Genomic DNA, 115,343 nt, shown 5'->3' with positions numbered 1-115,343 from the left:
TAGGATTAAAGGCAATCATTCCAGTTTGTACTCGAGACCAATCCAGAAGGTTCTCTAGTAATTTGTAAATGTTCTTGTTTGAATCGTGCAGGAGCTCTGAAATTTCTTTAATTTCTTCTCGACTGTATTGTTCAATATTCTCCAATAAAATTTCAGAAAGAGAAACAGAAGAGCCTAAAGGGCCTCTTAAATCGTGAGAAATAATAGAAAAAAATTGGTTCTTGTCGTTTAAAAGCTTTTTAATTTTATGATCCTGCTTTTCTTTTACCAAAAGCAAAAAGCCTACGATGCCAATTAAAGTCAATAAAAATAGGCAAATGCTGTACAAGCTATCAAAGGTGTCATTGGAAATAATAAGATCTTGAGGGTATAAATATCTGTGAACAATTCGTATTACAATTAGAATTTCAAATGATATGTAACACATAACATAAAAAGTCTTAAAAAAGCTTTTTTCCTTTTCTGTAAAATAAGTTATAGTTGGCAATAAATAGATAAAAAATATGCCAATACCGCCAATTATGACGCGAGTATTCATAGATGCGTCAAAAATTGTAGCAATATTAAAGAATACTATTGATGCTGCGGTAATTGCTATTTGAAACCGATAATGCTTTTTTGCATGAGTTTTAATAAGTGATAGCATAGCCATCGTCTCAAAGCAGCAAGCGCCAAGAATCATAGAATTGGCAATGTTAATAGACGCAAAATCAGGAATAATATTTCGCAAAAGCGCCAATACCCAAGCAAGAGTTAGTATTAATTTGCCTAAGCCAAACCATTTTAAAGTTTTTCGGTTATCGCTAGTGGCATATGAAAATGAAAAACTAAAAATAAGAATGCAGGTAAACAGATTGCCCCAAAAGTAAAGTAGAAATATTGTTTTTGGATCTACCGGTAAGAGTTCAAACATTAGAGGGATTTTGTTTTTAAAAATCGATTTAACAAATATACAAATAAAGTAAACATTCAAGCGAGAGATGACAGGACAAGCGCAGTGTTCTAGCACATTTAACAATTTGTTTTCCTTCTAATATGCTACAACATTAAACTGTTTTTAAAAATTAACAGCAGTTTATTTTTAAATTAATTTGTGGTATTTTGAAAAAACAAACATACGATGTAAAATCTTATACTTTAAAAATAATCAATAGTTTTTGCAGTTTTGTGTTATAGATTTAAAAATAACTTTTTTTCGATTTTTTTGTATATGTTTTTTTAGGGAATTACTAAAAAGATAAAATAGAAAGAACGAATTAATTTACATATTGAATGATTTCTTAGCTTTGTATTAATTACCACAAAATTCTTTGTTATGCCACTAATTGAACAATCAGAATATAATTCTCCTTCTATTATTCATCGCAATAGGCATGTTTCTACCATTTATGCTGCACTGATTAAGAAATTTGAAGTGCCCGAATATACAAGAGAAAAGCATGAATTGAATGACGGAGATTTTATCAATATCGATTATATTTTAAATGGCTCAAAAAAGGCCGTTATTTTATGCCACGGTTTAGAAGGTGATTCGCGTAGAACCTATAATAACAGCTGCGCAGCCTATTTCAAGCAGAAAGGTTTTTCCGTTTTTGCTTGGAACAACCGTACTTGTGGCGGAGAAATGAATCGTCTTCCAAGGCTGTATCATCACGGTGCAGTTGATGATTTGGACGAAGTGGTTCAGTTTGCTTTGAAAAAAGGATTTGAAGATATTTATCTGATAGGATATTCAATGGGAGGCGTTCAACTTTTAAATTATTTGGGATGGACAAAAATAGATGAGCGCATAAAAGCTGCCGTTTCAATTTCGGTGCCAACCCACATTGCCACAAGTGCAGAGGTGCTTAAGCAAGGTTTTAACAGAGTTTATTTGAAGAATTTTACCATTGATATTAAAAAGAAATTGAAATACAAAGCGGCTCAATTTCCTGATTTTATCAACCGTGATCAAATAGATAATATCTCTACTTTTGATGAAGTTGATCAATATTTTACGGCTCCGCTTCATGGTTTTGCGAGTCGTGATGATTATTATGAACGTGTTTCTCCAGAGTTTTCTCTAAAAAATATTACAACTCCAGTTTTAATTATTAATTCGCTAGATGATCCTTTTCTGGGCGAAAGATGTTACCCAAGAACTATTGCCAAAGACAGTGCGTTTGTTTATCTGGAAACACCAAAATACGGTGGACACTGTGCTTTTCCGCTTCGTGATTCGGAGTATTCTTATGCAGAGAAAAGAGCTTTTGAGTTTTTTGAATCTTTCAGATTTAACAGTACTTTAATTTAAAAAATAAATTTACTCATCGCCCGAATTCTCAATCTCAGAAGGCGTTTTTTTCCTGATGCTGGTACTCAAATAAAAAAACAATCTTATGGTGTGATTCATATCATATTGATAGCCAGAATATTTTTGCTGGTATACATTCATATAACCAAAATCGTAACTCCATTTCGGATTAATGCTCTTTCTGATTCCGATAAAAAAGCGGTTTTGATCAAAAGTATTGTAAACGACTTCTTCTCCAAAATGCAGTAAAATCTCATCTGAGAGAACCATTTGAGGCCATGATTTCTTATCTGAGATTCTAAAAGTAAAACTCATCAGATAACGAATTCTATTTGTAAAACGCCAATCGCCGCTAGGTCTATCATTGACCATTTTTTCCTGCCAGCGCTGTTCATTCCGTAAGCGCTGCAAGATGCTTACATTTCCAAATTTTGTGTTTAACTGCGCCTGTTGGTAAATTCTGTTTTCATCTGCAAAAGTACTCCATTCTGGATTTGACGGCGCAAGCCACATATGCGCATATCCTAGATTTAAGGAAATATTTGAATTTGGAATATAACTGATGCCTCCTCTTATAAAATAAAAACTGGGATCGGCTACAAAATCATTTCGCCTGATATGAAAATCGCCAATCACACCCCAATGTTCTGCAAATTTGGTAACCGTATTGATAGAAACCCAAGTCTGAAGCTGCTGGTTAATTTCTTTTTTTTGAGTTTGTCCTAATACATTTAAATGAAGCAATAGAATTAGGAATCTGATAAAATTGTTTTTCATATTAAAAACGATAGAAATTAGTTAAAGGGTAAATTTCTTTTGAATCAGTCTAAGGCAATTATGCAAACAATTATTACAAGTAAAGGTATTCTTTTTTAATGAAGATTTATAGGATAAGTTTTAAGTTTAATTTGTTTTATATCAGGTGTTTATGTTTTTTTGGGTTTAAGGTGTTAGCGATCATATTTTTGTATCCGCAAGCAAAGGAAAGCGGTCATTTGAAACTGGCTATATCAATATATCCAGATTTATTATACTATGAATATATATCTAGTCTGTAAAAAAGGAGAAGAAGATATTATAAATGATATTTTTTTGATTTTAATTCGTAGGAAAAAAGTGGTAAATTTTAATGTAATCTGCTATTTGTAAGGTTGTTATGTTTTTCTGTTTATGTGTTGTTACATTGCAGTACGGGAAACCGTATTTAAATCATAATTAAAAAGATTACTTTTGTTTTTTTAATATGGAAATAATTACATCTTATGTCCCCAAATAAGTTTATTTTTTTCTTTTTATTGTTTATATCGGTATCCTATTCACAGACTAAACGTCCTGCTGTTGTGGTTAAAGCCAGAGCACAAAAGGATAAAATTTTAGTTCGCTGGGCTATCAATTCTCCAGCCGAATGGCAGAAAGCTAATAAAAAAGGATTCACAATTACCAGAACTACAATTCTACGCGACGGTAATGTCTTGCCTAAACCTGAGAAAGTACTTCTTACTTCTAAACCATTAACTCCCGAACCACTAGATTCTTGGATTGATTTTGTACAGAAAGACAATAATGCGGCTATTATTGCCCAATCTATTTATGGCGAAAGTTTTGAAGTAACAAGTGCAAAAGAAGGTGATTTGGCAAAAATAGTTAATATGGCCGACGAACTAGATCAGCGATATACTTTTGCTTTATATGCTGCAGATATGAGTTTTGAAGGAGCCGTAAAAGCGGGTTGGGGTTATGTAGACACAGACGTAAAGAAGAATGAAGTATATGCTTACCAAGTAAAGGTTTTTGAAAGTCCGCAGGTAAAAGAAGCTTCCTATATGATTGGTCTAAAAGATTATTCGGTTCTGCCTGCTCCAACAGACTTTATTGCTGTTCCAGACGATAGAAAAGTACTGCTTTCTTGGGATTATGAAACCTTCAAAAGAATTTATACCTCGTTTATGGTAGAAAAATCTTCAGACGGAATCAATTATACGCCAATATCAAATACCGCTTTAGTTAACTTAAACGATAAAGACGAGAATCCGTCCAAAAACATGTACTTTGTTGATACACTTAGTGTAAACGACAAAGTTTATCATTATAGATTATACGGTATAACTTCGTTTGGAGAAAAAGGAGAACTTACAAAACCTATAACAGCGACAGGTGTTGCCGCTGTAGTAACTCCGGCAAGATTGGTAGATTATGCGATTATAAATTCTAATGAAGTGAATCTTGAATGGGATTATCCGAAAGAATCAGAAGGATTTATTCAAGGTTATGAAATTAATTTAGCAAATAACGATAAAGGACCGTATAAGGTTGTTTCTAAGATTATTCCGCCTTCTGAAAGGAAACTCAAGTTTAAAGAAGAACTGTATCCATCCAATTATTTCACCATTTCGGTTGTTGGAAAAAACAATCAGAGATTAACTTCTCAAAGTATGCTAGTACAGCCAGTCGATTCTATACCGCCAGCCAAACCAATCGGACTGGAAGGAGTAATTGATAGTCTTGGAACGGTTAGACTAAAATGGAAAGCCAATATAGAAAAAGATCTGCGCGGATACCGAATACTAAAAGCCAATACGGCAGGAGAGGAGTTTGTAGATATTTACCATCAATCTTACAGCGGTACAGAGTATAAAGACAGCGTGAGTTTAAAAATGACGAACAGCAAAGTTTATTATAGAATTGCTGCTGAGGATATGCGTTATAATATCTCTGATCCTTCTGATATTCTGGTATTGGATAAACCCGATAAAATTCCGCCAGCCGCACCTATTTTTAAAGATTATGATAACAAAGATGGCAAAGTACACTTAAAATGGATACGAAGCTATAGTGAAGATGTTGTCAGCCATAGTTTAAGAAGAAGAGAAAAGGGACAGGAAAAATGGGTGGAAATCAAACAAATAAATGATACGATTCAGGAATTTACAGATGATCGAATAGAAAACAAAAAGATTTATCAATATGCTATTCTGGCTAAGGATAAAAGTAATCTATGGTCTTCACTAGATCATTCGGTAATCACGGTTAGTGTGTTGAATTTTACACCAGTAAAAGTGATTACATTTTCGCAAGGAACAGCAGATAGAGAAAATAGAAAAATAGTTCTTTCGTGGGATTATGCAAAGAATAAAGGTAAGGTTTTAGGCCTTAGTATCTATAAAAATGAAAAAGGGCTTCCGCCAACTTTATGGAAAGAGTTAAACGGAACGGTTTTTACTTTAGAAGATAAAAATTTGAAAATTAATAAAGAATACGAATACCATCTGGTCCCAAGTTTAGAAAATGATAGTCCAGCAAAAGCAGAGACCTTAACAGTTATTTATTAAGCCTATGAAGAAATTTTACTTATTTGTCATCTTATTGGTTTGCGGATTGGGTTATGCTCAGACGAAGTATTTTGTAAAAATTTCTAACCTTAATTATTCAATTAATGCGGGGGTTAAAAACAATACAGACTCTAGAATTATCATAACGGCTCGTTTTAAAGATGGGTCGACTAAACAAATGTATTATAGAAGTATTCGAAATAATGGCGACAAAGAAGTCAATTTTGATGTGCCAATTATTGATTATCCTTCTAAGCCGGTTTCCATAGAGTGTTTTGCTTTTGTTAACTTTAGAACAGGAACTGATGCTAATCGTACAAGATCGATTAATATAGATAGCTATTGTGCCAATGGTTCTTTTGATGGAGATTATTCTCCTAGAATGTCACATATAAAATTTAATTATAGAATTGATCCCGTTTTAGATGTATTTCAAGGCTCTCCTGACTTTTTGCCTACAGATGAAAATATTACTATCAATAGTTCTACTGGGTACGATTCAAGCTACTATAAATGGCAATATACTTTTAATCCTTCTTATAATAATACGACCGATTGGAAAGATTTTACAAAATATAGCACGGCATCTATAAGTACAAATGCAAATGAAGTTATTTCAGGAGATGCAGGATTAAAGCATGGTCAGAAAATTTACTTTAGACTAAAACCATGTGGTACGACTACTTACGGGGTAGGGATTTACTCTGTTCGATTAAGTGCTCCAAAAATTCTTTCCTCAGCTCCTGAGAAGGTGAGTTGTTATGATTTGGGAAGTGAGGATGGAAAATTAAAACTTCAATTTAATAGACCACTATATCCTGGTGAAACATTTTCTATAGTGATATCTGGCCCTAATACCAAAACTTTTCCCAATATTGAAAAATTAGAAGCAGACAACAGCTATGTGCTTTCTGGACTTCGTAGGGGAAACTATCAATTAACATTGACTGGCTTTTACAATGGTAGTATTACTTATTCAAAGTATACAGAATTAGGTGGCACGCCATATCCATTTACCATAGGGGCACCATCTCCATTGGATTATACCGTAAAGGGGAATGATATTTTATGTTATGGGGTAAATAATGGTAGTATAACTATTACTCCTAGTGGAGGAACTAGAGATGTTGGAGGATATGATTTTTATTCTATAAAAACAGATCCTAATGATACAACGCCAGATGTTTGGGTTCCTTTTCCTAATAATAGCGCAGGTACAATTACAGGATTAGCAGCTGGAACCTATTATATCAAGGTAAAAGATATGAAAGGTTGTGTGGCCAGAAAGCAAGTAATGGTAAATGGTGTAATAGAATTAGGGGATGAAAAAGTAATTGAGCAAAAAATAACAGAACCTTCAAAAGCATTAGAAGTTGTATATACCTTCAAGAAAGACCCCACTTTTTATGGAGCTAAAAATGGTATACTAGTAGCGGCAGTAACAGGTGGTACAATAAAAGACGATAACTCATATAATTTTACCTGGAAAAATAGCAACGGAGATACCGTGCCCGCAACAGGTGCGTATAATTCGGCAGATAAAACGTATAATATTACTTTAGAAAATGCTCCAGACGATAAATACAAATTAACAGTAACAGATAAAAATTACCTATTAGCTGCTAATAAAGCAGGCTGTTCTGTTATTGAATCTTTAGATAGTTTGACGCAGCCTAAAAGAATAGTAATAAAATTAGCAATCACGCAGCCTATTTCATGTAATTCAAAAAGTTTAAATCCGCTTGTCATTGCAAATAAAGCAGGAGATGGAATTTTAACAGCAACTGTAGAAGGAGGTGTGCCATTTAATCCGGCAGATAATGGTGGTTTACTATATCAATTTTTCTGGTCAAAATACAATGCCGATACCAATAAATGGGATGATTTAGCAACTTATAAAACAGCTACAGCAAGCAATCTTTCGGAAGGTTTGTATGCTGTAAATGTGAAAGATGCTAATGGAATAGTGCAGGGAACTTACGATACAGTTCAACTAATAACCGCTAGTCCAACTACTCAAGAAATTTTAGAACCAAAACAGATTGAATTGTTATTTGATTCAGTAAATGTATCTTGTTATGAAGGTAATAACGGGTGGGCATTAGTAAATGTAACTGGAGGAACTCTTACTGAAAAATATGGAGTTAAGGATGATTACAAGTACATCTGGTATTACAAAGGAAAAGAATTAGCAAAAACTCAAAAAATAACAAATTTAACTAAAGGAATGTATACCGTTGAGGTTACAGATTCAAATCTATGTTTTGCTACAAAAGATATCGAAATAACCGAGCCTGATTTTCCGGTAACAATTGATTATCCAACAATATCAACACCAACATTTTCGGGAGCAAGCGACGGAAAAATTGTAGCTAAGATAACAGGGGGAACAGTATTAAAACCAATCCCAAGTGATGGCAGATTATACAATTACGAATGGAGAAATCTTGCTGGAGTATTGCAAAATGTGACAACTGAAAGTGTAAATGGAGAATTCTTTATCACCTTAGACAATGTGCCTGCAGATTCTTATTTTTTAACAATAAAAGATCAAAATTACGATGAAGCGACTGGTCAGACTGTTAATTGCTCTGTTGTAGAATCAAAAAGAGTATTGACAGAACCAGACCCTTTAAAAGTTGTTTTTAAAATTGTGCAGAGTATTTCATGTAACGCTAAAAATGAATATGGAGATAAGACAGATACCACTCCAAAAGATAATCAGCGTGACGAATCGCAGGATGGAATTTTAATGGCGCAGGTTACAGGAGGAACAACACTTTCATTAGAAAAAAACAATGGACTGCCTTATTATTACTCTTGGAAAAAACAGGAAGACAATGGAACTTGGAAAGATTTAGCGGTACAAGATTCTATCATCTCTAACCTCTCTCACGGAAATTATGCTCTTAATGTCAGAGATAGAAATAATGTTATTTTAGGAACTTACACAAATGGAAGTTGGATCGCAAAAGATTCTATTCAGTTTATGGAGCAGCCTCCAGTATTGTCTGTGAAAATAGCAAAAGGAGATGTTTTTTGTAATGGAGGTAATGACGGATGGGCAACTGCAACTGCAGAAGGAGGAAGCGGAGATTACACTTATGAATGGTCTAATGAAGTTAAATCGGATAAAAATACCGTTTTAAAAACAGGAAATTATTGGGTAATTGCAACAGATAAAAAAGGCTGTACGGCTTACGCTGAAGTTTTTATCGATCAGCCAAAAGCGCCGCTTGCGATTAAATATACAGAGGTTGTAAATCCGAGTTTCTATAAAGCAACAAACGGAAAAATTGTTGTAGAGGTTACAGGCGGAACTATCGCTACAGACAATACATATTGGTTTGAATGGAAAAATAGTAAAGGAACAACGCAGACCAGCACAAGTACAAGCTTTAGCAATAATACTTATACAATATCGTTAACAGGTCTTTCTGAGGAAATCTATACTTTGACGGTGCGTGATGCTAATTACAACGTGGCAACAAATAAAACGAGTTGTACCGTGGCTAGTTCTGTTACAGAGTTAGACGATCCGGATCCGATTGAAGTTACGTTTGAAGTGATTCGCACTATTTCTTGTAATGTGAGCAACGAATTTGGAAACGAGATTGATGCTAATCCTCTAGACAATCAAAGAGATGAGTCGCAAGACGGAATTTTAAAAGCGAATGTAACAGGAGGTATTCAGCTTAATAAAGAGAAAAATAATGGATTACCTTATTATTACACTTGGAAGAAAAAACAGGCTAATGGTTCTTGGGCTATCTGGAATAATACAGGAGATACAGCTGAATATCTTTCTGAAGGAACTTATGCACTAAACATTGAAGACGCCAACGGAATAAAATTGGGAACTTATGTGAATAATGTTTTAGTCAAAGAGATTGATGCTGAGAAGTATATTCCACAACCAGATCAGTTGAAATTAACCTTTACGAAGTTTGATGTAGGCTGTACAACTGGAGATGACGGTTGGGCAGAAGCGCATGTAACAGGTGGAACGCCACCTTATACATACGAATGGACAAACGGAGAAACAACTTCTAAAATAGAAAACATTACCACAAACAATTATTTTGTAATAGCGACAGATGCAAAAGGATGCGTGGTTCAGGGAAGTATTTTTGTGGGAGATCCTAACGGAATTCTATCAACGGAAACGGTTAAAAATCCTATTTGCTATAAAGGAAACGACGGATCTATAGAACTTAATGTTACAGGAGGTAATTTGCCTTATACGTATTTATGGAATACAGGAGCAGTTACCAAAGATTTAAATAATCTTACGGCTGGAAATTATGAAGTTACGATTACTTGTCCAGAGTGTTGCGTTTACAAAAAGCGATTTGTTTTAAAAGATCCTGAGCCAGTTATTGTCAACGTTGGTCCAGATCGAACTTTATGTATTGACCAAAGTCTAGATTTAGATGCTTCAATAAAAGATCCGCAAGCAAAATATAGTTGGACTTCTACAAACGGATTCACTTCAAATGAAGCAAAAATTAATGTGTCAAAAGCAGGAACATATCATGTAAAAGCTACTACGGCTTTAGGTTGTATTGGCGAAGATGAAATTGTGATAAAAACGAGCCAGATGGCCATTAGCGCAGAATTTTTATTGAGTTCTCAAGCTTATTTAGACGAGGAAGTAATTTTGGTTAATACCAGCAATCCTTTTGGAGAAAGCACAGACTGGGTTATTCCAAACGGAGTAAAAGTTGTAGAGCAAAAAGAAAAATACGTGACTTTAAAGTTTGATGCAGCTGGAGTGTATTCAATTGGTTTAAAACAGACACAAGGAGAGTGTTATGCAGTTTTTACCAAAAACATCATGGTAGAAAAACGCGGTACATTACCAAATACCGAAATGGTATCTCAATTTATTATAGATTTTATTGTAACCCCAAATCCGAGCAATGGTAATTTTAAAGCAATTGTAAATTTAGAAAACAACAGTGCGATAAATTTAAGACTGTTCTCCTCTTCTGGACAAAATACGATGATTCAAAAACAAGACTCAGGAAAGAAAAAGTACGAAGTAGATTTTAATACTTCACTACAATCTGGAGTATATATTGTCGTATTGGAGACGGGACAGCAAACATTGGTTAAAAAAATTATCATCAATTAAAAAATGAAGAACCTTTTCAACAACCTATATTTATTTGTTCTATTTCTGTTTTTTAATGCAGTTGGATATGCACAATTATATCCAGTTCAATTAACACCAGTTTTCAATAGTCCGTATAGCGTCAAAATTTCCGATTATGCTACCAGCATGGATACGAAGATGCAATTGTTGATTAATCCAACCGATATCTCTATCTCGCAAAGAAGAGTACGCTTAAAGCTGTACATACAAGGCAACGGATTAAATATTCAAACCTCTGATTATGCACAGGAACAAAGGCCAATATATATAAATGGAGGGGAACTGCAAACCTTAACCAATGTTGATATTGCATCGCTTTTTAGGTTAGAAAACCTGCAAGGAATCTCTGCAGCGCAATATGCAAACCCGTTGCCAGAAGGAATGTACAATTTTTGTTTTGAGATGTACGATTTTGTAACGAACCAAAAAATATCTCAAAAAAGCTGTGCTAGTTTATATCTGATATTAAATGATCCGCCGTTATTAAATACACCACAAAAAAACGAACAAATTGCTTCGACAGAGTTTCCTAATATTTTATTTACTTGGACGCCGCGTCAGATCAACGCAACAAACGTTTCATATAAATTTGAGCTAAAACAGCTTCTAGATCCAACATTAGATCCTCAAATCGGGTTTCAAATGTCGCCGACTTTATACGAAGAAACTTTATTTGGAACCGCTGTTCTGTACAATCTGAGCATGCCAATACTTACTCCAGGTTTGCGTTACGCATGGAGAGTACGAGCGATTTCGACAACGGGACTTTCAGAAAATGCTGTTTTTAAAAATGACGGATACAGCGAAATATATTCTTTTAAATATACGGCTTCATGTACCGCGCCGACATTTTTATTAAGCGAATCCCAAAGTTCGAAAAGTGTAAAAATAACTTGGGAAGGAGTGCCAGAGCATACGCGCTATCAGGTACAATATAAAAAACAAGGTGTTCGTAATGCACAGTGGTTCTCGTCAAATAGTTTAAACAAACAAAGTTTAATTACCAATTTAGAGCCAGGGGTAACCTATGAATTTAGAGTGGGATCGAGCTGTGATCCGGCTGAAGACGGAATTCAGTCGTTTACTTATTCTAATATAAGCACTTTTACCACACCAACAGAAAGTAGTGGTGTTCCTGCATACAATTGTGGTATCGTTCCGCAAATCAATATTCAGAATCAAAAACCGCTAACCAATTTAATTCAAAGCGAGACATTTAGAGCTGGTGACTTTCCTGTAACTATTTTAGAACTTAGAGGAGAAAACAGCCCATATTCTGGACTCGGATATATCACTGTTCCTTATTTAGCCGATACTAAGATTGCAGTAGAATTTAAGGATATTGTGATCAATACCGATTATCAATTGATCAGTGGTGTTGTAGAAACGAGCTATAACCCAGATTGGAAAAATGTTACCGATATCGAAGATTTCACTGGCGAGGGCAAAGGCGGACAAATTGAAGAAAAAGTTCCTTTTGTAATTAAAGATATTGTCATTAATGCTAATGGAGATATAGTTGTAAATGGTGTTGACGGCGAGCAGATAACTATTCCTGGCGGAAAAGATACTGTAATTACAGACAGCGGTGTTGTTGATAAAGATGGAAAAGTTGTTGTTCCTCCAAAAGTTTACACGGTAGACAGTGAAGGAAATGGAATCAATCAAGGTGTTGCAGTTGCCGAAGGAGGAAAACCATCGCCAGAAAATACAGATGGCGTAGATAAAAATGGTCAAGCCACAGCGTTTACGGCCAAAGGTATTTCGATTGCTTTTTCTGGAAACGGAAGCAAGTATGCTTTTGATGTAATGCCAGAAAATGCATCTGCAGCGCTAAAGAAATTGTATGCCAAAGCAGGCGATAACATCTTGCCGTATAAAGCCGTTTTGAATGGTGATTCAGATACAATGTTGGCTACGGTAACCGTTACAGATGCCAAAATAAATCTCGATAGCATAGTTTTTAAAACCCAGAATGGAGCAAAAATTGACTTTACAAGAAATGATAAAATATTTGTTCTTACTGTAAAAGGGAGTTTAACGTACGCCGAAGAACAAATATTAGCAACCGTAAAACAAGGTGATAAATGGCAGGTTATTGGCGCATTTATGCTAGTGCATATTTCTCCAAAAGATGTTAATGTGGCCTTGGTTCCTACTGATGATATCTCTGCAAATAAGTTAAATGAAATTATTGCTGAAACACAGAAGATTTATAGCAAAATTGGAGTTAAAATTAACTTTAAGAAGGAGGCTATTTTTAATATAGATAAGATAGTTTCAGGCAATGTAATTCAAACCGAGAAAAATACTATTACTTCTACTTACAGTGCAGAACAGCTAAAGATAAATGCATCATATCAAGGTTCGCGTGACGGTTATGTTTTGTTTATTACAAACAAGATTTCTAGCACAAAACAAGATGGATATATGCGTTTAAATGGACAATTTGGATATGTATTCGCGAAAGCTAATAATGGCAAAGAAAATCTTGCTACTGCAGCTCATGAGTTAGGGCATGGAATCTTTAAGCTAGAACATCCTTTTGAACAGTATAAAACAGCCGAAGGCAGTACCAGTTTCTTAATGGATTATAGTACCACAAGTACTCTTTTAAACCATTTGGATTGGAAACAGATTAATGATCCTGCATTTAAATTATATGCGTTTCAGAGTCAGAGTAGTGGGGAGCTTAATAAATTTGCCCATTTAGCATTAACACCAAGTGGAGTTCTTATAGATGAGTTTTATTTTAATAATGAGAGAATAGTAGTTTCAGTAGCAATTGCGAAAAATTACATTATTAAAACCATTAAATATAATGATAAATATTATGAATGGGATATAAATGCAAAAGCATTCATTAATGGTACTGAAAAGATTGTAGCAAAAAAAGTTTCTAAAACGATAAACGATAAAGTTAATCTATTTAGATCTAGAGGTGATGGTTGTGATTATGATTATGTATTAGTTGAATGGAATGCAGAAGATGAAAAGGTTAAAGATGTTAACGCAAGGGTTTTAGAAAAAATAAAAAACATTCCTGAAAGTGATTGGAAGCTTTCTCCTTTTGATATAAAAGACGGCTCGTGTTATAATAATTTCGCACAAGAATTATTGTCAAGAGATTTAAGAGATTGCTCATCTTCTGAAATGCAAGATGGAATTGCAGAATTAAGAGCGGTAATGAAATTAACAGATGGAGAAAAAGTTGCGACCTCTGTTAATAATGCTTGTATGTCAGCTATTAGAAACTTAGCTTACACAGAAATTGAGAGCCTTATCAATACAATTTCAACGCAGTCAGCGTTAAAGGAACGTTCTGAATTGGCGATTTTGCGCTTAATGAGTGCTATTAGAACTGATAATTATACCAACTTTTATGCATTTTTAGAGAAGGAGACTAATAAGGTTTTAAAAAAGCTTATAGGAGAAATAGATGATGCTTCTGTTTACTTTTTAACTGATAAGAAAAACTATACAAATTTTATAGGGGCTTTAGTAACAATGTTTAATCAGGCTCCAAAATCTATAGAGAACAGATGGCCTAAGGAAACAGATGATTTCGCAAAAAGAGTAATAAATCTACAAGGAATAGATTATAGTAGTGATACATCATCATTAATTAGTCCAGTATTTACCTCTAAATACAATGAAGGAGTATATAGTGAAAGTACAGGAAACGTCACGTTGAATGATAGGTATATTACTTATTTCTATAAGGCATTTGATACTAAAGGTAGTGGAGTAAATAAAGAAGAACATATTGAAATTATAGAAGAAGTTTCTCCTTTGACTCCAATTATAATAGTACCACAACAAGGAAAACTACCTTTGATAGCAACAGCTTTAGGAGATAATGATTTAGGAAATAACCATTATATTGTTCCAGCAATTTTCTTAAAATACCAAGATGATAAAGTAAGGAATGATTATATTGAGAAAGGTATAGTTACGACACTGGATCTAGCTACTATTTATTTTAGTGGTGGTACTGCTTTGGCTGCTAAAGTAACATGGGTACGTCGTGGCTGGGCTATGGCAGAAGTAGTAGGTGCTGTTGGAAATATCGCAGTAAACACCGAAACAGTAGATTCAAAAAGTACTTTTGGACAAATCATTAATGCCTACAATATGGGTATGGCAGTTATTGGAATGAAAAATGTAGCTGTAGGTGGATATAAGTTCGTATCAAAGTTACCAGCTGCAACCAAAGCTTTACTTCAAGAGAATAAGGCTATTAAGAGTTTATTAATTGCACAGTATACCGAATGGAGAAGTCTTATAGTTAAAATAGATGATTTATCGCCTGCACAAAGAAAATTAGTTACTGAACAAGAAGAAGTCTGGAGAGTGCTTGGGTTTATTGATGAGGTAGGTGACATGGTCTATAAAAATGTGAAATTTAAAGATTTTGTAAATTCCGTGAATGATTTTGCAGGTGGAGCTAAAGCAGAAATTGCAGAACAAGCATATAAATTATGGGGTGAGAATAAATGGGACGAACTTTATGATCTATTTAAAAGTAATGATCTTAATCACTATAAAGGTATTAATTGGCCGCCATATAATGGATTTTCTAAAATAAAGCAGATAATTAGTGGAAAAAATTATAAGTTTAGAATAGATAGATTTCAAAAAGAAGCAAGTTTATCAGGAGGATTTGGAAGTCCTATCTTAAAAAATTCTGAAGGCGTAGATGATTTAGTTTATACTTATGATTCAAGAATGCTGAGTGACGATATTAGCGAAGGAACCTACTATTTTGTTTTTGAAATGAGTGATAAAGCTACTGATGTAGATCTTAAAATAGGTGATGTAGCACCATGGTTTAAGAAGGAGGCAGATTTAGCTGGAGAACAAATAGAATTTACTAAAAAATTGCATTTCATGGATGCCAGCTATTTCAAAAATTTAGAAGCTAAAATATATTTAAATGGCAAGTGGAGAAACTGCGTTGTAGAAGGAAAAGAGGTAGTAACCGATTTGCAAACGGTGTTTAATAAATTACCTTTAGACGTTTCAGATGATATAGTAGATTACATAAATGCATCTTCTAAGATACTTTCAGATTTTAAAGAAGCTCAGAAAGCGGGGAAATTAGATGAAATGATAGAAGCTTTCGAGATTTTTAGAAAAAATAATATTAAAAAACCATGTTTATGAAATTAGATAGTCAACACTTTTATAAAGCTTTAAAAAGTAATACAGAAATTATAGCAACAGAATTAGAGGAACTTAATTATGGTCGAATGTTTTGGAAATTCGATTTTCTTGTAAATAATTCAAAAATCGATATTCCATTGTTGCAATGTGAATTTGAAGGACTTTTTGTAAATCTGGATCATTTTAAAATGGAATCAGAAAATGGAATATATATTTACATTCCAAAATATAATCCTATTATATTCAATACAGATACTAAAGAGTTTAAAGAATATAAATCTCCTATTGAACCGAGGAATAATGATTTTGTGAGAAATTATTTTTTTGATAATAATTTGATCATTCTTCATGAAAGAAGTGTTTATAGAATCAATTTGGAGACAAGTGATATTGAACACATTTCATTCGAATTCGGAAGTGTTCTGTTGAATGATATTTATTTTTTAGATGGAAGATATGTACTAAAGTTTAAGAATTTGAGCAATTACGAAGATGAGGAAAAAGAAATTAAATTGTAGTATAATGAAAAAAATAGTAATTCTTTTTTTTGTATTGCATTCGTGCTTTTCTTATTCGCAATGCCTTAAGTTTTTGATGGAAGATTTAGCAATAAATGGTAAAGAATTTAAAGCGCTCGTTAATGAAAATTCGGGTTTTAAGGCTTGGCAAGTTTTAGCAGAACATGCTCCATCGCTTCGTACAGATTTGAATGAGTTAAATTTAGTATCTAAAAATTTAGAAGCTATTGAAAAAGCGGAAGGGTATACGAAATGGAAAGGATTGTATAAAGCAAGAGATTGGAAATCAATTCAGCATATAGCCAATAAATTTCCAACCGAAGAAATGCCTTTAGATGGACAACTTTGGGGCATAGCAGAAATTGAAAGTGGATATATTAAACAAATGGCCTCTAAAGGAAATACATTTAATGATGTTGATTTTGTAATAACAACAAATGGTGAGTTAAAAATAGGGAAAAAGCATCATTTTTTAGGAAATGCGAGTAGTGTTGAAGCAGCCGGTACAATAAAGACTGTCAATGGTAAATTAAAAAAAATTTCAAATTCGTCTGGACATTATTTTCCGACTGTTGATGAGACAAACAAATTTCCTGAAATTTTTAGACAACTTGGTATAGATACTAAAGGGGCTTCATTAGAAATAAAATATTTAGATGATGCAGGAAATTTAAAAACCCAAACGAAATTTATTACTGAATAATTATGAGTGAAATTGAATTAGCAAAACAACTTTATGCATCATCACCCTTAAATAGATTTAGGATTCATACAAGTATGAAAGAAAAAATAGAGATGCTATCTATTGATCAAAAAATGAATTTATTAGTTTTTTCATTTAAGAATTATGACAGGAGTTATAATATAGAATTATGTTTAGCATATACTATTTTGTGGAGAGACTTTAATGGGGATAATTGGAAAAGATTAATATTAGAAATGTTTCCAAGAAAAGTAAAGTTTGAAGAAGGAGTGAAGGAAATAAATACGAGCTTCTATTTCGATATATTTTTGCTTAATGGAATTATAGGAGTTTCTCCATTTGAGTTTATTTTTAATGAATTTGAGATACATGTGAAGGAAAAGAAAGAATTTCTTAATTATTTAAAGTTTTATGGTGATGTGTTTTTTTATTACAATGAACGAGAATTGATAGAGGATATAGTTAATTATTATGAATTAGAAACATTTGTAGATATAGTAAAAATGAAAGAGTATATTCTAACAAATTTAATTTTTGAACCATCAATGAGTCATTCCGATTTATTAAATCGATATGAAAAAGACAATAATTAATAAAAATTACTCGCCTCGTACAGATATCAATGAGTTAAATGTGGTGTGTAAAAACTTAGAAGCTATTGAAAAATCAAAGAGGAGTTGAAACTTGGGATGTTATAATTGCTGATACAAAATTAAGTAAAAAAGATCAGATGAATTTGGGAGACTATTTTGGAGTTGGCCCTCTTTATTTTAAAAAACTTATTATTATGCGAGTTTGTAGAAATGACAATTATACTCACTATAAACAATGGTTAATAAATACCTATGTAGAAGAGGAATTGCAAATGAGATGCAGAATGGAATGGTGAGTTTAATTTATTAAACGAGCTAATTGAAATTTTAGAAACTGAATATTAGTATATAGGAATAAAAGTAAGAAATAAATACTTTGTATAACAAAAAAAAACAAAAACTAACAAATGAAAAAAAATCTTTTAACCCTAATAGTAATGCTAATTAGCATTGGTGGTTTTGCGCAAAAATTAAAAATTGATAAAGGAGAACTAAAACTAGACGAAAAAACAATAGGTTTTTTAGAAGGAAAAAAACCGCTTTTTACCATTTTTAGTTTAGATAAAAGTTACTCAATTACGGCAGAACTAAAGAAAGCTCCAAACGAAGATTCTATGGTATTGCCATGGATTGAAATTAAAGATGAAGCGACGGGGAAATCGAACGAATTAGAATTTAAGAACAAAAGCAGAAAATTTAGTGCCTTTAATTACGACCGCAGTATAGTCTATGAATTATTGGATAGAGGTATGGTAGGAGCAGAAGGTTTAAACAAAGAAGCAATTGAAAGTTTTATCAATGGTGAATCAGCAGGTATAGCTGCAAAGCGTTTGGGCGTTCAAGGCGAAATAGATAATGCTGGTAAAATTGCAGATACTTATCAGTTAGCGATTGATGATTATGGTACAATCTTTAGCATTAAGGCACAAAATAAAGATATAGACGATAAAAGAATCGGGTTTATCAGAGTGACATCACCTTCTCAAAATGGAGATTTAAAATATGAAGTAATGGACCTAGATAATAATTTAGTAGGAACTTGGTTTGCCAGAGGCGGTATGTTCTCAGGATATGAAAAACTACTAAATCAGGAAGTGATTACATTCAATGGGAAAGTGTTCAAAGCGACTTTCGACAATAGAGGAAACCCTATAGGTTACAAAATGAGCAAAGATATAACAGCAATGAATATTGTGAGAGTTTTGGTTGGAAATGGATATACTTTAGGAAGTCAGTCTAAATAGAATTTAAAAAAAATGTATAAAATAATTAAAATGAAAAAAACAGTCTTATTAGCCGCAGTATTCCAACTTTTTATGGTACTAGGTAGCTGTAGCTCGGATTCAGATAGCACTTCAACTCCAGAACCGCCAGTTGTTGTAATAAAAGCAGCAAAAGTAAAATCCTACTCTAAAAACTTTGGAGAAGCTGGAGAAACTATTACAATCTTTGGTGAAAATTTTTCCGATAAGATAAGCGATATTAAAATTGCTTTTGATGGTGTTTCTGCAACAGTTGTTTCGTCGACAGCTACTGAGATTGTATTCAAACTGCCGTCAACTGAAAAATTAGTTCCACAATTGTCTTTAATAATTGAAAATAGAACCATTACGAATGAAGTTAAGAATGATTATAAAGGAAATATAGGCGTTTTACCTAAATCATCTACTACTGATTGGTTTACAATAGACAATGTTCTGAAAAATGAGAATAAAGTTTATAGTGTTCAAGTCGTTAGCGATAAAATAATGTACTATTCTATGGCTGATTATGGAGCAAGTGGAGTTTACAGAACGATTGACGGAGGTATTACTTTTGTAGAATGGGGAAGAACTGGTTTTTCTGGGGCTTTTTCGGCTACTAAAAATGACGAAGGCTGGGCAGATACAGCATTTGGAATTCAAAAGGTACCAGTTGGAGGTTCTCCAACAATGGAATTTATTAGCGCAACAACAAAGGGTATTTATTACTCTGTTTATGTTGATGATGATATGAAAAAGGGAACTATAATTACTACATACGGAGATGTTTACAGCACAGCTGATGGAGTTGAGTTTTCACAAGTCTATGATGCTCATTTTCTTGATAAAGGTTTCGATTCAGGATCTATAATCAAATCTGATGAAATTGACAATGATCATATTTGGGCTATTGGTATGAAAAAAGTGGAAAATATATATTATCCTTTTATTTTATTTAAAAATAATGAAACTGAGGGTTGGAAGGAACATTATTTTGCAAGTGAGCCAAATACTTTAGCAGCAGAAGTATCTTTTGCAGATAAGGCAAATGGTTATTTTTTAATTAATAACTCTACCATTTACAAAACTACAGATGGCGGTGATACTTGGACTAAAATTTATAGTGGAGAGAAATTCACAAAATTGGTATTTAAAGATGCTAATACGGGTTGGGCAGTTTTAGAAAACAAAATTTACAAAACAGTAGATGGAGCTAAAACATGGACACTTGATTACACAAATACGCAAGCGATCAAAGCAATTGGCTATAAAAACAATATTGTTTGGGCTATTTCTATAGATAAAATTATCAAACGTTATCTGTAATTTTTAATCAATAGAATTCAAAATAGAGAATAAAAAGCACTGCAGTTTTTTAATAGCTGCAGTGTTTTAAAATGCACTGAATGAAAAAAACTTTACTCTTATTCTTACTTTTCGTTATTACTTCTTGTTATCAGGAAACTGCTATAGTCATAGAAGGTGAGTTCACGACTTCGTATGTTGATCAAGATGAATCTATACCCGTTATTATTAAAATTGATAATAAAATAACGGGTGCAGATACATATGAATGGACATTTGAGGGCGGAAACCCTTCTGTTTCAAATTCTAAAAATCCAGGCGAGATTTTATACAGCAAACAGGGAACCTATACCATTAAAGTAATAGCAAAAAATGTAGATGGTGAGAGTAGAGAATTTACTCAAACTGTTGTAATAAAAGAAGGCATTAATATTGCCTTTACGCATGAAATTGTAAAAAGCAATTACTCTCCTGTTGAGGTAATTTTAAAGAATGCTACTATTGGAGAAGGCTTGACTTTTAATTGGGAATTTCAAGATGGTTCGCCAGCTTCTTTTTCAGGAAAAACACCACCAAATGTTGTATTTACAACTCCTGGAGAACACCTAATAACTTTGACGGTGTCAAACGGTTTTGAATCTGAAAAACAGACTAAAACCATTACTGTTGCTCCGTATTTGGTGAGTTTGTTTACCTATGAGCCAAAGTTTGAAGATGATGATTATGAAGCTCCTGTAACAATTAATTTCACAAATAAATCTGTCAGCACAACCCATTACAAATGGACATTTGAAGGTGGAAATCCAGCTGTTTCTACAGAAGAGAATCCGACTGTGGTTTTTACAAGTGCAGGCGCTCATGAAGTTACTTTAGAAGCTTTTAATGATAAAACAAGTCAGATTTTCAAATCGACTATTACAGTTCTGCCCGATACAAACCTGCGAACATTTACTAATGTAAAATTAGGAATTAACACGGCACATAACGGCAATAATATTGGTGCCATGTTCTCGACAATTACACGTGAAGTTTACAAGGCAAACGAAATTAACGATGAGAATAGCAACCTGATAGATATTGTATTCCAAGGTCTAAACAGCAATTTTACATACAACAGATTCGTCTCTCCAGATCAGGCCAATAACTATGGGTTTTTAGCATTAAAAAATGCGCAAAGCACCATTTTTGTAAATTCTCAAAGTTTGTGCAATTGCGGTTTAAATTTTACCGAAGTACAATTTGACAATATGGTAAATGACACGCCTATAAAAGCATTAAACATAAATTATAGCGCTGGAGGAGCACAGGAATTTGGATTTACTTATCCGAGAATCATTTTATTTAAAACACAAGACGGCAGAAAAGGCGCCATTAAAATAAAAGAAATGGTAAAGAATGGTGCAAGTTCTTATATTTTATGCGACATCAAAGTCCAAAAACAATAACCGGTAAATGAAGATAAAGAATAATAAAATCTTGTTTGGGTTATGTATTGTTTTGGCCTGTTGTTTTTGCAGGAAAGGATATGCACAGGATATAGATTTGCAGAATTTTTATAAACCTAATTTTAAGGTGACAGGTAATATTAATGCCAATATGATGTACTACAATTCAAATATGGAAAATTCACGTGAACCTTTCACTTATCTGTTTTCAGGGAGTTTGAATATTAGTGCTTTTAATTTTAGCGTTCCGTTGTTTTATAGTTTTACCAATCAAGGAGATAATTTAGGATATACTGCTCCATTTGATTTTAACAGATTAAGTATTATGCCTAAATATAAATGGGTAAAAGCTTATATTGGAAATGTGAGTATGACATTTTCGCCTTATACATTAAGTGGTTATCCATTTAAAGGAGTCGGATTAGAACTGACGCCAAACAGTCCGTTTAAAGTGTCGTTAATGGGAGGACAGCTCCTTAAAGCCGTATCGGCAGAAAATGCTTCAGGGGGAATTCCGATTTATCAGCGTTTTGGTTATGGAGCAAAAGTAGGTTTTGAGAAAGCGCAGTACAAGTTAGGTTGGATAGGCTTTTATGCCAAAGACGATGCCAGTTCATTAAACATGGTAAATGATAACGGAGTTACGCCAAAAGAAAACTTTGTAAACAGTTTGATTTTTAGCACTTCGGTAGTGAGAAATTTAAATTTAAATGTCGAGTATGCCTTATCTGTATTAACAGATGATACTAGAAGTGAAAGTCTTTCGGGCGGAGGTTTTCGAGATAAAATATTTTCTGGTAAAGAAAGTACGAGTTATATGAACGCTTTCAATGTTAATTTCGATTATAATATTCAGAAAAGCACTGTCGGATTAACTTACGAGCGTATTGATCCTAACTATAATACCCTTGGTGCATTATATTTTAATAATGATTTAGAAAACATCGCGTTGCGTTTTGCGAGACCTTTTTATCAAGATAAAATTACAGTTTCGACCAGTTTAGGATTTCAAAAAGATGATTTAGAAAAAGTTAAAAAACAAGATACAAAACGTGTTGTAGGATCTATCAACATGAATTATAGAGTTACAGATCAAATTAACATTACGGGTAGTTATTCTAATTTTTCTACTTATACCAATAAAAAATTAGATCAGTTTGAACTTATAAATAATCCAAATGTAGTGCAGGCAGACACTTTAGATTACAGACAATTGTCTCAAAATGCTAATGTAAACATGTCTTATGCTTTTGGGAAAAAAAGAAATCAAAATTTAAACTTTAATTATAGTATTGCAGGTCAGGCCAACGAGCAAGGAGGCGTGATTAGAAAAGGTCAGGCGAGCACGGTTCAAAATTATAATTTGGCGCATACGGTTAGTTTTCTTGCAACAAAAGTTGCTTTAAACAGTTCGCTTAACTATACCAAAAATGAAGTAAGCCGAAACAATAATTCATCTATGGGAGCTTCAGTTGGAGCTTCAAAGAAACTATTCAAAGACAAGCTAAATACAAACCTTGGATTTCTTTATAATAATTCGCAAGGAAATATGAATTCAAGTTCTGTATTTGGAATCAAGTTCAACAATAGTTACGTAATGTATCAAAGGCATAATTTTGGTTTAAATGTTATTTCGATGTTTAGAAGCAGTACGAATACAGACAAATTTAATGACTTAACGGCTACTTTAAATTACACCTGTTCGTTGGATAAAATAAAGCTTCCTGCCAAAAAAGAGCCTAAAAAAGAAAAAGAAGAGGTTTTAAATCCTATTCTAAAAATAAACCATAAAGACAAAACGTACCAAGGAACGAGAGACGAAATTATACAGCAGCTTCAGGATATGCAGTCAGCGCTTCGTCCGATGCCAAAAGAAGATTCAGAAGAATTGCAACATCTTCTTACGCTTACAACTTTGACACCAGATGACGATAGCTTCAAAGAAAAAGCCTTGAATTATTTAAAAGCATACGATTTAAATAATGACATCTTAAATAAATACGACAATTACATTCATGAAACGGTAAAAAGTTTAAGAGAAGAAATGGTTCGTAAAGACGAAGGATATGAGAATGATTATGTGATGGCTCTAGGTAGAGTAAACAAACATAAGATGCACGGTGTCGATGAAAAAGACGTCACAGATAAAGTGAGTTATAATTCGTATCTAAAACTGGTAGACAGAAAAAATAAAAAATTACAGCCTTTAATGGTTCATCGCTGGATGCTTAATGAGATTGGAATACTTTCAAATACACCTGTAGATCAGCTTCGTCAAAATGAAAACCTTTCTGCTTTTAATAAAGAAGAGCTAGGAGATTTCTTTAAAATGATGAAAGAGAAGAAAACAGATGCGGCAATAATCGAAGAAATAAAAATCAAACTAATTCCATTCTATCATGATTTAGCAGTTAAAAATGTTAAAGATGGAGAAGTCGATTTTAAGTTTTTAAAGAATAATTAATAGTCAAATAAACTCTTTTGCTGTTCGAAAGAGTAAAAAAATATAAAAGAAGTCGGTATGCTTTATTTTTCAAAAAAACAGAATGATTTGCTTATGAAAAAAAATTACAAAATACATTTTGCGACACTGCTGATCTTGCTTTCGGTTGTTTTTTCTTATGGGCAGGAAATTCAGCCACCAAAAGAATTAAGTGTAGCTTCAAGTTCGATACAAAAGATTGAAGCCGCTGACCGTTGGGTAGATAAATTCTCAAATCAAGATTTGGTAGAACTGCCTATTGGTATTCGTAATACGGTAAATAATATTCAATATTCTATCGGAATTACAAAGGCTACTTTTACGCCAGAATATACTACGCTGACAGTTTTCTGTAGAGTTGATATTCCTCAGAAAGATAAAAAAACCGGACAGCCCATGCAGCTTTTCTTTGGAGCAGATAATGTTAAATTATCGCATCAAGGAGGTATTATGGGTGAAGCCAAATTGGTATTGCTAGGCAATGTTGATATTCCGTTTAACGAAGATAAATGGCAGGTTTCTTTATACGGAGGTTTCGAAATGGCGACTGGAAAGGTAAACGATCTAACGTATGTAAAGATTGATTGTGATGGTTTTAAAGAAATGAAGATTTCTGGCGCTGTTGAGTTTTCGAGAGATCTAATTCTGCCAATCGATCCGTTGACCAAAACGGTTGATGAAGCAAAAACTACAGTTCCAAAAACGTATTATAACGGAAAAACGGTTGCAATACCTAATAGAGTTAGAGGAGAGTTTAGTTTTACAGCGGGCAGCTGGAATGATATTTTATTAAATGTAAGTCTGCAGCCTTTTGTATTAAAAGACAAACGAAACGGAAAAGATTTTGATGGTAATTTCCAGTTTTTGGTAAGCAATGCAGTATTGGATTTAAGTGATTTGAAAAATGATCCTGTAGTTGTTTTTCCAGAATATTATGCGAAAAATTCGCTTTTGGTTCCAAGTCAGGAATCGTGGAAAGGAGTTTTTGTTCAGACTTTTGATGTAGGTCTGCCCAAGGAATTTCAAACAACCGATACGGCATCAAGTAAAGAAAGGCTCCATGTAGGCGCACAAAATCTTATTATAGATAAATTTGGAGTTTCGGGAACTTTCTATGCCGATAATGTTTTTCCTTTAGATCGAGGAATAACCAGTCAGGAAAAATCATGGGCTTATTCGTTAGACCATATTGATGTGACTATTGCGGCAAATACTTTTGTAAAAGCAAATTTAAAAGGACAGATTCTTTTACCCATTAGTAAAGCTGTACCAGAGAAAAAAGAAACGGCTACAACTCCAGCTACCAATGCAGGAACAGCTAGCGCAACAGGAACCGATGCTGCTAAACCAAAACAGACCAATAGGGCTGGTTTAGAATACAACGGATTTATTTCTATGGAAGAGCAACAATTGGTTGTGATAACAAAAGATTCCATAGCTTTTGACATCTGGAAGGCAAAAGCATTATTGCTGCCCAATAGTTCTGTCGAGTTAAAATTAGTCAACGGACGATTTTTGCCTAAAGCCAATCTAAACGGTTCGGTTTCCTTTGGAACCAATAAAGGGGCAACAGACGATAAAGATGTCGAAGGCAAGAAAATGGTAGACTTTAAAGGAATTACTTTTGAGAACTTGCAATTACAGACGGTTTCGCCTATTATTTCGGTTAGAAATATGGGGTACAAAGGAACAGTTGGTTTTGCTAATTTTCCTGTTTCGATCGGAAACATTAATGTAGCCATTAATGGAGATGATTCCCGAATTGATTTTGATTTAGGAATTAATTTAATGGAAAGCATTGGAGCAGGAGCTACAGCTAGAATTGGAATAAAAGGTAAGATGTACGATGATGGGTATAGGCAAAAAAGCCGATATGACGGTCTGGATCTTTCGGCTATAAACATAGATTGCAAGTTTAGTGGATTAACTATTAAAGGTGGTCTTATCCTAATGGAAAATGACCCTATATATGGTAACGGATTTAATGCTGACTTGATGGTTGATGTTGTTGGCGTTGTAAATGTTCAGGCAAAAGCTATTTTTGGGCGATCTACTTTTAGGTATTGGTACTTTGATTCTGCTGTAAAATGGCCACCTGTGCCTTCGCCATTTATGATTAATGGTTTTGGCGGCGGAGCCTATTATAAAATGCGAAGAAATCAGGATCTGTCCATTGCAGATTTTTCGCTATCAGGATTGAGCTATACTCCAGATGAAAAGATTAGTTTAGGACTTAAAGCTTTAATTTATTTTTCTATTGGTACAGAATCTGTTTGCGATGGTGAAGCTGGTTTTGAAATTGCATTTAACTCAAAAGGAGGAATAAACAGATTAGCTATTTTTGGTAAAGCCAATGTTATGGCTAAAATTCCAGGACTTAAAAATGTTACCGATTTAATGGGTAAAGTAGCTTCAAATGTTACCGCTAAGAAAAGCTTTTTAGGAATTACAGAAAATGACCTTAAAGGTTCTTTTGCCAGCAAATATATTCCAGAAGCTAAAGAAGCAATTCCAGGAGATTTGTCGGCAGCAGTAGGAATAAAAATGGCAGCAGCTGTTGAATTTGATTTTGAAAACAAATCGATGCACGCCACTACCGATGTATATATTAATACACCAGGGAATTTCCTTTCGGGAACTGGAGAAGGGGGAAGAGCCGTTTGGGGAGTTTTCCACAAAGATCCAAAAGATTGGTACATGTACATGGGAACACCAAAAGACCGATGCGGAATTAAAATTGGAGTTGCAGGTATGTATTTGCAAACGACAAGTTATTTTATGGCAGGAACGGTACTTCCGGGCAGTCCGGCGCCACCTCCGCAAGTTGCTCAAATTTTGGGTGTCGAATTAAAAGAACTGGATTATATGCGTAACGAAAATGAATTGGCAAATGGAGGTGGTTTAGCCTTTGGAGCCAGTCTAGATTTCGATACAGGAGATTTAAGTTTCTTACTTTTTTACGCCCGTTTTCAGGCAGGAATGGGATTCGATATTATGCTTAAAGATTATCAGGAAGCTAGATGTTCCAACACAGGAAGCCGTGTAGGAATAAATGGTTGGTATGCTAATGGACAATCTTATGCTTATCTGCAAGGAGAACTTGGAATCAGAATTAAATTATCTTTCTTAAAATTAAAGGTTCCAATTATTTCTGGAGGAGCCGCAGTTTTATTACAAGCGAAATTACCAAATCCAGTTTGGATGCGCGGATATGTGGCAGGAAATATGAATATTTTAGGAGGACTGATAAAAGGAAAATTCAGATTTAAATTTGAAATAGGCGAAGAATGCCAATTTGAAAATGCATCGCCACTAGGAGGCATTAAATTAATCACCGATGTAACTCCAAAACAAAGCTCTACAGATGTAGATGTTTTTGCTGTGCCACAAGCCGCATTTTCAATGAAAGTAAATGAAGCTTTTGTAATTCCTGAAGACGCGGGCGATGTGACTTATAAAGTTATATTAGAAAAATTCAAAGTATTTGATGGAACCAAAGAAATTCCAGGAGTTTTTGAATGGAGTAGTATGAAAGACAGAGTTAATTTTGTTTCAACAGATATTCTTCCTCCTCATAAAGAATTGAAAGTTCAAGTTGAGGTTAGTTTCCAAAAAATGGTAAATGGCGTATTCCAACCTATAAAAGTAGACGGAAAAGTAGCCACAGAATTTGAAGAAAGAATATTTACAACAGGAGGTGCGCCAAACCATATTCCGCTTACAAATATTAAGTACTCGTATCCAGTTGTAGATCAAAAATATTTCCTTGAAGAAGAATATTCAAAAGGATATATCCAACTGAAGCGTGGTCAGGATTATTTATTTGAAGATTCTAATTGGGAGACCAGTATTAAGATGGCGCAAGAGGGAACTTCTAACTCAAAAACCGTGGCATTTAACTATGATACTACTTCAAATGAAGTATATTATAACTTGCCCAATATTGATCAGGATAAGAAATATAATTTCTCAATCATTAGTAATTTAAAGCAGAATACAACAAGAAACACGACATCAAATACAAAGACAAATACGATTAGTGATGAAGGTAATGATATACAAATAAAAGAAAATCAAGCCGATGCCATATCTAAAGCTGAGGGAAGTATTGATCGTTTAAACTATTCATTCAACACGAGTAAATACAAGACTTTTACTTCTAAAATGAATGCAATTAATACGCAAAGCTATGATTTTGGAATTTTGTTTTCAGATGTTATTTATTTAACCAACGGTATTTCAAGTCAAGAGGCTTTTGATCTAGTAGAGCTTAGAGGAGTAACTTACAGTGACAATAAACCTGTAGTAACAGCAGAATCTAAATTAAATGATCAATATTACACAACAGATATTTATCCTTATTTGTATAAAGATTATCCTTTAAGTGGTATTTTCTCAATAAAAAATAGAGATACTAGCGAATTTGGAGTTGTTCCTGCAAAGGCAATTCCGTTAAATGCTTCTTATATGACAAATTTAGAAAACGACGTTAATCAGTCTTGGACTAGAGCGAACTTCCCGTTTAGATACAATTTGCCATTTTTCTATAAGGAAGACTGGATCGATTTGAACAATCAAATAGTGAACAACTACATTAATGGAGAACCAGGTGTTGTGGCACTTGCCCAGCGATTTATTAGTAGTTCTTACCAGTTCATGCGATATGGAAATTATGAAATAGTAATGAAGTATAATCTGCCAGGAAATAAACAGGCAAATGAGTTTGTTTATAAGTATAAAAACATCAATACTTTTAGGTAAATTCTATAAAGGACTATAAGTAACTTTAAAAACCCGTTTGAGAACTCTCAAACGGGTTTGTATTTTAATTTGACCTAATTTCGTAGTGTTTTGCTGTCTTTTTTATTAATTTTCATGACTAAGAACTCGATACTAAAATTTGCAGAAAAAATGTTTGAGGTTTACCAAAACAGACAAAATAATGATGAAATCAAAAGATTCATCATACCTAAAAATAAAGGATTTAATAATTCTACATGGATTCTTATAACCATAAAAGGAAACAGAGAATTTCTTATGGAAAGATTCTTCGAAAAATTAGAGATTATAGAAGACGAATGGGAATTAAAAACAAATTATGCTTTTCCATCAGCACTTATGAATGAGTTTTTACGCTTAGATTTTGATGATGAAAATCTTAAACAATACTTGTAGTTCAATTCCTTTTTAGAATTAGGAGCAAAATAAAAAAAACGGCTATGAGAATAAGAAGAGATTCATTTGCAAAACATATGGGAATCGAGTTTAGGTTTTGGAAAAGAGATCATTTTTATGTTTTGCAAGCGGACTACAGCGAAGAATTATTGAGGACAGGTTTTAGAATTGATGATAAACTCAAATTGAAACTCAAATTAATGCTAAAGTTGAAGCTAAAACCAAAACTTGAGCAAAAAGTTAGTATGTATAAAGAAGTCTCTTTTACTGATATTGAAAGCGCTTATTGGGCAAATACTTTTTGTATATACAAAGGTTTTAAGTTTTTTGTAGAAAATGCTTCTAGCAGAAAATATACTTTGCGTCCATTGGAGGAAGCGATGAATCATTTTAATGATTTCCCTAAACAGGCTTATGATCCTGTATATGAAGCTGATGAAGATGAAATAGAAGAGCTTTGGGAAGAACGAAAACCAATAGATGAGTTTGTTTTTGATACAGAACCAATTATTTATATTAAAGGAAAAATAGAATCTTAAAGTCAAAACCCGTTTGAGAATTCTCAAACGGGTTTTTATTTTAGACAATCAGATTTAACACTTTGGAGCGCTTTTTTTTATTAATTTACATAAAACTTACAAATCAAGCTTTTGTCTAAAACTAAAAGATGCTGAATAATAAAGAAGAAAAGAAAGAACAAAATGCAGTATATCTGCTTCCTTGGGTTACGGCAATTGCAATGTTTATGCAATCATTAGATGGTACAATTCTTAATACTTCGCTGCCTTCAATAGCCAAAAATATGGGATATTCGGCAACCGAAATGGATTCGGTTATTGTAACCTACACACTCACATTAGCCATGTTTATTCCGCTTTCCGGATGGCTGGCAGATAAGTTTGGCACCAGAACCATGTTTATGATTGCTGTATTTCTGTTTATCATGGGATCTTTGTTTTGTGCCCTTTCAGTTGATTTGAATACGCTTAATATGGCACGTGTTTTACAAGCGGTTGGTGCTTCCATGATGGTGCCAATTGCCCGATTGGCTATTTTATACCAATACCCCAAAAACGAACTGCTTAAAACAATGAATTTTATAACCTTATTTGGATTGTTAGGAATGGTTGCGGGTCCAAGTTTAGGAGGTTTTCTCTCGGATAATTTCAGCTGGCATTGGATTTTTCTAATAAACATTCCAATTGGTCTCATCGGAATTTCGATGGCATATCGAATTATGCCTAATTTTAAGCACGCAGTAGGAAGATTCGATTTTAGAGGATTGGTTTATTTCAGTTTGGCACTAATTTCTATTACTTTGGTTTTAGAACTTATTGGAAACGGAAGACCACACATGATTGTAATTCTAAGTTTATTGTTTCTCTTCGGACTGCTTTCTCTCTTTTATTATATTCATTATAAAAAAACGGAGAAACCCATAATCGACCTGCATCTTCTAAATATTAGAACCTTAAAAATAGGATTGATGGGAAGTTTAATTACTAGACTCGGAATTGGCGGATTGCCATTGCTTTTACCGCTTATGTTGCAAACCAGTTTTGGTTACTCGGCATCAGTATCAGGATTATTGCTGTTGCCTTCTGCCTTGTCAAATGTTGCTGTTAAGCCTTTTATGGTAAATATTATAAAGTTTTTTGGCTACAGAACAGTATTGATAAGCAACACCATTTTGTTGGGAATTGTTTTAATTATTCTTGGATTTGTAACGAAAGAAACACCAATTGGATACTATATTTTACTGATGATATTCTACGGAATTTTCACCTCTATACAAATGTCTGCCATGAATACGATTACGCTTTCAGATTTAGATCAAGATACGGCGAGTGGTGGAAATACGATGTTGGTTATTATGCAGCAGCTTTCAGTAAGTTTTGGAGTTTCTGTGGCGAGTCTTGCGCTTTCTTTATTTCAGGACGGAATTTTCGATTTAGACGCTTCAAAAGCATTTCAATATACTTTTATTGCATTGGCTGTTTTTACCATCTTTTCAAGCTTTACTTTTTCAAAATTAAGTAAAACAGATGGAGGAGGGTATATGTAATTTTGTCTTGAATAAGTAAGTTTTTGAATTCAAAAAATCACAACTTATCGAATCAATCTAACTTGTTTTGGATTAAGTTATTTGTTCTTCAAATGGGTTTTGCATAATTTTACATGCTATGTATGAAATATTCCAAAAGTATCTAGAAGAAAAAACAGAACTGACTCCCACAGAATCGGAACGTATACAATCATTTGCTATAATTAAAAAATTGCGTAAAAGACAATATCTGCTTCAAGAAGGAGATGTGTGGAAATACGATGCTTTTATTACAAAAGGCTGTGTTCGAACTTATACCGTTGATGAAAAAGGCAGTGAGCATGTAAATAGTTTCAGCATCGAAAATTGGTGGACAGGAGATCGCGAGAGTTTAATGATGCAGCAACCGTCTCGTTTTAATATTGATGCTATTGAAGATACCGAGCTTATTCTTTTTACGCATGAGAATTTTGAATTGCTATGCAGAGAAATTCCAGCTTTTAATAATATGGTAAATGCTATTCTGCAAAGAAGTTTTATTGCCGCTCAAAATAGAATTCAGGCCTCACTTACTTTAACGGCCGAAGAAAAGTATTTGAACTTTATAAGCAAATATCCAGGTTTTGCTTCGAGAATTCCTCAAACCATGATCGCTTCCTATTTGGGTATGACACCAGAAACGTTAAGTCGTATTCGAAAACAAACGGCAAAGAAATAAATGTACAAGGAGCTTTTAAAGCTCCTTTTTTTATGGCCTCTTCCAACTCTTGATCTATATCAAGTTTTTACTTATTTCTAATCAATGTACAGGTTTTGCATTCATCGCAACTTTGTAATGTTCAAAAGAAACAAACATTATAAACATTTAAATAGTAGAAATCATGTCAAAAACAATTTTCATTACAGGAACAAGTACAGGCTTTGGAAAATTAACAGCTGTAACATTAGCAAACGCAGGTCATTCTGTAATTGCAGGAATGCGAAATACAAATGATAAAAATGCCGCTGCTGCGAAAGAATTGCAGGCAATAGAAAACATTGAAGTAGTAGATATCGATGTAACAGATGATGCATCAGTTACTAAAGCAATCGAAAAAGTATTGATTAAATACGGAAAAATTGATGTTTTAATCAATAACGCGGCGGTAAGCGGTTTTGGTTTGCTGGAAGGATATTCTATCGATCAGGTTCGTAAAATGTTTGACGTAAACGTTTACAGCGTACTTCGCATGTATCAGGCAGTGCTTCCTTCTATGAGAAAAGAAAGAAACGGACTCGTAATTAACATTACAACTGGAGCCAGCGCACACACACTTCCATTTATGGTTCCGTACATCGCATCAAAACTGGTGGTTGAAAGTTTTACAGAAGGATTGCAAGACGAACTTGCCGATTACGGAATTGAAAACGTAAGTATTCAGCCTGGGGTTTATCCAACAGAAATGAATAACGGATCTAAAGCGGGTATTCATGCTGATAAAACACAAATTATAGAAGAATATGGAGATGCAGCAACCGAAAAATTCAATGCTTTAGGAACTGCATTATTTGGAAAAATGGCTCAGTTTGATATGAATCCGCAAACCATTGCTGATGGTATTTTAGAATTAGTAAATATGAAAAAAGGGGAGAGACCACTTCGTTTCCCGCTAGACGACATTGCTCAAGGAACCGATAAAGAATTTATAGAAGCTCGCGCCAATATTAAAGCAAAATGGGTAGCAGCTTATACAAATTAATTTCCTCTTTAATACATTTTAATAATTTACTTAAGATTCAAATAATCATGAAAACAACTCATAAAAAATCAAATAAAAAAGTGCAAACTTCAGCCGCTGCAATGCTTAATTTATTAATACTCTTTTCAGCTTCAGAAAAAACAGCTGCACAAACTAGTGCAGGAATCGTCGGAATCGATCACGTCGGAATCAATGTTCCTGATCTTAATAAAGCCGTTACATTTTTTAATGATGTCTTGGGTTTTACGCCCGTAACTCAATTAGGACCAATTCCGCTTGATGCTGACTGGAAAAAACTAAATCACATTAATCCTAATACTGGAGCCGTTACCATAAAAATGATCAATGCAGGAAACGGAGCAAGTATAGAAGTGTTTGAGTATGCTGAAAATAAAGGAAGCAAAACACACCCCAATACAGATGATATTGGAGCCTCTCATATTGCATTTTATGTAAAAGATATTAATGCATCTGTACAATATTTAAAAAGTAAAGGCGTAAAAATAATAGGAGAACCTTTTGCAATGCCTTCTGGAGATACAGCAGGAGAAACTTGGGTTTATTTTGAAACGCCTTGGGGATCTAAAATGGAATTGGTTTCGTATCCTAATGGAAAAGGATATGAAAAAACGAATCCGAAAACGCTATTATGGTCTCCAAAAAATGAAGCAGTAAAAAAAGTTTCTGCAGATGATATCGATTCTAAAAAGAACATGGCAATAGTAGAAAACCATCTTAAAATCTGGAATGAAAAAGAGGAGTTGAAACGTAAAGCGCTACTTAATCAAGTGTATGCGGCTAATGTAGAAATGGTTGATCGTCATTTTATTGCTGAAGGAATTGAGGATATCAGTAAATTTATTGTAGAACTTCAAACTAAAAATCCCGATTTTAAATTTACAGCCAAATCTGTAGAAACCAATCATAATATAGTTCGTTTGTATTGGCAGTTTGGTTCAAAAACAAAACCATCTGTAGTAAGCGGTATGGACTTGTTTGTTATCGAAAATGGTAAAGTTCAGAAACTGTATGTTTTTGTTGACCAAAAAGAATAACTTTTAATTGATTTTGAAAGTTTTAAAAAGCCAGACAATAAGTTCTGGCTTTTTAAATTTCTATTAAATGGTTTTTAAAACACCACCATCTGCTCTTAGAGAAGCTCCATTTGTTGCCAAAGAAAGCGGGCTTGCAAGATAAGTGGCAAGCGATGCAATTTCAGACGGATTTATAAAACGCTGCAATAAAGAATGCGGATTGGTTTGCTGTACAATGCTATTCTTCATTTGTTCCACTTCGATGTTCTGCAGGGATGCTATGTGTTCTATAACAGTTGCAACTCCGTCAGAATAAGTTGGTCCGCCTAGAATGGTATTTACGGTTACTTCTGTTCCAATGGTTAGTTTAGATAAGCCATTGCTCACAGCAGTCATGGCTGCTTTAGTCATTCCGTAATGAATCATATTGCCTGGAATATTTACACCAGATTCAGTGCTTATAAAAATAATTCTTCCTGATTTTTTCTCCAGCATCTGTGGTAAAAGTTTCTTAGAAAGACGAACAGAACTCATCACATTAATTTCAAATATTTTATACCAATCTTCATCTTCAATTTCTTCGAAGTTTTTTAGATCAAATTGACCAACATTATTAATTAGAATATCGATATTATTTAATTGGCCAAGTAGCACGTCTATTTCCTCTTTTTTGCTAAAATCGGCTGCAATTCCAGACACTTTACAGTTTGGAAATTCGGTTTTCAATTTTTGAACTGCCAGATTTGTTTTTTCTTCACCTCTTCCGTTAATAATTACTTCTGCTTTTTCATTTAATAATTGTTGCGCAATTGCAAAACCAATTCCTTGAGTTGATCCGCTGATGAAAGCTTTTTTCCCTTCTAATTTTAAATCCATTTTTTATTATTTATTTTTGTAATGATTGATACATAAATAGTCAAAAAAATTAGCTGATAACAGCTAATTGCATTTCGATCTGATCTTTTAATATTTTCTTGTCAGGATACATTCTGCGGAGCGTATTAAGTCCGCACCAAAACGTGATGAGGTATTTTCCTAGAATTTCAGGAGCAATTTTAGATTGTATATTTCCTTTTACTTGTTCCGTTTTTATGGTTGCTGTAAACATCTGTTCGACTTCTTTTAAAATTTGTACAGCATTTGCTTCAAGGTCTTCATCTATATAAGTCATTTCGACAACTGTATTAGCGATAATACATCCCTTCAAATGTTCATTTGCGTCAGTTTCTGCAATACTTCTAAAAAAATCTTTAATTAATTCTAAAGGCGAATCACTTTTAGCCAATTCATTTTTAAAAGCATCAAAAGCTAGTCTGCGTTCTTCAATAGCTTTTTTAAAGACTTCTTTTTTACCGCCTTTAAAAGTATTGTAGAAACTTCCAGCTCCAGCTCCAGTTGCTTTTTGTAAATCACTTAAAGAGGTTGCACTGTAGCCTTTTTGCCAAAAAACTTCCTGTGCCTTTTTTATGATATTAGAATCTTCATAGATTGTGGGTCTGCCTCTCATTTTATTTATTTTGTAATGATCGATACAAAATTATATAAAAATAATTATGAAACCAATTTTTTTTTAATGTAATCCTTTAAGAAGATTTTTTAAGAACTAAAAACAACGCAGCTGCGATACCTAATCCCATAATTGCGGTTTTGGTAAAATTAGAATCTGTTTTTGAAGGTGGATTCCCGTAGACTCTTAAGGGTTCTTTAGAATTGGTAAGCACATTTCCAGGATTGTTCTCCTTATTTGGGTTAAGTTTCATTTTTAGACGAAGCGCTGTCGATGATGTATTGCTAATTAATTTTGGAAATAATTTATAAGTATTAGTAATTGCCGCCGCTTTAAAATCGGGAAACAAATCTTTTTTAGGATGTTTTGCCAAATAAACCATTTTAGCTGCAGTTTCGCGTGGATCAGAAGCAATAAAAGGAATTTTTATATCAAAGCCCGAATACTTGGCAGAATGAAGATTTCCTGTAGAATTTTGTAACTGAGGATACAAATTGCAAACATGAATATATCTGTGGTTAGAGATTTCTCCCTGCAAACATTCCATCATGCCTTTAATACCGAATTTAGATGCAGAATACACGGCGCTGTAAGGCGCAGGCATAAAGCCGCCAATTGATACATTATTAATTAAAATACCGTGATTTTGATCTTTAAAAATTTTGATTGCATTGTAAGCTCCATGCATGTATCCAAATAAATTGGTTTTTATAACCTGCTGATGAATTTCTAACGGAATTTCTTCAAATTTTCCGCTTGCCATCACTCCGGCATTATTGACCCAGATATCGATTTTACCGCTCATAGAAAGGGCTTCTGTGGCAACTTTCTCTACATCTTCAGCTATAGACGTATCTGCCGAAACACCCACAACAGAAACATTTAATGCTCGGCAAAATTCTACAACTTCATTAATACCTTTCCAGCCTCTGGCAGCGAGAACTAAATTACATCCTTCATGAGCAAAAGCTTCTGCAGCTGCACGACCGACACCACTGCTTGCACCCGTTATAACAACCGTTTTTCCTTTTAGAGCATTGGTATATTTTTCTGCATTTTTCATATCCTAAATATTAAGTGCGTAAAAGCGCATTTTTACTGCGGTGAGTTACTCAAATTGCTTTTTTAGACAAGATAATAATGCGCTTTTCGTTTGTTCTGCTAGAACTATTTTTTAAGATATATTTTTTCTCAGATGTTCTCGTACTGAATATTCTATTTTTTTGATTTAAAAAAAGCATAGCAAGTAATTTAGCAACGAAATAGCTTTTCCGTCTAATTGAAATATAAAATTAGAGTAAAACTATTCGCTCGCTGTTATATAATTACATTTGCTAATTGCTTAATTAAGAGATTGTAAAAGGGCTATTGACTATGAAGTTATTTATCTAATCCTTACAAATTTTAGATGGTCGGTTTTGGTTGTAATAATTAGATCTGTTTTGTGCAAGATGTATTTCCCTTTCAGATAGTTTTTTGTTTTATGCTGCGAGTTCTCGTTAGTTTTTAAAGTTAAAGAATCTTTTGTAAACGAGTATTCGCCATTTATAATGCTATCTAGTCGATCTGTTTTATTAATTTGAAAATGATTCATGATTTCAAAATGCAACCTTTCTTTAGTTTGAAGATTTTCCCAAGTTCCGTAAAAATCATCTTGAGACATGTATTTCGTTTTCATAATACTAAACATGATAAAGAAACCAATGAATACAGCAGGAATATAAACGAATTTTATTACGCTAATCTTATTCATCCATTTGGGTCTATCACTGTTCTGAAACAATGGAGGTTCTTCTAAAAAGTATTTTAGAAAAACTTTATAATCAGAAAATAGTACAAACAATGCCATTAGGGTTAATGTTATCGCAATCTCTTTTGCATTAATATCATAAGCAAAATCGGTAAGAAGAATATTGACCATAAAAGTTAGGAAAAGAATAATCCCTATTCTTGTCGTTTTCCTAAAAAAGAGCAGAAACGAGCTTATAATTTGAGTAACGGCAATAACAATCGGGTACCAATTGCAGTAGCCATAATAATACCAAGTAAGTCGAAAACCATCTAGAGAACCAATAGGCATATCGTACACGCTTGGCTGTGATACAAATTGGGTTTTTAATATTTTACCATAAGCATATAAGATTATAATGGTAGCTAGAAAGTATCTGCAAAAGGTGTGTAAAAAAAGATGGATTTTTTGCCAGTTCATATTTTTTGGGATTTTTTTATTTTACATTATTTGGTATGGGGTAAAAGTATAGTATCCCAAAATCGCAGAATTGTACAAATGGAAACTGTTTAGACAAACAGCCAAATATTTTCTTTTTCTGTATCTATATTTTTGAAAAATATTTGTGGATTCCTGTTTGTGAGCTCTTTAAAGTTTCGAATAAAATGAGATTGATCATAAAAATCATATTGAGACAACTCAGAAAAATTCTTGCTTTGCTTCTGTTTAAGAATTGAGTTTCTAAAACGATGAATTTTTCGGTACTCTGAAGGCGATTTGCCAATATGTTTTGTAAAAAGCTTATTCAAATATTGCCTGCTCATTTGATGTTTAAGAGCGATTTCTTCAATCTTTTCATCGCTTTCAATATCGGCAAGTATTTTTTCAAGTAAAGAAAAATCTTTGACCTGTAATTTAGAAAGCAAGTAGTCTTCAAGTTCCTGACTTTGTTTGTCTTTAGCTAAATCGAAAATTTCAATCATTTTAGCATTAAAGTCAGGCATGAAAGTAAAATCCAGAATAGTGCCTTCTGAAAAAATACTTTTGGAATCGGATAAAAACTGACTTATTCCTAATGGCTTAAAGTAAATCGTGACCTCGTTTATAAGCTCTTTGTAATGAATTTTAATAGGCTTAGTATAACGAGAAACTACACAGGTCATGATATTTTTATCTGACGATGACTTTATGATGACTTCGTTATCTTGTATTTCAACATCTAGATCTTCATTGGTGGTTAGAATGCAGAAATTATTAGGGAAAGTGAGATATTGTATAGAGCCCGAATTTTTATCTTTTGAAATAAAATAATATCCTTCAATATATTTTTTTAAAATGTCATTTTTCGGCTGATAAAAATCCAGATTCATTTGTTCTCTTTGAGGTAATTGGTAAAGGTTTATTCTTTTAGGAATAGTATTGATAAAACTAAAGTAGCAAATTAAAGTTTGCACTATCGTTGATCGTTCATTATTTTTTAAAGATAAAATTTGTTCATTAAAGAGACTGCTATTTTGAAAACGATATATCGGCTCATTATGTTGTGAGGAATGGCAAACTGTTGAAATTGAACTTGCGATATTTTTACTTTTTTATGCTTAATTATATAATAAATATGTTTTTTAAGGTGATTTTTTTTGTAGTTCATAAAAATAAATAACACAACCGATTGCGTTTGATTGATATTTTTTTATATTTGTAATAAATACACTTATAAATTGCTGTTTCATTTCAGATCTTTAAGTGTTAAAATAACTGAGCTAACAAAACCAATTTTAATAATTAACCAATGATCACAAAAAAAATATCTTTTTTATTTGTTATGGGATTTTTATGTTTTTTCTCCCTGACAGCCCAAGAGAAAAAATCAAAGAAAACAGCAGACAAGCGATCTCCGGTCTTTTCTAGTGTTACCTATCAAGGAGATGATGAAATCTATAAAAAAAATCCCTTAAAGCCCGATGAATTCTATTCTCCAATTCTTCAAGGATGTTATCCAGATCCAGCCATTACAAGAAAAGGAGACGATTACTATATGGTATGCTCTTCATTTGCCATGTTTCCAGGAGTGCCAATTTTTCATTCTAAAGATTTGGTAAACTGGACTGATTTAGGTGGAGTATTGAATAATGTTTCAGAGTTTAATCCGCATGATACGCGTATCAGTGCTGGGGTTTATGCGCCGGGAATTACTTATAATTCTCATAATGACACTTTCTACATGATTGTAACGGCATTTACGGGAAATATGGGAAATATTATTGTAAAAACTAAAGATCCGAAAAAAGGATGGGGAAGTCCAATTAAATTGGCTTTTAACGGAATTGATCCTTCTATTTTCTTTGATGATAATGGCAAAGGTTATGTGGTGCACAATGATGCTCCAGATAAAGGGAAAGAATTGTATGAGGGTCATCGTGTGATTAAAGTCTGGGAATACGATTTAGAGAAAGATCAGGTTATTCCTGGTACAGATAAAATTATAGTAGATGGTGGCGTTGATCTTTCTAAGAAACCCATATGGATAGAAGCTCCTCATTTATATAAAAAAGACAATCGTTATTATTTAATGTGTGCCGAAGGAGGTACAGGAGGAAATCATAGTGAGGTTATTTTTATTAGCGATAGTCCAAAAGGCCCTTTTAAGCCATCATCCAATAATCCGATTCTTACTCAAAGATATTTCCCTCAAAACAGACCCAATAAAGTAGATTGGGCAGGACATGCCGATTTAGTGCTAGGTCCTGATAATAAATATTATGGAGTATTTTTAGGAATTCGTCCAAATGAAAAAGACAGAGTAAATGCAGGACGAGAAACGTTTATGTTGCCCGTAGATTGGTCGGGGACTTTTCCTGTTTTTGAAAATGGTTTAATTCCAATGGGATCAAAATTAAAAATGCCAAATGGTGTAGAAAACAAAACGGGTAAAGACGGTTTTTTTCCTAATGGTAATTTTACATTTACAGAGAATTTTACCTCAGAAAAACTAGATTACAGATGGATAGGATTGAGAGGCCCGAGAGAGCATTTTATTTCTATTGTTAAAAAAGGATTGCAGATTAATCCGTTTCCGGTAAATATCAAAGAACTAAAACCAACTTCGACATTATTCTACAGACAGCAGCACAATAATTTTTCTTTTGAAACCACATTAGAGTATAAACCTAACTCTGAAAAAGATTTGGCAGGAATAGTATGTCTTCAAAATGAACATTTCAATTATGTTTTTGGAATAACTAAAAAAGGAAAAGATACTTATGTTCTGCTGCAAAGAACAGAAAATGGTCAATCTGAAATTGTAGCCAGTACAAAAATTGAGATTAAGGGTGCAATGCGTCTTCAAGTTAAAGCTACAGGAGATAATTATCAGTTTAGTTACGCTTTAAATGGTGCCGATTTTCAAAATCTGGGAAGCGCCGTCTCAGGAGATATCCTTTCAACAAATGTAGCGGGAGGATTTACAGGAGCTTTAGTAGGTTTATATGCTACTGCATTCAATAATGCAATTCCGAAATAAAATACAAAAAACAACAGCAGGATTACGGGATCGGGCTCAAATGCATGAATCCGAAAAAACAACTTTGATGCAGTAATTGATTTTGAAAAAGAATCGGGGAAGCAGTAGATTTAAACTTATTTAATTAAAGCAGATTTAACAAGATATCATGAAATCAATACTTAAGTTTTTCGCAGTTACAGTTCTTTTTTTTGCAGGATATAATGGATATTCTCAGGATCCAAATTTTCATGTCTATTTAAGTTTTGGACAATCTAATATGGAGGGTGCTGCGCCAATAGAAGCTGAAGACAAGACAAATGTAGATCCTCGTTTTCAGGTTCTGCAAGCAGTAAATTGTCCAGATTTAAATCGTGAGATGGGGCAATGGTACACAGCGATACCGCCATTATGCAGATGTAAAACTGGATTGACACCAACAGATTATTTTGGAAGAACAATGATTGCCCATCTGCCTAAAAACATAAAAGTAGGAGTGGTAAATGTTGCAGTTGGAGGTTGTAAAATTGAGCTTTTTGATAAAGACAATTTCGAAAACTACATGAAAACAGCGCCGGACTGGATGCTCGGAATGATCAAAGAATATAATGGAAGTCCTTATGCGAGACTTGTTGAAATGGCAAAAATTGCACAGAAAAAAGGCGTTATAAAAGGAATATTATTACACCAAGGAGAATCAAATACTGGGGATACACTTTGGCCCAAAAAGGTCAAAATTGTATACGACAATTTGATGAAAGATTTGAATTTAGACCCTAAGAAAGTGCCTTTACTTTCTGGAGAGACCGTTCATGAAGACCAAAATGGGAAATGTGCGAGCATGAATAAAATTATTGCGACACTGCCTCAGACCATTCCAACGTCTTATGTAATTTCATCAAAAGGTTGTGCAGTTGCTACAGATTTGCTCCATTTTAATGCGGTAGGATATAGAGAATTAGGAAAGCGTTATGCAGAAAAAATGCTTTCATTATTGGGTTATAAATCAGATAATTCTAAAGAGCCTTTTGTCGTTCATGCGCCCATAGGTTTTGATCAGTTGAATCCAGCAGTTCCAGCTGGAAAAGTAGAAGCTGTAAGTTATAATTCAAAGACAGTTGGAACAGTTAGAAAAGCCACTATTTACACGCCACCAGGATTTGTTAAAAATAAAAAATATCCAGTTTTATATCTTTTACACGGAATTGGAGGAGACGAAAAAGAATGGTTGAACGGTGGAAATCCGCAGATTATTTTAGACAATCTTTATGCAGAAGGAAAACTAAAGCCCATGATTGTGGTAATGCCAAACGGAAGAGCGATGAAAGATGACAATGCTTCTGGAAATATAATGGCACCAGACAAAGTGCAGGCATTTGCAGATTTTGAAAAAGATCTATTAAATGATTTAATTCCTTTTGTTGAAAAAAAATACAATGTTTTCAAAGACAGAGAACATCGTGCCATTGCAGGATTATCTATGGGAGGGGGACAGTCTCTAAATTTCGGTTTAGGAAATTTAGACAAGTTTGCATGGATAGGCGGATTTTCGTCGGCTCCAAATACTAAGAAGACAGAAGAGCTAGTGCCTAATCCTGAGGAAACTAAAAAGAAACTGAAACTGCTTTGGATTTCTTGCGGAGATAATGACTGGCTGATTGAAAACAGTAGACGCACTCACGATTATTTATTTAAAAATAATGTCCCGCACATTTATTATTTAGAGCCTGGAGTTCACGATTTTAAAGTATGGAAGAATAGTTTGTACATGTTTTCGCAGTTATTATTTAAACCCGTTGATGAATCTAGTTTTGCAAAATATACCATGATTTATTGATGTATTCGCTATTATTCAATTAGTTTAATATTCCTGTCAGATATTTTTTAGAAATACCGAAAATAGAAATTATGATAAAAACACAAGATTTTATATATGCTGTTCTGGCCATTACAATGAACATTTTGGCAAGTCAGGCTCAAAAGGACAAAGCTCAAAATCCCATTATTTTTGCAGATGTGCCAGATTTATCTATAATCAGAGTAAACGACACATATTATATGAGTAGTACAACGATGCATATGAATCCTGGTGTTCCTATTATGAAATCTAAAGATTTAGTGAATTGGCATCTTGTTAATTACGCTTACCAAACTTTAGAGGATAATGATGATCGGCTGAATTTAGATTATGGAAAAAATGACTACGGCAGGGGTTCTTGGGCAAGTAGTCTGCGTTATCATAATGGTTTGTATTATGTGAGTACTTTTTCGGGCACAACAGGTAAAACGTATATTTTTTCTACAAAAGATATTGAAAAAGGACCTTGGAGAAGAATTGTATTAAACAATTCCTACCATGATCATTCGCTTTTCTTTGATGATAATGGTAAAGTTTACCTTGTCTGGGGAGGCGGAAAACTTCAGATTGTGGAGTTAAAAGAGGATTTATCAGAAGTAAAAGAAGAGACTAAAAAAGTTTTAATAGAAAATGTAAATGAACCTGCTAAAAGCGATATAATGCTGCCGGCTGAAGGATCACAGCTTTTTAAAATTAATGGAAAATATTATTTATTTAATATCTGCTGGCCCAAAAACGGTATGCGCATGGTAATCATACATAGAGCAGATTCGATTGCTGGGCCTTGGGAAGGAAAGATTGGACTGCAGGATTTAGGCGTAGCACAAGGCGGACTTATTGATACTCCAGATGGCAGATGGTTTTCGTATTTGTTTAGAGATGCAGGTGGCGTTGGCCGTATTCCGTATCTGGTTCCTGTAAAATGGGAAAACGGTTGGCCGGTATTGGGGGAAAATGGTAAAGTGCCAGAAACTCTAAACCTTCCTGCCAATAAAAGCCTGATTCCCGGAATTATAAACTCAGATGAATTTACTCGTAAAAAAGGTAAAAATGATTTGCCGCTGGTTTGGCAATGGAATCATAATCCAGATAATAAGTTTTGGTCTGTTAAAGAGAGAAAAGGGTACTTAAGATTAAAAACATCCAGAATAGACAGCAGTTTTACGCAGGTAAAAAATATTTTGACGCAAAGAACTTTCGGTCCTGTATGCTCAGGATCAGCCTTGTTGGAACTTTCAAATATGAAAGAAGGAGATTTTGCAGGACTTTCATTGCTACAAAAAGATTTTGGTCTCGTTGGAGTAAAAATCGAGAATGGCAAGAAAAAAATCATCATGATAAATGCTGAAAATGGAAATCCCAAAGAAATAGAAAGCGTTTTATTGAATCAGGACAAAATCTATTTTAAAGCCGAATGCAATTTTAAAAACCAAGCCGACCGAGGAAAGTTTTATTACAGCTTAGATGGTAAAAAATGGATTAGTATCGGTAAACCAATAAATATGCCGTACACACTTCCGCATTTTATGGGCTATCGATTTGGACTGTTTAATTATGCTTCAAAAACAATTGGAGGTTCTACAGATTTTGATTATTTCAAGGTGAATGATAAAATTTCAGAAACGAAGTAAACTATATCTTTATACTTCGCATGTCAAAGACAATTCTACTTGTTTTACCATGAATCATTTTCACACATAAAAAACATTTTAAAAATTCTTTTATCAAAAGATAAATCTATAATTATGAATCTTAAAAGTTTAATGCTCCTATGTTTGGTTAGCTTTTTAAAACTAAACGCTCAGTCCACAGTAAAAAGTCCAGACGGAAAACTAATAGTTTCGGTTTCTATAAGTAATGGAATTCCATTGTACAGCATTACATACAATGAAAAGAGTTTTGTTGAAAAATCTCCATTAGGTTTAAAAACAAATGCAGGAGATTTTAGCTCTGGCTTGTCTCTAGAATCAAATGTGAAACAAAATAGAATAGACGAGACCTATCAATTGCGCAATATAAAACAAAGTAGCGTTCATTATATAGCGAACGAAGCTGTTTTTTCATTCACAAAAGAAGGAACATCAGTACTTGATGTGATTTTTAGAGTCAGTAACAACAATGTGGCATTTAAGTATAAATTATATCCGCAGAAAGAAACACTTTCTTGTGTGGTTCAAGAAGAGGTCTCAGGATTTTTATTGCCAAAAGAAACTACTACATTTCTTTGTCCGCAAAGTAATCCAATGACAGGATTTGCTAGAACAGCTCCTAGCTACGAGACTTCCTATACACTGGATGATGCGGTCGGAAAAAATGGATTAGGAAATGGATATACATTTCCATGTCTATTTAAGGTCAATAACAGCGGATGGGTCTTAATTTCTGAAACAGGTGTAGATAGCGGTTATTGTGCAAGCAGGTTAATGGGGCATGAAAATGGGTTGTATACAATCGGATTTCCAATGCCCGGAGAGAATAACGGAAACGGAACAACAGCACCAGGAATGCCGCTTACGGGAGAAACACCATGGCGCACCATTACAATTGGAGAAACACTTGCTCCGATAGTTGAAACCACTATTCCGTTTGATTTAGTTAAACCAAAATATGAAGCGTCTAAAGAATATGCATTTACAAAAGGAACTTGGAGCTGGATTATAAAAATGGATGGCAACACCACGTTTCCTGTGCAAAAGCAATATATTGATTTTAGTGCCTCGATGGGATATGAAACTGTTTTAGTTGATGCGCTTTGGGATACGCAAATAGGCCGTGATAAAATAGCAGAGTTAGCGGCATACGGCGCTCAGAAAGGCATAGGACTTTATTTATGGTACAATTCAAATGGGTATTGGAATGATGCTCCGCAGGGACCGAGGGGATTAATGGATAATGCCGCTATTCGACGTAAAGAAATGGCATGGATGAAAAGCATTGGGATTAAAGGCATTAAAGTTGACTTTTTTGGAGGTGATAAGCAGGTAACCATGAAATTATATGAAGATATTTTAACAGATGCGAATGATTTTGGAATTATGGTCATTTTTCATGGCTGTACTTTACCGCGAGGTTGGGAACGAATGTATCCTAATTTTGCATCTAGCGAAGCGGTTTTGGCAAGTGAAAATCTGCATTTTGGGCAGCAAAGCTGTGATAATGAAGCTGTAAATGCTGCAACACATACTTTTATTAGAAACACGGTAGGAAGCATGGATTTTGGAGGAAGCGCTTTAAATAAATTCTACAACAGTGATAACATTGCAAATAAAGGCTCAAAAAGAATAACTTCTGATGTGTTTGCTTTGGCTACTTCAGTACTTTTTCAAAGCGGCGTGCAGCATTTTGCCTTAGCGCCAAATAATTTGCATGACGCTCCAGATTGGGCTATAAAATTTATGAAAGAAGTGCCTACAGTATGGGATGAGGTTCGCTTTTTGGATGGATACCCAGGCAGATATGTATTGCTGGCCAGAAGGAAAGGGACAAAGTGGTATATCGCTGGAATTAATGCTGAAAATAAAACCCTTAGAACCAAACTAAAATTAGACATGTTTTCTTCTGGGACAGCGGTAAATTATTACACAGATGATGATCAGCTAAATGGGAAAGTAAATACTCTAAAAATAAATAAAAACAAAGAAGTAGAAATAAAAATACCTCGCAATGGAGGGATTGTAATAATCAATTAAAACAACTTGAATAATTAGTATTAAAATAAGTTAATCTGATTTATTTTGATCAAAAGCCAGTGCCCCAAAAGTTAGATGCTATTTGGGGCATTTTTATGAAGAAACCAAACAAGACTTTAGACTAATAGAACTTATGCAGAAAAGGATTCCTAGAGTTATTTGCGATACACGTAAAAGGACTCATCAAAATTTTATAGCTCGATGCAGATTATGGAACTAATCGTATCGGGCTTTTTTTTGTTTTAGGCAGCTCTACAAATGGCTTCAAGTAGAGTTTTTTGTTTTTAACAACCGATTGTTGTTTTGTTTTTCTTGTCATTTTTGAGACTTTTTCTTTATAAGATAAATTGTAAAACAAAACTTTTTAACTCATTTTAGTACTATAATATTTACTTTATAATCATTTTCAAATGAAAATATTAGATTTTTCTTATATTATATTTTTTGTATAAAATTGGTCAGTTAGCTACTGAATTATTATAATTTATTTGAAATTTATTTTCAGAATAAATTATTATTATTATTTTAAGCTTAAAAATATTTTTAATGTTTTTATTTTAGTCTTTTTTTGTGTTTATTTTAAATAAAATATAATGCAACCGATTGTTTTATTGATTGTTTTTTTATATTTGTTACCAAAATATTACAATTTTCGGAAATCAATTTTTTCAAAAAAGAAAAGATTTCAAAATAAATAACCAAATAAAAATACCACCAATGAACTTTTATTACAAGTAACTTAAACAAACCATTAACTATTTAAACCAAACAAAAAACTATTAAAATGAACTTAAAACTTAAAATTGCACTAATCGGACTGCTGATCGTGGGCAGTCATAGTATAATGGCACAATCAAAGACCATTCATGGCGTGATTACCGACCCCTCAGGATTTCCGTTACCTGGTGCCGGTATTAATGTAGAAGGAACGCAGAATAGCGCATCAACCGATTTTGACGGTAAATACTCTTTAAAAGGAGTTAATCCGACCGATAAAATAACTTTTTCTTATGTGGGCTTAGTATCACAGACTATTACTGTGGGCGAAAGAAGCTCGATCAATGTAACTCTTGTTCAATCTACACAAAATTTAAATGAAGTTGTAGTAGCCTATGGTACTCAAAAGAGAACTAAGGTTACTGGTGCAGTTTCAACCGTAAGCTCAAAAGATATTGCCGCTGTACCTATTACAAATGCTGAATCTGCACTGCAAGGACGCGCGGCAGGGGTTACAGTTGTAAATGGCGCACCAGGCTCTAATCCTACAGTTAGTATTCGTGGTCTGGCTACCATGGGAAATAGTGCTCCGCTTTACGTAATTGACGGAGTTTTAACTGGAAATCTTTCTGGTTTAAGCCCTAATGACATTGAGAGCATTTCTGTTTTGAAAGACGCTTCTACTACAGCTCTATATGGTTCTAAAGCTTTTAATGGCGTTATTATGGTGACTACCAAAAAAGGTAAAAAAGGACCAGGTCAGTTAAGCTTTGGCACTTACGTTGGAGGGCAGGAAGTGACAAAAAGGTATAATGTTTTAAATACACAGCAATACCTTCAATACGCTAAAGATTTAGGAAGTGATTTAACGGCTAGGGCAGCTGAGTTTGGAAACATAAATACCAACTGGCAAGACCAGATTTTTCAAACAGGACTTATGCAGGATTACAATTTGAGTTTTTCAAATGGTACAGAGAATTCTACAAGCCGCTATTCTGCTGAATATATGAAACAGGAGGGGGCTATTGTTAATACAGGCTTCGAACGTTATTCTTTTAGAGCTAATAACACGCAAGATATTGGTAAATTAAAAATAGGAAGCAATATTGGTGTTTCTTTCAGTACCATTAATCCAGAACGTACTGCAGGAGGAAGAACATTATTAGAGCATGCTATAAAAATGGCACCTTATTTACCGATATATAATCAAGATAATTTAGGCGGCTACCAAGGACCTAGCGCTATTGATGGCAATGACGCTGAAAATCCTGTTCGTGTAGCTAATTTAGGATATCAGAAAATAAATAACTTATCTATAATTGGAAACATTTATGCTGAATTAGAAATTTACAAGGGTTTAAAATTCAGATCACAAGTTTCTTTAGATTATTATACAGGTAAAGATCATACTTTCATTCCGAGTTTTCAAGATGGTTCTTATCATAAGCAGGCGTTTTCTTCAACAAACGAAACAAATTCTCAAGGACAGACTATCGTTTTTGATAATAGTTTGACTTATAAAACTACTATCGCAAACAAACATAATCTGGAAGTTCTAGGAGTTATTACTAAAATTGATGGAAAATCGCAAAGTGTAGCAGCTGGCAGCCGTTACTATATTTCAAATGAAATTGATCAGTTGAGATATAATGAAGGAAGTTTAGGATCTGCAAATTATGAAGAAAAAAACTTAGGCTATATTGTTCGTATTAACTATGACTACGATGACAAATATATGTTGGCAGTTTCAGGACGTAGAGATGCATCTTCTCGTTTTGGATCAAATAATCGCTGGGGTAATTTTTATTCTGTTGCTGCAGGTTGGAATATAGCAAAGGAAAATTTCATGCAAAATTCTATTTTCAGCACATTAAAACTTAGAGCTAGTACAGGAACAACAGGAAATGACAGAATAGACAATTACCAATACAGCGCTACTTTAATAGCAAATTACAATTATCCAATTGGAGGAGCGAATGCACCTGGAGTTTCTCTGGGAGTGGCAGCGAATCCAGACTTAAAATGGGAGTCAAAATTAGATAGAAATATTGGTCTTGATTTTGGATTTTTTGACGAAAAGCTAACGGGTTCATTTGAATATTTCAACAATAAGAGTAGCGATATTCTTTTTGCAGTTCCTCTTGCAGCTTCTGTTGGATCTGCAGGCGGTGGAACACAGATTCAAAATATTGCTGACGTGAAAGTAAGTGGTTTTGAAGTTTCGATTGGGTACAACGACAGGAAAGGAGACTTTACATGGTCTGCTGTGGCAAATTTAGGTACTAGTAAAAATGAGGTGGTGAGTTTAGCTCCAGGGGTATCGAGCGTTTTAGGCGGACCTGCACCAAGAGCAGGTTTAGAGAATTTTTCAAGATTAGAAGTAGGTCAGCCGTTATTTTACTTTTATGGATATCAGACCAATGGAATTTATCAAAATCAAGCAGAAGTAGATGCTGTTTTTGGGCCAGGGCAGACATCTGTAAAACCGGGTGATATCAAAATTGTTGATCGTGATGGAAATAAAGTGATTAACTCAGATGATAAAACAAATATCGGAAATCCGTATCCTGATTTTACCTATGGTTTAAACCTTAGCGCAGCGTATAAAAACTTTGATTTCAATTGCTTTATAACTGGTGTGGCAGGTAACGACATCTACAATGCAAACACTTTTGATCTAAAAGGAATGAACCGTCTGTTTAATGCCAGCACAGATGTTTTAGATAGAGCAAATGTTGTCAATGGCGTTGTTACCAATCCTTCTGCAACATTGCCAAGAGCTCAAGGTGCAGATATTAACTGGTCTTCTGCAAACCAACGTTATATAGAAGATGGTTCTTTTACGAGATTAAAAAACATCGCTTTAGGATATACACTATCTGGTGATGCTTTTAAAAGCTATTTCTCAAAAGCAAGATTCTACGTAAGCGGACAGAACCTTATTACCATTACAAATTACTCAGGTCTAGATCCAGAAATTGCACGTGCAGATGCTAATGCAAACTCAGCAGGTATTGATTTAGGAAGGTATCCACAGCCAAAATCGGTGATTTTTGGAATTGATGTTACATTTTAATATTTAAAGACGATGAAAAAAATTAAATATATACTTATAGTACTGTCTGGAGTTTTAACCATAACTTCATGTGACACGGGCGAATTAGAATTGAATAATCCCAATGCTTTATCGCCTGAAACTTTCTTTAAAACTGAGGCACAGGTGCAGTCTGCTGTAAATGCTTCTTATGCAAATCTTCAGACCAGAGGGCTTTATGGAAGAAATCTTTTCTTTGCCATGGATCTTATGGGGCATGACGCTTTAGGGAACCCGCAGTTAGAAGGTAACAAGAAACCTTTTCAGGATTTTTCTTTTAACGGAGGAAATGATATTATTCAATATTACTGGGAATCTTGTTATATGGGAATCTCCAGAGCGAATTTTGTGCTAGATAACGAGCAGAAAATTAACGCTCTTCCAGCTTCTATTTTATCTCAAGAAAAAAAGAACAAATACTTAGGAGAAGCTCATTTTTTAAGAGCTTACTATTACTTTCTACTTGTAAAACGTTTTGGTGATTTGCCAATTTATAAAACAAATACTATTGTCGGTAATGCAAGAAGCCCTAAAGCAGAGGCTTATGCTTTGATTGAAGAGGATCTTGTATTTGCATCTCAAAATCTTTTGCCAAGAGGATCAGAATCAGCAGGAAGAGCCAATAAAGAAGCCGCTTATGCACAATTGGGTAAAGTATTGCTATATCAAAAGAAATATACTGAAGCTTTAGCAGCGTTTAATAATGTGACAGGTTTCAGTCTGGAAGATAAAGGGAATTTTTATAACAACTTTATGGAAGAAACGGAACATGGTAAAGAATCGATTTTTGAAATTGAGTTTGATGAAAAAAATGGAACTGGCGATCAATGGGGTGCTGTTGGTGATAGTGGAGGAACAGGCTTTGAGGAGTCAACACTAAGAGGTCAGGAATATGGAAATCTTAGCTGGTATAATGTTTATCCGTCAGACGATCTTTTAGATTCGTATGAAGCAGGAGATAACCGTTTTGGAGATACTTTTTATGTGCCAGGATCGTCTTATTTAAAAGGGACTAAGATAATGGTAGCAGGTAATTTTACAACTTCTGCAGGTATTAGAAGAGCAGGCTGGAAAAAATATCAAAACTATTACAATAGAGAAGATGAAGCAACAAGATCAAGCATCAACTTTAAAGTAATGCGTTATGCAGATGTGCTGCTTATGAAAGCAGAATGTGAAAACCAAAGAGATGGCGGTTCGCAGACAGCGGCAATAGCATATATCAAAGAGGTGCGCGATAGAGCCAATCTGACAACTAATATTGCTCCAACAAAAGAGGCTGTTTTTGCAGCAATTGTTCACGAACGTCAAGTAGAATTTGCCGGAGAACAATCTCGTTTTGATGATATTATAAGATGGGGTATAGCAAATACTGTATTACAAGGAACAGGTTTTACTGCTGGTAAAAGCGAGTTATGGCCAATACCAAACAGAGAAACCTCGTCTAATCCTAAAATAAAGCCTAGTGATAATAATCCTGGTTATTAAGGCTTTAAATTTTGGTTAGTTTAAGTTAAGTTAGTTTTTTATAAACAGCGCATTTACTGCGCTGTTTATTGTTTAGAGAAAAACTATCGAAAAAAAATCAAATGGCATTTTGAATTAATTGAATCAAAAAATGAAAAATATAAGTAAAATTTTATTGGTGATCATTTCTTGTTTTTTTACAGTAAACATAGAAGCACAAAACCCTATTATTAAAGACATCTTTACAGCAGATCCTGCTCCTCTTGTACACAAGGGAATCTTGTATTTATATACAGGTCACGATGTAGCAACTCAGGAGGATACTAATTATAAAATGGCTGACTGGCATGTATTTTCGACAACAAACATGAAAGACTGGAAAGATCACGGAGCGCTGCTTTCGCCTAGCATATTTTCATGGGCAACGGGCGATGCATATGCAGCTCAATGCATCGAGAGAGACGGAAAGTTTTATTGGTTTGTTTCGACATTTCATAAAAAAGATGAGGTAAGCCAAGGCGGTGCAGCAATAGGCGTTGCGGTATCAGATAGTCCTACAGGCCCTTTTAAAGATGCTATTGGAAAAGCCCTTATCATAAACGAAATGACAACCGATATGAAGTACGGTTGGGATGATATTGACCCGACTGTGTTTGTGGATGACGACGGGCAAGCGTATATGTTTTGGGGCAACGGAAGCTGCAAATGGGTTAAACTTAAAAAGAATATGATAGAGCTAGATGGAGCTATTACCACTTTTAAACCTAAAAATTACATTGAAGGGCCATGGGTTTATAAAAGAAAAGGACTTTATTATTTAGTATATGCCAGTGAAGGCACAAAACCTGAAATGATAGAATATTGCACCGCTAAAAATATTACGGGTCCATGGACGTATCAAGGAATTATTCAGGAAAATGTGCAGAATAGTTTTACCACACATCCTGGTATTATAGATTATAAAGGAAAATCATACTTCTTTTATCATAACGGAAGTCTGCCAACAGGCGGCAGCTATAGACGTTCCATATGTGTAGATTATATGCATTATAATAAAGATGGCACTATTCAGAAAATAATGCAAACTGCAGAAGGAGTAAGTAGAATCAAGTAAAAAGCAGATTTAATTTTTCAAATGAAACGAAAGATTTCAAAGCGCACATTTTTTTTGAATTAACTAGTAAAATAATAAAAATATGAACATAGTTAAAGCTAAAGATTTTACAAATAAATACCTGATTAGAACCCGACTTCTACTATTGATTTTTGCATTGATGGTTCCGTTTTTAGTTATTAGTCAGAATAAAAAGAAAGCGGATAAATCAGAATCTCAAAGACCACAATACCGTAATCTTTTTAAAGAAGCAGGTTATAGTCAGATTGAAATAGACAAGAAACTAGCCAAAGCTTATTATGATGTTTTTGAAGGGCCAGATAAAGTTTATTTTGAAGAAGGAGATGCTTTAGGATACGTTTCTGATGTCAAAAATAAAGATGCTCGTACAGAAGGAATGTCATACGGAATGATGGTTGCTGTTCAGCTCAATAAAAAAGATGTTTTTGATCGTCTATGGAGATGGTCGGTAAAATACATGCAGCATCAAGATGGACCAAGAGAAGGTTACTTTGCTTGGAGCGTAAATCCAGAGACTAAAAAACAAAATTCTCCAGGTTCTGCTTCAGATGGAGAATTGTATTATATAACGAGTCTGCTTTTCGCTTCTAATAAATGGGGCAATGATACTGGAATAAACTACTACAAAGAAGCAAGGAGAATACTAGATGCTATGTGGAAAAAAGATGGTACTGGCAATGTGCATAATATTATTAACACAGAACACAAGCAAATTTCTTTTGTGCCAGAAGGAGGAGGCTACAATTGGACAGATCCTTCTTATCATGTTCCTGCCTTTTATGAAATATGGGCCTTGTATGCCAAAGACGGACACGAGCAGTTTTATAAAGAATGTGCCGATGTTTCGCGTAACTTTTTGCATAAAGCCTGTCATCCTGTGACGGGGCTAAATTCAGATTATACAGAGTTTAATGGAGAACCGCATCCGACACCTTGGATGCCCCCGGGATTCCGTTATGATTCTTGGCGCGTTCCTATGAACATTGCCATGGATTATACTTGGTACGGAAAAGATAAAGAATGGCAGGAAGACTATGCGAAGCGTTTTCAAAATTTCTTAAGGTCTAAAGGATTGGATACTTATGAAGATCAGTTCAATCTAGATGGTTCTACTCCTGAATTTATTCTTCAGGCCGGTCCGGTGAAAAAACTAAGACATTCAATCGGGTTAGTGGGAACGGCGGCTACAGCATCATTAGTAAATAAAGACAAAGCCAGTATAGATTTTGTTCATGCGGTTTGGAATGCCAAGCTAGAGCCTTATGAAGACGGTTATTTTGATCCCTATTATGATGGATTAATGTATCTCTTCAGTTTAATGCATCTGGGTGGAAATTACCAAATTATAGCTCCAAAAGGTTAATCAATTTTTAAATCTAAAAATAAGATTATGGCAGATTTAGCGGTACGGCAAATTTTCTTTTTCTAAATCGTATGCTAATATGCCATAACGTTTTTATGGTAAAAAACTGAGGCAGCTTCAAACGGTGATCACTCAATTAATCCTTGACATCTTTGATTTGATCAAAAGCCAGATTACTGCTGCCTTCGCCTCTTCCGATTTTCTTTTTCATGCCAAGCCATACAAATACTTCTCCGTTCAGCCAACGCGTGCGCTGAAAGGATTGCGATACTTTTACACCTGCTTTTGGTATTTCTTCCTCATGAATATAATAGGGTAATGGTTTTGGAATTTCATCCAAACCTTCGCGCAGAATACTGGATTGCGGCTTGATTTTTTTTGGCGTTTCCTGATCTTTTTCTATAATTCTTAATAAAGAGGCACGCTGTAATTGGATTTCCCTATTATCATTTTTTTTGTGTACTGGAACAAATGGTATCCAGTTTTCAGGAACATTGCTCATAGCCTGATAACTAATTTTGGCTGAATAAGGCAATGTTGCAATTGGGGTATTTTTGTTTACAATGTTTTCATGAAATTGACTCACACGCAATGCCGCTTCGCTTCCTTTTTCGCCAATACCTGCTGGAGACGGAATTACGGTTTCTATTCCCCAGACCATATTCGATATTTCATCTCTTATCAGTACAATTTCTTCGATAGGATCACTTTCATGCACTTTCATTGCGGTTGGGGAGAGAAATAGTGTGTTATTTTGTTTTTCTGAATGTAATTTATACATACTCCAACTCATATTCTCTTTGCCTATTTCCTCAGTTGGTTTAATCCAGATAGTTTCTCCAAAGTTGTTTTTCACCGTCAGTCCCTCAATATTAGCCAAAGAACCAATTGGAAGTGTGTACGGAACTAAGAACCAGTCGTTAGCAAAAACCAATCCGAATTCTATTAATAATAGTTTTGAAAGTTCTGTTGTTGAAGGTTTTATATCTCCGAGGTCGGTTTTAGAATCTTCAAATTGCCACCATCTTCGATCCGGCATGCCTTCAAATGCAATGTGAGAAGGTATAAAAGTATCGGTGAATTTGTTGAGTGGCTCTCCTGTATCATTCGTTTTTTGTTCTTCAATATCAAATACATACCAATCCGGATGTCCTTGATAATATTCAGCAGCAGACAATTTTTTTTCTGTTTTTTCAGCTGTTGCGCTACACTCAAATTGGTATTCTAATTTATTAGGCAGCCACGCAGTATTCTTTTCATCATTCGGCTGAAGATATATTTTAGCGTACCAGTCCTTAAAGTCATTTGTGAGATCATTGTCAAGTAATGTTTGATGTCCAGGATCGCTTAAAACAATACCGTCAGATGCAGGTGTGCCCAAAAGAATCTTTTCATATAGCGCATAGCCATCCATTGCTCTTCCGCTTATAGCGGCATAGTGTTGCCACACATTTTTATGAGCATAAATAGCGGCATTATCACGATTATTTGGCGGCATGGTAAAACCATAATTATCGATATAAATATCTCGATAATTAAGAGTATATTTTTTCAATAACTGTAACCAGTATCTGCCCATTTGCAGCCTAATATCAATGCTTATCTTTTTTTCTTCTCTTTTAAAAGCAATCTTCTTCTGTTCTGTTTTTGCTTCGAGAGGAACATTGTTTTCAAAGTTTTGAATGGCATTATCAGCCGCCTTGTACTTTTGTAAATGCGAACTAGTAATATGAATTTTTGCAAATACAGGAGAACCTGCATCATCGGCTTTAAATTCTCCCATTTGCCATTGTTTGGTAAGCATCCATAATGCATCTCTTACTTCGGCTTTTAGTGCGCGGTCAAAATTATGGGCGCGTGGTCTTCCTTCAAGTCTATTCCACATCATTACGGTAGGGAATAGCTTTAGCTCAAGTGCTTCTTTGATATTTTTAATAGGATTAACCATTGTTTATTTTTTTATAAATATTATTGTTTTGAGCCAAATTGATAGAAGCGGTAATCCAATGCATGCTTACAGCCATTATGGTCGCAGGAAGAAACTGTCCATATCTTGAACCTTCTATTTGGGCAGGTTCTACAGCACGTTTTTTAGCCATCTCTAGAGTTTCCTCCATAGATTCAATGATATCGTTCCATTTCCAATTTCCAGTTATCTGCGGAGGCGTTACCAAAAACATTGTCTGCGGAGGTTCGCTATTCGGTTGATCATAATGAAAAGCAATTCCAGTTGTTTCTTCATTCGCAGGAATTACTTCTGTCCATTCATCTATTACAATTCCGCATTGTGGTTTGGTGTTATCATAATCTTTTGCAAAATGTGCAGTATAGAGCAACTTATCATTTTTGATGTTAAAGATGTATTTGCCATTTTCATCTTTTTCGGTGGCGGTATCCTCTCTAAATTTTACAGCCAGCCAGCGATCATTGGATTGATAAGGAAATTGTAGGGCAGTAAGGTTCACTTCGACTGTTGGTTTGAATGCATCGGTGAGAAAAACAATGTTTTCCCAATGGTGCGCTTTATCTCTCACTCTGGCAACTCCTCCCAGCCAGTCTTCAACTGGAAATAGGCTGTTTTCTGTTGCTTTTATAAAAGATAATAATTGATCTCTATCGGTAAGAGCGTTATTAAATTCGGCGGCAGAAGTACTATTCAGCGTAAAGCGTGGCAATAGTAAAGCTTCATCCCCCAGTATTATTTTTGCAGCTTTTATTAGGGCAGTAATTTTATCGGCATTGACAACTGTCGCATCAGCCTCGGCTATTAAGGCTTTACTATTGATTGTTTTTTTCTCAATATATTTTTGAAGGTTGTTTAGCGATACTACAATATCTTCTTTCAATAAAGCCAATTGTAATAGTTCTGTCGTAGTGGTATTACTTTCGGTTACGGTATCAAATGGCACGGTATCGAATACGCTTACCTCTTTAATGGTTGTATTTACATCTGATAAAAAATCAATAACTGTGGTTTTGTTATTTGTTTTTAGTGCTTTAATGTTATTCAATAAACTAATAAAATCGGCTTTCTTACTATCAAATGCGGTTTTATAGGCAGCCAATGGTAAAACTGGAAAAGTAGAAACAGATGAAATTTGTTGTTCTGCTTTTTGAAGTAATTCTATTTTTTCGTCAGGATCGGCTGTTGTAGTATAAGCCGACATTATGAGCTCTGCTTCAATTAATTTTTTATTCCATCTTTCTATCACAATATCTAGTTTGGTAAATACATTTTCATAAATGACCGCTACGCCGCTATGAATAAAGCCAATTCCTGTTTGTACGTTATCAAAAAGTGCTGTTTTTAAATACTGCGTAGAAATATCTTTTACCAAGGTGTCAAAATGGATAAAATTAGACGCATACAGCTCTAGATAGTTATCATAGGTTGATTTTAAAGTATTAATGGTTGAAGGAACACCTATAGAATTAATACTATTTTCAAATGCAGTCAGGATCGTAGCTTTGTTAGCAGGATTTGGGTCAGCAAGATAGTTTTTGAGATCAGATTTTAATTGTATAATGATGTTGTCTTTAATGGATGGGTCAGTTATGAGTGTTCCAATATCATTAGAAAGTTGTGCCGAAATGCTGGTAAACGAATGTGTGTTGGTGCTAATATTTTCTAAACTTGTTTTGACACTATCAAAATCAATATCTATTAAATTTTCTACCGTTGTCTTCAATCTCACATCATCGAGATTAGTAGGTGTTGCAGATTCTTTTGATAACATCACCTGAGTAGGAGTTATCGCTTTTGATCCGATTAATATTTTGCGTAAGCTTTTTACTAAGGCAGCCAATTCAAAGAAAGAAACATTCGCTTTATTCGTTGTATTTACAGCTTCGGTATAATTTATTTTGATGGTTGTTTTGGGATGATTTGATTTGGTGTAACGTACGAAATTCAATATTCTATCATCCAATTCGGTCATTGATTGTTCGGTATCTGTGTTTAATACGTATAAAAGGTCAATTGCTTCCAGTCCCAGTTCTTTTTGAGAAATGGTGATTGGAATATCGGACTGAAGAGGCGTACTGTAGACTACATTACAGATCACATTTTCTGGCGCTGGTAAATTTTCGATAAGCCATTTGTTAATAGCAGGTTCGGCTTTTGCTCGGGCTATTGCACCTGAAATTACGGTTGCATCACTATCGAACTGAATAGCCATTCGATGTGTAAGGGTTACACCGCTTCTAGGGGTGTTGATAATGTCAATATCGGGCGGATAATCTCCTTTGCTAAATGCATTTGCGTTTCCGGATGCTCTTTCAAAATTTCCCTGCACTACCTGATAGACTTGTTCTGCCATTACAAGATCGGATATAGCATCGTTGATATCGCTAATGTAGTCAAGTTCTTCTTTTATTGCCTTACCTTGATCTGGAGTGGCCGTGGGTAAATTAAAAGTTGACGCTAAACCGAAAGGATATACTTTAACAGAGGCTTCTCTGACATAATTAATAAACTTTAATCCATCGAGTACATTGTTCGCCGCTATCATTTCTTCATTTTCTTCAGGTTTTGATTTAGTATCTACAAGATTATCTGCCACCAACGGAAAGACTTTTCTTAAAGGCAAAATAAATTTATCTACTTCACCTTTACCAAGACTGTATTTGTCATGTAATCCTCTTTCAAATTGGTAACCAAGTAATGCCGCAAGAGGCTGACCATTACGCATGCCTTCTAAAAAATTAGCGGCTACACGCACTCTGTCTGATGTGAGGTTTATGGCAAAAGGATTGCCACTGCCGGCATCTTTGTTGCTATCATAAGCGTTCCGCAAAATAGCAGCGGTGGCGGCTTGGTCTAAGGAAGGTGCATGTATGAAACCAAGATTTTTGCTGTCTGATTGAAGCGGAGCAATGTTCTCCTTATTGAATATTTCATTCAGTTCTGGTGTAAGCGTTTCGTTGGTAAGTAATTTATTTTGTGGCTTGACATCCAGCAACCAGCCATAGGCGCCAAGATAGATGCCTTTTGAAGGCTGAGTATTTTTGCTGTTTCTTAAACGTTGTTCCGTAAGTTTGTATTGTACCAAACCTGTTTTCCATGCATCAATTCGATAGCTACAACAGTCTAGATGTTCGGTTAATAAACGTTCTAATCTTGCGGTTGGTGTTTTCTCCAGTATTTTCAGAGCATCAATTGTTTCCTTCAATTGTTCCGTCTCTGCCAGATTGTGTAAAATATTGGGTTTCTGGATATAATCTATTAATTTCGTTGTAGCATCTCCAGTGATAGTAGGATAGGTATTGAATAAATGTTCGTATTTACTTTTTCCAATACCTTTGGCTTCTACATGTAAAAAATCAGGATCTTTAAATACTTTTCTGCTGGCAATGAGATTGTTTGTTGCCAACACATTTGCCGCTGCATTGGATTGTGATTGGGTAAGCGCGTGTTTTAAAAGTAAATAGAGTAGTGCTGTAGGAGCTTCTTTGCCACCAAAATTATCTGTGCGTACTGTGTCGCCCGCTGTTGCAACCAGCCATTCGATATAATTCAATCCGTTTGCACTATAGGGACGGATAGGAGACGTTTCGGAATCGGGTACGTCATCAATAAATGGGCCGCTCAATAGATTAGGACGACTTAGAAAGAATTTTTCAAGTATAGGAACGGTGTCAATTCCAAGCTCATTTAAAATTTGCTTTGCTTTTTCCTGCATTTTCTTTTCAAATTTTGGTGTTAAAAGAAAATGATGCTGCAGATTTAGCTGATTGTGCATTTGATTTTTCGACTGTGCATAGCGCTGATGAAACTCAACTGAATTGGCATTCAAGGCTAGAATTTTTAATAATAGCTTGTGGGCATCATCTGTTGTTTTGCCTATGTGTGCGACATCTATTAATAATTCATCCCAAGTGCTATCCATTTTCATCAGCCATCTGTGAAGTCTTGGTAGAAATGGTGTTCTAATGTTGTTGGATAAGTCTGTGTTATTGTCTCTTCCTAAGAAATTTAATTTGGAATAGACAGATATCGGCAGAATTCCATAAGGCTGTTTTCCGATTCGTATGGCCGGTATAGGACCTCGTCCTGAAACGAAGCCAGAGAAGAATGCTTTGGTCGCTTCGATATCCCTGTCGGTGAATAACGGATCCATCATTTCATCCATAAAATAGCCTAACGTTGCTGGAAAAAGTGCCGTATTCATAGCATAAGCTTCTAACTGATCTTTACCATTGGCATTTTTTACATTTTTTAATATGGATGGATCTATTCCAAGGCAATCTGCCAGTTTTTCGCCATCTGATTTTTTATCTGGTGTATCTGCCGAAACAAAATCTTCAGTATTGCTAAAAAACGAATCAAAACTATCATCGCCATTATCAGTCCAAGTGTATGCAGCAGGTGCGTCTTCAGTGTTATTTGTAGGTGCTCCCTGTTTTATTAGTTCAAGACCATTTTTGCTGTAAAAATGATCTGTAAATAAGGTTTCCAGTTGTTCTTGGCCATCCGCTTCATCAGAGGTGAATCTTATGCCTGTAACAAATAATTTTTTAAAACCGGTTTGAGCTTCCTCAGGTGTAAGGTCTATTTTTGTTGCCATTCCAGCCTGTTCCGCTTTTTCAAAATCTACCATCCAGCTCAATTCGTCATTGAGAATAAGGTTTTTATCATCATCTTTCTTAAGCTGGCCATCTCCTGTTAAAGAGGGATCCACACTTACAGCCAAATGATCTTTGACAGGGTTATTAAACAGGATTGTTTTTTTTACATTTCCATCAAAGGTGGTTACTACAAACTTATTGGGCAGTCCCATTGTTTTAGCCGACTGTGTCCAAGAACTATTTTTAGCGGTATAATCAGGAAGATCGATTTCAGAAATTATGATTTTACTACCGTCTTGTTCTTCAGGTATTTCATCAGTAATATTTTCCGGAATATAGTTTTCTTGTATTGATGTTGCTGTGGCAGAGTTTGTTGCTGCTGTTAAAATTTCTTTTGCCTTATCTATTTTTACAGTGTCGCCTTTGGCAAACCAAATAGCTGACCAATATTTTGTTGCAGCATCTTTTTCTGCCGGGCTTAAGGAAAGGGAAGAGTTTACTACAAATATTTTATATTCTGCGCTAGGTCTTACCGTTTTTGTATTGGCAGGTTTATACTCTTTTATGATATAAGCAGAACGTCCCGTACCATGGCTATTTACTAAACTTCTCCAAGCCGCTTTTTCGTCTGCTTTTATACCGCCTGCTTTCCACATTTCTATCCAAAAGGCTTTTGCATTTTTCAATTCAGATTCAGATAACAGTTCTTCTTTACTATTGATATTACAATCATCGGGATAAACTCGTAACCAAAGCTGTTTTTGATTGCCAGTTGATTTAAATCTTGTTTCTAAACGTAACGGAAACATCAGAATAGGAATGTTGTCGTTTAGTTCTGTGATCTTTTTTATAGGATCAAGTTGAACTAAAAAAGCATTCGTTATCTTTTCGTAGTTGGCTTTAATCGATTTTTTTGAATCTCTTAGTTCTCCAATATCTTTTATTATTTGGTTTCTTTGTTTTTCATTGAATAACTTCTTCGATTCGCGTTCTTGTTCATTTAGACTTTTTAGTTCTTCCTTTTCATCAGCATTCAATTTCTCCAATGCAGCTTGCGCCTTTTGAATTTCAATGTTCACCGCAGCCGATTGTTTTCGGTTGCTGTTTTGTGCGTCCTGTATGTTTTTTAGATCACTCATAATTAAAGTTATTTGGGTAACATTCGGCTAGCATGTACTCCAACAAGTACTGGAACCTGATAAAGGATATAGGCAAGTTCAGCGGCATTGGTATCAGGGGACCATCTTGCTTGCACATCATCTGGCTGTTTTATATTTTCCTGATCATCAGCATTGGGTGTTTGTAAGGTCACTGTTTTATTCATTTCAATACAACTTCCGTCAGCCGTTTGAATGTCTTTCCAAGAAAGGTTGTTCCAGTTTACAATTTTTTCCACTCCTGCCGCATTCTTCGCTTTTTCAATGTCTAGTCCAAAGCGCAGTTCGCCTGGTCTTTCTTTTATGACAAAAAACCAGCCTGGATCATCCGTTATTGAAGTTGGATTTAATTTACCTCTTGCTTCCTCGTCATCAAGATCAAATCCAAAAAAGTAAATATCAGGTTCTACTTTTGCTTCAAACAAAGGCGTTTTGATAAGAGATTGCGGTGGATTTTTTTCCTCCTCTGCAGAAAGTTTTGCAAAAATCCTTTCTTCACTTACACTTTTGGGTTTTGGAGCGGGCTGGCCTGGTATAATAGTTTGATCAGGTCCCCAATCTGCTTTATGTGCATATATTACTGCTGTTGGGTATTTTTTCAGTAATTCTCCTCTTATCACTAATACCAGTTGTGTTTTTCCGCTTATTAGCGCCCTTTGGTTATGCTGACCCAGTTCATTTTTCAATGGAGAGTCTGCTTGCGAAGGAAAAACTTTTGCAGTATTAATTTTTGACCATTCGTGTATTTTGGGAATATCTCTTAATTTTTCTCTTAATTCTTGTGCTGAGGTTTCCGATTCAGGCTGTGGAGGCAAGAAACTTTGTACGTCCCAGAATTGTCTAAAATAGGAACCTCTTTGATCGGTTGGATATTCTCTCCACAATAATTCTCTTGACATTTCATGATTAATACCAACCATATAAGATTCAATAAACTTTTGGTTGTTTTCTAAAAGTGTAATGCTATTCTGTTCGATAAGGTTGATATTTGGCAGAAATAATTCAGAAGACATTTCGCTCAATGGCTTATACATTGGGATATCAATCTCCGGATATACCATTACTGGTGCAAATTGTTCTACCATATTGGTGGCTATACGAGCAGGGATAGTAATACTGTGATGGGTTCTTTTAGGAATAGTAATAACGGGATTTAGTAAGTTTACCATTGAAGTGGTTAGGTCTTTTAAATCTACTGGTTTTCGTATAGGATCTGGATACTTAATACTTATCAATGTAAAAGCATCTTTTAGAGCAGTTTTAAATTTAATTGCTTCTTCACTGTCTGTACTGCCAGTTGTTGGTGTATAAGTGCTTCCGGGTAATGTTATGACAAAGCCAGGACTAACAGGATATTGGTCTACTGCAACTGGCGTTTGACTGTCTTGTGTTATAGCAGTAGCAGCCATAACATCGTTATTCCATTTTTTTAATTTTAGATAGAACCATACCAATGCAGCTCCTATAAGTCCCAATACCACAGATCCGATTAACGATGCGGCGAATAGTAGCATGAATAAGAAAAGCAATATCAATAATAACAGAGGCAAAAACTTGAACCACTTGTATTTCTTTAAGAGCTCTACAATCAATTGCGGAATATCTGTTGGGGCCATCTCCTCGGCCAGGTCGGTGAGGTTTATTGCGCCTTCGGGATCTGTTTTTGGCGGTGCAACAACAACTTCGCCGTTGTTTATTCTCTCTATTAAATTATAAGGCGTAACAGTATCAGAAAAGTTTAGTTTCTTCATGAAGCCACCTCTTGTTCTTGTAATGCTACGAAATTTGCCCGAAGTCATTACAGCTGGTATCGTACTTTCTGATATGGTTTGATAGACAGTAAGGTTTTTGTAGATAATCCTTTTTTGAACGGGTGACGTAAACATAAACGCTTTTTCGGTAATCAGTGGCGTCAGATGTTTGTTATAATATTTTAATGATACTTGCAATGCGAGTTGTGCAAATCTGAACTTGTTGTTAATTTCTGTTACACGACCTACTTGCTCCCAAGCCGCTTGCATATATTCTTCCTGATTTTTCTGAATAACTTTAGTTCCTATTCCTGCAGCGGTTCTAAATCTGGGATCAAGGTTTAGCTCATGTATCCAGTTTTTATTGTTGGGAAGGTCTGTACCATCGCTGGTTTTCAACAAACGCTGCTGTAGTGCATGCCATGTGCCATATAATGGAGAAGTGATTACCGGATCTGGATCACCTTTTGTAGGATCATCTTCTGAAATAATTCCAGCATCAAAATTTACCTGCTCCATAATATTTGCTGCAATGCTATAATCATCAGAAAGATTTATTCTTGTGGCCATAGCCTTGGTAAATTGATGCGGATAGGGATGTTCATCCCATTCATCATATTTTTTTGCAATTGCTTTATCGGCGGGCTTCATCGAATCGAAAGGCACTCTTAATGCGCCACCAAGTTTTAAAATATGATGGAGTTCAGGGTCATTTATCGGAGGAAGATTAGAGCCTGGATGTATCACATCTATATCTCTTACTCCAATACTTTTATCAGCAAGCTTTGGCTGTAATAGATTTACTAAATATTCGAAGTCACCCATATTACCTGTTTTGAAATGCCAGCGATGGTAATACGGAAATTCGGAAACGTTGCTGTCATCCCATGCACATTTACTTGCTACTAATGTTGAAGGAATTTCGTAGTCTAATCCAGCAAGTCTCCCGCTTTCAAAAGTGGGAATAAGAAAAGCATAGTATCCAATATTGGGTTCCAGTTTTCTTGGACAAATGATTCTAGAGTAGGCATTATCAGGATTTTTATTAATTAAATCATTAATAGCATTAGTAATATTGTCTGGATTTGCAGTGTTTGCGTCTGCTCCATTAGAAAGATCTGTATTTATGTGTACGTGCGCCCATGCCCAAAGTTCTGATGATTTTGGGAAAATATCGGCAGTGTTTTTTCCACTTTTCAATTTAAAGAAAGGCAACGGTTTATCTTTCATATTCTGTCCATCCTCAAATTCATCTTCTTTTAGTACGACGAGTGTGAGCCAAGGACGAAGCTTGTTTTCCGAAGGCCTTGCGGGCGTGTATCGCCATGGAAAATCTTCTTCGTAAAATTCGATATAAGGTAGATAATTAGGTTCAAAATTTGTGATCCAGTTTCTGGGTTCTGTTTTTACAATTGCCTTGCTATCTATGCCTACAATATCACCAGGTCCATAAAGTTGAATTTCTTTAGCTGGTAATATTCTGTTGTCTTCCGTTTTTCCATCTACTTTTATTGCTTCAATTTCGAGTGCTACTTTTATAGAGGCACGCAAAAGCACAGAACTATCATTGTCGAATTTAATGATATTGTTAGATAATCCTTGGCGTAACCATGGTAAAAAAGAGTAGTTTGCTAGTGTTTCGCTCATGATGATTGTAATTCATAATTAGGAATAATTTGAAGCTCCTTTTTCAGTCCTGGCTGTCTGGCAATTTGCTCCTCCATATAGGTCTGCGCCATGATCTCACTTTCAAATGTTGCGTGCGCAGTATGTGCCTTATTGTTTGATTTTAAGGCTACGGTATAACCTTCTTCTTTTATATAAATTTTTTCTGCAAAAGGCTGCATTTTATTCAAATGAGATTTAGATAAAGTAGACTTAGATACACTGTTTCCTTTTAGGAAATGATTGAACAAGATGCCGATTTCCATAAAAAATCTTCCTTTTCTAAATGGTTTTATAGGCTCTTTATCGATAATGGTAATTTCATACGCGACATTTTTTCGTACAAATTTTCCATTTTTGATAATGGTATTACTTAATGATATTTGAACGCCGTTTGGCATTTTTTCGAAAGAAGGCTTAGACAGTTTTTCTGAATCGGTAAGGTTTTGATATTGTGCTCGGGCGAAGTTGTCGTTTACTTCTGTGATTTTTAGTTCATTGTCATCACTAGTTGCTTTTTTAATAGTGATTTTTTGTACATCATTTACTTTTTGACTTCCTACTTTATCGATTTTTACCTGTAATGGCAATATTTTTTGTTGTACTACCAGTAATCCTGCAGGATGTAACACAAGAGGCGCTGTTGCCGACTCTTCCATTTTTCGAAGTGATACTAAAAGATTTTTGTTACTTGACAGTATGGTAATCCAATATTCTCTTTTCTGTAAATCGTCGAGGAATTTTTGATAGATAGCCACTTCTGGTATGGCTGTGTTTTTTTCTTCTCCCCAAGTAACATCAAAGTCGGCAGATATTTCGAAGAACAAGATAGAAACACTACCAGTACCTTTCGCTCTCCATGGAGTTGGTCCTTCAAGAGACATTCTTACTCTTACGCTCAATATATCAATACCGGCAGCACTAAGTTTGAAACTGGCCGATACCTGAATAATAAAATAGAATGGACTGAACTGGAACAAGGCATCAAAACCAATATTTCCTTCTATGACACATGCTCTAAGATCAAATTTTATCTCTGCCTTAGCACCAAACTGTACTGTGTTGGATGTTACTGCCTGATAACATTCTACTCGTATCAAGGCAATGCCTGTATTTAGGATAGTGAGAGAAAGGCGTTTCATGGTGGGTAATGAAAGCGGGGGAGGTGTGTATGACGGATGAAAACCTCCAACACTCAATAAAAAATCAGGTTCATCGCCCCATTTCAAACGCACTGCCATATCGCCTTCCAGAGTCATAGTAAGAATAAATGATTCATAGAGACTCGCATCGAAGGTTAACATTTTCTTGTCAAAATCGATAGTTCCCACAAATAGAACCTGTATTTGAACTAGTGGTGTTTGCTCTGTTGGCAATGCTACTTTAAGTACTCCCAGAATAGCAATATTTCCAGGTATCTCAATAATAATACCTAGTGAAAGTGTAATCAAAGTTGGCGTTCCCCAGCCAATTTTTCCCATGGGGCCAATTAGAAATCTTTCTTCATAGGGAGGGAATATCGATTTTAGGTCACTAATAATTCTTGGCGCGTTGGCAATTACATTTTGTGGAAACATGATGCTGTTTACTGCTCCAGTACGCACGGCATTTCTTAATGGATCCAACAGCATGGTTCTATTCAATCCCAATAGTCCGCCAACAGCATTCAATGTGAACCCATAACCTAATTGAAATGGAGGAAAGAATTCTGCCGTGATAATAATAAGCATTGAAAAACCTTTACTGCCATCTGGCATCTTTGTCGTAATCAATCCTATTGCTTTTGCAGAAATAAATCCTGCAATTGTCAGTTCTAGTACACCTGCGTATTCTTCTTTTTCAAAATCAAAAAATAAGTAACCGCCGCCAATGACTGCTCCAGCATTTACAGAAAGACCCAGTCCATTTGGTGGCTTAAAGCCAAAGCCAAGATCAAAAGGCCCCATATTTCCACGGTTATTTTCGGGGAAACTTAAATTGGTGCTCACTCCAATATTTTCTACAACCACTGTAAGCGGACCCAATTCACCTTTAAAGTCAGCACTTACAGATATAGGTATTTTTCTGTCTTCTATCTTTATTTCGATAGTTATACCGCTAATTTCAATAGGTCCCAACGAAATATGGATAGGCAATTGAATCTGTATTCCTGCACTTCCTTTAAAGTAAATGCCATTTTTGGTGGAATATCCTACAGTAAGATCAAGAGGAACTTCTATAGGATCCAACGGCAGTACAGAAGAAATAAATCCATCTCCACCGCCTAAATCTATTACCACACGTGAATCTTTAACGGCAATTTCAATAGTAAAATCATTGCCTTGCTGGTTTACCTGAGCTTTTCCAGTTAATTCTATAGCTCCTATTTCTAGTCTGGTAGATTCTGGCGCACCCAATTGTACCAGATGCTCTGGGCCCGATATACGAAAAGTTATTTCAAGAGTACCATCAATAGCAGAGGCAGCGGTAAGATCAAATAAAGTTATGGCCGTCTTGGGTCTTATTTCTACTCCTGTTGTTTTATCTATTTTAAGTCCGCCCTTAATAAGTAAGGAAAAATTTTCATTGATTACAATTTCTGTTTCAGCACTTCCAATAAAAAATGGCGATACAGCCAGCCCCGCGTTATTTGGAGTGCTGTCTGTGGCAATTGGATACACCTCCAGTCCAGCTTTAACCGTATCAAGATCGAAAAATGGTACATACAAGGCATCACCACTTAAACTATATTGAGAAGTAATATCTCCAGTAGGCATATAAACGCCAGTTTGTATTTCTAGTGCATTCAGTAAATGTTCAATATTTTCTACCAATAATTTACCGTCATAAGATGGTGTACCCCATCCGTACACAATTTCTGGTATGCGATGTGGTTCCTGTAGAAAAATAATTAATCTTTCCCATTCAATACGATATTGTTTGTAGGCAATATGGGCAGGCAATGCTGCTGGTTGGTAACTATTATCAAAAATGCCAATGAAGAGGAAGAAAGCAGAAATTTTTGGATGTTCATACTGCATATGCCGCATGATCGTATAATCAAGAAGCTGTCTAGGAAACTTTGTGCCAAAATCAGATAATGTTGCGCCAAGACCAAGATTATCTTTGATGGAGTCGAAATCGGTTATTACATTTTTTAGCGATCCGATAAGCGATCCGTAATCGGAAGTATTACTAAGATTAATGGAAGAAAAGCTATTGATAAATTTAAGAGGAGACGAAGAAAGGTCTGTACTTTCAGGAACATTCCAACCCAAGTTGCGAAGGAAGTATAAGGTGGTTTGAGGAGACTTTACAGGATTACCTATATCATTGAGCACACCATTGATGGCTTGTCCTAGCTCTTCAATTAATAACTCAAATGTACTTTTATCAGTCGCCATTTTTTAATTATTTTAAGGTCTTGGGTAAAAAGTTCGATACAAAGCTTCCAGCAATGTTGGGTCTATCTTTTCTATGATTGCATATTTACATACATAACAAAAATCATTATCATAACTTGTACTTTTCATTCTGCACGATCCTGCAGGAATATATACACCGCAGCCTTCTCTGGCTCCCCCTTCATATAAACCTATAATTCGTTGCGGATAGCGAACACCATTTCTTACCGATACAGGCGGATACTTCGTAGAATCATCATAACCAACATTGGCACATACAGTACCTACAGGTCGCTCCCATAACGGTTTGTGGTTGGTTTGCATATAAGTAAAGGCATCGGTGCCGATTAATTTTTCTGAGCTGCCGGGATAAGCGTCTTTGTACCATTTGGCCTTACCGGGGTCAAATGCATTTGTAACAGTATCAAGCACATCTCTCCGTGTTACAGCATTGGGACGTACATCAGTACCATCAAAGTAGCCTGCTGTAGTTGCGATGGCTGGTGTATTTATTTCAGAATATTCATCTTGTAGTCTAAAGTGCGAATGCCCTAATTCATGCATGCTCACCGCAGCAAGATTATTATAATTATTTCTTGGAGTGCCCGGAGTATGGTCTATACCCGCAACAGAAGTTGATAATCCTTGAAAACCAGGCTGATCGCCCAAACAGACCATTGCAAAATCGCGATGTCCGCCTCCACCATATTTATCATCATTTACCAATACAATGACTAATGCATGGTCTTTTCCTGTTGAGGAAGACATGCCACTTGGAGGAGCAGCCCAACATTGAGGTATTAAATTATCTGTCGCAGCTTCAGAAGGTAAGGTAAGCGTAGCAATAAAATCCATTATTAAGGTTTCATCGCCTGTTTTGGGTCCTATAAGTCTAGCCATTGGCGCTCCGTTTATCAGAATACCATAAGTTAGTCCCAATGCATTTGATTTTTGTATCATAGTGCCAACAGCCGGTCCAGCCGTACCAGGATTGTCTGGAACTGTTATTCCGTTAGCGTCGACAGGCACGGCACATGAAATACCCGAGCTCGGTGATGGTGTAAATGCTTTAAAAATATTAAAATGTTCTCGAACTCCTCTAAGATTAAAAGGAGCCTTTCTAAAAAATCGGGCCACAACCTCGTTTACGGTTCTGTCAAAAAGAGCTCTGTCGCCTGCGCTAAAGCCATCGCCTAAAAAAAGAAGATTTTTTTTGTCCTTTGTTGCGCCATTATAGATAATGGTTTCAAGTGTTATACCAGCAGGGATAGGAGTCGGCATATTAGTTTCTTTTAATTAATAATTAAATTGAAAATCATATATCCGTGTCATTTATTTAATCCTAAAATTATAATGAAAATGCAAATTGATTTGCAGTATTCAAGCAAATGATATTTTAAAAATATCATTTTGTTTGAACTATAATTTTTCAAAAAAAAAACACTGAAATTGTATATACAAAAATTAGATTATTTAAAAAGATGGCTTTATAAAATTTTGTATATGAGGCAGTTATAGAAGTAAAATTTTTGCTAAGATAAAAAAAAAAGAAAGATCTTCATTTTTTTTAACAACTGATTACTTACCAGTAAAATTTTTATTTTAGTGATTGCTTTTTTTACTGAAGAAGAACTATTCTTTAAATTAGGTTATGGAAAAATTGAAAACGCACACATCGTAGGATGCAGATGCCGTGGTACAAGAGCTTGACGTTTTGTATTAGATAAGCAATACAAAAAAAAGCCACCTGTATTTAGGCAGCTTCCTTTTAAAGAGGGTATCAACTATTCTTTATCATAAGTGTCTCTTTCCTCTTCAATATCTTCATCTTCATCGAGATCATTATCTTCATCTTGACTTTCATCATCATCGGATCGATCATCTTCTTCATTCAAAGCAAGATTAGTACCGTAGTCTGGTTCTGGATTTTCTGTTAGAGAATGATCTGATGGAGGTGAGTCAATATCAGGATCTTCATATTGTCTTCTGTCATTTTGAAAATACTGGTCTTCCTGACCGTTCTTTTCCTTTTCATCTGTACTCATAATAATTAATTTTTAGCGGCGCCTTTTTTTGTATCAGCCGAAGTTTTCGATTCCTCTTTTGAATCTTTTTTTGAATCGCTTTTAGAAGCACTTTCTTTTGTATCAGTTTTTTTATCTGATGACTTAGCACTGTTAGTGCTTTTCTTTGTGTTTGAACTTTTCATATCTATTTGTATTTAAATTTTTATTGAGGTAAATGTAGACTTGATATATGGTTTGATTTTACACTTAAGACTATTGGTAATTATATAATTAACAGCAGGTTATCTCTTTTTGATGTAATTGCCTTTTGCATAAAATCTTCTATTAGTTTATCGGATTATTTAATCTGATCTTTCTATTTAATACTGGAGATGCCTATTTCATTTTAAAGCTTGTCGTTTTTGTGTCTATATTCCAGATGATTTTATCTAAAAAATTTCATTAAATGATGGAGATAAAACAATCGAGGAAATGTATTGGGGAAGAAGGGATATTTTTTAAATGCAGGATCACGGGTGTTACATGATTCATAGTTAGTTATTTATGGTTGTGCAGGATCAAAAAAAACATCTGCACAGTGTACAGATGTTTTAGTTTAATTAAATAAGTTCGAATAAATTTTTATTCGGCAGCTACAATATTTACTTTATATAGCGCTACGTCATTTAGTACGCAATCAGCTTCTTTTTCTTCTGCAAGAGTTTGTGTTAATAGTTTTGCAGCATTGTTTTCTCCAAGTGTTTTGGCAAAAGCGACTAAAGTTCCGTATGTTGCAATTTCATAATGTTCAATTTTTTGTGATGCGGCAATTATTCCAGCATCTCTAACCGCTCCTGGAGTTGTTTCTAAAAGAATACTATCGCCTTCTTTAAGAAGCCCCGCCATTGCTTCGCATTTTTTTCCTTCTGCCTTTTCGCCTATAAGATCAAAAACTTCTTCTAGTCTTTTTACTTGGTTTTTAGTTACATCAAGATGCTCTAAAATCGCGCTCGCAAGTGCGGGAGAAGTGGCATTGTCTGCCATTTTTGGTAAGGCACCTACTAATGCATTTTCTGCCCAGTAAATGTCTTTAAGACTGTCAATAAAAAGTTCTTTCAGTTCTGTTGCAGCGTCTGAGGCTGGCGCAACAAAATTGTTTTTAACGGCTTTGTTTTCTGTGGGTTTTTCTGAATTTTTCATGTGTTTTTTTGATTTAATTGTATAAGTTTGGTTCGCGTTCCCAAAAACGGTGCAGGGTCATTGCAGCGATAAAATCTTGAGCAAATCCTTCGGTTGCGACATCGCTGGTCAAAATAATTCCTCCATCTTCATTTGTAATTTTAGATGCAAAAGGGGCACTGCTTATAATTTCTGAAGCTTCGCCATCTGCACCAATTACTTTGCAATGCTTGTAGGCATCATTAAGGAATTCGAATAAATCGTCATTTTCAGCCAATGCATTCAATCCTAATCCATGTGGAATGTAAACTGCATCAAATAATACAGATGAAGCAGTTAATAAACTAAATTCGGCAGCAATTGCACCGTCAGCATCTGTTACGATAGATCCAAGATGAGGTGCTATAATGCATCCTTTGGCATCTTCTTTTTTTAGTGCTTTTTTGATATTCAATACAGCCGCTTCAGAAACTCCGTCAGAACAAATAATTGCTACTTTTCTAGACGCAATCGTTGGTGAATTCGTTGGATTTTTAATCATACTCAATGCTTCAGAAGAAGAAACAGAAGATTCAACTGTTTGTGATTCTTGAGGTCCGCCTTCGTTTTCTGGCGATACACCTTTATTAATCGGTGTTTCCAAAATTGGAGGTACAGTTGCTCCAAGTCCAGCAGCCACTTTTTCAGCAAGAGTGGCATCAATTTGCGAAAGCAAGCCTAAGACTCTAACTCTTATGGCAGTAGTTTCTACTTTTCCAAGTTCAAAACGCAATGCTTTTACAATATGGCTTTTTTCTTCTGGCGTCTGGCTGTTGAAGAATAATTTTGCCTGTCCGAAATGATCGTTAAAACTTTCACTTCTTTCTCTTACTTTATGAGCATCAACTCGTTCGTTGAAACTTGCAAAACCTCCTTGTTCAATTTTTGCCTGATACGGACAGCCTCCGCCAAGTGAATTTGGATGATAGCTTACGCGGCCTTTATTAATTTCCTGACGCATGTGTCCGTCACGTTGGTTGTTGTGAACGGGAGCAACACTTCTATTAATTGGGATTTCATGAAAATTCGGACTTCCTAATCTAGAAAGTTGTGTATCGGTATAAGAAAATAATCTTCCTTGTAAAAGAGGATCATTACTAAAATCGATTCCCGGGACGATGTGTCCTGGATGGAAAGCAATCTGTTCTGTTTCTGCAAAGAAATTATCAGGGTTTTTGTTTAAAACCATTCGGCCGACAATAGTAACAGGAACTAATTCTTCTGGAACCAGTTTGGTTGGGTCTAGAAGATCAAATTCGTATTTGTTTTCGTCTTCAGCAGGAATTACCTGAACGCCTAATTCCCATTCTGGAAAATTTCCTGTTTCAATAGCTTCCCATAAATCTTGTCTGTGAAAATCTGGATTCTTTCCTGAAATTTTCTGAGCTTCATCCCAAGCAACTGCGTGAGTTCCTAATTTTGGTTTCCAATGGAATTTTACAAAAACAGATTCTTCCTGTTCGTTGATTAGTCTAAAAGTATGTACTCCAAAACCTTCCATCATTCTGTAACTTCTCGGAATGGCACGATCAGACATAACCCACATAATCATGTGCATGGATTCGGGCATCAATGAAATAAAATCCCAAAAAGTATCATGTGCAGATGCAGCCTGTGGCATTTCATTGTGTGGCTCTGGTTTTACAGCATGGATAAGGTCTGGAAATTTAGCAGCATCTTGTATAAAAAATACAGGGATATTATTGGCCACTAAATCATAAATACCTTCCTGAGTATAAAATTTAACGGCAAATCCTCTGGCATCTCTGGCAAGATCTGTAGAACCTCTTGATCCTGCAACGGTAGAAAATCGTGTAAATACAGGAGTTTTAAGACCTTTTTCTTTTAAGAAACCAGCTTTAGTCAATTCCGGAATTGGATTTGTAACTTCAAAAAATCCGTGAGCTCCTGAACCGCGCGCGTGCACAATTCGTTCCGGAATTCTTTCGTGGTCAAAATGCGTTATTTTTTCCCTAAGAATAAAATCCTCGAGTAGAGAAGGACCTCTTTCGCCTGCTTTCAGCGAATTATTATCATCATTAATTCTAAGGCCTTGATCTGTAGTCAGAAATTTATTTGTGCCATCTGATTTGTTGATTGATAAATCGCGTTGTTTTTCGTCTTGAAAATTTTTCATAAAATATCTTATTAGTTAAATACCTTGAAATTTTGAAGAATCAAAACCCTTACTTACAGATTTATAGTTAGTTAGAGTTGTGATTTTTCTTTCTATCAAAAGTATATTATACTAATGTGACGTTTTTATACTTTTACAATATATAGTTCTACAATTACCAGTAATTCAGATAAATAAAAATAAATGAGATTGTTTTTTTTAAAATTTAGCTTTCAAGTAACGGAAGATAGACATTAACTGTTGTTCCTACAGAAGGTTTGCTTGAGACTTTAATAAAACCGCCATGATTGGAAATAATTTTTTGCACCAACGCCAGCCCTAGTCCGCTCCCATATTGCAAATCATTGCTTTCAAGTTTATAAAAGGGAGCTAATATCAATTTCTCAAAATCATCATTAAAGCCTATTCCGTTATCACTTACATAAAGCTTTATGAAGTTAATTTTAGAGTCGGCGCCTAATTCGATAATTTCTTCAGATTCGGGATAAGAGATGCCAATTTTTATTTCGGGCTGCGTATCCTTTCTGGTATATTTTATTGAATTGGAAATTAAATGCCTAAGCAGCAGCTGTATTTGTGGAGCTATAATTGCAATTGTTGGAAGAGGATCATTTATTATAACAGCATTATACACATTAATTACTCTTTTTAAATCACTTACTGTTTTTTTGAGAAGTATATTAAGATCTGTCTTCTTAAATTCTTTTTTAGAAAAGTTTATTTTTGAATAATCTATAAGGTCTTCAATAAGCTGATTCATATTTACTGCCGAGCTTAATAGTCTTTTTACATTATGTCTGCCAGATTCAGTGAGATTGGTTTCATTGTCTAAAATTTTTTTCCCAAACATATATATTTTTCTAATGGGCTCTAGTAAGTTGCCGCTGGCAGCATCTGTAAAAGATTCTAACTGCTTATTATGGTCGAGCAGTTCTGTGTTTTTGCTTTTTAACGATTCGCCACTGTGTTCTAATTCTGTAATATCTTCCAAAGCAATAAGAATCATGCCTTCAGGAACAGAGTTTAAAATGGGAGATGCATTTAGAATCATGATCTGTTTCTCTCCGGCAGAAGATTGAAATTCTATTTTAAAGTTTTCGACGATATTGTTTTGAGCCAGTTTTTTTAAAACAGTTTCTTTGAATTGCGGCCTATTCCATTGGCCGTTTATTATATCAAAAATTGAAAAGCCTTCTGTATTTTCTTCGTGGGTTTTAAAATATTTGTAAAAAGATGGATTGGCATTTTTGACTATAAAATTTTTATCAATAATAATTAAAGGTTCTCTTATGGTTTTTACAATCGATTCATAAAAATTGCGCATCGATGCGAGTTCATCACGACCGTCCTGAAGTTCAAAATTGATATAAGATAATTCTTTGTTATTAGACTGAAGCTCTTCTGTCGAAGTTTCGAGCTGCTCATTAATAAGCTGCAGTTCATCAGTGCTGCTAAGCAGTTCTTCATTTGTGGTCTGGAGTTCCTCAAAATAAATCTGCTGTTCTTCGGTAACTCTTTTAAAATCACCCCTCAGCTGCAGCAGCTGTCTTTCTAATTCTTCGGTTCTATTTTCGCCAGTTCGATTTTGTTCGGCAGGTGAAACCGTTTTTTTACAAAAAATAATCAATAATAATTCGATATTTGAAGGAAGAAATATAACCTCAAAAGAGGTTAAAAAAGATTGTTTTTTTACGCTAATATTTTCTCCAGAAAAGTTTTTTTTCTCATTACGGGCTTTTAAAATTGCATTTCTTAATTCGAAACCAATTTCTTCATAAACCATACTTAAAATATTAAAGCTCGGTTTTCCAACAGGCGGCTGTAAAAAGGGGCTGGTATCTCCATGAAAATGAACTATTTCTAATTCTTCATTAATGATTACAGCGGCAGGAGAATATTGCTCTAAAAGGATATCTGCGGCAATTTTTCTATAATCTATTTCATTGCTTGTTAAGGGTAAAGTATTTTTTGTTCTGCTAACAGCAGAATTAAAATCGGAATGGAAGATTTTACGTTTAATATCATCCTGTTTTCGAATATAGATCTTATCCTTTTTTTCTATTATAGTAAACAAATTTTGAACATTGTTTGCCGATTCCGATCTGCCCAAGAACAAATATCCCTTGTCTTTAAGCGCATAATGAAAGGATTCAAATATTTGATTTTGTAATTGTGAGTCAAAGTATATCAGTACATTTCGGCATGATATTAAATCTATATTTGCAAAAGGCGCGTCTTTAGTCAGATCATGCAGGGCAAAAACGCACTTATCTCGGATGTTTTTATTAACATGATAACCGCTGTCTCTTTTAGTAAAGTATTGTTCGATTCTTTCTTCACTTATATTTTTTACATCTTGTAAAGTATATATTCCAGAGCGGGCTTTTGCGATGCATTTTTCAGACAAATCGGAAGCGAAAATCTGAACCTGAATATCCTTATTGTTTATTTTATTAAGATATTCATCAATGCAGATAGCCAGAGAATACACTTCTTCGCCAGTTGAACATCCTGCAGACCAAATTCTTAAACTCTTATTGCTTAAATTTTCAATGATAGACGGAAAAACGGTAGAACATAAGTTATCAAAATACAGTTGATCTCTAAAGAAATAAGTAACAGGTATAAGGAAATCATAAAACAGAAGATCTTGTTCGCTAGTACTGCTTTTGAGTAGATTCAAATATTTTTCGATGCTATCTTGCCTAGTATTCACCATTCTTTTGGCGATACGTCTCCGTAGGGTTTGGTATTTATAATGATAAAAATTGGTGCCTGACCTTACAGATACAAGAGCTATAATTTCTTCAAACAATTCTTGATCACGATCTGATGTTTCTTCTTCAAAATAAGCGTGAGCGGCCAAATAACTATTTTGTACTTCAAGTAATTTAGAAACAATTTTTTCCGGTAATGCAAAATAATCTATAAATTCTGCTGTGTCATTTTGATTTTTATTAGATAAAACAGCAATAGTCGCACCGCCATATTCTTTTAGTTTTTTAAGTCCCGCCGCACCATCAATCGGATTTGAAGAAAGGATTACTCCAAAGGTATAGCTGTTGTAAACAGAGGAAAGGGATTCGAAAAATAAATCCATGCAATTGTTTACTCTGCTGCTTCGTGTTCGAGGTTTAAGTTTTAGTATGCCATTTTCTAAAAACAAAAAATTGTTTTCAGGAATAATATAAATATGGTCTGGAATTAATTCTATTTCACTGACAATTTCGGCAACAGGAATTTTAGAATATGTTGCGAGCTGTTCGGCTAGCTTTTTGGATTGAGGGAAATATAAATTTTCTATAATCAGATAACTCATTCCTGACACTTCAGGTATCTCAGAAATAATCGTCTTTAATATTTCAATTTCTGCTGATGTCGAGCCAATACCAACAACAGGGAATAAATTTGATGATGCTGTTGTTTCTATTTCCGATGTGTTCATGCATTTTAAGTTTTAAATGAAAAATATTCATTATGCTTAAAAATTATACTGAACCTCTTTATAGAAATCTAGATAATTATTATTAGGACATAACCCGTAAATTTAGGAAAGAGATTGGGGTTCTTTTTATAGAATTGACCTTACTGTTTTCATAATTAACATCTGTACTAACTAAATATGTCATTACTGTTGTGTTATTGAAATATAGTTTTTTAGTTTTTTGAGGGGAATAATGTAAATAATACATAGCAATGATATAAAGTAGTCCGGTCGAGCTTCTATATCTTTAGTCTTGAAATTGAATGGCATATTGTTTATTCTGAAGGAGGAAGTAAACACATTTTAATTATTAAATATAAAATATTATGTATAAAGAAGGACAACAGGTGCAGCAGGAATTTGGAACACAGGTTATGAAGGTTGTTGGCTTTGAACCCGATTTGATAGAGAATGTTATAACAGAGTGGGAGGATGAAGAAGGAACTATTGTAAAGGGAAAATTCATGGAATCTCAATTACTGCCTGCGGAAGATGAATTAGAAAAACAATAGTTTGCAATCTTTTACAATTAAAATCATGAAAAATTTTTTACGTAATAATGGACTTTCGATTTGTTTCTTTCTATTATTTATAGCCTCTTTTGTAGGACAGATTTTTTTTGGATTTGTAGAACACAATAAAGATTTAACAGAAAACGGCATCTCGCCAATCAGTTTATTTTCTTATTTCTCAACAGGACATTTTATAGAATCTACATTTGAAAATTGGGAAAGTGAATTTCTGCAGATGGCTTTATTAGTGGTATTGACAATTTTTTTGCAGCAGAAAGGTTCTTCAGAATCTAAGGATTTAGATAAACAGGAAGAAGTTGACAGAGAACCATCAGCCAAAAGAGAAAATGTTCCATGGCCGGTTAAAAAAGGAGGGTGGATATTAGCTGTGTACAAGCATTCTCTAAGTATTGCCTTGTTTTTATTGTTTTTTATTTCAATGGCCGCACATTTTTATGGAAGTTTAAAAGATGAAAATCAACAATTAGCATTGAAAGGTTTGCCGCTTGAAACCGCTTCGGCTTATATGGGAGATTCCCGATTTTGGTTTGAGTCTTTCCAAAACTGGCAGAGTGAATTTCTGTCGGTATTTGCTATAGTTATTTTTTCTATTTATCTGAGACAGATTGGCTCCTCTCAGTCTAAACCTGTAGATGCTCCGCATATGCAAACGGGAGAATAATTTTTTCTTAAAACGAATTATATAGATAACGAATTAGAGAATATTTTTTTTACAAGTATTTTCCGAATTTAGACAATTTTGCTAACATTAATTGTCTACATTTACATGAATATCCAAATATCACAACAAATGCAGAACAATCTCCTGGCAAGCTTGAAAGAGCACCAAAACAAATTATTGACCACATGGTCTGAGCTTTTAGAAGCAAGCGGTTCTACTGATGGAGCAACAGAAGAAGAAGAATCAAAAGAGTTCGCAGCCCTTTTACTTGATGTGTTACAACATTCAAATGGAAATACTGAATCACACGAATTTGAAAAAGTTCATGACTTGTTAATTGGAATTTCAAGTTCCAGAGGCAGACGTGGTTTTTCTCCCCGCGAAAATGCACAATATCTGATTGCTTTTAAAGAAGCAGCTTCTAAAATTCTTTCAGAAACAGCATCTGATTCTACAGAATTATACAACGCTAATTTGCAATTATCTACGCTGCTGGATAACATGACAATCTTAACTTTTGAATCGTATATGAAAGGACGTGAAGATGTCATTTCAAGACAGATTGACGAGATTAGTGAGATTTCGACACCGGTTATCCGTGTTTGGGATGGTGTTGTGGCACTTCCTATTATAGGAACCCTTGACAGTTCCAGAACACAGGTGGTAATGGAAAATCTTTTGCAGCAAATTGTAGATACAGGCAGTTCTATTGCCATACTTGACATTTCAGGTGTGCCGGCGGTAGATTCATTGGTAGCACAGCATCTTATAAAAACGGTGAGTGCAACGAGATTAATGGGAGCAGAGTGCATAATCAGCGGTATCCGCCCTGAAATTGCACAGACTGTGGTGCATTTAGGAATAGATCTTACTGGAATTATTACAAAAGCTTCGCTTGCAAGCGCTCTTCAAACAGCCTTTGAAATGTTACAGCTTACGGTTGTGAAAAGAAAATAACGAATTAAGATTACTGACATGGAAAGAATTCCAATACTCAAGATGGGAGATTTTCTTCTTGTTACCATACAGGTTGATTTGTATGACCAATTGGCTGAAAATCTTGAATCGGATTTAATAAATACTATAAATAAACATAATTCAAAGGGCGTCTTAATTGATATATCTGCCGTTTCTATTATTGATTCCTTTATGGGGAGAATTTTAGGAAACATCGCGGTTATGTCAAAAATTATGGATGCCCAGACGGTAGTGGTTGGTATGCAGCCTGCGGTTGCTATTACACTGGTTGAACTTGGATTATCTTTAAACGGTGTTATAAGTGCCTTAAATGTTGAGAAAGGCATGGATTTGCTTCGCGCGAAAATGTACAATGGCGATAACGAGGAGCAGACGTATGACGACAGCAACGAATAAAGAGGAACTGCTTATAGTAAAAGAGCAGGATGTAGTTCCATTACGCAATCGCGTAAAGGAATATGGTGTAAAAATTGGAATGAGCATTTTAAATCAGACCAAGTTAATTACTGCAACAAGCGAACTTGTCCGTAATCTTCTAAAGTACGGAGGAGGAGGGAAAGTTATAATAGAATCTGTAACCAATGGACGCGATCTAGGTGTGCGCGTAACTTTTATTGATAAGGGGCCTGGCATAAAAGATATAACTCTGGCCATGCAGGACGGTTATAGCACCGGAAAAAGTTTAGGTCTTGGCCTGCCCGGCACAAAAAGGCTGGTAAATGAATTTGATATACAAACCCAATTAGGAAACGGTACAACCGTAACTATAATAAAGTGGAAAAATGGATAATACTTTTTCCGTTTACAAAATTGACGATAGAAGTCTTATCGCTTTTATTAAACGAGAGATACATAATTTAGCACTTCAGTTAGGTTTTAAACCACACAGAGCTGCTGAAACCGATATTATTATTGCCGAACTTACTTCTAATCTTATTAAATATGCAGGCGGTGGAGATCTGCTTTACAGAGCACATCATAATGGAAGCTTTAATGAAATAGAAATATACTGTCTGGATAAAGGAACTGGTATTGATAATATTTCCAAGATAATGAAAGATGGCTATTCTACCTCGAGTACACTTGGTCAAGGTATTGGTGCTATTAAGAGATTAAGCAATGATTTTCAGATTTATTCTATGCGCGGATGGGGAACTGTCCAATATATTAAAATCTGTGATAAACCAGATTGTTCGATCCCAAATTCAACTACAAAATTGGATATGTCCGCATTAAGCGTAAACTATCCAGGCCAGCGAGTATGCGGAGACGGACATCATATTAAATATTCCAAAAAAGGTTTTCAGATTTTTGTTGGAGATGGATTAGGACACGGGGCAAATGCCCACGAAGCAGTTGAACAAGCAATTAGAGCTTTTAAACAATGTACAGAAAATGATCCTGTGGCAGTGCTTCGATATGTTCATGAGCATGTTAAAAAAAGCAGAGGGCTTGTTGCTACTATTGCTGCCGTTGATTATGAAGCAGAAAGCTGGAATATCTGCGGTATTGGTAATATCAACACACGTATTTATAACGGACTAGACAACAAAACTTATACGCCATATAATGGCATAATCGGTCATAATATTCCACGGACTATAAACAGCACTATAGTTCCTTACCAAAAACATCAAATTATTATAATGCATAGTGACGGGCTGAGAACAAGATGGAATTTAAATGAACTTAATTCTATAATTAAACAGAGTCCGGCTATTATTGCTTCTGCCTTATATAAAGATAATGTGAGGGGAACTGATGATGCTACAATTTTGGTTGGAAAAATAATTTAGGCTTTATGAAGGAAATTGTAAAAATTAATCTTGACAATGAAATGGACCTCATACTGGCTCACAAGCGTTCCATGAAAATTGCTGAAATGTGTGGTATGCCTGTGCCGTCGCAGACTCGTTTTTCTACGGCGGTTTCAGAAGTGGCAAGATGTTCCATTGCCAATGGAAAAAATTCGGTGCTGGTATTGGGAATCAATATTATCAGAGCGAGTCACAAAGAAATATTTGCTGTGCTTACCGATAAGGTCGATCTTAAAAAATGCAACCCCGAAGCCTATAAATATGCCGCCAAAATATCGGGCAATATAGAATACAATTATGCCGATAACAAATCGGTAACAACTTTAAGCCATCAGGTTCCTTCACCCGGACTTCTTTCAGATGCCAAAATAAATACTCTTGTAGATTACTTCAAGTATGAACCGCCCATTTCTGCTTATGATGAAATCAGAAAAAAGAATATTGAACTTGTAGCGCTTTCAGAAAAACTGGGGGAAAGTGAAAACCGCTACAGAACTCTGGTCGATACAATTCCTGTTTTAATCTGCATTGTCAACGACCGAAACAATGTGCTTGTAGCAAATAATGCATTTGAAAGCTATCTAAAAGTTCCTTTAATGGTTTTTGATAAAAAAAGCCTAGCAACATTTATACATCATGATGATGTACCGCTAATTGTTGAAGGATGGAGTAATACAAAAAAAAGCAAAGGAGATTTTTCTGCTGATATTCGAATTAAAAAAGAGGATAATTATATCTGGCATAATGTTTCTATTATGCCTAATAAATCTGAAGACGGTTCGATTAGCAGCTGGCTTATTTATTTTGTAAATAATCATGCCCAGAAAATGATTGTTGAAGCTTTAAAAGACAATTCGGAGCTGCGAAAGATGCAGCTTGAGCTGGAAAATGCAAATTCAAAGCTGAAATTCAAAAACAAGGAACTGGAACAGTTTGCTTTTATAACAAGTCATGATCTGCAGGAACCACTGCGAAAAATCATGATTATGATTTCAAGAGCAGCAGAACATTTAACCGAGCAGCAAAAAACGCTTTATTATTTTGATAAAATTACTTTGGCAGCCGGCAGATTATCTAATTTAATTTCAGATGTGCTTAATTACTCCCGTGTCAATAATCATGATAAATTTACAGCAGAAGTTGATCTTAATGATGTCGCCGCACAGACTTTAGAAGATCTGAGTCTTATTAAGGAAGAAAAAAAAGCGGTGATAAATTTGAGTCCGTTGCCAGTTGTTAATGGAATTGATACCCAGTTGCGACAGCTGTTTTATAATCTAATAAATAATGCATTAAAATTTAATTCAGCACAGCCAACAGTAAATATATCTTCCCGTATAATTTCATCTAAAAGCGACACCACTTTTGATCCTGCAGCTCCTTCAGGTAATTTTTATGTCATTTCAATTGAAGATAATGGAATTGGAATGGACAGCGAATATTCAGGCCGCATTTTTGATATGTTCCAACGGCTTCATCAAAGAGATCAGTACAGCGGAAACGGTATCGGGCTGGCATTGTGCAAGCGTATTGTTGAAAACCACAATGGGACTATTAATTTCACCAGTAAACCAGGACAAGGAACAACTTTTTGGATTTATCTTCCAAAGGATTAGCATTTGATTTTTACTGCTTTTATATTTCTGGAGTATTGTTTAATGATTTTTATAAGGTTAAGGTATTTTTAGCTGCCAATTGTATTTTTTCAATCTGCTTTAAATGTCTGATAATATGATTAATGAAAAACTCAAAAGTATCGCCAAGTTTTAGTGTTATTAATCTAGAGATCGATATTTTAGTTTTTACTTTATTCAAGCTTACATTTCGCGATTGTTGCAACAAATCCAGTAATTTGTACTGCTGGTTTATAAATTGGTCAATAACCGTTTTGTCAAGGTTTTCATTTAAAGGATTTTTATCCTTAAAAGTCTTCATTTTATTTAATTTTTCTTTAGGCAGCATACTTTTTGCAAAATAACTGCCTAAAAATCCGCTCTTAAAATCAATTTCAGCTTTATAGTCAGAATTTTTGATTTTCTTTTCTATTTCTGGCAGATAAAAATTTCCGTACCTGTTGAGGTGTTCCAAGCATTCCAGAATGTTCCAGGAAATCTCATCTTCTTTCCATGTTAATACATTTAAATCGTAAGTTTTTAGTTTTTCGGCTTCCTTTAAAATCTGTTTTGTCTGTTCTAAAAGAGCTTCAATAAATTTTTCTGACTGCATAATTTTAATTTTATGTAAAGGTCAAAAAATAGATTTTTATAAACCTTGATTGAAATCAAGACTTTTTGAGGCGTGATAAAGTTTCAGGACTCATTCTTAAATAGTTGGCAATATGTTTGTTTGGAATTTCCTGAAATAGCTGCGGACTTCGTTTTAAGACTCTTTCATATCTTTCTTTCGGCGAATTTTTCAGAAGGTCAATTTCGCGTTCCAGCTGTTGGACTGCAAGATTTTCCAAAATTTTGACCCATAAAATTGCGTTATTTTTTAAGGCTAAAAAATCATCAATCTGTTTTTTGGTTACCACTTTTAAAACGGTTTTTTTTATGGGCTGAATACACAAATTAGAAGGTTGTCCCGTTAAAAAAGAATCGAGAGAAACAACAAAGTTTTCTTTATATCCAAATCGAATGTTTTGTTCATCGCTTCCGTCTAAAACAAAAATTCTCACGCTGCCACTTTCTATATAGTATAAATTGGTATCTATACTACCATTTATTTTCAGAAATTCATTTCTGTTAATGGTTATCTCTTGGTCTGAAAGTGCTATGATTTCTTTCATTCTTTCTTTGTTTGTGATTTTGGTATTCGCTATGTTGGCAAAAATCTAAAATTAGATTCAAATTGTTCTCATAAATTTAGTCTTCTTTCAAACGTATTTGCTAAATATCAAATTTAATTAAACTTGAACTAAGTGATATCATGTAATTTATAGATAGGATTCTGTAAGACGCAGACCTGTATTTGATTTAAATTTAATGGTTGAAATTGCAAAATTTTAAAATGTAAAATAACATACAGAATATGGTATTATATCTTCCTGTATTTGTTATCAAAACCATGAAAAAAAATCTAAACCTCATAATAATTAAATTCAATGACCGCTGAGAATAAAAAACGTATTGCAATTATAGGAGGAGGTCCAAGCGGACTTTTTATGTATAAAAGACTGGTTGAATCTGGAAAGAATAATTTTGAAGTAGAAATCTTCGAACGTAAAGCTCAACTTGGTTCAGGAATGCCCTACAGCAGTGAAGGTGCGAATAATGAACATATTACCAATGTTTCAGGCAATGAGATTCCTGATATTGTAATTCCAATGTCAGAATGGATACACAATGCGCCTGTGGAACTGCTTGAAAGATTTAAAATTGATCCCCAAAAATTTAATGATTATAAAGTATTTCCCCGATTGTTTTTCGGGGAGTATCTTGACGCACAATTTAAAATGCTGATTGAGGCAGGATCGAAAGCTGGAATTAATTCAGAAGTGCATTTCGAAAGTGCTGTTGCAGACATTAAGTACGATGTGAAAAACGATACAATCGAACTTGAAACAGAGGAAGGACAGATAAAGGTGTTCGATTCTGTCGTTATTTGTACGGGACATAACTGGCCGAGAACTCATGAAGGAAAAATACCAGGTTATTATGATGCTCCTTATCCTCCTCAAAAACTAGTGCAGAAGTTTAATCATGCCATCGCAGTGAAAGGTTCTTCTTTAACAGCTATAGATGCTATTAGAACAATTGCAAGACATAATGGTTCATTTGAATCAGATAAAGACGGTAACTTGCTTTTCAATTTATATCCCGAAAGCAGCGAATTTAAAATTATGATGCACTCGAGAAGCGGTATGCTTCCTGCTGTACGATTCCATTTGGAAGATTCTCGACTTTCCAATGATTCTTTATTGAGCAGTGATGAAATAGAAGAGCACAGAAAAAATAATAATGGATTTCTGTCGCTTGATTTTGTATTTGAAAAGAATTTTAAAGAGATATTCCGTGACAGGGATTATAATTTTTATGAACGTATCAAAGATTTATCCATTGAAGATTTTGTGGAAGAAATGATGAAACTCCGCGAGCGTTTGGATCCCTTCCAGCTTTTAAGAGCCGAATATGTCGAGGCGGAGAAATCCATTAAAAGACAGGAATCCGTTTATTGGAAAGAAATGCTCGGAGTGCTTAGTTTTGCGATGAATCATCCTGCAAAATACCTTTCGGCAGAAGACATGCAGCGGCTTCAGAAAGTTCTCATGCCACTTATTTCCATTGTAATTGCTTTTGTCCCTCAGAAATCCTGTGAAGAGCTTCTTGCTCTTCATCATGCAGGCGTACTTGATCTTATTTCTGTAGGTTCTGACAGTACAGTCGAACCCCAGCTTAATGGTGGAATAGTGTATCACTTCAGCGATGATAATGATAAAAAGCATTCGGTTTATTATCAAACATTTATTGATTGTATAGGCCAACCTCACTTGGAGTATAATGATTTTCCTTTTAAAACGCTGTTGTCACAAAAAGCCGTAAGTCCTGCACGTTTAAAGTTTAAATCTAACCAAGCCGGCCATGCTGCTTTTATGCAGAATCAAGATACAGTACAAAAAGATGAGGCTGGAGCGTATTTTATGAATGTTTCAGGGATAGCTATAAATGACAATTTTCAAGTTATTGATCAGTATGGCGCTTATAATAAAAACCTTTACATTATGGCGGTTCCTTATATAGGCGGACTTAATCCGGATTATTCTGGCTTAGATTTTTGCGAAGCAGCTTCTCTCCAGATCATTAGCAATTTGTTGCCAGATTAATTACGTGATAGTTGTAATAATTTCAGTGGAAGTAATTTTGTGATAGTCTGCTTTGCTCTCCGTTAATCTAATTTCATCTCTAAATTTTGGAGTGATTTATAATAATATATTATCTGGTAATCTTACACAATCTAACAATCTGGTAAACGGCATGATTTTTTAATGCTAAAGAACGGACGATTTCTGGAATTCCTTGCATGCTTACTTCACGGATATAGCCGAATTCTGCTTCGGATACTATTTTAGAATGCTTTGAAATTATTTTTTTGAAGGTCTTAGATGTTTTATAAAGTTCAATGTAAACTAAATATATTGCATCTGAATATTCTTTCGGACTTCCTGTATTTTTCAGGAGTAAATTATAATCAGTTTTTTTCATGCCAGTTGGTTTTTATTGAAAATCAGTTCACTAATTTACTTTAATCTTTTTTAACTGTGCCTCTTACTTGCATTTTCTGCCTTAGTTATTGTAATTCCTTATCAACTTTAATGTTGGCTTACTGTTTTTTAAAGTTTTTTTATTTTGTATAGCGGTTTATTTTGGTTAAATTGTATATCCAAAAAAAAGATTTATGAAACAGTTACCTCTATTATTCATTCTTGGCTGTATTTTTATCTCGTGCGAAAGCAAAAAAGAGCAGGAATTGCTGAAGAGAGAAAAAGCTCTAATTGTAAGGGAAGAAGAATTTGAAAAAAAAGAAGCTGATTATAAAGCGCTACTGTCTATGCGTGACAGCATCTTTGCATTAAAAGATACGGTCAGTAATGATAATCTATTAATTACAGAATGGCCCGAATCACTTAAAGGTTTCAAAAATAGTAAGATGCTTTGTAGAGAATCAGACTGCAGCCAGTATGTTATAGGGGATCAGCGTAATGAAACTTGGGAATTTGTATCTGATTCCACTGGAATATATACGAATGTCATAAATAACAAAAAACTTGTTCGGGTATTTAAGGCAAAATATCTGAAAGATAAAATAATGCTTGAATTTAGCAGTGACAGTGTTTCAAAAAACAGAGTAAAAATGACTGTTGTCCTTGATGATATAAAAGAAAATGTCGTTAAAGGCACACAGACTATTACCGGACAGGATAACTGTTCTGCCAGATTCTCGGTGGAACTTACAACTCCTCAAAAAAAATAATTTATGTTATTAAGTATACAGCACGTCAGTCTTCCTATTGAAGATCCGGTACTAAAATTCCTTATCGAACTTATCATAATTTTATGTATTCCTCTTTTATTGAATAAAATAAAAGTACCGCACCTGTTGGGACTTATTATAGCCGGTGCAGTTATTGGTCCAAACGGATTTAACGTTCTTGCCAGAGACAGCAGTGTAGTGGTAACAGGAACTACAGGACTGCTTTATATAATGTTTCTTGCTGGTCTGGAAATAGATATGGGGGACTTTAAAAAAAATAAATGGAAGAGTATTACTTTTTCGCTGTATACCTTTATTGTGCCATTTGCTCTTGGGCTTATAGGCGGTTATTATATACTCCGCTTTTCGCTTTTAAGCTCGGTATTATTTGCTAGTCTTTTTTCATCACATACTCTTATTGTATATCCTATGGTAAGCAAACTAGGAATCGCCAAGAAACTCGCTGTAAATGTTACTGTTGGCGGAACTATGATTACAGATGTGCTTTCGCTGGTAGTGCTGGCTGTTGTAGTGGGTATGTCGCAGGGAGAAGTCGGAACTTCTTTCTGGGTCACGCTTTCTGTTTCTATGCTGGTATTTGCTTTAGTTGTTTTGCTTCTTTTCCCCATAGCAGCGCGGTGGTTTTTTAAGAATGTAGAAGACAAGATTTCCCAGTATATTTTTGTTATTGTAATGATTTACCTTGCTGCTTTACTGGCAGAACTAGCAGGAATAGAGGCGATTATTGGAGCATTTTTTGCAGGTCTTGCCCTAAACAGACTTATACCGCACACTTCATCACTTATGAATAGGGTAGAATTTGTAGGAAATGCTATTTTCATTCCATTTTTCCTGATTAGCGTCGGTATGCTGATTGATTTTAATGCTTTTATCCAGAGCTGGGAAACGCTAGGAGTAGCTGCAGTTATGCTTATAGCTTCAATAGGGGGGAAATATGCAGCTGCTTTTTTAACTAAAAAGACATTTAATTTTACAGATGATGAAGGCAGGCTTATTTTCGGAATGAGTGCAGCTTCTGCAGCGGCAACACTTGCTTCTGTAATGGTGGGATATAATATCATCTTATCTGAAAATGAAGCAGGAGAGCCTGTGAGGCTTTTAAATGAACATGTGCTTAATGGCAGTATCCTGCTTATATTGGTTTCGTGTACGATTTCATCATTTGTATCAATGGCAAGTGCCCAGAGGATTGCCGATGCAGATAGAGAAGAAACCGCGGCAGGTGAGGGTGATGAAGAAGAGAAAATTCTGCTGGCTGTAAATCATGAGCATACGGTTGAAAAAATGGTTAATCTGGGACTTCTTATAAAAAGCAGAAGTAATATAGACAACCTTTTTGCACTCAATGTAATTAACGAAGATAAAAGTGAATCATCTCAAAAAAATGCAGAAAAGCTACTGGGTGCGGCCGTAAATATGGCAGCGGCGGCTGACGTTAAACTAAATCCGATAACGCGGCATGATAATGATGTAATTTCAGGGATTAATAATGTGGTGAAAGAACAGAATATTACTGATCTGCTTATTGGTCTTGAAGAAGAAAAAGGATTTTCATCTTCATTTATTTATAATCTTTATAACGGTTATCTGCAGAACAAGCATATAAATTTGATTATCTATCATGCAGTACAGCCGTTGTCAACCATTAAAAAGTATGTTGTGCTAATTCCTGCTGATTCAGAAAAAGAACCGGGATTTTTCCATTCTTTATTGAGAATTTGGAATATCGCAAAAAATTCGGGAGCAAAAATGAGTTTTTACGCAAACGAAAAAACTATTACTGTATTAAAAAGTATCATTAAAAAATCTAATATAGAAGCTGTTTTTAATCCTGTAGCTTCATGGCAGGAAGCCGAACAGACTGCAGGAAATCTGGAAGAAGACGAAGCACTTATTATTTTAATGGCCGACAGAGGTATGTATTCTTATTTTCCTCAGATGAAAGAAGTGCCTGAAATTTTAAATAAAAAACTCAGCAATAACAATTATATAGTAATTTATCCTTTTTCAAAAATGGACAATACTGTTACAGAAAAAAGAGCTGTAAGCAACCTTGATGATTTTGCTGATATAGGGAACATTATCGGCCGAATTTTTAAGTAAAGAATTTAGCTTGATCTGGAGTACCACAACTTAAATGTTGTATTACGAAGTATATTTTAAATAGTTTTTTTTCCTTGGTTTAGAGGAAGAGTTACGGTAAATTCGGCACCATCATTTTCCTTTCCTGTAGCAGTGATAGTTCCGTTATGTCTTTCGGTTATTTTTCTGCATAGGGCAAGGCCGAGTCCGGTTCCTTCGTAATCGTCTTTGGAATGTAGTCTTTCAAAGGCATTGAATATTCGTTCCGCATATGCACTATCCAGCCCGATACCATTATCTTTAATTACTATCTGGACATGTTTTTTGCCTTCATGCTCTACAATGTTACATGTTATTATAACTCTGGGAGGTTCATCTGCTTTAGAAAATTTTAAAGCGTTGTGTATTAGATTATAAAATAACTGGTGTATTAAAATAGGAGCTCCTTCTATTTCATGAAGTTCACTTGTAAAAAGGATAGCATCTTTTTCTTGTATGATAAGTTCGAGATCGATTTTTATGTTTTCAATTATTTCATTAAGATTTATTTTTTGGACCTGCTGAATTGATTTGTTGAGAGTTGAATAAGCTAATGTACCTTCTATTAAGGTCTGCATTCTCTCGGCAGACTGATCCACTTTATCACTATATTTTTTTATATTTTCAATTTTTTCAGCTTCAATTTCTTTTTTTAATAAACCGTTAAAAATTTTGATTTTTCGTACAGGTTCTTTTAAGTCATGAGTAACCATATTGGCGAAATGAATTAGATTCTCGTTTGATTCTCTAATCTCTTTAGTGCTTTCTTTGATTTTTTGCTGAAGATCTTTTTCAAACTTTCTCTGATCGCTAATGTCCTGTATAATTCCGATGATGCTAGAAGCATTCCCATTTTGATCTTTTATGATTTTTCCGTTGACTTTTACCCATCTTTCCGATTTATCATCATTTATAATCCTTGCCTCATAAACTATTTTTCCTGTAATTAATGCATCCTGATGTGCTTTTTCTCTTATTTGCAAATCCTCTGGATGCATTCTTTTGAGAAGCATTTCAGTGTCTGATGCTTCATCAACAGACCATAATTCATTAAAATTTCCAGAAGTAAAAGTTTCCTTAGTCAGTAAATTTATTTCGTAAGTTCCCATTCCAGAAGATTCAACTGCTATTCGGAGTCTTTCATCTGCACTCTGTATCTTCTGCTTTATATTATGCATGTCAGTTATATCGGTTCCATTTTTTAATAGACCGTAAATATTTCCATCTTTACCATAAAGAGGAGTAAAACTGTAATTGAAATAATGCTGCGTTATTTTTCCATCAATGACTAAATCGATCAGCTTGTCTTTTGCATAAAATGGTATTCCTGTATTTAATACCTCAAGAGCCTGAGTCATTATCTCGTGTTTGGGTGTTTCAGGAAGTACATCAAAATAATTTTTTCCGATAACCTCGTTTCCTTTTCCCCATACAGAGATCATCGCAGGATTAGCGAGCTCTATTTTAAGATCATTTCCAATTAAAACAGCGATAGGAAGAGGTGTGTTGTCCACAATGTTTTTTAACAGCGATACATAATCATACATGGCGGATATTTTTTTGGTGCTTACAAATTTAGAATCAAACAAAGTGGAGGTGTTATATCAAAGCGTGTTAATATTTCATAATTTCAATTAAGAAGAAGAACTGCCAATTTTTTATATACTTAGCAGATTTTTAAATTTGATATACTGATGATTAATTTTTAAAGAGAAATTTTGTTCTGCTAGAGTATTGGAATGCCCATTAATATTTGAACCTAAATAAGAATATGCTTTTTTACGGAAAGCATCAATTTGATCTAAAAAGGGAATAACAAATAGGGAGAAATTCAAAGAAAACTCTTTGTTAAAAGCCATTAACAGCATCAAAATTTTCAGTCGCAGTATGAAGGAGAATTTCCTTCTCAAATACTGCGGTATAAAGCATCTTTTTCTGTCGTGCCAGTGTCATAAGGTTGTTCAGGCCAGCGTTCAATTTATTGTTTTTTAATGTTCGAAGCATTTCTTGCTGCTCTATTTCTTGTCTATCAAATAGATGAAGTTCTTTAAGAGACTGATAGTATTCAAGTGAGGCAGTTTTTAAGGATTCACCTTTTGGAATGCCGTCAGTAGAAAGCTTTTTGATATCGCCAATAAGTAGGTCAAACTCTTTGCGCTGCTGATCAACAGCTTTTAAAGCTCCTTTGTAATCCTCTTTTACTAGACAATTGAGCTTTTTTTCTCCTGGACCTTCTTTTCCAATAGTAATTTCAAAAGCCCTACGTTCCCATTGATTAGTCAACTCCTTAAAATCGGCTGCATTTGAGGATTCACAGGAACTTATTATTATAAATAAAAATGCTGTTATATAAATGCCAAATCTCATCATAATGATAGTTAATTGATTTTACTTTTAATTCTGAAAATTATTTCTTTTAAAAACGTCAAAACGATTGATGTAGAAATCTAAATTTCATAAAATCTTTAAACACTAATTTACATATTATTAAAATCGTATGAAAAAAAATAATCTAAATTGAACATCATTTTGTAAAATCTCATTCAAATAAAAAGAGAGAACCCCGAAAAGTTCTCTCTTTTTAAAATTTTCACTTATACTATTTGTTTTACTTGAACCCGCCTGATACTTCTACAGTTTGTCCTGTAATTATTTTTGATTCGTCTGAAGCAAAAAATACGGCCATATTTCCGATATCATCGGGCGTAGCCATGCGGCCTAAAGCGCTTCGTTTTACAGTTCCCAGAATGACATCTGAATCTAAACTGGCTCCTAATTTTGCAATACCTTCAGTAAAAACTCCGCCCGGTCTAATAGAATTGACTCTGATGTTCTTCGGTCCTAGTTCTTGTGACAGCGCATAGGTTATAGAATCAACAGCGCCTTTTGAAGCAGCATATACCACAGAGTAAGGTTCTGGTCTAGTGCCGGCAAACGAACTGATGTTGATAATGCTTCCTCCATTTTCATCAAACAAAGGTGCGGCTTCTTTTGATGCTAAAAGAACACCAAGCACATTTATGTCAAATGTTTTTCGATATGATTCTTCTGTAAATGATTCTAGCAATTCAAATTCATAAATACCAGCATTATTTACCAATGCATCCAAACGTCCATACACTTTTATTGTTTCCTGAAAAAGTCGTTTTACATCTGCCAGTATAGATATGTCTCCCTGCACTGCAACAGCGCTACCACCAGATCTAATTATTGCAGCTACAACTTCTTCTGCTTCTTGTTTACTTGAACCATAGTTTACTACTACTTTGGCTCCAGATGCAGCCATTTGTTTTGCAACACCAGCACCAATTCCTTTAGATGCACCAGTTATTACGACCACTTTGTTTTCTAATATTCTTTTCATTTTTTGTTTATTTATTTTTTGATTTTTATACTGATTTCGGAGCTCCTATAAAGATATATTTGTCACGAAGAAATGCTGTGATCCATATTAGGGACAAGGGTATCGCCGGATTAAGCATTGAACCATCATGTGATAATTCTGTTGCCATTGCTCCAGCAAAATAGCAGGAAAGCAGGATAAAACCAATTCGCATGGTTTTGGGAAAGATAAATAAGAACGCAAAAGTCATCTCCATTAAACCGAGAGCCGTCGCTGCATGAGGCAGATTGAATTTTACGAGTCCATTAACGGACCACGGAAGCTGGATGGCTTTCATAAGACCGCTTAAAATTACCATCACAGTAGTTAATATGAGCAGCGTGGTTGCAAGATATTTTTTAGTTTTCATCGGTGTTTAATGAAATTAATTAGCAAGTTCTCTAACCTCTATCATGATAAAATGCCCGATACGATTTTTTATCAGCCATTTTTCATTATGGTTTACATATTCGTCCTCATATTTAACGCTGTATTCTGAAAGAATATCTTTTCCTTCCACTTCTCTAATCATCTTTAATTGAGAGAAAGAAATGCCCGAAGCGGTATCTCCATCGATTTTTACTTTATGCTGTCCATTCAATGTAAAGTAGGTTTTTACATGTCCCGCATGCTGATTGAATTCTTTTTCCATGTTTTCTCTTTGCGAAACCGAAGAAACTAAAGCTCCATTCATATAAACTTTATAAGTAACATCTGGGGTAAATAAATCCATTACCTCTGAGATTTTTTTCTCGTCACCTAGAGTAGCGTAATCATCGATTAGGCTTCTTAATTCCTCTTTTACTTTTAGATTTTCTAGTGTCATGATTTTATTATTTTTAAAATTATTTAGCAAAATTAGAGTACATTTGCTTACAATTTGTTAGTCGTTACCAAAAGGTTAGTGACTTCTAAAATGATAGTTATGTCAGAATCAAAAGAAAAAAAGATCGAAAGCAAGGAATTTACGGAAGAATGCAATACTGTACTTATGGCGGTTTCTGATGCATTATATGCCATTGGAGGGAAATGGAAATTGATGATTATCATTGCAATGGCGAGAGGAAATAAAAGATTTACAGAAATTCAAAGACAGGTTACTGGGATTTCTGCAAGGGTTCTTTCGAGTGAGCTTAAAGAATTAGAGCAAAACGGTTTTATACTTAAAAAAGTGGCTGTGGGATATCCTGTAAGTATCGAATATGAACTGCTTCCTTACAGCCAAACTTTGGAAGAAGTTGTGGGAGCTATGACTAAATGGGGGATACAGCATAGGGAAAAAATCCGAAATGAAAGTAAAAAACAATAAGCGCAATTAAAAAAGAAAGAGAATTCAATTGAATTCTCTTTCTTTTTTTAAGCTTTTAATCAATAAAATCAATTCAATTTTTAATGAGTTTTATCGAAAAACTAATTCCATAGAATCTTACTGTTTATCGCCATAAGACCTTTTATGGTAATTAAACTTTGATCAGTATCTGAATTAAGAAAAATGTAACCTTGAGAGTTCATTAAGACTAAGGCATCCAGCAGTTTTGCCTGATTTGCCCTTTCAGCAGCGCTATTATCAGTAAATTTCGAAATATTAGGCACTGCTGTCACAAGCTTTGTTAACTCTTCAAAAGTGCAGCCCATGCTATATTTTTCAGCTAGTATCCTAAGGATCTTTACAAAAAAAACAGAAGATGGTTCCATATATAATCGCTTTAATGTTATATACGAAAATTGATTCTTTTTAGATTATTCTTATTACTCCAGTTAAATTGAATTTATACTTTTGGATAAAAATGTCTAAGAATTTGATTTGGCGTTTTAATAACTTCTTTGCCGATTGCGTCAAACCATTTTACTTCTTTTGTTACTTCTGCACAGCATTCGTTTTTGGAGTTAAAAAAACAGCTTTTAATATTGATTTTATCCGCTATATAACAATGCTTCATTTCAACTAAAAAATGTTCTGTAAACATCAGGTTTTTATGGATGATTAATTCATGATTTCCTTCCTGTAAACCTAAATGCATATAATTAAGTTTCTCTTTGGAAAGCCCATTGTAAAACAAAAAATGGTATAACAATCGTACAGTATATGAAATATATGCGGTATCTTCCATGACCATATAATCATTTACATCTTCTCCGGTAACAACATAATTTTTACAGATCATTTTTAATGTGATTTAAGGTTAAAAAAAGAGACCGGCGTAATAAGTTTACCGGCCTCCAGAATGTTAGTCATGTTTAGTACGCTTGCAAATCTGAATAGATTCGATTCTTAAAAGAATTATTTAACCAATAAGAAATTGTAATTAATCTTTATTTTGTCAGCAATTTTCTTTCTGACAAGACTTGGTATTTCAATATCAAAATCTTCAGGTTTTGCTTCAAATGTGCCAAGAGCATTAACTCCATTTGGAGCTTTGGAAATTTTTACAATCACAGAGACTGGTTTTGTTTTTCCGTGAATAGTAAGATCTCCTTTTAATGTGAAATTTTTAGGAGAACTTGTAATTTTTGAACTATCAAAATCTTCAATTTTACCTTTGAAAGTCGCTTTTGGAAATTTTTCAGATTCCATATAATTTTCATTAAAGTGTTCTTCCATCAGCGCTACTTTAAACCGAAAACCTTTTATAAGCACTAAACTGGCAAAATCTCCTGTTGTTTCATCTAGAACTGCTGATACTGATTTGCTTTCGGCAGCAACTTCTTCGTAAGAAGGCATTGATGCCTGAAACTTTATATTTCCTGTTTTTGTTATCAGTTTTTGTGCAACCCCTTCGTTATTCGCAATTATAATAAGCAGTAGCGCAAAGAAATTAATAAATGATTTTTTCATAATAATTAATTTTCTTTTAGACCATCGGTGTTCCATTTTACTATTAAATCAATATTAGCCTGAGCCATTCTTCCACCTTGAGGCATAAGTCCCTGCTGGCCGCTTTGAAGTTGGATTCTCCCCAATAAACCAGCACTTTCTACAGCAGCCTTTACCTGAGCAAAAGTAGTAAGTGGTCTGAAGGCTGCAGACCTTCCGCTAGCGTGGCAGCTTATGCAGTTGGCATCAATAATAGATTTCACATCTTTACTGTAGGTAACCGAAGTTGTTGGATTTGTCGGGTTCGTTGGGTTTGTCGGATTAGTAGGATTCGTCGGGTTTGTTGGATTTGTTGGAGTAGTAGGTTGTGGTTCGATATCCTGCATTGTGTCAGAATCGCTGCAGCTTGCCAGTACAGCCAGTAAAATTGTGAGTACGATTGTTTTTTTCATGATTTATTGTTTTTAATTGTTAGAAAACTCTGTATAGATTAAAGCCAAAGAAGAAATCCCCTTTACCCCAGTCGCCAGAAGCATTGGTAAGGTATCCGCTCTCACTCATAGATTGTGAATTGGTAAAGATTAATTGAAAAACGTGTCCGCCTGTTTCCACATCAAGACCTACAGACAACGGATTTTTATAAAAGTCAGGTTTGTCAAAATTGTGCATGTATTCTAAATTGACAGATAATCTTTTCGTGATTTTATAGCGGCCGCCACCTCCAAAAGAAAACTGATTGTCTCTTTCGATATCAGGAGTGTAAAGGTTTTTGTGTATAAAAGACGGTACTAACTCTAATGAGAATTTTTCACTGATTTTTCTAGATATTAAAACCTGCTGCACATACGTCATACGATGTTTAAATTCTAAACCTGGATATTGGTCTTTTTCTAAAAAAGTATTAATATCTGCAACGCTATACCCAACAATGTCCAGCGGAAAATTATCGTTTTGTCGTGCTACTCGGTACTTCAATCCGGTTTCATACATTTTGTTTAAAGTATGTCTCGAAAGGCTGACAGATAACCAATCTGTAACACCATAGATTCCTCCAAGTTTTGTGGTTGCATTGTCAAGACCAAAAAAACTGTCAAAGCCATCTTTTACAGTCCCAAAACGATGCGAAACCACAAAATAGAATTCTTTTTTAGCAGGCATTTTTGTGGTCTGTAAGGTTACCAGCTGTAAAGCTTTAAAAGTAGCTGTAGAATAGCTTTCTTCTGTTTGTGTAGAATCAAGACTCTTCAATAAATCATCCTGAGGGTAAGCCATTGTAACTAAAAACAGGCAGAACGGAACTAGAATTTTCTTCATAAATTAATTGTTATTTGTTTGGTTTATTTAACAGTGCATTGGTCTATTTTGACTTCCATAAACAGTTCGTCATATCCAATGCATTTGCCTTTAATCGTCATTTTGCTGTTGGTCATTTTGTTTTTCAATTTTTCTTTAAAAAGGCAGAAGACAGTATTTTCAAGTATAATTACAGAGTCGGTTTCTTTGGTTGCCTTACCTGTTATTTCAATAGTTTTGTTGAGGTATAATGAATCTGCTTTTTTAGGATCTGCGTTATAATCTTCAAGAAGTTTTTTGGCAGTTACGCTAAAATCTGGCGCTTCAGATGCTATGTTACGGGCTTCTTTAAAGACAACTCCATAATAAAAGTAGATTCCAGCAGAAACAATTAGTAGTAATACCGCGGTTACAATTGCTATTTTTTTTCTTTTCATATTTGGTTTGTATTGGTGATAAATAATAATCAGTCAGCGTTTTTTTTTACCTGATGGCCTTCATCCCGTATTTTTTTTCGATGCTGAATGCCAAAATCCCGTAATGATTTGATAATAGGCTCAAGTGATGAACTGTAATCGGTTAATTGATATTCGGTTTTAGCGCGGCTTTGATTATCCGTTTTCTTTTCGACAAATCCGTTTAGTTCCAGTTCTTTCAACTCTTCGGCTAAAACTTTGGATGTGATTTTCTGCACTTCCTTTTTAATTTCAGAAAACCGTTTGTTGCCTTCCATAAGTGTCAGGACTATCGGAATTCTCCATTTTCTGTTAATAATGTAAAGAGCATCCATGATGGGCACTATTTCAGATTTGCATTTTGATGCAAATTTGATCTGCCGTTTATTAGATGTTGCATTTTCTGGTGTATTCATACTTAAAACTGTCTCAAATCAAATGATGATTCTATAGTGAAACAGCCTTAGTAAAGATTACCCTACCAAAGAATTGTGATTTTTTGAAAAAAAATAGAAATGTAGAATGAGAGCTTTAAAAAAACTCTTGCAGCAACGATATTAAAATGAAACTCTAAAACTCAGATTTGGAGTTCTTTGCAGTGAAAAAGTGTCCACTTCTTCGATAGAATTGGTTAAAGAATTAATTCTGTAATATTCACTGATTTCATTTCTTCTGTTTAGGATATTTAAGATTGAGATTCCTATTTTGTATTGAATTCCGCTTTCGGTTTGCCACTTGTAAGTTGAAGAAAGATTAACCTGCGAAAACATATTCAGATTACTGTTGTTTGGTTTGTTGTAAACCAGTACAGGATCAGAAAGATCAATTTGAGATAAATCTGGAGATGTTTTTGGTCTTCCTGAAGTCCATTTTGTTCCTAAAGCAATCTTGAAATTGTTTTTCTCATAAATTGCCGCCCACGATAAAGTGTGTGTCAGCTCAAAGTTGTTGGGAAAACGAGGATATTGATAATTAGTAAAATGATAATTGTTTTCGTTGTATGTATAACTTAACCACGTAAGAAAGTGGTTTATTTTTTTCTGAATTAGCATTTCTGTTCCCCAGATTTCATAATCTCCTGTAGTTCTGACAAATTCCAACTGATTCTGAAAACCTTGGCTAGAGGTTGTTATTCCGGTTACTTTTTTATAAAAGTTTTCGATGTCCAAAAGCCAATTGTTCTTTTGATAGAACAAATTTAAAGATAGCTGTCTGCTTCTTTGAATAGGAATTGTGCCGTTATTCGAGACAATCCAGCGTCTTTTTTCTATGCCAAAATAATCTTTCTGGAGATCAATAATCTGCTGGGAGTTTTGACTTTTGAGTTCGCCGAGAAGTTCTAAGGTTACACTTTTACTAAGTCCGTAACCCAATTGAACTCTAGGCTCTGCAATATATTTTTTGAATTTTTCGATATAATTAAGCCGCATTCCGCCCTTAAAATATACTCTAGAAATGGTATCATTATATTTTCCTTCTACAATTAAAGCATGAGTTCGTAATACGTCTTTTACTTTACGATAAAAATCAGGATTAGTTACCTGCTCTAAATTAGTAATGCCAATTTCATTAAATTGATATCCGTCGCTGAAACTAAATTTAGAGTTTAGAATATGATTATTTTCTAAATTAACGCCATTGTTGTTTACGGTATTTTCTTGAATAACAGTCTGGTTTTCGTAAATTGACTTTTGATCGGCTAGAAGTTCGTACGAAGAATTGTAAACATTAATTTTGGTCGTGTTGAATTTATTCCAGTTTCTTTTCCATAACAAATTTGCACCGTAGTTCTGTTGGCGTAAAACATTGGTTTGCGATTTGTTTATATTGTATGAAGCAGCACTTTTAGTAACTTCCAGATTATCCTTTATCGTTATTAAATCAAGTATGATTTGATCTTTGATTCCTATTTTTTGCGCGTATTTTACAGTAGCGTCATAAAAGCCAAATTTTTTATCACTTTTATAATTAAGATTTTGGTTTTGCGAAAAATCGGTAATGGTAGTATTTTGAAATACTTTATTGAAATATTCTTTATAAGTAGGAGTTTCTACAAAATCGGTAATCGATTTGCGCGCCGAAATTTCGATATAACTTTTTTTAGAAAGATTATATTTTCCATAAACATCAGCATTAATCATGTTGATTCCCGCGCTAAAAGAGTTTTTTTCTGCTTTTTCTGGAGTAGAAGAAATCGCGACTACACTTGAAACGCTTTCTCCGTAAAAGGCAGAACTTCCATTTTTATAGATGGAAATGGTATGCCCTAGATTTGGATTGAAAACTGATATTAAACCAAAAAAATGTCCTGTTTGAAACATTCGTATTCCATTCCACAAAAATAAATTCTGATCGTGCGTACCACCTCGAACGTTGATGCTTGATACACTTTCGTCCAAACTGTTTACACCCGGAATCTGCTGCATGGTCTGCAACGCATCGGGTTCAATAAGGCCGGGAAGTATACCAAATTTTTTCGGCTTAATTTCAAGAGATCCATCAGTGTTTTTAGAAATCCCAGAAGCCAAAATGGCATTCGTTTTAATTTCGTGCAATTCTGTAATTTCAGGTTCTAACAGGATTTGGATGCAATCTTTAACCTTTGTGTTTCCTGCCGTAATTCTTTTTGAAGCAAAACCAACATGACTAATTACAAAAGTGTTTTTGTTTTCTTTATTAAACTCAAAATAACCTTCTGAATCAGTTGTAAAGTGACTTTTATTATTTAAACTGATGTTGGCATTTTCGATAGGCTTTTTATCAATAGAAGATAAAACATAGCCACAAATTATTTTTGAAATAGTATCCTTTTTATAGATATTGATGAATTTGTTGCCTATATTTTCAAAAGACAAATGAGTTCTTTTTTCGAGATATTCCAATTTTTGTTCTAATGAAAATGATTTCTTGGGGGGATTTAATTCGAGACCTTCAATGTTATCTTCGGTATAATTAAAGCTTACGCCATGTTGTTCTTCAATATCAATTATTATTTTTTTAAAAGGCATAACCTTTCCTTTGTCTTGAGCAAAAAGATTCAGGACAAGAAAAAAGAGAAAAAACAAAAAATGAAATTGTTTGGGGCGGAACATTTATTTTTCGTCAAAAATTATTTTGTTGTTAGAAACTTTTCTAGCTTCTAAATGATAAGTCGTACTAATAATCTGCAAAGCTGTATTGAGATCTTTTGCAGGCAGTTTTCCTGTAAACAGAGAGATAGTGTCTTTGGCGTTTAAATCGATTTTAATATTGTATTGCCTTTCAACTTCATCTAAAATAGTTCGTATGTTTTCTTTATAGAAACAGATCTGATTATCCATCCATTCTGGCTGTGACGAATTTACAGTCCTTTTTGCCTCTTTTCCATTTTCAAAACGAACACTTTGTCCGTGAGTTAATAAAACTTGAATGTTGTTATAATTTACTTTCACACGGCCTTCATAACACACAACATCAAACCTGTTTTTTCTGGCTTTAACGTTAAATTGCGTTCCTAAAACCGTTACTTTTCCAAGATTGGTCTGCACTTCAAATTTTCTGCCTTTTGCAACTTTAAAGTAAGCTTCTCCTTTAAGTTCCAAATGTCTGTTGTTGTTCCAATTCCACTTTTTATAGTGTATTTCAGAACCTGAATTTAAAACCACTTCAGAATTATCGGGTAATGAGAAAGCAGTCTTTTTTCCAAAATCGGCAGTTTCGGTTTGAGGCACAAAAACTTTCATCGCAAACGTAATTCCAAGGGCGAGAACAAATATGGCAGCGGCTTTAAATGCCCATTTTTTGTAAAGTGGCACTACTTTTGGCGCTGTTTTTTTCTGGCTTAAAATATTCGACAACATAGCATTTTCATCCAAATCGCCTGTTTCTAGATGAGCGGTATAGTTTTTTATCTTTTGGTATTTTTCAAAATCGGGACTTGCCTCAAATGCGGCCAATTCATCCGGAGATAATTCGTCGTTGAGCCATTTTGCCAATAAGCGATCTTTTTTCATTGTATCGTATTATTTAATTAAAACAATTAGAACTAAATTTACCCTACTTTTTATAAGTCAATTTCTTTACGTAAGCTTAACAGGGCCAAATGGATGCGTTTTTCTACTGCCTTTACGCTAATGTTGAGCTCTACGGCAATTTCGCTGTATTTTTTGCCATCAATTCTGTGCATTAAAAAGGCAGTGCGCTGTTTTTCGTTTAAGTTTTCGATGGCTTTTAAAAGTTTTGCCTGAAATTGTTTTTCTTCCAGAAGATATTCCGGACTCTCATTGGTCTTGTCCAAACCAGTGAAGTTTTTTTCATATTTCAAAACCACTTTCTGGTGCGCAATCTGGTTGAGACTGCTGTTATTGGCAATGGTGTAAAGGTATGATTTTGCTTTTTCTAAAGGTACAGAAGCACAGTTCTGCCAAAGCTTTACAAATGCTTCCTGAGTTATATCTTCTGCTTGTTCTGCGTTTCCAAATTTGTAAAAAAGAAAATTCCGAAGTGCTTTTACATGACTTTTGAAGAAAGACGAAAAAATGATTTCATCACAAGTATTAGATTGGTTTTGATCTGGCATTTAGAGTTTCAATTTTTTCAGCGTAAAAGTATTTGTTTTTAATTTAAGTAGGGTAAAAGTAGAGATGATTGTTTTATAGAAGAATAAAATGCTATTGGTTTTTGATAATTTAGTATAGATGAAAATTATCAAGCCTTGCTGTTAGGTTATTAAAAAACAGTTTCTTTTAAAATTTATTACCTTTGTAAAAACATAAATATGTTCCTTTTGAAAAAATATTTATCACTTGCAGTTTTCCTATTGTTACTGTTTTCCTGTCAAAGTGAAGTAGACGAGCAAAACAATAATTCGCAGGGAACCATTACTACTGTTTCTCCGCTTACAACTTATTTGCAAAGGGTTGCTATGGTTAGAACTGTACAGGATAATATGATTGACGGATCTAGTTATTGTACTATAAAGCTCCCTTATACCGTTACAGTAAATAATGAGCAGATTGCAGTAAACGCAACTGCCGATTATCAAAAAGTTTTGGATAATATCAACGCAAGCAATTATGATGATGATATTGTAAAAATAGACTTTCCTGTAACGATGGTATATTATAATTACATCGAAAAACTGATTCCAAATCAGGCAGATTTTGATTCTTTGATTGATTATTGGAATCTCTATCCAGATCTTTTATCCAAAATCAACGGTCTGAATATCAATTATCCCATAACAATCAATAGCTATAACAGCCTCAATCAAGCAGCGAGTTCTCAATTAATAGTAAGCGATCAGGCCTTTTTTAATTTCATTAAAAATTTAAATGAAAGCCAGTATATCTCTCTAAAATATCCTATCACAATTGCAGATTACAATAATCAGACAAAAACGATTTCAAATAATCAGGATTTCGAAAATGCTATTAAATATGCCATAGATTATTGTCCAGAAAATAACCTTGTAACACTAGATTTTGATGCAACCATTACAAAAGGTTCTTGGGAAATACCTTATTTTTATGATGGTGCCGTAAAGACTTCAAATTACAGCGACTATACATTTGTATTTAAAACCGATCAATCTGTAGTTGCCACCAAAAGTGGAGTTTCAGAAACGGGCCAGTGGGAAAGTTCAATCCAAAATGGTGTCAGAGAAGTTAAAGTAATTTTTAATACAGGAGTGCTTTCTAAATTAAATTTCAACTGGAAGCTGTTTGAATTTAATAATTCTCAGATACGATTACGAGATATAAATACAACAACTAATTATCTCTATTTTCAAAAAAAGTAAATCTCCAAGTCCACTTTTTTGTTTTACTTAGAGATTTATAAATTGCTAACTATGTTTGTTTTAAATAAGTGAAACGTCTTTTTTAAGCATCTCAATTCTATGTTTCTAAGTGTTTAAAAATAATACCCAGAACATCACTTTTTTTTTCTTTCTTCCCAACCAGATCAGAAGTCCCGTAATAGGTAATGTTGCCGCAAATAAACAAACGATAAAAGCTAAAATTTTGGTTGGATAACCATAGATGCTTCCGGTATGAATTGGGTAAATTAGGCGTCGTACTTTATCGCCATTGCTAAAGGATTCATAAGGTCTTATTTTCAAAAGTTTACCTGTGTATTTGTCAAAATAAGCCATACTTGAAATATTCGGAATAGATTTTTCAAGATTCAATTTAATAACCATAATACTGTTTATGGTATCAGAAGGAATTCTAATCTGCGTATCTCCTTTGTATTTATAAATGTTTTCTGTTTTTGAAAGTATGTTTTGATAGAAAAAAGTTTTATCCAGTTTTGGATCCACTTTTGTCGGATTTTCAACTTTAGCCGAAGGTTTTTTTGCTGTTCCATCTGCCAGTAAATAGATACCGCTTTCAAACCATTTGAAAGACCAGGTTAATCCGGTCAGGGATATGATCAGAAGAAATAGAAAGCTGTAGAAACCAAAATTGGAATGAAAATCCCAATTGACTCTTTTAAAAGAAGCATTCCATTTTATGGTCAATCTCTGCTTTAAGTTTTTTATTTTTTTTGGCCACCATAAAATTAGCCCCGAAAGCAGCATAAAAACAAAAATAAGACAGCTGCAGCCTGTAATAAATTTTCCCACTTCTCCTAGGATCAAATGACGATGCAGATCTAGTACTACAGAGAAAAACCTGCTTTTTTCAGGAATGGTTGCCAGTACTTTTCCTGTATACGGATCTACGGAGAAAATCTGATCTTTTTTATCAGCATCTGTTCCAGAAATAATTACTGTTCTTGCTGGGTCTTGATACGTTTGAATTCGGTCTAATTCTCTAATGCGATATTGTTTCGCAATAGAATTAACGTAAAGGTCAACAGGCATTTTTTGGTTTCCAATATTCGAAACTTTATAAAATTCAGGATTGATAAAAGCGTCGATTTCTTCTTCAAAAACTAAAATGCTTCCAGTAAGGGCTACAATAAATACAATAAGCCCGGACGTAAGTCCGAGCCATAAATGTAAAAAGCCAATATTTTTTTTAAATGTTTTATTCATGTAAAGAGGCTGCGAAAAATATTTTCAAATATAATTAAAGCTTTTTTAAAAGGAGTAGCCAAGAGTTAAAAGCCAGTTAGAAGGTGCTCCAGGGAACAAACGGATATAATCATATCCTCCAACCCAATAGGTTTTATTTAGGATATTATTCGCGTTCAGCTGAATTTTGAACTTGTTGATATTGTAATAAAAAGCAGCATTAAACAAGGTATATCCAGGAAGAGTTTCTGTAGTAGTCTGGCTCATGGTACGTGTTGTCGCAAAATTAGATCCCATTGCAATTCCAAAATCTTTTAAAGCGCCATTTGTAAAATTATAACGAGTCCAAATATTACCCTGCTGTCTTGGAGTATTTGCTTTTTGTCTTCCAACTTCAACTTCAATAGGGCTTTCTGTAATAAAAGCTTCATTATAACTATAAGCGGCAGAAATACTCCAGTTGCGCGTAATATTTCCATTCAAATCAATTTCGATACCTTTCGATTCCTCCTCACCAATAGATCTCATTAAATCGGGATTTGACGGATCATTAGCAGGATATAACGTGTTTTTTTGCTGTATTTTGAATAACGCAACAGTCACAAAAAGTTTTTCTTTAAACCAAGATGATTTCCCTCCAAATTCAACCATATTGCTTTCTAACGGATTAAATGGACCTCCCGAATTTGGATTTGCCAGAGTAGACGCCGTTTGAGGATTATATCCCTGAACATAAGTTCCGTATAGGTTAATGTTTGGATTAAGTGTATAAGTAAGACCAAAACGAGGCAAAAACGAATGTTGTTTTACTTTTGTTTCTGTGGCTTTTTTGTAATTTACTTTATCTGAATATTCGTCATAACGGATACCAATTAAAGCCTGAAAAGCACCAAATTTAATATGGTCTTGAATATAAACGCCATACAATGAATAATAGGTTGGATCAACTTGGCGCGCTACATAAAAATATTTACTCATATCTTTTAATTGCTGCGATGCAAATGGATTAGTCAAATCAAAATGAGCTACGTTGGGCACTGGATTTCCTTTAGAATCCAATAAATAATTCGCTTTATTTGCAGGATTATAAGTCGCGATAAAGCCATTATTGGCAGCATTTCTGTAACCACTTGCCGTTAATTGCGATCCGCCTGCGGGAACCTCCTCCTGAGCATAATCAAAACCTGCAATTAAATTATGGTCTAAAGCACCTGTTTTGGCCTCATATTTAAAGAAAGTAGAAAGATTATCAATATAACGCTTGCGTTTACGCTGAAAAACTTGCATTTCAATTGCGGTTGGAATTGTCGATCCGTCTCCAGCAGAAGCATATTTATTGGCACCACGGTGCTCTAAGAGATCCTCATTATAGCCCGTTCTGATGTACGATCCTGAAAACGATAAACGGTCTGAAAACTTATGATTTAAAGAGGTCGTAACGATATAGGTTTCCTCTTTTAAATAATCATTTGTTGAGTTTAGCGAATTTGAAGTTTTTGTAGAATAGAGATTGTCTTCGTAAGTAGACTGTCCTCGGTCCAAATTCCCATTGGAACTGCTGTAGATCAAATCAAAATTTACGCTTGTTTTATCATTTGGAAGAAAAGAAAGGGAAGGAGCTACAACAATATTTTTGTCATATTGCAAATCCCTGAATGAATTGGCATTTTCGTAACCTAAATTCAAACGGTATAAAAGCGATTTATCTTCGGTTAAAGGCCCTGTAAAATCAGCTAAGGCTCTTAAAGTATTAAAACTTCCGGTAGAAAAACTTACGCTATTTGCTGCCTGATCTAATGGTTTTTTAGTCACACGATTTAAAACCCCTCCAGGAGAAGCATTTCCAAACAAAGCAGATGATGGTCCTTTTAAAACTTCAACACGCTCCAGATAATTTGCAAGAGGCTGTTTCCAAAATCCTGTAGAGGTTCTCATACCGTTTAGCAATTGCGTATTGCTTCCTCCGTTTATCCTAAAACCTCTAATGGAGATATCGTCGTAAAAAGTAAACTGGCTTACCCCGCTGAAATTTTTTACCACTTCGCCAACACGAATTGCACCCTGATCTGCTATTAATTCTTTGGTAGCGTAAGAAACGGCTTGAGGTAAGTCTTTTAAGGCGATTTCCGTTTTAGCGCCAATAAAAGATTTTGTATTTCGATAAGATTTTTCTTTTCGTCCTGTAATTTCTACAGTCTGCAGCGTATTGATGTTTTCTTTTAAAGTAATAGAAATATCAACATTTTCATTTTCATTTAGTTCAACATTTTTTTCTTCGACTATAAATCCCATTGCGGAGACAGTGACAGTATAGTTTCCAGAAGCAAGATTTGTAATTTCAAAATTTCCCTTGTCATCAGAAACAGTATTCTTTTTAAGGGCTTTTATAGATATAGAAGCGTAAGAGACAGCTTCGTTATTTTCGGAAACAATTTTTCCAGTAATTTTAGCATTTTGTGCCAAACCAATATTTATAAAGGCAAGCAGTAATAATAAGGAGAAAGTTAATTTCATGGCGGTTATTTATATTTAGGCTGCAAATCTAGTATTATTTAGACTAAATACAAATAAGATTTTTTAACATAAAATTTTAAATAGTACATTCACTATCTGTGATCTGATTTTTTATTAATTATATTTTTTTATTTTTATCCTACTTAAAAAAAAGGGTATTAATTAAATTGATCTTTCTTTTAAAGTTTAATTGTTTTATTTTCAGTGTTTAAGGTGATTTATGATGTAGAGAAACTTTGTTTTTTATTTTAATAATAAAAGAAACATTTTCGACAATTTTTAAAATAAAAATCTTAAAAAAAAGACCAAAAGTAGTTACCTTTTAGTAACTTAATTTTAATAAAGCATTTATCACCCTACTTAAAAAAAGTCATTTTTTGAATGTCTGCTTTAATTTTAATATACAGAAAGTATAACATAAAAGATGCCAATTATTTTTTTTGATTGTTCCAAGTCCGTTATGGTTATTCTTTTTATTGCGCGGAAATATTGCACGAAATTAGCTTACTCAATCATTTCTGTAAAGATTTACAGTATATTTGATTGTTCAATAAATTATTAAAAACAGGCAATATAAATGTTTGAGCTGGATAGGGAAAAATATTTAGGTAGTACTAAAAATATATTTAGTACGAATCAAGGCATATCCGTTGTTGAAACAGAGTATAATAATAAAGATTATGAGGGATGGCACTCTCACAATAATGCACACATAACACTATTCTTAAAGGGAGGAACAACCGAGAAAAGAAAACACTTTACTGAAACTGTTGGTTCTGGTTCTTTGTTATTTTACCATAGCGACGAACTGCATTTGAACCAAAAAACGATTTTTCCTTCAAGAAATATTAATTTAGAAATTGAAGAAAATCTTTTCAAAGATCTTGAGATTAATGAAGCTGTGATTGAAAAATCGATTCAGAACAGTGCATTATCCAAATTTTTGATTCTAAAAATTTTTAAAGAAACCCAGGCTCCTGATCCGTTTTCCAGCGATACGATTAAAATGCTGTTTGCCCAATTATCCAATGCTAATGAACATTTGGAGCGATTTGAAAAAAGTCCGTTTTGGGTAAAAAGTTTAAATGAACTGCTGAACGACTGCTGGAATGAAAACCCAAACTTAAAGGATCTGGCACAAGTTTTACAATTAAACCCAATTACGATCTCAAAACATTTCCCTAAATATTTTGGCTGTACTTTAGGCGAATACATGCGCCGAATTAAAATTAATCGTTCGCTATCGCTGGTACAATCCAACGAAATTAATCTAACCGAAATTGCTTTTGAATGCGGATTTGCAGATCAAAGCCATTTTATCAGAACTTTTAAAGCACAAACTGGATTTTTGCCCAAACAATTTCAAAAATTATAATAGAGGCAAATTTCATTCTATTTTTTGTTTTTAATGCGGGATACTTTTGCCTCATCATTAATTATAAAATAAATCAAATGGAAACCCTTACCAGAAAACAAAAAATATTCAATTTTCCTGTAGTCAAAATTATTCTTGCTTTACTTACTTTTATGGCGGTTGTTATTATCGGTCAGCAGATTGCAGTAAAATTACTATCCCTAACATCGCTTGACAAAGACTACAGAAACCTTTTAAAAGGTCTTTTTGTTTCTTCAGCATGCATTTGCAGCTATATTCTTTTCTTTAAGAAATACGACAAAAGAAGCATAACAGAATTTGCGACAAAAGGACTTGTCAAAAATCTAACAATAGGAATTCTGACAGGTTTTATTTTACAGTCTTTTACTATTTTAATAATGTATCTTAACGGAAATTACAGCGTTCTAAAGATCAACCCTGTATCGTTTATTCTGATTCCTTTTGCCATAATGTTTACAGTTGCCATTATTGAAGAAATATTAGTGCGCGGTATCATATTTAGAATTGTAGAAGAAAAATTAGGGAGTTACATTTCTCTTACTATTTCGTCGGTGTTATTTGGCGTTTTTCACCTAGCAAATCCTCATGGCACATTAATTTCTGGAATATGTATCACAACTGCGGGTTTTATGTTGGGTGCTGCTTTTATTTACAGCCGTAATTTATGGATGCCGATTGCTTTACATTTTGCTTGGAATTTTACGCAGTCTGGTATTTATGGAGCCGTAACATCTGGAAATGAGAAAACAAGCAGTTTACTGGAAGCAAAGATACAAGGTCCAGAATTTGTAACTGGAGGTGAATTTGGCCCAGAAGGATCAATTCAGGCAATACTTTTCTGTGCTCTTGCAACCGTCTTATTGCTAATTTTATGCCAGAAAAACGGAAAAATAATAAAGCCTTATTGGAAAAGATATTAGAAATTAGAAAAACTATGAGCCAGCAGCTTGAATGGGAAGTGTTAACGACTTTCTTTTAAAATACCTAACTATTATAAAAACAATAATTTATACCGGTTATTGTTACCGCTAATTTATCATATCCTTTATGAATAAACTTATTTTATTATTTTTTACAGCTTTAATTAACAGCATTCTGATTATATTAAAGTAACAATTATTTTAAATTCTAAGCCACACATGAAGAACAGAAAGCATTCATACTCATAATATTATCGAGGCTCAGAATTCTTTATGGTATTCCAAACGGCAATGAAGTATAGACCTCCAAAATCAAATGATTCTGGAGGTATTTTTTTCTCTCAAATTCCTTTCTACATCAATATATTGTAATAGATAATTAGTGTTTCAGATAAAAATGACCAGAGACAAATAAAAAATATTAAAACCTTGATTTTTAATATATTTTGTATATTTTTGTAAGGTATTTAGTATTGTTTGTGTTTTTAGAATATATAGGAATTGTTTTTTGAACATCCTGCTTATTATTGGACATGATTTTTATCGCTATTTATAGCATTACAATTTCCTAAATAGTATAGAATTTAGCCAGCGGGTGCATATTAAAAACAATTACAGCATTTTTTTCCTTACCCCATTTCTTTAGTATTCCTATTTTGAATCTGCTATAAGCCAGACCCTATAAAAGCCTTACGATTAAAGCAATGCGCTTTAATATTCTCTACCGCATTTACACTCTGAAATTTAATTTTTAAAGACGTTTGTTCAAATTGGTCTTAAATGCTGATTTATATTGTCTTAGGTCTTAACAGTTCGATTATTCCGGTAAAAATTTTACGTAGGCATTCGTTTTCGTAAGATGACTGCCATGTCCTTAAGTAAAATATAAAATATGAGTAAAAATATACTTTTTTGTATTGTTGTATTATCGAATTATATTGGTTATGCGCAGCAAGATGCGCAGTACACCCAGTATATGTACAATACAATAGCTATAAATCCTGCCTATGCGGGTTCCCGTGGAGTATTTAGCGTATTTGGCCTTTACCGCACCCAATGGGTTGGTCTTGATGGAGCGCCAGAGACAAGCAGCTTCTCAATCAATACGCCAATAAACAATAGCAGATTAGGCATTGGAGCTTCATTGGTCAATGACAAAATTGGCCCTACAAATGAAAACAACATCTCAGTTGATCTGTCTTACACCATTCAGACCTCTGCAGATTTTAAGCTTTCATTTGGCATCAAAGGAACGGCAAATATCTTCAATTTAGATGTAAACAAATTAAATCCTGCAGATCAGGGCGATCCCCAGTTTCAAGATTTAAACAGCAAGTTCTCTCCAAACGTCGGGGCTGGAGTCTACTGGCATTCCGACAAAGCATACATTGGCCTATCTGTTCCAAACTTTATTGAAACAAACCGTTACGACGACAATGATGTTGCCATCTATAAAGACAGAATCAATTACTACTTAATTGGAGGCTACGTATTCGATCTTGACAAATACCAGTACATAAAATTCAAGCCCGCCATATTAACCAAAATGGTTCAGGGCGCGCCATTGCAGGTAGATCTGTCTGCGAATTTTATGTTCTATGATAAATTTATGATTGGCGCAGCTTACAGATGGAGCGCTTCATTAAGTGCTATGGTTGGGTTTCAGATCACAGACGGACTTTATTTGGGCTATGGCTATGATCGGGAAACCACCAAATTGAACAATTACAATTCAGGCTCGCATGAGATATTCCTGCGCTATGAATTCTTCTCCAACAAAGGCAAAATGACAACCCCTCGTTTCTTCTAAAAATAAGGCATCATGAAAAACTATACACTACTTTTCGCTGCAATCATAGGCGCTTTTTCATTCGGCAGCTATGCCCAGCAGGCAAAAATAAATGCTGCAGACAAAAAATATGACAGCTACGCCTATGTCGATGCAATAAAGACTTATGAAAAAGTTGCGGCCAAAGGCTACAGATCTGAAGACATGTTTAAAAAACTGGGAAATGCCTATTATTTCAATTCAGATTTCCAGAACGCGGCAAAATGGTACGGCGAATTATTTGCCATGAATCCAAATCCGGAGCCGGAATACTATTTCAGATATGCGCAATCTTTAAAATCGGCTGGAGATATTGCCAAAGCCAATAGGCTTTTGGAAGAATTCAATGCCGTCTCAAAAAATGACAGCAGAGGAAAGCTCTACAGAGAAGACATAAACTATCTCGACCAGATAAAGGCAAATTCTGGGAGGTACCAGATAGAAGACGCGGGCATTAACAGCCAATACTCCGATTACGGGTCATTTGTGTACAACAGCAAAATTTACTTTGCATCTGCTCGTGATACGGGAAATTTTGTGCAGCGCAAACACAAATGGACAGGAGAATATTTCACCAATATTTATAATGCCGATCTGGATCCCGCAACGGGAACCGCATCAAAAGTGAATAAATTTAAATCGGCCATAAACACCAAATTTCACGAAGCTTCTCCTGTTTTTACCAAAGACGGAAAAACAGTCTATTTTACCAGAAACAACTATATTGACGGCAAAAAAGGCAAGGACGAAAGCAGAGTCACTTTAATCAAGCTTTACAGAGCAGAACTGGGAAAAGACGGCAAATGGACCAGCATTGCCGAACTTCCATTCAACAGCAATAATTACAGCACAGCTCATCCGGCTTTGAGCCCAGATGAGAAAACGCTGTATTTTGCTTCCGATATGCCGGGTTCTTTTGGAGAATCCGATCTGTATAAAGTAACTATAAATTCAAATGGTGGCTTTGGCCCTCCGCAGAATCTTGGAAACACGATTAATACGGAAGGGAAAGAAACGTATCCTTACTTAACTTCTGAAAACGAGATTTATTTTTCGTCTGACGGACATCCGGGTCTCGGAGGATTGGATGTTTTTGTAGCCAATATTGACAATAGCGGAAAAATAAGGAACATTCAGAATGTCGGGGCAGATGTCAATTCGCCAAAAGATGATTTTGCGTACATTATTGATCCTGAAACCAGAAGAGGATTTTTCACTTCCAACAAAGATGGCGGACGGGGTTCTGATGATATTTATAAATTTCTAGAAACCAGAAGGCTCAAATGCGTCCAGCAGCTGTACGGAATAATATCGGATGCCGAAACAGGACTTGCGCTTCCGGGAGCCAAAGTCACTCTGTATGATGACCAGATGAACATTAAAAACTCTGCCGTTGCAGACGGTTCCGGATTATACGCCTTTGATGTCGAATGCGGAAAAACCTATTTCGTAAGAGCAGAAAAACCTGAATTCGCTACAAAAGAAGTAAATATAACTATAGATAAAACAAGCGGCAAGACCAATCTTCCGATTGCGCTTGAAAAATCAACCTGCAAGGTTACCGTTGGCGATGATTTGGGAAAATGCTTCGGAATCAAATTGATCTACTTTGATTTGGACAAGTCTAACATTAGAACAGAAGCGGCGCTGGATCTGGAAAAAATACTAGTGGTCTTAAACGACAATCCAAGCATGAAACTGGATATCCGCTCGCACACAGACAGCAGGGCATCGCACCAGTACAACGAAGCCTTATCGGATAGAAGAGCAAAATCGACCATCCAGTGGCTCATTAAAAACGGAATAGCGCCTAACCGATTAACTGGAAAAGGCTATGGCGAAACCGAACTGGTAAATAAATGCGCAGACGGTGTTCCATGCACAGAAGCAGAACATCAGGAAAACAGACGAAGCGAATTTATTATAACGGCTTTATAACTTTTCCATCGCCAATCGTACATTCATATAAGAGATAAAACCCCTATCAATTTTACGAAAATAAAAATGATCAATACCTCGAATGTAGACAAATGGTATTAGAAATAACTGTTTGTCAAGCATTGGCTTCAGAATCTATTTTGACTGTCTGATTCCAAGCATTTATTTTCTTAATGTTTTTTGAAAGAATTAGAAAAGTATATGCCGAAAACAGAAAAATAAATCTTGACTGTATTTAGAGTCAGGATTTTTTTTTATAAAAAAATGAAATACCCCTCAATCCAAGTTTAAAATTAAATTCCTCTTCCAATATTATCCAACTACTACATTTCCCAATCCCAATCCCATTCCTCACCTCTCATTCTCCATTTCTCAATTCATTAATAGCACATTATCTAATTATCACATTTCTAGTTCAATCATGAAAATTTCGAGGTAAGAAATTATGTCTTAAAATACAACTTTAAAAACTTCTAGTGGTAAAGCTTCAGTACAAATAAATAGATATTTGCACTGTGTTAATGAGGCTTAGATACTGTAAATGATGAACTTATAAAAATACATCGCTTCTGTTTTAGATTTCATTACAACATGATAAAAAAAATAGTAACCATTAATGATTAAATCATATGAAGAATAGATTACTTCCTTTACTATTTGTTTTGGGTAGTTATTCAGCCTACTCTCAGGTAGTTGTGGGTAAGAAAGAGCCAACAACTAATTCAGCACAGTTTGAAGTATTTGCTAATAACCGAGGAGTATTAATTCCACGTGTCAAATTATTGAGTTCTACGGATACTGTGACAATGGAAAAAGGAAATGAAAACAGCTTGCTGGTTTTTAATACTGAAACTGTTGCCGATATTACGCCAGGGTACTACTACTGGTATATAGACAGATGGGTTAGACTTGCTGTTGCTGGTGAAGCTGCTGGTATTGCAGGAGGTACTGGAGCTCCAGGTAATAAAGGAGAAGCAGGATATCCTGGTAAAGATGTAAGTATTTATACAGATAAAGATTCTGGAACTATTTATGTACAAAATGCTGATGGTACATGGAGTCCTATTAACGGTAAAAACGGAATCGATGGTAAAAATGGTATTGCAGGAGGAAACGGTCTGCCTGGTGATGCTGGTCTTGACGGAACAATCCAGATGTATGTTGATTACAAAACGGGAATTGTTTATGTAAGAGATCCAAAAGATAATACAAAATGGGTTCCATTAAATGGGAAAGAAGGAATTCCTGGAGTTCCTGGAAAACCAGGTGATGCAGGTTCTATTACTACACTTGATGCAATTGTAAAAGATTCTGAGGGTAATATTTATGCATATGTAGGAACCGATAATACAGTTGCTGGCCGAGATAAAGAATGGGCTGATAAGTCTTCAAACTGGGTAAAAATTAACGGTTTAAATGGTGCTGCTGGAATTGCAGGAGCAACTGGAGCACCAGGAATGGCAGGATCAATTACCACTCTAGATGCTATTGTAAAAGATCCAAATGGCGATATTTATGCTTATGTGGGGACAGATAAAACGGTTGCTGGCCGAGATAAAGAATGGACTGATAAGTCTTCAAACTGGGTAAAAATCAATGGTTTAAATGGTGCAACAGGAATTAAAGGGGATCCAGGTGACCCAGGAGTTCAAATTCCTACAGATACTTATGTTCTTGTAAATGAAAATGGTATTGTTTTTATCAAGGATCCTGCAACAGGAAAATGGATTTCTGTTAATGGTAAAAATGGAAACAATGGACAAGATGGAATGATAGGTATTAAAGGAGACCCAGGAGATCCTGGAGTTTCAATTCCAGAGGAAGCAACAATACTTGTAAATGATAAAGGCATTGTATATATCTTAAAGCCAGGGTCTAATCCAAAAGAATGGATTAAATTGACTGGAGATAAAGGGGATACGGGAGCGGACGGTAAGTCGGCGTTCGAGATCTGGAAAGAGCTTCCTGGAAATGACGGAAAAGACATGAACGAGTATGTTGCAGGCCTTAAAGGAGACACGGGAGCGGACGGTAAGTCGGCGTTCGAGAT

81 protein-coding genes (1 of these 81 running past the window's edge) are annotated in these 115,343 nt (G+C 34.6%); 44 read left to right on the top strand and 37 right to left on the bottom strand.

Translation table 11 applies throughout. The features are described 5' to 3' along the window. Positions 1–913 carry the 5' portion of a sensor histidine kinase gene (locus AC3Y25_RS08010; RefSeq protein WP_427874517.1) on the bottom strand. Its footprint begins 458 nt before the window's first position, so the window shows 913 of its 1,371 coding nt (coding positions 1–913); its start codon is at positions 911–913; the stop codon falls past the left edge of the window. Between the two features lie 402 nt (positions 914–1,315). Between AC3Y25_RS08010 and AC3Y25_RS08005 the strand changes: the two genes are divergently transcribed. Continuing rightward, positions 1,316–2,293, top strand: coding sequence for a YheT family hydrolase (locus AC3Y25_RS08005; RefSeq protein ID WP_320491966.1), 978 nt, complete (start codon positions 1,316–1,318; stop codon positions 2,291–2,293). A gap of 9 nt (positions 2,294–2,302) precedes the next feature. On the opposite strand, the gene AC3Y25_RS08000 is transcribed toward AC3Y25_RS08005, so the two are convergent. Beyond that, complete coding sequence (locus AC3Y25_RS08000) at positions 2,303–3,070, bottom strand: DUF2490 domain-containing protein (RefSeq protein ID WP_489902387.1); 768 nt, start codon at positions 3,068–3,070, stop codon at positions 2,303–2,305. Between the two features lie 485 nt (positions 3,071–3,555). On the opposite strand from AC3Y25_RS08000, the gene AC3Y25_RS07995 reads away from it, so the two are divergent. The 18 genes from AC3Y25_RS07995 to AC3Y25_RS07910 all read left to right on the top strand — a co-directional run bounded on the left by AC3Y25_RS07995 (position 3,556) and on the right by AC3Y25_RS07910 (position 34,246). Next, positions 3,556–5,622 carry a fibronectin type III domain-containing protein gene (locus tag AC3Y25_RS07995; RefSeq protein WP_489902386.1) on the top strand — a complete coding sequence of 689 codons (2,067 nt, stop codon included), beginning with the start codon at positions 3,556–3,558 and terminating at the stop codon, positions 5,620–5,622. Between the two features lie 4 nt (positions 5,623–5,626). After that, positions 5,627–10,759, top strand: coding sequence for a T9SS type A sorting domain-containing protein (locus AC3Y25_RS07990; RefSeq protein ID WP_489902385.1), 5,133 nt, complete (start codon positions 5,627–5,629; stop codon positions 10,757–10,759). A 3-nt stretch (positions 10,760–10,762) separates the two neighbouring features. Next, entirely contained in the window at positions 10,763–15,946 is a 5,184-nt protein-coding gene (locus AC3Y25_RS07985; protein ID WP_489902384.1) for a hypothetical protein, read from the top strand. Continuing rightward, entirely contained in the window at positions 15,943–16,464 is a 522-nt protein-coding gene (locus tag AC3Y25_RS07980) for a hypothetical protein (RefSeq protein ID WP_427874509.1), read from the top strand. Before AC3Y25_RS07985 ends, AC3Y25_RS07980 begins: the two co-directional genes overlap by 4 nt. A 4-nt stretch (positions 16,465–16,468) precedes the next feature. Then, on the top strand, positions 16,469–17,167 hold the full coding sequence (locus AC3Y25_RS07975) for a hypothetical protein (RefSeq protein ID WP_489902383.1): 699 nt from the start codon (positions 16,469–16,471) through the stop codon (positions 17,165–17,167). A 2-nt stretch (positions 17,168–17,169) separates the two neighbouring features. Next, positions 17,170–17,760 carry a hypothetical protein gene (locus tag AC3Y25_RS07970; protein ID WP_489902382.1) on the top strand — a complete coding sequence of 197 codons (591 nt, stop codon included), beginning with the start codon at positions 17,170–17,172 and terminating at the stop codon, positions 17,758–17,760. Between the two features lie 65 nt (positions 17,761–17,825). Next, entirely contained in the window at positions 17,826–18,056 is a 231-nt protein-coding gene (locus tag AC3Y25_RS07965; protein ID WP_489902381.1) for a hypothetical protein, read from the top strand. Between the two features lie 111 nt (positions 18,057–18,167). After that, positions 18,168–19,004 (top strand): hypothetical protein, encoded by an 837-nt coding sequence (locus AC3Y25_RS07960; RefSeq protein WP_489902380.1) that lies wholly within the window; start codon positions 18,168–18,170, stop codon positions 19,002–19,004. Positions 19,005–19,034: 30 nt separating this feature from the next. Beyond that, positions 19,035–20,327: an IPT/TIG domain-containing protein gene (locus AC3Y25_RS07955; RefSeq protein ID WP_489902379.1), complete on the top strand. Its 1,293-nt coding sequence runs from the start codon at positions 19,035–19,037 to the stop codon at positions 20,325–20,327. 80 nt (positions 20,328–20,407) lie between these two features. Then, positions 20,408–21,751, top strand: a complete 1,344-nt coding sequence (locus AC3Y25_RS07950) for a PKD domain-containing protein (RefSeq protein WP_489902378.1) — start codon at positions 20,408–20,410, stop codon at positions 21,749–21,751. Positions 21,752–21,923: 172 nt separating this feature from the next. Next, positions 21,924–24,215 (top strand): hypothetical protein, encoded by a 2,292-nt coding sequence (locus AC3Y25_RS07945; RefSeq protein ID WP_489902377.1) that lies wholly within the window; start codon positions 21,924–21,926, stop codon positions 24,213–24,215. 93 nt (positions 24,216–24,308) lie between these two features. After that, a complete protein-coding gene (locus tag AC3Y25_RS07940) occupies positions 24,309–28,994 on the top strand; it encodes a hypothetical protein (RefSeq protein WP_489902376.1) in 4,686 nt (1,561 codons plus the stop codon). A gap of 150 nt (positions 28,995–29,144) precedes the next feature. After that, complete coding sequence (locus AC3Y25_RS07935) at positions 29,145–29,408, top strand: hypothetical protein (RefSeq protein ID WP_489902375.1); 264 nt, start codon at positions 29,145–29,147, stop codon at positions 29,406–29,408. Positions 29,409–29,452: 44 nt separating this feature from the next. After that, positions 29,453–29,947 (top strand): guanylate kinase, encoded by a 495-nt coding sequence (locus AC3Y25_RS07930; protein WP_489902374.1) that lies wholly within the window; start codon positions 29,453–29,455, stop codon positions 29,945–29,947. Between the two features lie 128 nt (positions 29,948–30,075). Beyond that, a complete protein-coding gene (locus tag AC3Y25_RS07925; protein WP_489902373.1) occupies positions 30,076–31,473 on the top strand; it encodes a DHA2 family efflux MFS transporter permease subunit in 1,398 nt (465 codons plus the stop codon). Between the two features lie 118 nt (positions 31,474–31,591). Beyond that, positions 31,592–32,170, top strand: a complete 579-nt coding sequence (locus AC3Y25_RS07920) for a Crp/Fnr family transcriptional regulator (protein ID WP_489902372.1) — start codon at positions 31,592–31,594, stop codon at positions 32,168–32,170. A gap of 163 nt (positions 32,171–32,333) precedes the next feature. Further along, the gene (locus AC3Y25_RS07915) at positions 32,334–33,191 is read left to right on the top strand and encodes an SDR family oxidoreductase (protein WP_489902371.1); all 858 of its coding nucleotides are present in this window, start codon (positions 32,334–32,336) and stop codon (positions 33,189–33,191) included. Positions 33,192–33,238: 47 nt separating this feature from the next. Next, a complete protein-coding gene (locus AC3Y25_RS07910) occupies positions 33,239–34,246 on the top strand; it encodes a VOC family protein (protein WP_489902370.1) in 1,008 nt (335 codons plus the stop codon). Positions 34,247–34,309: 63 nt separating this feature from the next. Here AC3Y25_RS07910 and AC3Y25_RS07905 read toward each other — a convergent pair whose 3' ends face one another. From AC3Y25_RS07905 to AC3Y25_RS07885, 5 genes are all read right to left on the bottom strand, one after another. Next, positions 34,310–35,101, bottom strand: a complete 792-nt coding sequence (locus AC3Y25_RS07905) for an SDR family NAD(P)-dependent oxidoreductase (protein WP_489902369.1) — start codon at positions 35,099–35,101, stop codon at positions 34,310–34,312. A gap of 49 nt (positions 35,102–35,150) precedes the next feature. After that, entirely contained in the window at positions 35,151–35,732 is a 582-nt protein-coding gene (locus AC3Y25_RS07900) for a TetR/AcrR family transcriptional regulator (RefSeq protein ID WP_489902368.1), read from the bottom strand. Positions 35,733–35,808: 76 nt separating this feature from the next. Beyond that, on the bottom strand, positions 35,809–36,795 hold the full coding sequence (locus AC3Y25_RS07895; protein WP_489902367.1) for an SDR family NAD(P)-dependent oxidoreductase: 987 nt from the start codon (positions 36,793–36,795) through the stop codon (positions 35,809–35,811). A 321-nt stretch (positions 36,796–37,116) separates the two neighbouring features. Beyond that, on the bottom strand, positions 37,117–37,941 hold the full coding sequence (locus AC3Y25_RS07890) for a hypothetical protein (protein WP_489902366.1): 825 nt from the start codon (positions 37,939–37,941) through the stop codon (positions 37,117–37,119). An 89-nt stretch (positions 37,942–38,030) separates the two neighbouring features. Then, positions 38,031–38,831 carry a helix-turn-helix domain-containing protein gene (locus AC3Y25_RS07885; RefSeq protein ID WP_489902365.1) on the bottom strand — a complete coding sequence of 267 codons (801 nt, stop codon included), beginning with the start codon at positions 38,829–38,831 and terminating at the stop codon, positions 38,031–38,033. 419 nt (positions 38,832–39,250) lie between these two features. On the opposite strand from AC3Y25_RS07885, the gene AC3Y25_RS07880 reads away from it, so the two are divergent. The 8 genes from AC3Y25_RS07880 (at position 39,251) to AC3Y25_RS07845 (ending at position 54,283) form a co-directional block, all read left to right on the top strand. After that, positions 39,251–40,981 (top strand): glycoside hydrolase family 43 protein, encoded by a 1,731-nt coding sequence (locus tag AC3Y25_RS07880; protein WP_489902364.1) that lies wholly within the window; start codon positions 39,251–39,253, stop codon positions 40,979–40,981. A 148-nt stretch (positions 40,982–41,129) separates the two neighbouring features. After that, a complete protein-coding gene (locus AC3Y25_RS07875; protein ID WP_489902363.1) occupies positions 41,130–42,797 on the top strand; it encodes a sialate O-acetylesterase in 1,668 nt (555 codons plus the stop codon). A 71-nt stretch (positions 42,798–42,868) separates the two neighbouring features. Next, the gene (locus tag AC3Y25_RS07870) at positions 42,869–44,449 is read left to right on the top strand and encodes a glycoside hydrolase family 43 protein (RefSeq protein WP_489902362.1); all 1,581 of its coding nucleotides are present in this window, start codon (positions 42,869–42,871) and stop codon (positions 44,447–44,449) included. A 114-nt stretch (positions 44,450–44,563) separates the two neighbouring features. Continuing rightward, the gene (locus AC3Y25_RS07865) at positions 44,564–46,507 is read left to right on the top strand and encodes a glycoside hydrolase family 97 protein (protein WP_489902361.1); all 1,944 of its coding nucleotides are present in this window, start codon (positions 44,564–44,566) and stop codon (positions 46,505–46,507) included. A gap of 784 nt (positions 46,508–47,291) precedes the next feature. Beyond that, entirely contained in the window at positions 47,292–50,300 is a 3,009-nt protein-coding gene (locus tag AC3Y25_RS07860; RefSeq protein ID WP_489902360.1) for a SusC/RagA family TonB-linked outer membrane protein, read from the top strand. Between the two features lie 12 nt (positions 50,301–50,312). Further along, the gene (locus AC3Y25_RS07855; protein ID WP_489902359.1) at positions 50,313–51,806 is read left to right on the top strand and encodes a RagB/SusD family nutrient uptake outer membrane protein; all 1,494 of its coding nucleotides are present in this window, start codon (positions 50,313–50,315) and stop codon (positions 51,804–51,806) included. 130 nt (positions 51,807–51,936) lie between these two features. Continuing rightward, the gene (locus AC3Y25_RS07850; RefSeq protein WP_489902358.1) at positions 51,937–52,899 is read left to right on the top strand and encodes a glycoside hydrolase family 43 protein; all 963 of its coding nucleotides are present in this window, start codon (positions 51,937–51,939) and stop codon (positions 52,897–52,899) included. A gap of 82 nt (positions 52,900–52,981) precedes the next feature. Next, positions 52,982–54,283, top strand: coding sequence for a family 8 glycosyl hydrolase (locus AC3Y25_RS07845; RefSeq protein ID WP_489902357.1), 1,302 nt, complete (start codon positions 52,982–52,984; stop codon positions 54,281–54,283). 136 nt (positions 54,284–54,419) lie between these two features. Here AC3Y25_RS07845 and AC3Y25_RS07840 read toward each other — a convergent pair whose 3' ends face one another. The 10 genes from AC3Y25_RS07840 to AC3Y25_RS07795 all read right to left on the bottom strand — a co-directional run bounded on the left by AC3Y25_RS07840 (position 54,420) and on the right by AC3Y25_RS07795 (position 77,612). Next, a complete protein-coding gene (locus AC3Y25_RS07840) occupies positions 54,420–56,231 on the bottom strand; it encodes a hypothetical protein (RefSeq protein ID WP_489902356.1) in 1,812 nt (603 codons plus the stop codon). After that, positions 56,224–61,989, bottom strand: coding sequence for a hypothetical protein (locus AC3Y25_RS07835; RefSeq protein WP_489902355.1), 5,766 nt, complete (start codon positions 61,987–61,989; stop codon positions 56,224–56,226). Before AC3Y25_RS07835 ends, AC3Y25_RS07840 begins: the two co-directional genes overlap by 8 nt. Before the next feature lie 8 nt (positions 61,990–61,997). Then, complete coding sequence (locus AC3Y25_RS07830) at positions 61,998–65,405, bottom strand: hypothetical protein (RefSeq protein WP_489902354.1); 3,408 nt, start codon at positions 65,403–65,405, stop codon at positions 61,998–62,000. Continuing rightward, entirely contained in the window at positions 65,402–68,443 is a 3,042-nt protein-coding gene (locus AC3Y25_RS07825; RefSeq protein ID WP_489902353.1) for a DUF6603 domain-containing protein, read from the bottom strand. The genes AC3Y25_RS07830 and AC3Y25_RS07825 overlap by 4 nt, the downstream gene beginning before the upstream one ends. Positions 68,444–68,818: 375 nt before the next feature. Next, positions 68,819–70,087, bottom strand: a complete 1,269-nt coding sequence (locus AC3Y25_RS07820; protein WP_489902352.1) for a M64 family metallopeptidase — start codon at positions 70,085–70,087, stop codon at positions 68,819–68,821. A gap of 503 nt (positions 70,088–70,590) precedes the next feature. Continuing rightward, entirely contained in the window at positions 70,591–70,851 is a 261-nt protein-coding gene (locus AC3Y25_RS07815; protein ID WP_489902351.1) for a hypothetical protein, read from the bottom strand. Positions 70,852–70,856: 5 nt separating this feature from the next. Then, positions 70,857–71,015 (bottom strand): hypothetical protein, encoded by a 159-nt coding sequence (locus AC3Y25_RS07810; RefSeq protein ID WP_489902350.1) that lies wholly within the window; start codon positions 71,013–71,015, stop codon positions 70,857–70,859. Positions 71,016–71,454: 439 nt separating this feature from the next. Then, complete coding sequence (locus tag AC3Y25_RS07805) at positions 71,455–72,012, bottom strand: YciE/YciF ferroxidase family protein (RefSeq protein ID WP_489902349.1); 558 nt, start codon at positions 72,010–72,012, stop codon at positions 71,455–71,457. Positions 72,013–72,025: 13 nt separating this feature from the next. Beyond that, positions 72,026–74,167 carry a catalase gene (locus AC3Y25_RS07800; protein WP_489902348.1) on the bottom strand — a complete coding sequence of 714 codons (2,142 nt, stop codon included), beginning with the start codon at positions 74,165–74,167 and terminating at the stop codon, positions 72,026–72,028. Between the two features lie 205 nt (positions 74,168–74,372). Next, positions 74,373–77,612, bottom strand: a complete 3,240-nt coding sequence (locus AC3Y25_RS07795) for a CheR family methyltransferase (RefSeq protein WP_489902347.1) — start codon at positions 77,610–77,612, stop codon at positions 74,373–74,375. 365 nt (positions 77,613–77,977) lie between these two features. On the opposite strand from AC3Y25_RS07795, the gene AC3Y25_RS07790 reads away from it, so the two are divergent. The 7 genes from AC3Y25_RS07790 (at position 77,978) to AC3Y25_RS07760 (ending at position 83,256) form a co-directional block, all read left to right on the top strand. After that, positions 77,978–78,163, top strand: coding sequence for a hypothetical protein (locus AC3Y25_RS07790; protein ID WP_248727391.1), 186 nt, complete (start codon positions 77,978–77,980; stop codon positions 78,161–78,163). Positions 78,164–78,188: 25 nt separating this feature from the next. Continuing rightward, a complete protein-coding gene (locus AC3Y25_RS07785) occupies positions 78,189–78,845 on the top strand; it encodes a DUF6766 family protein (RefSeq protein ID WP_489902346.1) in 657 nt (218 codons plus the stop codon). Positions 78,846–78,974: 129 nt separating this feature from the next. Continuing rightward, complete coding sequence (locus AC3Y25_RS07780; RefSeq protein WP_489902345.1) at positions 78,975–79,802, top strand: STAS domain-containing protein; 828 nt, start codon at positions 78,975–78,977, stop codon at positions 79,800–79,802. 42 nt (positions 79,803–79,844) lie between these two features. Beyond that, positions 79,845–80,219, top strand: coding sequence for an STAS domain-containing protein (locus AC3Y25_RS07775; RefSeq protein ID WP_379795715.1), 375 nt, complete (start codon positions 79,845–79,847; stop codon positions 80,217–80,219). Beyond that, the gene (locus AC3Y25_RS07770; protein WP_489902344.1) at positions 80,176–80,613 is read left to right on the top strand and encodes an anti-sigma regulatory factor; all 438 of its coding nucleotides are present in this window, start codon (positions 80,176–80,178) and stop codon (positions 80,611–80,613) included. The genes AC3Y25_RS07775 and AC3Y25_RS07770 overlap by 44 nt, the downstream gene beginning before the upstream one ends. Beyond that, the gene (locus AC3Y25_RS07765; protein ID WP_489902343.1) at positions 80,606–81,619 is read left to right on the top strand and encodes a SpoIIE family protein phosphatase; all 1,014 of its coding nucleotides are present in this window, start codon (positions 80,606–80,608) and stop codon (positions 81,617–81,619) included. The genes AC3Y25_RS07770 and AC3Y25_RS07765 overlap by 8 nt, the downstream gene beginning before the upstream one ends. Before the next feature lie 5 nt (positions 81,620–81,624). Continuing rightward, on the top strand, positions 81,625–83,256 hold the full coding sequence (locus AC3Y25_RS07760) for a sensor histidine kinase (RefSeq protein ID WP_489902342.1): 1,632 nt from the start codon (positions 81,625–81,627) through the stop codon (positions 83,254–83,256). A gap of 49 nt (positions 83,257–83,305) precedes the next feature. Here the strand turns inward: AC3Y25_RS07760 and AC3Y25_RS07755 are convergent, their stop codons facing one another. Beyond that, a complete protein-coding gene (locus AC3Y25_RS07755) occupies positions 83,306–83,866 on the bottom strand; it encodes a DinB family protein (protein ID WP_489902341.1) in 561 nt (186 codons plus the stop codon). A gap of 55 nt (positions 83,867–83,921) precedes the next feature. Continuing rightward, complete coding sequence (locus AC3Y25_RS07750; RefSeq protein ID WP_489902340.1) at positions 83,922–84,428, bottom strand: Crp/Fnr family transcriptional regulator; 507 nt, start codon at positions 84,426–84,428, stop codon at positions 83,922–83,924. A gap of 315 nt (positions 84,429–84,743) precedes the next feature. Here AC3Y25_RS07750 and AC3Y25_RS07745 point away from each other — a divergent pair, with 315 nt between their 5' ends. Beyond that, entirely contained in the window at positions 84,744–86,462 is a 1,719-nt protein-coding gene (locus AC3Y25_RS07745) for an FAD/NAD(P)-binding protein (RefSeq protein WP_489902339.1), read from the top strand. Between the two features lie 109 nt (positions 86,463–86,571). Here the strand turns inward: AC3Y25_RS07745 and AC3Y25_RS07740 are convergent, their stop codons facing one another. Further along, on the bottom strand, positions 86,572–86,841 hold the full coding sequence (locus AC3Y25_RS07740; RefSeq protein ID WP_489902338.1) for a hypothetical protein: 270 nt from the start codon (positions 86,839–86,841) through the stop codon (positions 86,572–86,574). A gap of 193 nt (positions 86,842–87,034) precedes the next feature. Between AC3Y25_RS07740 and AC3Y25_RS07735 the strand changes: the two genes are divergently transcribed. Further along, a complete protein-coding gene (locus tag AC3Y25_RS07735; protein WP_489902337.1) occupies positions 87,035–87,610 on the top strand; it encodes a hypothetical protein in 576 nt (191 codons plus the stop codon). Between the two features lie 3 nt (positions 87,611–87,613). Continuing rightward, positions 87,614–89,734 carry a cation:proton antiporter gene (locus AC3Y25_RS07730; protein WP_489902336.1) on the top strand — a complete coding sequence of 707 codons (2,121 nt, stop codon included), beginning with the start codon at positions 87,614–87,616 and terminating at the stop codon, positions 89,732–89,734. Positions 89,735–89,790: 56 nt separating this feature from the next. Here AC3Y25_RS07730 and AC3Y25_RS07725 read toward each other — a convergent pair whose 3' ends face one another. From AC3Y25_RS07725 to AC3Y25_RS07705, 5 genes are all read right to left on the bottom strand, one after another. Further along, a complete protein-coding gene (locus AC3Y25_RS07725; protein WP_489902335.1) occupies positions 89,791–91,299 on the bottom strand; it encodes a sensor histidine kinase in 1,509 nt (502 codons plus the stop codon). 301 nt (positions 91,300–91,600) lie between these two features. Continuing rightward, positions 91,601–92,122: a hypothetical protein gene (locus tag AC3Y25_RS07720; RefSeq protein ID WP_489902334.1), complete on the bottom strand. Its 522-nt coding sequence runs from the start codon at positions 92,120–92,122 to the stop codon at positions 91,601–91,603. A 238-nt stretch (positions 92,123–92,360) separates the two neighbouring features. Then, a complete protein-coding gene (locus tag AC3Y25_RS07715; RefSeq protein ID WP_489902333.1) occupies positions 92,361–93,116 on the bottom strand; it encodes an SDR family NAD(P)-dependent oxidoreductase in 756 nt (251 codons plus the stop codon). 25 nt (positions 93,117–93,141) lie between these two features. After that, on the bottom strand, positions 93,142–93,504 hold the full coding sequence (locus AC3Y25_RS07710) for a DoxX family protein (protein WP_427874441.1): 363 nt from the start codon (positions 93,502–93,504) through the stop codon (positions 93,142–93,144). Between the two features lie 15 nt (positions 93,505–93,519). Further along, positions 93,520–93,960, bottom strand: a complete 441-nt coding sequence (locus tag AC3Y25_RS07705; RefSeq protein ID WP_489902332.1) for a nuclear transport factor 2 family protein — start codon at positions 93,958–93,960, stop codon at positions 93,520–93,522. A 99-nt stretch (positions 93,961–94,059) separates the two neighbouring features. Between AC3Y25_RS07705 and AC3Y25_RS07700 the strand changes: the two genes are divergently transcribed. Continuing rightward, the gene (locus AC3Y25_RS07700; protein ID WP_489902331.1) at positions 94,060–94,443 is read left to right on the top strand and encodes a winged helix-turn-helix transcriptional regulator; all 384 of its coding nucleotides are present in this window, start codon (positions 94,060–94,062) and stop codon (positions 94,441–94,443) included. 101 nt (positions 94,444–94,544) lie between these two features. Here AC3Y25_RS07700 and AC3Y25_RS07695 read toward each other — a convergent pair whose 3' ends face one another. The 10 genes from AC3Y25_RS07695 to AC3Y25_RS07650 form a co-directional block, all read right to left on the bottom strand. Then, the gene (locus AC3Y25_RS07695) at positions 94,545–94,829 is read right to left on the bottom strand and encodes a hypothetical protein (RefSeq protein WP_489902330.1); all 285 of its coding nucleotides are present in this window, start codon (positions 94,827–94,829) and stop codon (positions 94,545–94,547) included. Positions 94,830–94,903: 74 nt separating this feature from the next. Beyond that, on the bottom strand, positions 94,904–95,299 hold the full coding sequence (locus AC3Y25_RS07690) for a hypothetical protein (protein WP_489902329.1): 396 nt from the start codon (positions 95,297–95,299) through the stop codon (positions 94,904–94,906). Between the two features lie 116 nt (positions 95,300–95,415). After that, entirely contained in the window at positions 95,416–95,970 is a 555-nt protein-coding gene (locus AC3Y25_RS07685; protein ID WP_489902328.1) for a YceI family protein, read from the bottom strand. A 5-nt stretch (positions 95,971–95,975) separates the two neighbouring features. Next, positions 95,976–96,401 (bottom strand): cytochrome c, encoded by a 426-nt coding sequence (locus AC3Y25_RS07680; RefSeq protein WP_489902327.1) that lies wholly within the window; start codon positions 96,399–96,401, stop codon positions 95,976–95,978. 19 nt (positions 96,402–96,420) lie between these two features. Further along, entirely contained in the window at positions 96,421–97,263 is an 843-nt protein-coding gene (locus AC3Y25_RS07675) for a DUF5777 family beta-barrel protein (protein WP_489902326.1), read from the bottom strand. 23 nt (positions 97,264–97,286) lie between these two features. Then, positions 97,287–97,679, bottom strand: a complete 393-nt coding sequence (locus AC3Y25_RS07670; RefSeq protein ID WP_427874435.1) for an OB-fold protein — start codon at positions 97,677–97,679, stop codon at positions 97,287–97,289. 29 nt (positions 97,680–97,708) lie between these two features. Next, positions 97,709–98,113, bottom strand: coding sequence for a winged helix-turn-helix transcriptional regulator (locus AC3Y25_RS07665; protein WP_489902325.1), 405 nt, complete (start codon positions 98,111–98,113; stop codon positions 97,709–97,711). Between the two features lie 141 nt (positions 98,114–98,254). Then, on the bottom strand, positions 98,255–100,705 hold the full coding sequence (locus AC3Y25_RS07660; RefSeq protein ID WP_489902324.1) for a carboxypeptidase-like regulatory domain-containing protein: 2,451 nt from the start codon (positions 100,703–100,705) through the stop codon (positions 98,255–98,257). A gap of 84 nt (positions 100,706–100,789) precedes the next feature. Continuing rightward, complete coding sequence (locus AC3Y25_RS07655; RefSeq protein ID WP_489902323.1) at positions 100,790–101,689, bottom strand: FecR family protein; 900 nt, start codon at positions 101,687–101,689, stop codon at positions 100,790–100,792. 50 nt (positions 101,690–101,739) lie between these two features. Then, on the bottom strand, positions 101,740–102,255 hold the full coding sequence (locus AC3Y25_RS07650; protein ID WP_427874431.1) for an RNA polymerase sigma factor: 516 nt from the start codon (positions 102,253–102,255) through the stop codon (positions 101,740–101,742). Positions 102,256–102,453: 198 nt separating this feature from the next. Between AC3Y25_RS07650 and AC3Y25_RS07645 the strand changes: the two genes are divergently transcribed. Then, positions 102,454–103,476, top strand: a complete 1,023-nt coding sequence (locus tag AC3Y25_RS07645; RefSeq protein WP_489902322.1) for a hypothetical protein — start codon at positions 102,454–102,456, stop codon at positions 103,474–103,476. 105 nt (positions 103,477–103,581) lie between these two features. Here AC3Y25_RS07645 and AC3Y25_RS07640 read toward each other — a convergent pair whose 3' ends face one another. After that, a complete protein-coding gene (locus tag AC3Y25_RS07640) occupies positions 103,582–104,718 on the bottom strand; it encodes a PepSY-associated TM helix domain-containing protein (protein ID WP_489902321.1) in 1,137 nt (378 codons plus the stop codon). A 45-nt stretch (positions 104,719–104,763) separates the two neighbouring features. Next, positions 104,764–107,211, bottom strand: coding sequence for a TonB-dependent siderophore receptor (locus AC3Y25_RS07635; RefSeq protein ID WP_489902320.1), 2,448 nt, complete (start codon positions 107,209–107,211; stop codon positions 104,764–104,766). Between the two features lie 577 nt (positions 107,212–107,788). On the opposite strand from AC3Y25_RS07635, the gene AC3Y25_RS07630 reads away from it, so the two are divergent. The 5 genes from AC3Y25_RS07630 to AC3Y25_RS07610 all read left to right on the top strand — a co-directional run. Next, on the top strand, positions 107,789–108,586 hold the full coding sequence (locus tag AC3Y25_RS07630) for a helix-turn-helix domain-containing protein (protein ID WP_489902319.1): 798 nt from the start codon (positions 107,789–107,791) through the stop codon (positions 108,584–108,586). Positions 108,587–108,663: 77 nt separating this feature from the next. Continuing rightward, the gene (locus tag AC3Y25_RS07625; RefSeq protein WP_489902318.1) at positions 108,664–109,527 is read left to right on the top strand and encodes a CPBP family intramembrane glutamic endopeptidase; all 864 of its coding nucleotides are present in this window, start codon (positions 108,664–108,666) and stop codon (positions 109,525–109,527) included. An 892-nt stretch (positions 109,528–110,419) separates the two neighbouring features. Continuing rightward, the gene (locus tag AC3Y25_RS07620) at positions 110,420–111,337 is read left to right on the top strand and encodes a PorP/SprF family type IX secretion system membrane protein (RefSeq protein WP_489902317.1); all 918 of its coding nucleotides are present in this window, start codon (positions 110,420–110,422) and stop codon (positions 111,335–111,337) included. Between the two features lie 12 nt (positions 111,338–111,349). Then, on the top strand, positions 111,350–113,293 hold the full coding sequence (locus AC3Y25_RS07615) for an OmpA family protein (RefSeq protein WP_489902316.1): 1,944 nt from the start codon (positions 111,350–111,352) through the stop codon (positions 113,291–113,293). A gap of 629 nt (positions 113,294–113,922) precedes the next feature. Beyond that, the coding region (locus tag AC3Y25_RS07610) for a phage tail-like protein (RefSeq protein ID WP_489902315.1) at positions 113,923–115,343 on the top strand (1,421 nt) is incomplete at its 3' end.

It is taken from the genome of Flavobacterium sp. LK-23 (genome assembly GCF_058135255.1).
This window is presented reverse-complemented; position numbering and strand designations above follow the sequence as displayed.

Coding starts and splice junctions, on each gene's coding strand:
- AC3Y25_RS08005 (WP_320491966.1), top strand. CDS start 1,316: ATGCCACTAATTGAACAATCAGAATATAATTCTCCTTCTATTATTCAT.
- AC3Y25_RS08000 (WP_489902387.1), bottom strand. CDS start 3,070: ATGAAAAACAATTTTATCAGATTCCTAATTCTATTGCTTCATTTAAAT.
- AC3Y25_RS07995 (WP_489902386.1), top strand. CDS start 3,556: ATGTCCCCAAATAAGTTTATTTTTTTCTTTTTATTGTTTATATCGGTA.
- AC3Y25_RS07990 (WP_489902385.1), top strand. CDS start 5,627: ATGAAGAAATTTTACTTATTTGTCATCTTATTGGTTTGCGGATTGGGT.
- AC3Y25_RS07985 (WP_489902384.1), top strand. CDS start 10,763: ATGAAGAACCTTTTCAACAACCTATATTTATTTGTTCTATTTCTGTTT.
- AC3Y25_RS07980 (WP_427874509.1), top strand. CDS start 15,943: ATGAAATTAGATAGTCAACACTTTTATAAAGCTTTAAAAAGTAATACA.
- AC3Y25_RS07975 (WP_489902383.1), top strand. CDS start 16,469: ATGAAAAAAATAGTAATTCTTTTTTTTGTATTGCATTCGTGCTTTTCT.
- AC3Y25_RS07970 (WP_489902382.1), top strand. CDS start 17,170: ATGAGTGAAATTGAATTAGCAAAACAACTTTATGCATCATCACCCTTA.
- AC3Y25_RS07960 (WP_489902380.1), top strand. CDS start 18,168: ATGAAAAAAAATCTTTTAACCCTAATAGTAATGCTAATTAGCATTGGT.
- AC3Y25_RS07955 (WP_489902379.1), top strand. CDS start 19,035: ATGAAAAAAACAGTCTTATTAGCCGCAGTATTCCAACTTTTTATGGTA.
- AC3Y25_RS07950 (WP_489902378.1), top strand. CDS start 20,408: ATGAAAAAAACTTTACTCTTATTCTTACTTTTCGTTATTACTTCTTGT.
- AC3Y25_RS07945 (WP_489902377.1), top strand. CDS start 21,924: ATGGAAAATTCACGTGAACCTTTCACTTATCTGTTTTCAGGGAGTTTG.
- AC3Y25_RS07940 (WP_489902376.1), top strand. CDS start 24,309: ATGAAAAAAAATTACAAAATACATTTTGCGACACTGCTGATCTTGCTT.
- AC3Y25_RS07935 (WP_489902375.1), top strand. CDS start 29,145: ATGTTTGAGGTTTACCAAAACAGACAAAATAATGATGAAATCAAAAGA.
- AC3Y25_RS07930 (WP_489902374.1), top strand. CDS start 29,453: ATGAGAATAAGAAGAGATTCATTTGCAAAACATATGGGAATCGAGTTT.
- AC3Y25_RS07925 (WP_489902373.1), top strand. CDS start 30,076: ATGCTGAATAATAAAGAAGAAAAGAAAGAACAAAATGCAGTATATCTG.
- AC3Y25_RS07920 (WP_489902372.1), top strand. CDS start 31,592: ATGTATGAAATATTCCAAAAGTATCTAGAAGAAAAAACAGAACTGACT.
- AC3Y25_RS07915 (WP_489902371.1), top strand. CDS start 32,334: ATGTCAAAAACAATTTTCATTACAGGAACAAGTACAGGCTTTGGAAAA.
- AC3Y25_RS07910 (WP_489902370.1), top strand. CDS start 33,239: ATGAAAACAACTCATAAAAAATCAAATAAAAAAGTGCAAACTTCAGCC.
- AC3Y25_RS07905 (WP_489902369.1), bottom strand. CDS start 35,101: ATGGATTTAAAATTAGAAGGGAAAAAAGCTTTCATCAGCGGATCAACT.
- AC3Y25_RS07900 (WP_489902368.1), bottom strand. CDS start 35,732: ATGAGAGGCAGACCCACAATCTATGAAGATTCTAATATCATAAAAAAG.
- AC3Y25_RS07895 (WP_489902367.1), bottom strand. CDS start 36,795: ATGAAAAATGCAGAAAAATATACCAATGCTCTAAAAGGAAAAACGGTT.
- AC3Y25_RS07890 (WP_489902366.1), bottom strand. CDS start 37,941: ATGAACTGGCAAAAAATCCATCTTTTTTTACACACCTTTTGCAGATAC.
- AC3Y25_RS07885 (WP_489902365.1), bottom strand. CDS start 38,831: ATGAATCTGGATTTTTATCAGCCGAAAAATGACATTTTAAAAAAATAT.
- AC3Y25_RS07880 (WP_489902364.1), top strand. CDS start 39,251: ATGATCACAAAAAAAATATCTTTTTTATTTGTTATGGGATTTTTATGT.
- AC3Y25_RS07875 (WP_489902363.1), top strand. CDS start 41,130: ATGAAATCAATACTTAAGTTTTTCGCAGTTACAGTTCTTTTTTTTGCA.
- AC3Y25_RS07870 (WP_489902362.1), top strand. CDS start 42,869: ATGATAAAAACACAAGATTTTATATATGCTGTTCTGGCCATTACAATG.
- AC3Y25_RS07865 (WP_489902361.1), top strand. CDS start 44,564: ATGAATCTTAAAAGTTTAATGCTCCTATGTTTGGTTAGCTTTTTAAAA.
- AC3Y25_RS07860 (WP_489902360.1), top strand. CDS start 47,292: ATGAACTTAAAACTTAAAATTGCACTAATCGGACTGCTGATCGTGGGC.
- AC3Y25_RS07855 (WP_489902359.1), top strand. CDS start 50,313: ATGAAAAAAATTAAATATATACTTATAGTACTGTCTGGAGTTTTAACC.
- AC3Y25_RS07850 (WP_489902358.1), top strand. CDS start 51,937: ATGAAAAATATAAGTAAAATTTTATTGGTGATCATTTCTTGTTTTTTT.
- AC3Y25_RS07845 (WP_489902357.1), top strand. CDS start 52,982: ATGAACATAGTTAAAGCTAAAGATTTTACAAATAAATACCTGATTAGA.
- AC3Y25_RS07840 (WP_489902356.1), bottom strand. CDS start 56,231: ATGGTTAATCCTATTAAAAATATCAAAGAAGCACTTGAGCTAAAGCTA.
- AC3Y25_RS07835 (WP_489902355.1), bottom strand. CDS start 61,989: ATGAGTGATCTAAAAAACATACAGGACGCACAAAACAGCAACCGAAAA.
- AC3Y25_RS07830 (WP_489902354.1), bottom strand. CDS start 65,405: ATGAGCGAAACACTAGCAAACTACTCTTTTTTACCATGGTTACGCCAA.
- AC3Y25_RS07825 (WP_489902353.1), bottom strand. CDS start 68,443: ATGCAGTATGAACATCCAAAAATTTCTGCTTTCTTCCTCTTCATTGGC.
- AC3Y25_RS07820 (WP_489902352.1), bottom strand. CDS start 70,087: ATGCCGACTCCTATCCCTGCTGGTATAACACTTGAAACCATTATCTAT.
- AC3Y25_RS07815 (WP_489902351.1), bottom strand. CDS start 70,851: ATGAGTACAGATGAAAAGGAAAAGAACGGTCAGGAAGACCAGTATTTT.
- AC3Y25_RS07810 (WP_489902350.1), bottom strand. CDS start 71,015: ATGAAAAGTTCAAACACAAAGAAAAGCACTAACAGTGCTAAGTCATCA.
- AC3Y25_RS07805 (WP_489902349.1), bottom strand. CDS start 72,012: ATGAAAAATTCAGAAAAACCCACAGAAAACAAAGCCGTTAAAAACAAT.
- AC3Y25_RS07800 (WP_489902348.1), bottom strand. CDS start 74,167: ATGAAAAATTTTCAAGACGAAAAACAACGCGATTTATCAATCAACAAA.
- AC3Y25_RS07795 (WP_489902347.1), bottom strand. CDS start 77,612: ATGAACACATCGGAAATAGAAACAACAGCATCATCAAATTTATTCCCT.
- AC3Y25_RS07790 (WP_248727391.1), top strand. CDS start 77,978: ATGTATAAAGAAGGACAACAGGTGCAGCAGGAATTTGGAACACAGGTT.
- AC3Y25_RS07785 (WP_489902346.1), top strand. CDS start 78,189: ATGAAAAATTTTTTACGTAATAATGGACTTTCGATTTGTTTCTTTCTA.
- AC3Y25_RS07780 (WP_489902345.1), top strand. CDS start 78,975: ATGCAGAACAATCTCCTGGCAAGCTTGAAAGAGCACCAAAACAAATTA.
- AC3Y25_RS07775 (WP_379795715.1), top strand. CDS start 79,845: ATGGGAGATTTTCTTCTTGTTACCATACAGGTTGATTTGTATGACCAA.
- AC3Y25_RS07770 (WP_489902344.1), top strand. CDS start 80,176: ATGGCGATAACGAGGAGCAGACGTATGACGACAGCAACGAATAAAGAG.
- AC3Y25_RS07765 (WP_489902343.1), top strand. CDS start 80,606: ATGGATAATACTTTTTCCGTTTACAAAATTGACGATAGAAGTCTTATC.
- AC3Y25_RS07760 (WP_489902342.1), top strand. CDS start 81,625: ATGAAGGAAATTGTAAAAATTAATCTTGACAATGAAATGGACCTCATA.
- AC3Y25_RS07755 (WP_489902341.1), bottom strand. CDS start 83,866: ATGCAGTCAGAAAAATTTATTGAAGCTCTTTTAGAACAGACAAAACAG.
- AC3Y25_RS07750 (WP_489902340.1), bottom strand. CDS start 84,428: ATGAAAGAAATCATAGCACTTTCAGACCAAGAGATAACCATTAACAGA.
- AC3Y25_RS07745 (WP_489902339.1), top strand. CDS start 84,744: ATGACCGCTGAGAATAAAAAACGTATTGCAATTATAGGAGGAGGTCCA.
- AC3Y25_RS07740 (WP_489902338.1), bottom strand. CDS start 86,841: ATGAAAAAAACTGATTATAATTTACTCCTGAAAAATACAGGAAGTCCG.
- AC3Y25_RS07735 (WP_489902337.1), top strand. CDS start 87,035: ATGAAACAGTTACCTCTATTATTCATTCTTGGCTGTATTTTTATCTCG.
- AC3Y25_RS07730 (WP_489902336.1), top strand. CDS start 87,614: ATGTTATTAAGTATACAGCACGTCAGTCTTCCTATTGAAGATCCGGTA.
- AC3Y25_RS07725 (WP_489902335.1), bottom strand. CDS start 91,299: ATGTATGATTATGTATCGCTGTTAAAAAACATTGTGGACAACACACCT.
- AC3Y25_RS07720 (WP_489902334.1), bottom strand. CDS start 92,122: ATGATGAGATTTGGCATTTATATAACAGCATTTTTATTTATAATAATA.
- AC3Y25_RS07715 (WP_489902333.1), bottom strand. CDS start 93,116: ATGAAAAGAATATTAGAAAACAAAGTGGTCGTAATAACTGGTGCATCT.
- AC3Y25_RS07710 (WP_427874441.1), bottom strand. CDS start 93,504: ATGAAAACTAAAAAATATCTTGCAACCACGCTGCTCATATTAACTACT.
- AC3Y25_RS07705 (WP_489902332.1), bottom strand. CDS start 93,960: ATGACACTAGAAAATCTAAAAGTAAAAGAGGAATTAAGAAGCCTAATC.
- AC3Y25_RS07700 (WP_489902331.1), top strand. CDS start 94,060: ATGTCAGAATCAAAAGAAAAAAAGATCGAAAGCAAGGAATTTACGGAA.
- AC3Y25_RS07695 (WP_489902330.1), bottom strand. CDS start 94,829: ATGGAACCATCTTCTGTTTTTTTTGTAAAGATCCTTAGGATACTAGCT.
- AC3Y25_RS07690 (WP_489902329.1), bottom strand. CDS start 95,299: ATGATCTGTAAAAATTATGTTGTTACCGGAGAAGATGTAAATGATTAT.
- AC3Y25_RS07685 (WP_489902328.1), bottom strand. CDS start 95,970: ATGAAAAAATCATTTATTAATTTCTTTGCGCTACTGCTTATTATAATT.
- AC3Y25_RS07680 (WP_489902327.1), bottom strand. CDS start 96,401: ATGAAAAAAACAATCGTACTCACAATTTTACTGGCTGTACTGGCAAGC.
- AC3Y25_RS07675 (WP_489902326.1), bottom strand. CDS start 97,263: ATGAAGAAAATTCTAGTTCCGTTCTGCCTGTTTTTAGTTACAATGGCT.
- AC3Y25_RS07670 (WP_427874435.1), bottom strand. CDS start 97,679: ATGAAAAGAAAAAAAATAGCAATTGTAACCGCGGTATTACTACTAATT.
- AC3Y25_RS07665 (WP_489902325.1), bottom strand. CDS start 98,113: ATGAATACACCAGAAAATGCAACATCTAATAAACGGCAGATCAAATTT.
- AC3Y25_RS07660 (WP_489902324.1), bottom strand. CDS start 100,705: ATGCCTTTTAAAAAAATAATAATTGATATTGAAGAACAACATGGCGTA.
- AC3Y25_RS07655 (WP_489902323.1), bottom strand. CDS start 101,689: ATGAAAAAAGATCGCTTATTGGCAAAATGGCTCAACGACGAATTATCT.
- AC3Y25_RS07650 (WP_427874431.1), bottom strand. CDS start 102,255: ATGCCAGATCAAAACCAATCTAATACTTGTGATGAAATCATTTTTTCG.
- AC3Y25_RS07645 (WP_489902322.1), top strand. CDS start 102,454: ATGTTCCTTTTGAAAAAATATTTATCACTTGCAGTTTTCCTATTGTTA.
- AC3Y25_RS07640 (WP_489902321.1), bottom strand. CDS start 104,718: ATGAATAAAACATTTAAAAAAAATATTGGCTTTTTACATTTATGGCTC.
- AC3Y25_RS07635 (WP_489902320.1), bottom strand. CDS start 107,211: ATGAAATTAACTTTCTCCTTATTATTACTGCTTGCCTTTATAAATATT.
- AC3Y25_RS07630 (WP_489902319.1), top strand. CDS start 107,789: ATGTTTGAGCTGGATAGGGAAAAATATTTAGGTAGTACTAAAAATATA.
- AC3Y25_RS07625 (WP_489902318.1), top strand. CDS start 108,664: ATGGAAACCCTTACCAGAAAACAAAAAATATTCAATTTTCCTGTAGTC.
- AC3Y25_RS07620 (WP_489902317.1), top strand. CDS start 110,420: ATGAGTAAAAATATACTTTTTTGTATTGTTGTATTATCGAATTATATT.
- AC3Y25_RS07615 (WP_489902316.1), top strand. CDS start 111,350: ATGAAAAACTATACACTACTTTTCGCTGCAATCATAGGCGCTTTTTCA.